The 113,369-nt window shown below is 63.7% G+C and carries 104 protein-coding genes and 1 pseudogene (2 of these 105 cut by a window edge); 61 read left to right on the forward strand and 44 right to left on the reverse strand.

Annotation, left to right across the window (positions count from 1 at the left end; translation table 11 throughout):
- Positions 1-1,155 carry the 5' portion of an urea ABC transporter substrate-binding protein gene (gene urtA / locus ABIB06_RS05815; RefSeq protein ID WP_354044672.1) on the reverse strand. It extends 168 nt beyond the left edge of the window, so the window shows 1,155 of its 1,323 coding nt (coding positions 1-1,155); it begins with the start codon at positions 1,153-1,155; the stop codon falls past the left edge of the window.
- Between the two features lie 505 nt (positions 1,156-1,660).
- Here urtA and ABIB06_RS05820 point away from each other — a divergent pair.
- The 3 genes from ABIB06_RS05820 to ABIB06_RS05830 all read left to right on the forward strand — a co-directional run bounded on the left by ABIB06_RS05820 (position 1,661) and on the right by ABIB06_RS05830 (position 3,962).
- On the forward strand, positions 1,661-3,172 hold the full coding sequence (locus ABIB06_RS05820; RefSeq protein ID WP_354044668.1) for a DEAD/DEAH box helicase: 1,512 nt from the start codon (positions 1,661-1,663) through the stop codon (positions 3,170-3,172).
- A 23-nt stretch (positions 3,173-3,195) separates the two neighbouring features.
- Positions 3,196-3,483: a translation initiation factor IF-1 gene (gene infA, locus ABIB06_RS05825; protein ID WP_007599789.1), complete on the forward strand. Its 288-nt coding sequence runs from the start codon at positions 3,196-3,198 to the stop codon at positions 3,481-3,483.
- 266 nt (positions 3,484-3,749) lie between these two features.
- Positions 3,750-3,962 carry a cold-shock protein gene (locus ABIB06_RS05830; RefSeq protein WP_247320093.1) on the forward strand — a complete coding sequence of 71 codons (213 nt, stop codon included), beginning with the start codon at positions 3,750-3,752 and terminating at the stop codon, positions 3,960-3,962.
- Between the two features lie 76 nt (positions 3,963-4,038).
- Here ABIB06_RS05830 and ABIB06_RS05835 read toward each other — a convergent pair whose 3' ends face one another.
- From ABIB06_RS05835 to ABIB06_RS05850, 4 genes are all read right to left on the reverse strand, one after another.
- Positions 4,039-4,656 (reverse strand): TadE/TadG family type IV pilus assembly protein, encoded by a 618-nt coding sequence (locus ABIB06_RS05835; protein ID WP_354044662.1) that lies wholly within the window; start codon positions 4,654-4,656, stop codon positions 4,039-4,041.
- Between the two features lie 23 nt (positions 4,657-4,679).
- Positions 4,680-5,252, reverse strand: a complete 573-nt coding sequence (locus ABIB06_RS05840) for a TadE/TadG family type IV pilus assembly protein (protein WP_247343827.1) — start codon at positions 5,250-5,252, stop codon at positions 4,680-4,682.
- A gap of 218 nt (positions 5,253-5,470) precedes the next feature.
- On the reverse strand, positions 5,471-5,968 hold the full coding sequence (locus ABIB06_RS05845) for a pilus assembly protein N-terminal domain-containing protein (protein ID WP_247343830.1): 498 nt from the start codon (positions 5,966-5,968) through the stop codon (positions 5,471-5,473).
- A gap of 154 nt (positions 5,969-6,122) precedes the next feature.
- Positions 6,123-6,950: a sterol desaturase family protein gene (locus tag ABIB06_RS05850; protein ID WP_354044656.1), complete on the reverse strand. Its 828-nt coding sequence runs from the start codon at positions 6,948-6,950 to the stop codon at positions 6,123-6,125.
- Positions 6,951-7,210: 260 nt separating this feature from the next.
- On the opposite strand from ABIB06_RS05850, the gene ABIB06_RS05855 reads away from it, so the two are divergent.
- From ABIB06_RS05855 to ABIB06_RS05900, 10 genes are all read left to right on the forward strand, one after another.
- Positions 7,211-7,375, forward strand: a complete 165-nt coding sequence (locus ABIB06_RS05855; RefSeq protein ID WP_011084259.1) for a Flp family type IVb pilin — start codon at positions 7,211-7,213, stop codon at positions 7,373-7,375.
- A gap of 68 nt (positions 7,376-7,443) precedes the next feature.
- Positions 7,444-7,590 (forward strand): hypothetical protein, encoded by a 147-nt coding sequence (locus tag ABIB06_RS05860; RefSeq protein WP_354044651.1) that lies wholly within the window; start codon positions 7,444-7,446, stop codon positions 7,588-7,590.
- 123 nt (positions 7,591-7,713) lie between these two features.
- On the forward strand, positions 7,714-8,238 hold the full coding sequence (locus ABIB06_RS05865; RefSeq protein ID WP_354044648.1) for an A24 family peptidase: 525 nt from the start codon (positions 7,714-7,716) through the stop codon (positions 8,236-8,238).
- A gap of 127 nt (positions 8,239-8,365) precedes the next feature.
- The gene (gene cpaB, locus ABIB06_RS05870) at positions 8,366-9,163 is read left to right on the forward strand and encodes a Flp pilus assembly protein CpaB (protein ID WP_247446287.1); all 798 of its coding nucleotides are present in this window, start codon (positions 8,366-8,368) and stop codon (positions 9,161-9,163) included.
- 11 nt (positions 9,164-9,174) lie between these two features.
- On the forward strand, positions 9,175-10,650 hold the full coding sequence (locus ABIB06_RS05875) for a type II and III secretion system protein family protein (protein ID WP_247344340.1): 1,476 nt from the start codon (positions 9,175-9,177) through the stop codon (positions 10,648-10,650).
- Between the two features lie 17 nt (positions 10,651-10,667).
- Complete coding sequence (locus ABIB06_RS05880; RefSeq protein WP_247343843.1) at positions 10,668-11,405, forward strand: CpaD family pilus assembly protein; 738 nt, start codon at positions 10,668-10,670, stop codon at positions 11,403-11,405.
- Positions 11,402-12,670 carry a CpaE/TadZ family protein gene (locus tag ABIB06_RS05885; RefSeq protein ID WP_247446286.1) on the forward strand — a complete coding sequence of 423 codons (1,269 nt, stop codon included), beginning with the start codon at positions 11,402-11,404 and terminating at the stop codon, positions 12,668-12,670. Before ABIB06_RS05880 ends, ABIB06_RS05885 begins: the two co-directional genes overlap by 4 nt.
- 19 nt (positions 12,671-12,689) lie before the next feature.
- Positions 12,690-14,150, forward strand: coding sequence for a TadA family conjugal transfer-associated ATPase (locus tag ABIB06_RS05890; RefSeq protein WP_247446285.1), 1,461 nt, complete (start codon positions 12,690-12,692; stop codon positions 14,148-14,150).
- 16 nt (positions 14,151-14,166) lie between these two features.
- Positions 14,167-15,144 (forward strand): type II secretion system F family protein, encoded by a 978-nt coding sequence (locus ABIB06_RS05895; protein ID WP_247446284.1) that lies wholly within the window; start codon positions 14,167-14,169, stop codon positions 15,142-15,144.
- A gap of 9 nt (positions 15,145-15,153) precedes the next feature.
- Positions 15,154-16,128 carry a type II secretion system F family protein gene (locus tag ABIB06_RS05900; RefSeq protein WP_247446283.1) on the forward strand — a complete coding sequence of 325 codons (975 nt, stop codon included), beginning with the start codon at positions 15,154-15,156 and terminating at the stop codon, positions 16,126-16,128.
- A 58-nt stretch (positions 16,129-16,186) separates the two neighbouring features.
- Here ABIB06_RS05900 and ABIB06_RS05905 read toward each other — a convergent pair whose 3' ends face one another.
- The 3 genes from ABIB06_RS05905 to ABIB06_RS05915 all read right to left on the reverse strand — a co-directional run bounded on the left by ABIB06_RS05905 (position 16,187) and on the right by ABIB06_RS05915 (position 19,083).
- Positions 16,187-17,014, reverse strand: coding sequence for a tetratricopeptide repeat protein (locus tag ABIB06_RS05905; RefSeq protein WP_247446282.1), 828 nt, complete (start codon positions 17,012-17,014; stop codon positions 16,187-16,189).
- Between the two features lie 93 nt (positions 17,015-17,107).
- A complete protein-coding gene (locus tag ABIB06_RS05910) occupies positions 17,108-18,610 on the reverse strand; it encodes a metallophosphoesterase family protein (protein ID WP_354044639.1) in 1,503 nt (500 codons plus the stop codon).
- Positions 18,611-18,879: 269 nt separating this feature from the next.
- The gene (locus tag ABIB06_RS05915) at positions 18,880-19,083 is read right to left on the reverse strand and encodes a hypothetical protein (protein ID WP_354044638.1); all 204 of its coding nucleotides are present in this window, start codon (positions 19,081-19,083) and stop codon (positions 18,880-18,882) included.
- Between the two features lie 202 nt (positions 19,084-19,285).
- Between ABIB06_RS05915 and ABIB06_RS05920 the strand changes: the two genes are divergently transcribed.
- Both ABIB06_RS05920 and ABIB06_RS05925 read left to right on the forward strand, forming a co-directional pair.
- The gene (locus ABIB06_RS05920) at positions 19,286-20,656 is read left to right on the forward strand and encodes a leucyl aminopeptidase family protein (protein ID WP_354044637.1); all 1,371 of its coding nucleotides are present in this window, start codon (positions 19,286-19,288) and stop codon (positions 20,654-20,656) included.
- Positions 20,649-21,491: a C40 family peptidase gene (locus ABIB06_RS05925; RefSeq protein ID WP_354044636.1), complete on the forward strand. Its 843-nt coding sequence runs from the start codon at positions 20,649-20,651 to the stop codon at positions 21,489-21,491. Before ABIB06_RS05920 ends, ABIB06_RS05925 begins: the two co-directional genes overlap by 8 nt.
- Positions 21,492-21,497: 6 nt before the next feature.
- On the opposite strand, the gene ABIB06_RS05930 is transcribed toward ABIB06_RS05925, so the two are convergent.
- The 6 genes from ABIB06_RS05930 to ABIB06_RS05955 form a co-directional block, all read right to left on the reverse strand.
- Entirely contained in the window at positions 21,498-23,135 is a 1,638-nt protein-coding gene (locus ABIB06_RS05930) for an ABC transporter ATP-binding protein (protein WP_354044635.1), read from the reverse strand.
- 4 nt (positions 23,136-23,139) lie between these two features.
- Positions 23,140-24,321, reverse strand: coding sequence for an ABC transporter permease (locus ABIB06_RS05935; RefSeq protein ID WP_247343872.1), 1,182 nt, complete (start codon positions 24,319-24,321; stop codon positions 23,140-23,142).
- A complete protein-coding gene (locus ABIB06_RS05940; protein WP_354044634.1) occupies positions 24,321-25,430 on the reverse strand; it encodes a microcin C ABC transporter permease YejB in 1,110 nt (369 codons plus the stop codon). Before ABIB06_RS05940 ends, ABIB06_RS05935 begins: the two co-directional genes overlap by 1 nt.
- Positions 25,431-25,432: 2 nt before the next feature.
- On the reverse strand, positions 25,433-27,307 hold the full coding sequence (locus ABIB06_RS05945) for an extracellular solute-binding protein (RefSeq protein WP_354044633.1): 1,875 nt from the start codon (positions 27,305-27,307) through the stop codon (positions 25,433-25,435).
- Positions 27,308-27,321: 14 nt separating this feature from the next.
- Positions 27,322-29,223: an extracellular solute-binding protein gene (locus tag ABIB06_RS05950; protein WP_354044632.1), complete on the reverse strand. Its 1,902-nt coding sequence runs from the start codon at positions 29,221-29,223 to the stop codon at positions 27,322-27,324.
- Between the two features lie 211 nt (positions 29,224-29,434).
- On the reverse strand, positions 29,435-29,986 hold the full coding sequence (locus ABIB06_RS05955) for a c-type cytochrome (protein ID WP_247343882.1): 552 nt from the start codon (positions 29,984-29,986) through the stop codon (positions 29,435-29,437).
- Positions 29,987-30,204: 218 nt separating this feature from the next.
- Here ABIB06_RS05955 and ABIB06_RS05960 point away from each other — a divergent pair, with 218 nt between their 5' ends.
- Positions 30,205-30,945 (forward strand): 3-deoxy-manno-octulosonate cytidylyltransferase, encoded by a 741-nt coding sequence (locus tag ABIB06_RS05960; protein WP_247446273.1) that lies wholly within the window; start codon positions 30,205-30,207, stop codon positions 30,943-30,945.
- Positions 30,946-30,966: 21 nt separating this feature from the next.
- A complete protein-coding gene (locus ABIB06_RS05965) occupies positions 30,967-31,812 on the forward strand; it encodes a prephenate dehydratase (RefSeq protein WP_247343888.1) in 846 nt (281 codons plus the stop codon).
- A gap of 129 nt (positions 31,813-31,941) precedes the next feature.
- On the opposite strand, the gene ABIB06_RS05970 is transcribed toward ABIB06_RS05965, so the two are convergent.
- A complete protein-coding gene (locus tag ABIB06_RS05970; protein ID WP_354044631.1) occupies positions 31,942-32,955 on the reverse strand; it encodes an LLM class flavin-dependent oxidoreductase in 1,014 nt (337 codons plus the stop codon).
- Positions 32,956-33,342: 387 nt separating this feature from the next.
- Between ABIB06_RS05970 and metF the strand changes: the two genes are divergently transcribed.
- The 4 genes from metF (at position 33,343) to ABIB06_RS05990 (ending at position 40,477) form a co-directional block, all read left to right on the forward strand.
- Positions 33,343-34,263: a methylenetetrahydrofolate reductase [NAD(P)H] gene (gene metF / locus ABIB06_RS05975; RefSeq protein WP_354044630.1), complete on the forward strand. Its 921-nt coding sequence runs from the start codon at positions 33,343-33,345 to the stop codon at positions 34,261-34,263.
- A gap of 6 nt (positions 34,264-34,269) precedes the next feature.
- Positions 34,270-38,127, forward strand: coding sequence for a methionine synthase (gene metH, locus ABIB06_RS05980; RefSeq protein ID WP_354044629.1), 3,858 nt, complete (start codon positions 34,270-34,272; stop codon positions 38,125-38,127).
- Between the two features lie 567 nt (positions 38,128-38,694).
- Positions 38,695-39,387: a hypothetical protein gene (locus tag ABIB06_RS05985; protein ID WP_354045069.1), complete on the forward strand. Its 693-nt coding sequence runs from the start codon at positions 38,695-38,697 to the stop codon at positions 39,385-39,387.
- Positions 39,388-39,469: 82 nt separating this feature from the next.
- Positions 39,470-40,477, forward strand: a complete 1,008-nt coding sequence (locus ABIB06_RS05990; RefSeq protein WP_354068625.1) for a DUF3592 domain-containing protein — start codon at positions 39,470-39,472, stop codon at positions 40,475-40,477.
- A 352-nt stretch (positions 40,478-40,829) separates the two neighbouring features.
- Here the strand turns inward: ABIB06_RS05990 and ABIB06_RS05995 are convergent, their stop codons facing one another.
- The 9 genes and pseudogenes from ABIB06_RS05995 to ABIB06_RS06035 all read right to left on the reverse strand — a co-directional run bounded on the left by ABIB06_RS05995 (position 40,830) and on the right by ABIB06_RS06035 (position 52,245).
- Positions 40,830-41,459, reverse strand: a complete 630-nt coding sequence (locus tag ABIB06_RS05995) for a glutathione S-transferase family protein (RefSeq protein ID WP_354045067.1) — start codon at positions 41,457-41,459, stop codon at positions 40,830-40,832.
- Between the two features lie 341 nt (positions 41,460-41,800).
- Positions 41,801-41,878 (reverse strand): annotated as a pseudogene (locus tag ABIB06_RS06000) (GNAT family N-acetyltransferase); the annotation flags it as partial.
- Positions 41,879-43,381 carry a glycerol kinase GlpK gene (glpK, locus tag ABIB06_RS06005; protein WP_354044626.1) on the reverse strand — a complete coding sequence of 501 codons (1,503 nt, stop codon included), beginning with the start codon at positions 43,379-43,381 and terminating at the stop codon, positions 41,879-41,881.
- Positions 43,382-43,643: 262 nt separating this feature from the next.
- The gene (locus ABIB06_RS06010; RefSeq protein WP_354044625.1) at positions 43,644-44,417 is read right to left on the reverse strand and encodes an SDR family NAD(P)-dependent oxidoreductase; all 774 of its coding nucleotides are present in this window, start codon (positions 44,415-44,417) and stop codon (positions 43,644-43,646) included.
- Positions 44,418-44,571: 154 nt separating this feature from the next.
- Complete coding sequence (pimD, locus tag ABIB06_RS06015) at positions 44,572-45,714, reverse strand: pimeloyl-CoA dehydrogenase small subunit (protein WP_354044624.1); 1,143 nt, start codon at positions 45,712-45,714, stop codon at positions 44,572-44,574.
- A gap of 132 nt (positions 45,715-45,846) precedes the next feature.
- Positions 45,847-47,037 (reverse strand): pimeloyl-CoA dehydrogenase large subunit, encoded by a 1,191-nt coding sequence (pimC, locus tag ABIB06_RS06020; protein WP_354044623.1) that lies wholly within the window; start codon positions 47,035-47,037, stop codon positions 45,847-45,849.
- 16 nt (positions 47,038-47,053) lie between these two features.
- Positions 47,054-48,241 carry an acetyl-CoA C-acyltransferase gene (locus tag ABIB06_RS06025; RefSeq protein ID WP_354044622.1) on the reverse strand — a complete coding sequence of 396 codons (1,188 nt, stop codon included), beginning with the start codon at positions 48,239-48,241 and terminating at the stop codon, positions 47,054-47,056.
- Positions 48,238-49,932 (reverse strand): dicarboxylate--CoA ligase PimA, encoded by a 1,695-nt coding sequence (gene pimA / locus ABIB06_RS06030; RefSeq protein ID WP_354044621.1) that lies wholly within the window; start codon positions 49,930-49,932, stop codon positions 48,238-48,240. The genes ABIB06_RS06025 and pimA overlap by 4 nt, the downstream gene beginning before the upstream one ends.
- Positions 49,933-50,148: 216 nt before the next feature.
- The gene (locus ABIB06_RS06035) at positions 50,149-52,245 is read right to left on the reverse strand and encodes a 3-hydroxyacyl-CoA dehydrogenase NAD-binding domain-containing protein (RefSeq protein ID WP_354044620.1); all 2,097 of its coding nucleotides are present in this window, start codon (positions 52,243-52,245) and stop codon (positions 50,149-50,151) included.
- A 127-nt stretch (positions 52,246-52,372) separates the two neighbouring features.
- Here ABIB06_RS06035 and ABIB06_RS06040 point away from each other — a divergent pair, with 127 nt between their 5' ends.
- From ABIB06_RS06040 to ABIB06_RS06080, 9 genes are all read left to right on the forward strand, one after another.
- Complete coding sequence (locus ABIB06_RS06040; RefSeq protein WP_247343920.1) at positions 52,373-53,239, forward strand: IclR family transcriptional regulator; 867 nt, start codon at positions 52,373-52,375, stop codon at positions 53,237-53,239.
- A gap of 66 nt (positions 53,240-53,305) precedes the next feature.
- Positions 53,306-54,103 (forward strand): ABC transporter ATP-binding protein, encoded by a 798-nt coding sequence (locus ABIB06_RS06045; protein ID WP_354044619.1) that lies wholly within the window; start codon positions 53,306-53,308, stop codon positions 54,101-54,103.
- The gene (locus ABIB06_RS06050) at positions 54,100-54,813 is read left to right on the forward strand and encodes an ABC transporter ATP-binding protein (RefSeq protein WP_007599709.1); all 714 of its coding nucleotides are present in this window, start codon (positions 54,100-54,102) and stop codon (positions 54,811-54,813) included. The genes ABIB06_RS06045 and ABIB06_RS06050 overlap by 4 nt, the downstream gene beginning before the upstream one ends.
- Before the next feature lie 12 nt (positions 54,814-54,825).
- Positions 54,826-55,704 carry a branched-chain amino acid ABC transporter permease gene (locus ABIB06_RS06055; protein WP_354044618.1) on the forward strand — a complete coding sequence of 293 codons (879 nt, stop codon included), beginning with the start codon at positions 54,826-54,828 and terminating at the stop codon, positions 55,702-55,704.
- Between the two features lies 1 nt (position 55,705).
- Positions 55,706-56,722, forward strand: a complete 1,017-nt coding sequence (locus ABIB06_RS06060; RefSeq protein WP_247343930.1) for a branched-chain amino acid ABC transporter permease — start codon at positions 55,706-55,708, stop codon at positions 56,720-56,722.
- Positions 56,723-56,753: 31 nt separating this feature from the next.
- Entirely contained in the window at positions 56,754-57,989 is a 1,236-nt protein-coding gene (locus ABIB06_RS06065) for an ABC transporter substrate-binding protein (protein WP_247343932.1), read from the forward strand.
- A gap of 121 nt (positions 57,990-58,110) precedes the next feature.
- Positions 58,111-59,337 (forward strand): ABC transporter substrate-binding protein, encoded by a 1,227-nt coding sequence (locus ABIB06_RS06070; protein ID WP_354044617.1) that lies wholly within the window; start codon positions 58,111-58,113, stop codon positions 59,335-59,337.
- Between the two features lie 240 nt (positions 59,338-59,577).
- Complete coding sequence (locus ABIB06_RS06075; protein ID WP_247343937.1) at positions 59,578-60,807, forward strand: ABC transporter substrate-binding protein; 1,230 nt, start codon at positions 59,578-59,580, stop codon at positions 60,805-60,807.
- Between the two features lie 185 nt (positions 60,808-60,992).
- Positions 60,993-62,276 (forward strand): glycerate kinase type-2 family protein, encoded by a 1,284-nt coding sequence (locus ABIB06_RS06080; RefSeq protein WP_354044616.1) that lies wholly within the window; start codon positions 60,993-60,995, stop codon positions 62,274-62,276.
- 140 nt (positions 62,277-62,416) lie between these two features.
- On the opposite strand, the gene ABIB06_RS06085 is transcribed toward ABIB06_RS06080, so the two are convergent.
- Positions 62,417-62,950, reverse strand: a complete 534-nt coding sequence (locus ABIB06_RS06085) for a MarR family winged helix-turn-helix transcriptional regulator (protein ID WP_247343942.1) — start codon at positions 62,948-62,950, stop codon at positions 62,417-62,419.
- A 177-nt stretch (positions 62,951-63,127) separates the two neighbouring features.
- On the opposite strand from ABIB06_RS06085, the gene ABIB06_RS06090 reads away from it, so the two are divergent.
- From ABIB06_RS06090 to ABIB06_RS06100, 3 genes are read left to right on the forward strand one after another with little or no spacing between them, the layout of a single operon-like run.
- Entirely contained in the window at positions 63,128-64,168 is a 1,041-nt protein-coding gene (locus ABIB06_RS06090; protein ID WP_354044615.1) for a branched-chain amino acid ABC transporter permease, read from the forward strand.
- Between the two features lie 7 nt (positions 64,169-64,175).
- Positions 64,176-65,945, forward strand: coding sequence for a branched-chain amino acid ABC transporter ATP-binding protein/permease (locus ABIB06_RS06095; RefSeq protein WP_247441740.1), 1,770 nt, complete (start codon positions 64,176-64,178; stop codon positions 65,943-65,945).
- The gene (locus ABIB06_RS06100; RefSeq protein ID WP_354044614.1) at positions 65,942-66,673 is read left to right on the forward strand and encodes an ABC transporter ATP-binding protein; all 732 of its coding nucleotides are present in this window, start codon (positions 65,942-65,944) and stop codon (positions 66,671-66,673) included. The genes ABIB06_RS06095 and ABIB06_RS06100 overlap by 4 nt, the downstream gene beginning before the upstream one ends.
- 252 nt (positions 66,674-66,925) lie before the next feature.
- Here the strand turns inward: ABIB06_RS06100 and ABIB06_RS06105 are convergent, their stop codons facing one another.
- Positions 66,926-67,549, reverse strand: coding sequence for a pyridoxamine 5'-phosphate oxidase family protein (locus ABIB06_RS06105; RefSeq protein ID WP_354044613.1), 624 nt, complete (start codon positions 67,547-67,549; stop codon positions 66,926-66,928).
- 120 nt (positions 67,550-67,669) lie between these two features.
- Between ABIB06_RS06105 and ABIB06_RS06110 the strand changes: the two genes are divergently transcribed.
- On the forward strand, positions 67,670-68,554 hold the full coding sequence (locus ABIB06_RS06110; RefSeq protein WP_354044612.1) for a LysR family transcriptional regulator: 885 nt from the start codon (positions 67,670-67,672) through the stop codon (positions 68,552-68,554).
- 123 nt (positions 68,555-68,677) lie between these two features.
- Here the strand turns inward: ABIB06_RS06110 and ABIB06_RS06115 are convergent, their stop codons facing one another.
- Complete coding sequence (locus tag ABIB06_RS06115; RefSeq protein ID WP_354044611.1) at positions 68,678-69,097, reverse strand: PaaI family thioesterase; 420 nt, start codon at positions 69,095-69,097, stop codon at positions 68,678-68,680.
- 234 nt (positions 69,098-69,331) lie between these two features.
- Positions 69,332-70,501 carry a 4-hydroxybenzoate 3-monooxygenase gene (gene pobA / locus ABIB06_RS06120; protein WP_354044610.1) on the reverse strand — a complete coding sequence of 390 codons (1,170 nt, stop codon included), beginning with the start codon at positions 70,499-70,501 and terminating at the stop codon, positions 69,332-69,334.
- Between the two features lie 215 nt (positions 70,502-70,716).
- Between pobA and ABIB06_RS06125 the strand changes: the two genes are divergently transcribed.
- The 11 genes from ABIB06_RS06125 to ABIB06_RS06175 all read left to right on the forward strand — a co-directional run bounded on the left by ABIB06_RS06125 (position 70,717) and on the right by ABIB06_RS06175 (position 80,181).
- Positions 70,717-71,733, forward strand: a complete 1,017-nt coding sequence (locus tag ABIB06_RS06125) for a TRAP transporter substrate-binding protein (RefSeq protein ID WP_247343965.1) — start codon at positions 70,717-70,719, stop codon at positions 71,731-71,733.
- 205 nt (positions 71,734-71,938) lie between these two features.
- On the forward strand, positions 71,939-72,448 hold the full coding sequence (locus tag ABIB06_RS06130) for a TRAP transporter small permease (protein ID WP_007599673.1): 510 nt from the start codon (positions 71,939-71,941) through the stop codon (positions 72,446-72,448).
- Between the two features lie 2 nt (positions 72,449-72,450).
- A complete protein-coding gene (locus tag ABIB06_RS06135) occupies positions 72,451-73,770 on the forward strand; it encodes a TRAP transporter large permease (protein ID WP_247343970.1) in 1,320 nt (439 codons plus the stop codon).
- Positions 73,771-73,781: 11 nt separating this feature from the next.
- Complete coding sequence (locus ABIB06_RS06140) at positions 73,782-74,243, forward strand: DUF3237 domain-containing protein (RefSeq protein ID WP_354044609.1); 462 nt, start codon at positions 73,782-73,784, stop codon at positions 74,241-74,243.
- Positions 74,244-74,287: 44 nt separating this feature from the next.
- Positions 74,288-74,476 (forward strand): type II toxin-antitoxin system HicA family toxin, encoded by a 189-nt coding sequence (locus ABIB06_RS06145; protein WP_354044608.1) that lies wholly within the window; start codon positions 74,288-74,290, stop codon positions 74,474-74,476.
- A 5-nt stretch (positions 74,477-74,481) separates the two neighbouring features.
- A complete protein-coding gene (locus ABIB06_RS06150) occupies positions 74,482-74,880 on the forward strand; it encodes a type II toxin-antitoxin system HicB family antitoxin (protein WP_354044607.1) in 399 nt (132 codons plus the stop codon).
- A 151-nt stretch (positions 74,881-75,031) separates the two neighbouring features.
- Complete coding sequence (locus ABIB06_RS06155; protein ID WP_354044606.1) at positions 75,032-75,841, forward strand: crotonase/enoyl-CoA hydratase family protein; 810 nt, start codon at positions 75,032-75,034, stop codon at positions 75,839-75,841.
- Positions 75,838-77,721, forward strand: a complete 1,884-nt coding sequence (locus ABIB06_RS06160) for a feruloyl-CoA synthase (RefSeq protein WP_354044605.1) — start codon at positions 75,838-75,840, stop codon at positions 77,719-77,721. Before ABIB06_RS06155 ends, ABIB06_RS06160 begins: the two co-directional genes overlap by 4 nt.
- Before the next feature lie 26 nt (positions 77,722-77,747).
- Entirely contained in the window at positions 77,748-78,509 is a 762-nt protein-coding gene (locus ABIB06_RS06165; protein ID WP_247343988.1) for an SDR family NAD(P)-dependent oxidoreductase, read from the forward strand.
- A gap of 10 nt (positions 78,510-78,519) precedes the next feature.
- Positions 78,520-78,939, forward strand: a complete 420-nt coding sequence (locus tag ABIB06_RS06170; protein WP_354044604.1) for an acyl-CoA thioesterase — start codon at positions 78,520-78,522, stop codon at positions 78,937-78,939.
- Between the two features lie 90 nt (positions 78,940-79,029).
- Complete coding sequence (locus tag ABIB06_RS06175; RefSeq protein WP_247343993.1) at positions 79,030-80,181, forward strand: ABC transporter substrate-binding protein; 1,152 nt, start codon at positions 79,030-79,032, stop codon at positions 80,179-80,181.
- Between the two features lie 74 nt (positions 80,182-80,255).
- Here the strand turns inward: ABIB06_RS06175 and ABIB06_RS06180 are convergent, their stop codons facing one another.
- Together ABIB06_RS06180 and ABIB06_RS06185 are read right to left on the reverse strand one after the other, a co-directional pair.
- Positions 80,256-80,984, reverse strand: a complete 729-nt coding sequence (locus ABIB06_RS06180) for a glutathione S-transferase family protein (RefSeq protein WP_247343996.1) — start codon at positions 80,982-80,984, stop codon at positions 80,256-80,258.
- A gap of 38 nt (positions 80,985-81,022) precedes the next feature.
- Entirely contained in the window at positions 81,023-81,328 is a 306-nt protein-coding gene (locus tag ABIB06_RS06185; protein WP_354044603.1) for a hypothetical protein, read from the reverse strand.
- Between the two features lie 114 nt (positions 81,329-81,442).
- On the opposite strand from ABIB06_RS06185, the gene ABIB06_RS06190 reads away from it, so the two are divergent.
- Together ABIB06_RS06190 and ABIB06_RS06195 are read left to right on the forward strand one after the other, a co-directional pair.
- Entirely contained in the window at positions 81,443-82,141 is a 699-nt protein-coding gene (locus ABIB06_RS06190) for a helix-turn-helix transcriptional regulator (protein WP_354044602.1), read from the forward strand.
- A 2-nt stretch (positions 82,142-82,143) separates the two neighbouring features.
- Complete coding sequence (locus ABIB06_RS06195) at positions 82,144-82,467, forward strand: YkgJ family cysteine cluster protein (RefSeq protein WP_247344004.1); 324 nt, start codon at positions 82,144-82,146, stop codon at positions 82,465-82,467.
- A gap of 54 nt (positions 82,468-82,521) precedes the next feature.
- Here the strand turns inward: ABIB06_RS06195 and ABIB06_RS06200 are convergent, their stop codons facing one another.
- The gene (locus tag ABIB06_RS06200; protein WP_247344007.1) at positions 82,522-82,917 is read right to left on the reverse strand and encodes a hypothetical protein; all 396 of its coding nucleotides are present in this window, start codon (positions 82,915-82,917) and stop codon (positions 82,522-82,524) included.
- 118 nt (positions 82,918-83,035) lie between these two features.
- Positions 83,036-83,383 carry a DUF3307 domain-containing protein gene (locus tag ABIB06_RS06205; protein ID WP_247344354.1) on the reverse strand — a complete coding sequence of 116 codons (348 nt, stop codon included), beginning with the start codon at positions 83,381-83,383 and terminating at the stop codon, positions 83,036-83,038.
- A gap of 404 nt (positions 83,384-83,787) precedes the next feature.
- Here ABIB06_RS06205 and ABIB06_RS06210 point away from each other — a divergent pair, with 404 nt between their 5' ends.
- The 4 genes from ABIB06_RS06210 (at position 83,788) to ABIB06_RS06225 (ending at position 87,590) form a co-directional block, all read left to right on the forward strand.
- Positions 83,788-85,233, forward strand: a complete 1,446-nt coding sequence (locus tag ABIB06_RS06210) for a TAXI family TRAP transporter solute-binding subunit (protein ID WP_354044601.1) — start codon at positions 83,788-83,790, stop codon at positions 85,231-85,233.
- Positions 85,234-85,353: 120 nt separating this feature from the next.
- On the forward strand, positions 85,354-85,572 hold the full coding sequence (locus ABIB06_RS06215; RefSeq protein ID WP_354044600.1) for a hypothetical protein: 219 nt from the start codon (positions 85,354-85,356) through the stop codon (positions 85,570-85,572).
- 110 nt (positions 85,573-85,682) lie between these two features.
- Complete coding sequence (locus tag ABIB06_RS06220) at positions 85,683-86,792, forward strand: cyclic nucleotide-gated ion channel (RefSeq protein ID WP_354044599.1); 1,110 nt, start codon at positions 85,683-85,685, stop codon at positions 86,790-86,792.
- A gap of 12 nt (positions 86,793-86,804) precedes the next feature.
- Complete coding sequence (locus ABIB06_RS06225) at positions 86,805-87,590, forward strand: enoyl-CoA hydratase/isomerase family protein (protein ID WP_354044598.1); 786 nt, start codon at positions 86,805-86,807, stop codon at positions 87,588-87,590.
- Here the strand turns inward: ABIB06_RS06225 and ABIB06_RS06230 are convergent, their stop codons facing one another.
- Positions 87,591-88,025 carry a DUF6157 family protein gene (locus ABIB06_RS06230; RefSeq protein WP_354044597.1) on the reverse strand — a complete coding sequence of 145 codons (435 nt, stop codon included), beginning with the start codon at positions 88,023-88,025 and terminating at the stop codon, positions 87,591-87,593.
- A 17-nt stretch (positions 88,026-88,042) separates the two neighbouring features.
- Complete coding sequence (locus ABIB06_RS06235; protein ID WP_354044596.1) at positions 88,043-88,690, reverse strand: glutathione S-transferase family protein; 648 nt, start codon at positions 88,688-88,690, stop codon at positions 88,043-88,045.
- Between the two features lie 83 nt (positions 88,691-88,773).
- On the opposite strand from ABIB06_RS06235, the gene ABIB06_RS06240 reads away from it, so the two are divergent.
- On the forward strand, positions 88,774-89,754 hold the full coding sequence (locus ABIB06_RS06240) for a helix-turn-helix transcriptional regulator (protein ID WP_354044595.1): 981 nt from the start codon (positions 88,774-88,776) through the stop codon (positions 89,752-89,754).
- Between the two features lie 138 nt (positions 89,755-89,892).
- Positions 89,893-90,126 (forward strand): hypothetical protein, encoded by a 234-nt coding sequence (locus ABIB06_RS06245; RefSeq protein WP_354044594.1) that lies wholly within the window; start codon positions 89,893-89,895, stop codon positions 90,124-90,126.
- Positions 90,127-90,183: 57 nt separating this feature from the next.
- Here ABIB06_RS06245 and ABIB06_RS06250 read toward each other — a convergent pair whose 3' ends face one another.
- The 3 genes from ABIB06_RS06250 to ABIB06_RS06260 form a co-directional block, all read right to left on the reverse strand.
- Positions 90,184-91,131, reverse strand: a complete 948-nt coding sequence (locus ABIB06_RS06250; protein ID WP_354044593.1) for a fatty acid desaturase — start codon at positions 91,129-91,131, stop codon at positions 90,184-90,186.
- 15 nt (positions 91,132-91,146) lie between these two features.
- Positions 91,147-92,163 (reverse strand): alpha/beta fold hydrolase, encoded by a 1,017-nt coding sequence (locus ABIB06_RS06255; RefSeq protein WP_354044592.1) that lies wholly within the window; start codon positions 92,161-92,163, stop codon positions 91,147-91,149.
- 154 nt (positions 92,164-92,317) lie between these two features.
- Positions 92,318-93,121, reverse strand: a complete 804-nt coding sequence (locus tag ABIB06_RS06260) for an MBL fold metallo-hydrolase (RefSeq protein WP_354045064.1) — start codon at positions 93,119-93,121, stop codon at positions 92,318-92,320.
- 180 nt (positions 93,122-93,301) lie between these two features.
- Here ABIB06_RS06260 and ABIB06_RS06265 point away from each other — a divergent pair, with 180 nt between their 5' ends.
- The gene (locus ABIB06_RS06265; protein WP_247441699.1) at positions 93,302-94,501 is read left to right on the forward strand and encodes an MFS transporter; all 1,200 of its coding nucleotides are present in this window, start codon (positions 93,302-93,304) and stop codon (positions 94,499-94,501) included.
- Between the two features lie 12 nt (positions 94,502-94,513).
- Here ABIB06_RS06265 and ABIB06_RS06270 read toward each other — a convergent pair whose 3' ends face one another.
- The 3 genes from ABIB06_RS06270 to ABIB06_RS06280 all read right to left on the reverse strand — a co-directional run bounded on the left by ABIB06_RS06270 (position 94,514) and on the right by ABIB06_RS06280 (position 98,032).
- Positions 94,514-95,521, reverse strand: a complete 1,008-nt coding sequence (locus tag ABIB06_RS06270) for a zinc-dependent alcohol dehydrogenase family protein (RefSeq protein ID WP_354044591.1) — start codon at positions 95,519-95,521, stop codon at positions 94,514-94,516.
- Between the two features lie 15 nt (positions 95,522-95,536).
- Positions 95,537-97,150 carry an acyl-CoA synthetase gene (locus ABIB06_RS06275; protein ID WP_354044590.1) on the reverse strand — a complete coding sequence of 538 codons (1,614 nt, stop codon included), beginning with the start codon at positions 97,148-97,150 and terminating at the stop codon, positions 95,537-95,539.
- Positions 97,151-97,264: 114 nt separating this feature from the next.
- Positions 97,265-98,032, reverse strand: a complete 768-nt coding sequence (locus ABIB06_RS06280; protein WP_247344048.1) for a FadR/GntR family transcriptional regulator — start codon at positions 98,030-98,032, stop codon at positions 97,265-97,267.
- Between the two features lie 164 nt (positions 98,033-98,196).
- Here ABIB06_RS06280 and ABIB06_RS06285 point away from each other — a divergent pair, with 164 nt between their 5' ends.
- Positions 98,197-99,402: an ABC transporter substrate-binding protein gene (locus ABIB06_RS06285; protein WP_354044589.1), complete on the forward strand. Its 1,206-nt coding sequence runs from the start codon at positions 98,197-98,199 to the stop codon at positions 99,400-99,402.
- A gap of 47 nt (positions 99,403-99,449) precedes the next feature.
- Here ABIB06_RS06285 and ABIB06_RS06290 read toward each other — a convergent pair whose 3' ends face one another.
- Entirely contained in the window at positions 99,450-100,394 is a 945-nt protein-coding gene (locus ABIB06_RS06290; protein ID WP_247344054.1) for a helix-turn-helix domain-containing protein, read from the reverse strand.
- A gap of 268 nt (positions 100,395-100,662) precedes the next feature.
- On the opposite strand from ABIB06_RS06290, the gene ABIB06_RS06295 reads away from it, so the two are divergent.
- The 6 genes from ABIB06_RS06295 to ABIB06_RS06320 all read left to right on the forward strand — a co-directional run bounded on the left by ABIB06_RS06295 (position 100,663) and on the right by ABIB06_RS06320 (position 109,409).
- Positions 100,663-102,552, forward strand: coding sequence for an AMP-binding protein (locus ABIB06_RS06295; RefSeq protein WP_354044588.1), 1,890 nt, complete (start codon positions 100,663-100,665; stop codon positions 102,550-102,552).
- 41 nt (positions 102,553-102,593) lie between these two features.
- Positions 102,594-103,565: an ABC transporter permease gene (locus ABIB06_RS06300; protein ID WP_247344060.1), complete on the forward strand. Its 972-nt coding sequence runs from the start codon at positions 102,594-102,596 to the stop codon at positions 103,563-103,565.
- A 41-nt stretch (positions 103,566-103,606) separates the two neighbouring features.
- Entirely contained in the window at positions 103,607-104,623 is a 1,017-nt protein-coding gene (locus ABIB06_RS06305; RefSeq protein ID WP_354044587.1) for a sugar ABC transporter substrate-binding protein, read from the forward strand.
- Positions 104,624-104,698: 75 nt separating this feature from the next.
- Positions 104,699-106,822: an ABC transporter permease gene (locus tag ABIB06_RS06310; protein ID WP_354044586.1), complete on the forward strand. Its 2,124-nt coding sequence runs from the start codon at positions 104,699-104,701 to the stop codon at positions 106,820-106,822.
- A complete protein-coding gene (locus tag ABIB06_RS06315; protein ID WP_354044585.1) occupies positions 106,819-107,916 on the forward strand; it encodes an NHL repeat-containing protein in 1,098 nt (365 codons plus the stop codon). Before ABIB06_RS06310 ends, ABIB06_RS06315 begins: the two co-directional genes overlap by 4 nt.
- Positions 107,913-109,409, forward strand: a complete 1,497-nt coding sequence (locus ABIB06_RS06320) for a sugar ABC transporter ATP-binding protein (RefSeq protein WP_354044584.1) — start codon at positions 107,913-107,915, stop codon at positions 109,407-109,409. Before ABIB06_RS06315 ends, ABIB06_RS06320 begins: the two co-directional genes overlap by 4 nt.
- A 9-nt stretch (positions 109,410-109,418) precedes the next feature.
- Here ABIB06_RS06320 and ABIB06_RS06325 read toward each other — a convergent pair whose 3' ends face one another.
- From ABIB06_RS06325 to ABIB06_RS06335, 3 genes are all read right to left on the reverse strand, one after another.
- Entirely contained in the window at positions 109,419-109,907 is a 489-nt protein-coding gene (locus ABIB06_RS06325) for a DUF2059 domain-containing protein (protein ID WP_354044583.1), read from the reverse strand.
- 32 nt (positions 109,908-109,939) lie between these two features.
- Entirely contained in the window at positions 109,940-111,142 is a 1,203-nt protein-coding gene (locus ABIB06_RS06330) for an OpgC domain-containing protein (RefSeq protein ID WP_354044582.1), read from the reverse strand.
- Positions 111,143-111,453: 311 nt separating this feature from the next.
- Positions 111,454-113,369: the 3' portion of an ATP-binding protein gene (locus tag ABIB06_RS06335; RefSeq protein WP_247344081.1), read on the reverse strand. It continues 1,141 nt past the right edge of the window; only the last 1,916 of its 3,057 coding nucleotides appear in the window; the start codon falls outside the window, past its right edge — the gene reads right to left on this strand; the stop codon is at positions 111,454-111,456.

Here is a 113,369-nt window from a genome sequence, read left to right on the forward strand (position 1 = left end):
GATTTCGCCAATGAACACCGGCTTGGTGATGTGATGGTTCGGAAGCATCTTGGAGGTGCCGCCGGTCAGGTTCTTAGCTTCGATGCCCGGGAGCGCATCGATCACCTTGTCCGGATCGGTTGACTTCACTTTCTCGACCGCCTTGACCCACATGTCGAAACCAATGACGTGAGCCTCCATCGGATCGTTGGTCACGCGCTTCGGATTCTTGGTGTAGGTCTGCCACGCCTTGATGAACTTCTCGTTCTCCGGCGACTTGATGGACTGGAAGTAGTTCCAGGCGGCGAGATGGCCGAGCAGCGGCTTGGTGTCGATGCCGGCGAGTTCTTCCTCACCCACCGAGAACGCGACGACCGGGATGTCCTTTGCCTTGATGCCCTGGTTGCCGAGCTCCTTGTAGAACGGAACGTTGGCGTCGCCGTTGATGGTCGACACCACCGCGGTCTTCTTGCCGGCCGAGCCGAACTTCTTGATGTCAGCCACGATCGTCTGCCAGTCGGAATGACCGAACGGCGTGTAGTTGATCATGATGTCTTCCTGGGCGACACCCTTGGACTTCAGATAGGCTTCCAGGATCTTGTTGGTGGTGCGCGGATAGACATAGTCGGTGCCCGCGAGCACCCAGCGCTTCACCTTCTCGTCCTTCATCAGATAGTCGACGGCGGGGATCGCCTGCTGGTTCGGCGCAGCACCGGTGTAGAACACGTTGCGCTCGCTCTCCTCGCCCTCGTACTGGACGGGGTAGAGCAGGATGCTGTTCAGCTCCTTGAACACCGGGAGCACCGACTTGCGTGACACCGAGGTCCAGCAGCCGAACACGACCGCAACCTTGTCCTTGGTGATCAGCTCGCGCGCCTTCTCGGCGAACAGCGGCCAGTTCGAAGCGGGATCGACGACGACGGCTTCGAGCTTCTTGCCGTTCACGCCGCCCTTCTTGTTCTGCTCGTCGATCAGGAAGAGGATGGTATCCTTCAGCGTGGTTTCGCTGATGGCCATGGTGCCGGAGAGGGAGTGAAGCACGCCGACCTTGATGGTGTCGTCAGCGGCCTTCGCACTGGAAATGGAAGCCAGACCGAGCATCAGTCCGGCGGTCGCGGCGAGAACGCCACGGCGGCTAAATGACGCCGCTATATCGTGAGTGGATTTGCTATGCATGAGTGTCTCATCTCCCTGACGCAGACGTGAAAAACGCTGCGAAACGGCCCCACGGCCGCCTGCGATTAACGGATTCGCAAGAACCGTGCCATGGATTGGACACCGATCAAGTCGTTGTTTTTGTTTGTAAACTTGCCTGAAAACGAAGTATCGCCACTATCCGCCAGCCCAAATTTTAGGCAATTCAAATGTATGCGAAAGCGGCAGGCAGGTTACTTTCTGAGCAGGCTGCGCACTCTGGCTAAATTTCCGGCATAACTATTTCTGCACCGCAATCGGCCATTTGTGGCCCACGTGCCTTGAAAGCGCCCCCTCAATGTTCCATATGGTGGCCGAGGCGTCTTGCGAATCAAGAGGCCGTTGCGAGCCGCGTGTTCTTAAGCCCTTTCGGGCGTCTGGCTTGCCCCATCTCACCAAGCCATCCGACACCCCAAACACGCAGGTGTCCCATTTGACACCCCTATTGCGCGTGCCCCGCTAACTGCGCCGGGCGCCTGCTTTCGACATGGAAAGAACCCCTCTTTTGACTTCCTTTCAGGATTTCGGCCTCGCCGAACCCATCGCACGTGCCCTCACCGAAGAGAACTACGTCACCCCCACCCCCATCCAGGCCCAGACGATCCCGACCGCGCTGACTGGCCGCGACGTGGTCGGCATCGCCCAGACGGGAACCGGCAAGACCGCGGCCTTCGCGCTGCCGATCCTGCACCGCCTGCTCGAGAACCGCATCAAGCCGCAGCCGAAGACGACCCGCGTCCTGGTGCTCTCGCCCACCCGCGAGCTGTCCGGCCAGATCCTCGACAGCTTCAACGCCTATGGCCGCCACATCCGCCTGTCTTCGACGCTTGCCATCGGCGGCGTGCCGATGGGCCGTCAGGTCCGCTCGCTGATGCAGGGCGTCGAGGTGCTGGTCGCCACTCCCGGCCGCTTGCTCGACCTCGTGCAGAGCAACGGACTGAAGCTCGGCAGCGTCGAATTCCTCGTGCTCGACGAGGCCGACCGCATGCTCGACATGGGCTTCATCAACGACATCCGCAAAATCGTCGCCAAGCTGCCGATCAAGCGGCAGACGCTGTTCTTCTCGGCCACCATGCCGAAGGACATCGCCGAGCTGGCGGACGCCATGCTGCGGGACCCGGCCCGCGTTGCGGTCACCCCGGTCTCCTCGACGGTGGAACGCATCCAGCAGCGCATCATCCAGGTCGACTTCTCTTCCAAGCCCGCCTTACTGGCCAAGCTGCTGAAGGACGAGCCGGTCAACCGGGCCCTGGTCTTCACACGCACCAAGCACGGCGCCGACAAGGTCGTAAAGACACTCGAGAAGGCGGGCATCGCCGCGAGCGCCATCCATGGTAACAAGTCGCAGAACCATCGCGAACGGACGCTCGCCCAGTTTCGCACCGGTGAAATCCGCACGCTGGTCGCCACCGATATCGCCGCTCGCGGCATCGACGTCGACGGCATCACCCACGTCATCAATTTCGACCTCCCCAACGTGCCCGAGACCTACGTGCATCGCATCGGCCGCACCGCGCGCGCCGGCGCGGAGGGCACCGCGATCTCGCTGGTCGCAGGCGGCGAGGAACTCGCCTATCTCCGCGACATCGAGCGGTTGATCAAAGTGACGCTGCCGCGCGAAGACCACCGCACCGACGCGGGCCGCCGCGATGCGGGTCCTCCCCCGTCCCAGCAGCGTCAGGGCCGGCCCAGCCGCCCAGGCCAGCGTCCGCAAAGCGCACGGCATGGCGAGGGGCGGCGTGCCGACGAAAGGCATGCTGACGGTCGCCACCACAGTGCCGGCAAGCAGGGCGACGGACGGCCCGGCAGCGGCCCGAAGGCTTCGAAGCCATCTCGTCACGGCCGCTCCGGCGGCAAGGCGCATTCTTCGCCAAACGGCCGTCCTGAACAGCGTTCCGCGCATAGCGCCGGGGCGTCTGATGGGATACAAGGCGTTGCCTTTTTGCGGCGCGAGAGTCGGCCGAACGGCCAACCGAGCCGCAAACCCCATTCGCACTAGCCGTCCACGACCTGGAGAAATTCATGGCTAAGGAAGAGCTGATCCAGTTCGAAGGACTGGTCACCGAAATCCTCCCCGACGCACGCTACCGCGTGCAACTCGACGCCGGACACGAGATCGTCGCCTACACCGCCGGCAAGATGAAGAAAAACCGCATCAAGACGCTGGCGGGCGACCGCGTGACGGTGGAGATGTCGCCCTATGACCTCGAAAAGGGCCGGCTGATTTTCCGCCACAAGGACGAACGCCCGAGCGGCATGGGCGGACCTCCGCGTCCCGGGCAGCGCGGTGGCCAGTTCCGCCGCCGCTAACAGGGGTCAGCGCGCGAGCGCGGACCCAAAATCTCGACCTGTATGCTGATCCGCCGTGACCGTCACGGCGGATCAAAAAAACGTGCATGCAGGATTGTTATGCGGCCTTGTTTCCAGTAAAAACAGCTCATCGATTTTCGGCCGGACGACATTGGCATCCACCGGTACAGCCGGTTCAGACACGCTGACGACCCTTCCAAAATTCGATCTAACCTGTCCGCGCAAGCGGGCTCTTACATTGTGTTATCTGAGAAGGGACTACCCCCATGAGCATGGGAACCGTGAAGTGGTTTAACGCGACCAAGGGCTTCGGCTTCATCCAGCCCGACGACGGCGGCCAGGACGTGTTCGTCCACATCAGCGCCGTCGAGCGCGCTGGCCTCGGCACGCTGAACGAAGGCCAGAAGATCTCCTACGAGATCGTGGCCGACCGCCGTTCCGGCAAGTCGGCAGCGGACAACCTCCGCTCCGCCGGCTGAGCTAGCGCTTAGGGCCCGATCGGCTCAAGCGAACAAGTAAAGGAAAGGCCGGGCGCAACGCCCGGCCTTTTTTTCATTACAGGCAGGACGACGGTACACCGTTGTAAGGAACGCAGGTGACCTGGCGCGGCCGCGTGTAGGAGACATCGGCCAGCGTTACGCCCGACTTCAACACGTAGCCCACCGAAGGTGTGTAAAGGTAGCTCACCTCGCTGAGAATGAGGTAGGTCGACGGGACCAAGAGCGTCGGGGGGATCATCGACGTGACAATGTCGCCTTTCTTGTGGGCCGAGACCGTCAGCGTCGCCTGGGTTGCACCGCTCGCAATGGTGCCGCCCGTGCTCCAGTCAACCGTGGCAATGCTGTTCTTATCGATATGGATCTGCGAGATCGCGCCCTTCACGAGCGTAGCGTCGTAAGGCATGATCACCGATATGCTTGCCGTGAACGTGTCCTGCATGTTGCTATCGGCGAGCGTCGTTGACTGCGACGTCAAATCGGACAGAGTCCGTGCAATCATCGTGACTTTGCTTTTGATGGCCACGGCCGATGAAAATTCGACGGTGCCGAAGAACATCGCCAGCATCAGCGGCACGATGACCGCGAATTCAGTCGCCGCAACCGCGCGCCCGTCGGCGACGAAGTCCCCCACGCAGCTACGGGCTTTTCTCCAGATATTCGCAATCATCTGCATCGGTCCGCTCGGATCCATCTGTCTCAGAAGGGTTCATTCTTGAAGGCCGCTGTCGCCACCAGCAGCCGCTTGTTGCTGCAGCCCATGTTGAAGCCGAGCCCGGTGACGAAGAGCGGCCACTGATAGAACAGCCGCACCACGACGACCTGGCCGGCGGTCCCGGCACCGTACTGCACACCGGTTGGGTTGAAGCTGCAGGAATCGCCATAGCTGGTGAGGCTCAGCGATCCGAAGCTGTTCGTGCTCACGACGTCGACGTAGAGCTTGGCGCAATCGAACAGCGCCGGGATCTGGTTACAAACGTAAGTCTTGAACGTCGTTTGCGAGCAGGGTGTGCTCACGCCGGATACCGCGCAGGCCGTCACTGAACCGGATTGCGCCTGACCGGTCAGCAACACGCGCGCGGAATTCTGCGCGACGGTCTCGAGCACCTGGCTCGCGAAGAACATCAGCGCCGACTCGATGATGGCGAACAGCAGCGCGAAGAAAACCGGCGCGACGAGCGCGAACTCGACGGCTGCCGAGCCACGGCGGCTGCCGCGAAACCGGCGTAATGCGGCGAGGAGCGTGAACCTCTTAGGCGCGGGCGATGGCATCAAATTCCCCAGCAGCGGCGATCATCTGCCCCATTCAGTAGCGGAAACTGATTGTTTAAGTGTTCAGGCGATCCGCACTCGGCGGCCCGGGCCGTTAAAGGTGCGTTAACCGCGAACGACCCGAGGCTCGGAGAGAGGAACACCCGCACGCGCGTGCGTCCCGGGCACGACGATCCTGCCCGGGCACACCCGCCAATCGGTCTTGCTAGTTCGTCTTGCTAGTTTGTCTTGGCGCCCGCACCGGCACTGCCGCTGGCCGTGCTGCTCAACGAACCGGCCTGGCTCATCGTGTTGTTGAAGTAGACGTCGCTGTCGCCGAGCGTCACGCGACGCTGGCAAAGCGGCGCGCAGCTGTAGGACTCGCGCTCGATCCCGCGATAGACGGTGACGAGCCGGTCGCTCGGACCTTCGACCTGGATCTGGCGGTCGACCAGGATCTCGCCGCCCCGGTCGAGCGCGATGAAATTGGTGGCGCCATAGCCCTTTCCGGTCACGACGATCATGCCGCCGGGCTGGAGCGTGACGTCGGCGATCATGGGATTGCCGACCACGATGGTCGCCACCTTGCCGGGCAGCCGCACCAGCTTGGCCTGGTCGACATTGACGGCGATCGTATCGGCGGTCGGCTCGGCAAGTCCAGCAGCCGGCGATGCCAGCACCGCGGCCGCAACCAGAAGACAGACGCGCGCATGACGGCGCAGCAGTTGTTTACGCATACTCTTACCCCCGGGACGTCACAAACCGGCAGAAGCGATCAGATAGCAGCGGAGCCGGTGCCCGACGCGGCTAACCTGCCCTCAATTCGTGAACGTTCCGCAAATTCGCCGACTATTGTTTGAACGGACTGGCGTTTTGCGGCCCTCGAGGACCCTAGTGGCGGAACGGATAGGCAAGCTGCCCTCCGATCTCCTTCGGCATGGTGGCTTCGTCCTTGCCGTAATCCTGCGGCAGTTCCCCCGCGGGCATGCGGAAGGTGCCGAACAGCACGTCCCAGATCGGGAACGTGCCGGCAAAATTGGTGTCGCCGCCCTCTTCGAGCGAGGTGTGATGCCAGCGGTGGAACACCGGCGTCGCCAGCAGATATTTGAACGGCCCGAAGGTCCAGTTCAGGTTGGCGTGCACGAAGGCCGAATGGAAGGTCGTGAACGGGGCGACCCAGATCATGACGTTCGGGGAAATGCCGGCCATCAGCAGCACGACGTCGACCCCGATCGTGCCGAGCATGAGATTGACGGGATGGAAGCGGGCCGCCGAAATCCAGCTTATCTCCTCCGAGGAGTGATGGATCGCGTGGTACTTCCAGAACCCGCCGCCGTGGAACAACCGGTGCAGCCAGTACAGCATGAAATCGGACAGGACCAGGAACAGCACGGCCTGGACCCAGAGCGGCAATAGCGACAGCGGGCCGTGGCCATTGTCGTAAAAGGCGATGAGCTCGTCGGCATCGTGGATGTTGAAGACGAAGCTGGCGCCGACGATCAGAAGTCCGATCCGCATGACGCGTGCGAACACCGGAACGAAGAACCAGTAGCAGATATCCGTAACGATCTCCCGCTTGCGCCACCACGGCACGCCGGGATTGCAGGCCCAGAAATACTCGAGCACGGTGAAGACCACCGCCAGCGCGAAGGTCGTGGGGACCACTTTCGCGATGGTCTCGCCGAGCATCAGGGCGACTTGCATGGGCAGGCTCGACATCGTCGTCTCTCTTGCGAATTGCTGGTCCCGCCTACGCGTACTCTCCTAAATTTAAGGGACGGTGAAGCCGGCACTGCGCTTGCTGCACATCCGCTTCCGGGACGAATTGCAGCTGCCGCCTTAAGGTGAAATTCACTCTGGCCAGCGGGAAGCGGGTTTGCCCGATCGAATTAACTCTACCGAAAGAGCTCGGATCTCATGGTCAACGAGTCAAGCACAACGCCGAACGAGGCGATCCCACCCCAGATGGAGTTATGTTCATGAAGAACCTGATTGCGCGTTTCGCGAAGGATGAATCCGGCGCCACCGCCATCGAATACGGCCTGATCGCCGCCGGCATCGCGCTGGCCATCATCACCGTCGTCAACAATCTCGGCAGCACGCTGAACACCAAGTTCACCTCGATCAGCACCTCGCTGAAGTAAGCGACCGACGAACGACGGCAAATGCCCCGGACCTCCGGGGCCTTTGTTTTCTAAGACGGTGAGTTCCAGTGGCGTTGCGCAAGTACAGAACCGATGCCGCGGTCGCGGCGAACGAGGCGGAGACGCCGCAGACCGGCTCGCCGGCCTATTGGATCTGCCTTGCGCTGCTGCTTGCGACGACCGCGCTCGCCGCGCGCATCGCCAGTCTCTGGTGAGCACGCGTTCGGCGGGTTGCACCCTTCGGGAGCGCGGCCGTCGTTGTCGGTTTGTTTAGCACTGCCGGCTAGCCTCCGGCGACGCCAGCTCCGCGCCAAAACCCCAGGCCTCAAGACGCAGCCATGATCCTCGACCTTGCGCGCCTTCTGCTCTTCCCTGCCCTGATGGCGTTTGCCGCCGCGAGCGATCTCTTCACGATGACGATCTCGAACCGCGTGTCGCTGGCGCTGGTCGCCGGCTTTTTCGCGCTCGCTCTCGCCGGCGGCATGGCACCTTACGAGATAATGAACCATGTCGGCGCCGGCGCGCTTCTCCTGGTCGTGGCCTTCACCTGTTTTGCAATGGGCTGGATGGGCGGCGGCGACGCCAAGCTCGCCGCGTCGGTCGCGCTCTGGTTCGGCTTCGCGCAATTGATGGATTTTCTGCTCTACGCTTCGCTGTTCGGCGGAGCGCTGACGTTGCTCCTGCTCCAGTTCCGCCAATGGCCATTGCCCTACGGGCTGGCGGGCCAGGCCTGGCTGGCACGGCTGCACGACAAGGAAAGCGGCATCCCTTACGGCATCGCGCTCACGCTCGGCGCGCTGGTGATCTACCCGGAGACCGAATGGGTGAAGGCAATCGACCTCGCTCACCTCGCATTGCGCTGAACGCATCGGGTAAACCCGGCGTCAAGGCGATTTAGATACGCCTCATTAACCATGCTTTGACGAATAGCTGGTCAACTGCCGATTACAGCGACGGCAGCGTCGCGGCGTTTGGTGGAAAGTGAAGCGTATGAATAGGGCACGCATTGTCGTCCTGACGGTTGCCATTTGCGCCGGCGGTGTCGCCGCGTACTTGGCGAGCGGCACGGACAATTCTGCGCCGCCTCCGGCTCCGGTCGCGCAGCTTCCGACGGTCGACGTCCTGGTGGCCAAGAACGACATCGGCCTCGGCCAGACCGTCAAACCGGAAGATGTGCAGTGGCAGACCTGGCCGACCGCGACCGCCAGCGCCACTTTTATCCGCCGCAATGAGCGCCCTGAGGCGGTAACCCAGGTCACCGGCTCGATCGCACGCGCTCCCTTCATCCAGGGTGAGCCGATGCGCGACCAGAAGCTGGTCAAGGCCGAAGGCTCCGGCTTCATGGCGGCAATCCTGCCCACCGGCATGCGCGCAATCTCGACCGAGATCTCGCCGGAGACCGGCGCAGGCGGCTTCATCCTGCCCAACGATCGTGTCGACGTGCTTCTGACTCGCCGTCTCAAGAACCCGGACCAGAACAACGGCGCGCCCGATGTCGTCACGTCCGAGATCATCCTGGCCAATGTCCGCGTCCTGGCCATCGACCAGGCACCCAAGGAGAAGGACGGTCAGAACGCGGTGGTCGGCAAGACCGTCACCCTCGAGCTCAACCCCGCGCAGACTGCGACACTCTCCGCCGCGCGCCAGAGCGGCACGCTGTCGCTGGCGCTGCGCAGCATCGTCGACGTCAAGATGAGTGAGATCACGCTCGATGAATCCGCGCAGAAGCGCGACGGCGTTTCCATCATTCGCTATGGCATCCCAAGCTCGACGGCGAAGGCACGATGAGGACTGTCGATATGGAATGCAGGGCAGATTTGACGACGATGCGAACCTCAATGGTCCGCGCCCTGTCGTTTTCGGCTGCCGTTGCGCTCGCGCTCAACCCGGTGCTGACCCCCGCGGTCGCTGCCGACTATCGCCCTGCGGCGCAGGCCGCGGCCGACGGTCAGATGAACGCGCGCTTCCTCTCGCTGGGCATCGGCAAGTCGATCGTGATCGACCTGCCGCGCGACATCAAGGACGTGCTGGTCGCTGATCCCAAGATCGCCAATGCGGTCGTTCGCTCGGCGCAACGCGCCTACATCATCGGCGCCGCGATCGGCCAGACCAACATCGTGTTCTTCGATTCCGCCGGCCAGCAGATCGCGGCCTATGACATCGCGGTCAAGCGCGACCTCAACGGCGTGCGCGCCGCGCTGAAGCAGGTCCTGCCCAATTCAGACATCCAGATCGACGGGCTAGGTGACGGCATCATCCTGACCGGCTCGGCGGCGAACCCGGCCGAAGCCCAGCAGGCCAACGATCTCGCCTCGCGCCTCGCGGGCGGCCCTGAGAAGGTCGTGAACTCGATCGTGGTCCGCGGCCGCGACCAGGTCATGTTGAAGGTGACGGTCGCGGAAGTCGCGCGCAGCATTGTCAAGCAGCTCGGCATCGACCTCACGGCCAACCTCAACTACGGCACCTCGGTCGTCAGCTTCACCAACGCCAATCCGTTCACGGCGCTCGGCCACAACCTCGTCGACGGCAACAACCTGACCACCAAGTTCGGCGCGACCCCGTCGGTGCAGGCCACCCTGCGTGCGATGGAAACCGCGGGCGTGATCCGGACGCTGGCCGAACCGAACCTGACCGCGATCTCCGGTGAATCGGCAACTTTCATCGCCGGCGGTGAATTCCCGGTGCCTGCGGGCTATGCGTGCGACCCAACCACGCATGTCTGTACCACCCAGATCAGCTTCAAGAAGTTCGGCATCTCGCTCAACTTCACCCCGGTCGTTCTCAGCGAGGGCAAGATCAGCCTGCGGGTGATGACCGAGGTCTCTGAGCTCTCAAACGAAAATGCGATCACGCTGTCCCAGGCCGTGACCTCGACGTCGGTCAACTCGCTGACGGTGCCCTCGATCAAGACCCGCCGCGCCGAGACCTCGCTGGAAATTCCCTCCGGCGGCGCGATGGCGATGGCCGGCCTGATCCAGCAGCAGACCAAGCAGGCGGTCAGCGGACTGCCGGGCCTGATGCAGCTTCCGATCCTCGGCACGCTGTTCCGCAGCCGCGACTTCGTCAACAACGCGACCGAGCTGGTCGTGATCGTGACGCCCTATATCGTTCGCGCCGTTGCGCAAAAGGACCTGTCGCGGCCGGATGATGGCTTCTCCGCGCCTGCGGATCCGCAGGCCGAGCTGCTCGGCAACATCAACCGCATCTACGGTGTGCCCGGCCGGACCGAACCGGCCAAAAGCTACCGCGGCACCTACGGCTTCATCACCGACTGAGGCGGAACGGGGACTTCATGAAGATCACAAGACCACCCCAGCTTCGCAGTCGCGCCATCCGCCTCGGTGGCGCGCTCGTCGGCATGGCGCTCGCCCTTGGCGGCTGCCAGCACGACGAAGCGGTCACGGGCTCGATTCCCGACGACTACAAGCAGCGCCATCCGATCGCGATCGAGGAGCAGAACCGCTCCATCGTCGTTTTCGTCGGCCATGCCCGCGGCGGATTGACCGCCGCCCAGCGCGCCGACGTGATGGGCGTCGCGTCGGCCTGGCTGCACGAAGGCACCGGCGCCATCCGGATCGACGTGCCGTCCGGCACGCCCAACGCGCGTCCAGTCGCGGAGACAATGCGTGAAATCCAGGCGATGCTGTCGGCAGCGGGCGTTCCGCCGCGCGGCGTCAACGCGCGTCCTTACCAGCCGGAAGACAAGCGTTTCCTGCCGCCGATCCGGCTCACCTATTCCAAGATCGCCGCGGTCGCAGGTCCCTGCGGCCTGTGGCCGGAGGACATCGGCCCCTCAATGAAGAACAAGAGCTGGTTCGAGAACAAGGACTATTACAATTATGGCTGCGCCTATCAGCGCAACCTCGCGGCGATGGTCGACAATCCATCGGATCTCGAGCAGCCGCGGCCGGAAACGCCGTCTTACACGGCGCGGCGCACTGCCGCGTTCGAGAAGTATCGCAAGGGATTGGCGACGGGCGTCGCCTATCCTGACGCCGACAAAGCCAAACTCAGCGACACCGGCAGATGATCAACTACGCTCGCCAGCCTCAAGAAGAGCAGTCTGAGGCATCTCTCCCCCCGATCGAGGAGCATATTGCGCCTGCGCCGCGCGTTTCCGTGCAGGCCTTCTGCGAGACCGTGGAAACGGCGGCCGCCGTGCAGTCGGCCGGCGAGGATCGCCGTCTCGGCAAGGCCCATCTTAAGATCCAGATGGGCGGTATGGCGGCTGCGGTCGAAGCCTACCGCTCAGCGCCCACGCCGAACGTGATCGTGCTCGAAAGCGATGGCCGCAGCGACATCCTGGGCGGGCTCGACCATCTCGCGACCGTCTGCGACGCCGGCACCCGCGTGGTCGTGATCGGCCGCATCAACGACGTCACGCTCTACCGCGAGCTGGTGCGCCGCGGCGTCAGCGACTACGTGCTTGCGCCAGTCGGCCCGATCGACGTCGTGCGCTCGATCTGCAACCTGTTCTCGGCGCCGGAAGCCAAGGCGGTCGGCCGTATCATCGCTGTGGTCGGTGCCAAGGGCGGCGTCGGCGCTTCGACCATCTCTCACAACGTCGCCTGGGCGATCGCACGCGATCTCGCGATGGACGCGGTCGTCGCCGACCTCGACCTCGCCTTCGGCACCGCCGGGCTCGACTACAACCAGGACCCGCCGCAGGGCATTGCCGACGCCGTGTTCTCGCCCGATCGCGTCGATACCGCCTTCATTGACCGCCTGCTGTCGAAATGCACCGACCACCTCAGTCTGCTGGCGGCGCCGGCGACGCTCGACCGGGTCTATGATTTCGGCACCGACGCCTTCGATGCCGTGTTCGACACGCTGCGCTCCACCATGCCCTGCATCGTGCTCGACGTTCCGCACCAATGGTCGGGCTGGACCAAGCGCGCCTTGATCGGAGCGGACGACATCCTGATCGTAGCAGCGCCCGACCTCGCCAATTTACGCAACACCAAGAACCTATTCGATCTCCTGAAGGCCGCGCGGCCCAACGACAGACCGCCGCTCTACTGCCTGAACCAGGTCGGCGTCCCGAAACGGCCCGAAATCGCCGCGGCGGAGTTCGCCAAGGCGATCGAGAGCCAGCCGGTCGTCTCGATCGCGTTCGAGCCGCAGATCTTCGGCTCGGCGGCCAATAACGGCCAGATGATCGCGGAGATCTCGGCCAACCACAAGTCAATCGAGATGTTCCTTCAGATCGCCCAGCGCCTGACCGGCCGCAGCGAGACGAAGAAGCAAAAATCGTCGTTGCTTTCACCCCTGATTGAGAAGTTGCGGGGAAAATAGCCCCGCATGGAGTTGTTAAGTGTTCGGTAAGCGTAGCGGAACAGACACCGATACTCGGGCCCCGAAGCCCGGCGCCGTGGCGTCAGAGCCTGCCCAGGCTTCGGCGCCCGCCGTGTCGCGCGCGCCGCCGCCGGCGGTCGCCTCGCCGCCGCTTGCCCCGGCGAAGCCTGCGCCGACCATGGAAGCCCGCCGCTCCGACAATTACTACGAGGTCAAGGCGACCATCTTCGGCGCGCTGATCGAAGCCATTGACCTCGCCCAGCTCGCCAAGCTCGATTCGGAGTCCGCGCGCGAGGAAATCCGCGACATCGTCAACGAGATCATCGCGATCAAGAACATCGTGATGTCGATCGCCGAGCAGGAAGAGCTGCTCGACGACATCTGCAATGACGTCCTCGGCTACGGTCCGCTGGAGCCGCTGTTGTCGCGCGACGACATCGCCGATATCATGGTCAACGGTGCCAATACCGTCTACATCGAGGTCAACGGCAAGATCCAGCGCACCGGCATCCGCTTCCGCGACAACCAGCAGCTGCTCAACATCTGCCAGCGCATCGTCAGCCAGGTCGGCCGGCGCGTCGACGAATCCTCGCCGATCTGCGACGCGCGCCTGGCCGACGGCTCCCGCGTCAACGCCATCGTACCGCCGCTGTCGATCGACGGCCCCACGCTCACCATCCGCAAATTCAAGAAGGACAAGCTGACGCTCGATCAGCTCGTCAAGTTCGGCGCGATCTCGCCGGAAGGCGCTGAAATCCTCCAGATCATCGGCCGCGTCCGCTGTAACGTGCTGATCTCCGGCGGTACCGGCTCGGGCAAGACCACGCTGCTCAACTGCCTTACCAACTACATCGAGCACGACGAGCGCGTCATTACTTGCGAAGACGCCGCCGAACTCCAGCTCCAGCAGCCACACGTGGTGCGGCTGGAAACCCGGCCACCCAACATCGAGGGCGAAGGCCAGGTCACCATGCGCGAACTCGTGCGCAACTGCCTGCGTATGCGCCCCGAGCGCATCATCGTCGGCGAGGTCCGTGGACCCGAAGCTTTCGACCTGCTTCAGGCCATGAACACCGGCCATGACGGCTCGATGGGCACGCTGCACGCCAACAATCCGCGCGAAGCGCTGTCACGCTGCGAATCCATGATCACGATGGGCGGCTTTTCGCTTCCTTCGCGAACAATCCGCGAGATGATTTGCGCCTCGATCGACGTCATCGTCCAGGCCGCGCGTCTGCGCGACGGCTCGCGCCGCATCACCCACATCACCGAGGTGATGGGCATGGAAGGCGACACCATCATCACCCAGGACGTCTTCCTCTACGACATGGTCGGCGAGGATGCCAACGGCAAGATCATCGGCCGGCATCGCTCGACCGGAATCGGCCGCCCGAAGTTCTGGGAACGCGCCCGCTATTACGGCGAAGAGAAGCGCCTTGCCGCGGCACTCGACGCCGCAGAAGTGGCACCCCCGACGTGAGGAAGTCAGCACGGCCATGAACATGCAGGTCCTCGCCCTCGCCTTCCTCGCTACCGCCGCCGTCGGCGGCCTCGCCTGGGTCTTCCTCTATCCAATGCTGTCCGGGGAACGGAAGGCGGAGAGCCGCCGCGCCTCGATCGCGCGCGCCGAGGCGCCCACGGCCCGCGCGGCCGAGAAGACGCAACGCTCGCGTCGCGAGCAGGTCGAGACCTCGCTCAAGGATCTCGAGGCGCGGCGCCAGCAGGAGAAGAGCGTACCGCTCAGTGTTCGCCTGTCGCAGGCCGGCCTCGACTGGGCGCCGCAGAAATTCTGGATCGTGTCCGCCGTCGTGGCGGGCGTGCTGTTCGCAGCCGCCCTGTTCATCGGCGGCGGCCTGCTCGGCGCCGCCGGCCTCGCCTTTGCCGGCGGCCTCGGTCTGCCGCGCTGGGCGCTGGGCTTCCTAAAGAATCGCCGCGAAGCCAAGTTCCTGAAGGCGCTGCCCGACGCCGTCGACGTCATCGTCCGCGGCATCAAGGCCGGCCTGCCGCTGTTCGAATCGATCAAGGTCGTCGCCGCCGACGCGCCCGAGCCGCTGCGCAGCGAGTTTCTATCCATCATCGAGACCCAGGCGGTCGGCATGCCGCTCGGCGAGGCCTGCACGCGGCTCTACGATCGCATGCCGCTGCCCGAGGCCAACTTCTTCGGCATCGTCATCTCGATCCAGCAAAAGTCGGGCGGAAACCTCTCCGAAGCGCTCGGCAACCTCTCCAAGGTGCTGCGCGACCGCAAGAAGATGAAAGAGAAGATCCAGGCGATGTCGATGGAAGCCAAGGCCTCGGCCGGCATCATCGGCTCGCTGCCGCCGATCGTGATGTTCCTCGTCTATCTCACGACGCCGCAATACATCTCGACGCTTTGGACCCATCCCACAGGCCAGCTCATGCTGGTCGGCTGCGTCGTCTGGATGTCGGTTGGCATCATGGTGATGAAGAAGATGATCAACTTCGACTTCTGATGGTGCCTTATGGTAGAGTTCCTCGTTTCGAAACTTCACGACGTCCACTTCATGACGATGATGCTGGCGGCCATCGCCGCCAGCGCCACCGTCTATTCGCTGGTGATGCCGCTGTTCGCCGGCGAAGGCCTTGCCAAGCGCATGAAGGCGGTGGCGAACGAACGTGAGCGCATCCGGCAGCGCGAGCGCGAGCGCCTTCACAAGAGCGAAAAGGTCTCGCTGCGCCAGACGCCGAAGCAACTCGTCTCGAAAGTCGTCGATGACTTCAACCTGACCAAATGGCTCGCGCAGGAAGCTGCGCGGGACAAACTCATCATGGCGGGCTATCGCGGCCAGGCGCCCTACATCACTTTCCTGTTCGCCCGCCTGGTGGCCCCGATCGTGTTGTTCGTCGGCTCGGTCGTCTACGTGTTCCTGATCGCGCATATGGAGCAGTCGATGCCGATCAAAATCGGCATCTGCGTCGGTGCGGCCTATCTCGGCCTTCAGGCGCCGATGCTCTTCCTGAGGAACGCGATCTCCAAGCGACAACTCTCGATCAAGCGCGCCTTCCCCGATGCGCTCGACCTGCTCCTGATCTGCATCGAATCCGGCATGTCGGTCGAGATGGCGTTCCGGAAGGTCGCGGTCGAAATCGTGGGCCAGTCGATCGCGCTGTCGGAGGAGTTCACCCTGACCACGGCCGAGCTGTCCTATTTGCAGGACCGCAAGGTCGCCTATGAGAACCTCGCGCGCCGCACCGGGCTCGAGGGCGTCAAGTCGGTATGCCTCGCGCTCCAGCAGGCGGAGCGTTACGGCACCCCGCTCGGCCACTCCTTGCGGGTGATGGCGCAGGAAAACCGCGACATGCGCATGAACGAAGCCGAGAAGAAGGCCGCCGCCCTGCCGCCGAAGCTGACGGTGCCGATGATCCTGTTCTTCCTGCCTGTGCTGTTCGTCGTCATTCTCGGACCGACCGGCATCAAGATCTCCGCGATGCAATGACGCAAGACGCGGACCGCGCGGTCCACGGTTGTCTTCAGCATTGGAAAATCACGTCTGATCAGTCGGGCTGCCCGAGCGAGGCGACCGGAGTCCGCTTCGGGGCCCCGCGCGGGGCGGCGCTGCGGGTCAGCATTTCCTTGAGATAGGCGACATTGGCCGCGGCCTGGTCCGGCGGCAGGTCCGCCTTCACGATGGTCTCGGCTTCGGCGAAGCGGCCCTGGAGACCGACGACCAGACCGAGATTCTGCCGCACCCGCGTGCTTGCGCGCGGCGAGGCGTAGGCCTGTCGCAGCGCGTCTTCGGCCTTCGGCAAATCTCTCGACAACATGTAGGACAGGCCGAGATTGGAGAGCACGCCGGCATCGCCCGGCGCGATCTTCAGCGCGCTCGCATAATAGGAGCGCGCTTCCTCGTGACGACCCATCTGATCGAGCGCGGTACCCTGCACCGAGAGCAGGCGCCAATCCGGATTGTCGGGCGAATGCGCCTTCGACAGCACATCGAAGGCCTGCTGGAAATTTCCGTTGTCGGAGAGCGCGCGACCGTATTGGGCCATCAGCGCCTTGTTGCCGGGATTGGCGATGGTCGCCTGCTCGAGCACGGCGGCGGCCTGGGCGCGCTGGCCGTTGGCGCGCAAGGCCTGGCCGTAGGCGAGCGCCGCCTCGGCGTCCTTGGGATTGGCACGGTAGCGCTCGCCATAGACTTCAGCGGCGCGCGCGGGATCGGTGGGAGCGGCTTCCGCCCGCGGCCCGATCGAGCCCGTGACGTCGGAGAGTTTCGACATGGCCGTGCAGCCGCCGAGGCCCATGGCCACCGCCGCGACCAGCGAGGTAGACGCAAGAAGCCGGGCAAGACTGAACCGTTCGAGACTGAACCGTTGACGCATGACGCTTTGACTCTCGAGCCGATTGATCGAGCCGAACGCGCCAGCAATAGACTGTTAACCCTAACGGCCGGTTAACGCTCCCCGACCCGCCTGTCACTGCGGCGTCTGCGGCGGCACCTTGCCGCCGAGACCCGGATCGAGGCCGAGCGCCTTCGCCTGCTCGTTCAGGTCCCGCAGCAATTGCAGTCGTTGCTGCGCCTCGACCTCGACATCGATGCCCGGGCGCGCCACCCTCGGCAATTCGCGGCGAAGATCGTCGCGATTGACCAGACGCCTCGCGCGGAGCTCGTCGAGCTGAAAATCGTCGATGCCGAGCACATTGGCCGATTGCTCGACCAATCGGCGCAGCACCGATGTCACCACGGACGCCGCCTCGACGTCATGCTTGCACGCAGACCTCGGGAACTTGCTTTCGAGATCGGCCCAGGCGTGAGAGGTGACGAGATAGACGTGGAGCAAATTGGCCCAATCCACCTCCCCGTCGGCATAGAAGGCGCGGCGCAGCAGGAGCCGGCGGGCAAATGCTGTAACCTCATCCAGTTTCAGCGCCGTGCATGCGTCGATCTCGATGGCCGACTGGACGGCCGGGTCACGGAAAAAATCCCGCCCTGCCGGCAGCCTGACGACGCCGTGCGGCAGGTTCGAATCGAGCGGCCTGAAGACTCCGTCGTTGCGTGAGCGTGAGTAGCGGGCGATCGCGAAGCGATATTCCATACGGCCGGCATGGGACATCGGGCCGAAATGGATGACGTTGAAGCCGGCATCGTCACCGGCCCGTCCGGTCGATGACGGACAGGACAAGACGTAGATCGTGCGCCACAATGCTTCACCGCTCTCGCTCGACGTGGCACGCGGATCGGGGATCGAATAACGTGTCAGCCCCTCGACATGCCGGTGCCCGTGCAGAACCAGATCGACGTTGAGCGACGTCGCCGCTTCGAGGAAGGTCGCGGGCGCGGCGAGATACATCAGCGGCTCGTCGGGCACGCCGAGAAATCGCTTCCCCTCTCCGGTTGCCTGCGGTAGCGGATGATGGTGCAGCGCCAGCACACGCACGAGGTTTTCCGCCGGCTCGGCATAATCGGCGCGGCCGGCCGACCCAAGGCTGCCCGCAAGCTCGACGCTCAGCCGCGCGGAATCCGCAACCATGGCGTTATAGGCGCCCTCGTCCAATTTGCCGCTCGCGAGTGTCGTAATGCTGGCGCGGTTGGAATCGAGCAGCACCAGATCGAGGCCGGCCTGGCGGTAGTAGACGCTCTTCGAGGTGCGTGGCAGATGCAGGTAATCATAGACGTCGTGGCGGCCTGCGCGCTGGCTCTGGCGCTTGACATCGTGATTACCCGCAATCGCCTGGATGTCGGTGAACAGCCCGTTCTGCCGGAAGAACGCAATGACGGCGAGCGCCTCGTCAAGCGCACGCGGCGTCGGGTCGTCTACCAGATCGCCCGTGATCATCAGGATGCGATCGGGAACGTCCGCGAAGTCCGCCATCCTCTCGCGAATTGCGGCATTGAGAGTCTCGATCGTCGCAAGCAGCCGACCCGTCCCGTCCAGATGCAGGTCGGAGATGTGTACAATAACAAACAATCTATCCATCTTGCGCCGCTTGTTTACAAATGCTGCGCCGCCCAAAAGATAAGAGAAATGCCTTCGCCGATCAGGTTCAGTCCGGTTTCAACCCGGGCCGTGATGAGCCAGGTGAGAATAAACTCTCGCCAGGTGCAGAACCGCACAACACAATCTAAAATATTTATCGATAATGCCACAACCGCAGCGCTAGTAAAGCCCTTGCGGCCACACTCGCGTGAACGGCAGTTCTCAGCATGAGATACGAGCCTTATCCGACGATGGTTTCGCTCGCCCGATCAATATTCGATGGCCATCCGCTTGCGGATTTCGTCGATGCGCTTGTCGAGCGCATCGAACCGCGCGTGAACGGAGCGGTCGTGGAGATAGAAGACGTAACCGCCGGCAAGGAATGCGAAGATCCAATGATGATGCTCGACATAGCCGAAAATCGCCTCGACGGCCTGGCCCATGAATGTGACCACGCTCCACACAAATTCCATTGCATCTCCTCCCGGCCGGCTTGGTCGTCGGCCGCCGGAGATCTCCGCACCTGACGGCCGTGGCCGGAACGTAGCATGGCCCCCTTGCTGCGAGTAGCGGATCGCCGAATGGTGAGCGCAAAGCTGATTGCAGCGGCGGCGAAACTCTGCGAAATCACGTCCGTTCGTATGACCCGCTCGATCTGACGATCCGGACCCGCCAATGCCTTTCTTCGAGACGTCGCCCTCCGCCATCCCGATCACCTTCGTCACCAAGTCGAGCTGGGATCAGGTCGCCGAGACGCTGCCGCCGCCGCAACGCCGGTTCGCCACCGCGAGCGCTTTTACCGCAAAGCCGGGCGGCTACCTCGCGCTGCCAGCGCCCGACGGCACGATCGCGCAAGTGCTGTTCGGCCTCGAGGACGAAGGTGCAAGAGCGCCCGACCTGTTCCGACCGGGCGCCCTGCCCGGCCTGTTGCCCCCGGGCATCTATCGCTTCGCCAATGCACCGCACGACGCACGGCTCGCCGCACTCGCCTTCGCGCTCGGCAGCTATCGCTTCGCCCGGTACCGCAAGGCGGACCGCCCCGAGGTCCGCCTCGTGCCGCCCGACGGCGTCGACGCGGCCGAGATCAACCGCATGGCGGACGCTGCGACGCTGGCGCGCGACCTCATCAACACGCCGGCCAATGACATGGGGCCGGAGGAGCTGGCCACAGCCGCGCAAGATCTCGCCGCCGAATTCGGTGCAGGCTTTTCCTGCACCATCGGCGAGGACTTGAAGACGAATTTTCCGCTCATCCACGCCGTCGGCATGGCCTCGGACCGCGCGCCGCGGCTGATCGACATCGGCTGGGGCGACCCGGCTCATCCCAAGGTGACGCTGGTCGGCAAGGGCGTCTGCTTCGACACCGGCGGGCTCGATTTGAAGCCATCGAGCGGCATGCTGATCATGAAGAAGGACATGGGCGGCGCCGCCAACGTGCTGGCGCTGGCGCGCATGGTGATGGATGCGAAGCTCAAGGTCCGCCTGCGCGTGCTGATTCCGGCCGTGGAGAACGCGGTCTCGAGCAACGCTTTCCGCCCGCTCGACATCTTCACCTCGCGCAAGGGCATCACGGTCGAGATCGGCAATACCGACGCGGAGGGCCGCCTCGTGCTCGCCGACGCGCTGGCGCTGGCCGACCAAGAAAAGCCGGACCTGCTGATCGATCTCGGCACGTTGACGGGAGCGGCACGCGTCGCGCTGGGGCCTGATTTACCGCCCTTTTACACCAATGATGAGACGCTTGCCGCCGACGTCGCGCGATGTGCGGTGAGGGAGAACGATCCGTTGTGGCGCATGCCGCTGTGGGCGCCTTACGATGCGTGGCTGGACTCCAAGACGGCCACCATCACCAACGCACCGTCCGGCGGCTTTGCCGGCTCGATCATTTGCGCGCTGTTCCTGCAACGGTTCGTCGAGCAGGCCAGGAGCTGGCTGCATGTGGACATCTACGGTTGGACGCCATCGGCGAAGCCCGCGCGCCCCGAGGGCGGCGAATGCCAAGCCGCGCGCGCGATCTACACATTGCTGAGCGAGCGCTATGCATGATCCGCGGCTGACACCAATGCGGGGCGACCTCGCCGCGAAATATCTCGAAGGCAAGGTGCAGGCCGATCGCTTCGTCACGGGCGAGGAATACGAGATAGTCGAGGCGATCGCCCCCGTGCGCCAGCAGCCGTCGTCGAACGCGATGCTGTTGACACAAGCGCTACGCGGCGAACGCGTTACGGTCTACGATCGCGACGGCGAAGGCTGGGCCTGGGGTCAGCTTTCCGGTGACGGCTATGTCGGCTGGCTGCCGGATGCAGCGCTCATGAAGCCCTCGTCCGCCCCGACCCACATGGTCGGCGCGCTACGAACCTTTGCCTTCCCCGGTCCCTCGATCAAGCTGCCCCCGGCAGACACGCTGGTGATGGGATCGAAGATCGCGGTCGCGCGCGAGGACGGCAGCTTCGCTGTGACGCGCGACGGACAATATCTGCCCAAGGCTCATCTCGTCCCGCTGGAACATCGCGAGTCGGATTTCGTCACAGTCGCCGAGCGTTTCGTCGGCACGCCCTATCTCTGGGGCGGCAAGAGCAGTTTTGGCATCGATTGCTCCGGTCTCGTCCAGGTCTCGCTGACATCAGCGGGCATCGGCTGCCCGCGCGACAGCGACATGCAGCAGGCCGGCCTCGGCCGCGCGCTGGAGCCGCATGAGCTGAGCAAGCTGCAACGCGGCGATCTCATTTTTTGGAAGGGCCATGTCGCCATCGTTCGCGACGGCGCCACCATGGTCCACGCCAACGCGCATCACATGGCAACCGTGATCGAGCCGATCGAGCCGGCAATCGCAAGGATCAAGCAAGCCGGCAGCGAGATCACCGCGATCAAGCGGCTCTAACGGACGCTACGTCGCCGCCGACCCGTTCCCCGCCGTCTCCAGCCGAAACGCCGCCGCAAACAGCGCGCGGGTGTAATCCGTTTTCGGGCTCTTGAAGAGTTCAGAAGCCTGGCCTTCCTCGACCACCTTGCCGCCACGCATCACGATCAGATGGCTGGCGAGCGAGGCAACGACGCGTAAGTCGTGCGAGATGAACATGTAGGTGAGATCGCGCCTGCGCTGCAACTCACGCAGCAGATCGACCATCTGCGCCTGAATCAGCATGTCGAGCGCGCTGGTCGGCTCGTCCAGCACGACGAAATCCGGCTCCAGCACCACGGCGCGCGCGATCGAGATGCGCTGGCGCTGGCCGCCGGAGAATTCATGGGGATAGCGGTGGCGAGTGTCTGCCTCCAGCCCGACGTCCTCGAGCGCCTTGACGACGCGCACCTCACGCTCCTCGTGCGAGAGCTTCGGCTGATGCACGGAGAGACCTTCGGCGACGATGTCGGCAACCGACATACGCGGGCTGAGCGAGCCGAACGGATCCTGAAACACGATCTGCATGTCGCGCCGGATGGGCCGCATCTCCTTGAAGCGCAGACCCTGGATATCTTTTCCCAGGAACACGATGCGTCCGTTCGAGGAGATCAGCCGCATCAATGCCAGTCCCAGCGTGGTCTTGCCCGAGCCGGACTCGCCGACAACGCCGAGCGTCTCGCCCTTGCGCACGGCGATGCTGACGCCGTCGACCGCCTTGATGTGACCGACCGTCTTGCGCATCAACCCGCGCTTGATCGGAAACCAGACTTTCAGGTCGTCGGCCGACATCACCACCGGCGCATCTGGCTGCGGCGGCGCTGGATCCGGCTTCGGTTCGGCGGCAAGCAGGTCGCGCGTATAGGGATGCTTCGGGCTTTTGAAGACCTGCTCGACCGGCCCCTGCTCGACAATCTCGCCGCCCTTCATGACGCAGACCTGGTCGGCGATGCGGCGCACGATGCCGAGATCGTGGGTGATGAAGAGCAGGCTCATGCCGAGCCGACCGCGGATCTCTGCGAGCAGCGTCAGGATCTGCGCCTGCACGGTGACGTCGAGCGCCGTGGTCGGCTCGTCCGCTATCAGGAGGTCCGGCTCGTTGGCGAGCGCCATTGCGATCATCACGCGCTGGCGCTGGCCGCCGGAGAGCTGGTGCGGATAGCTCTTCAGCCGCGTTTCAGGCTCGGGAATGCCGACCTGCGTCAGCAGCTCCAGCGTCCGCCTGCGCACCTCGGCATTGCCGGTCGGGTTATGGAGCTGGATGATCTCGCCAATCTGCGACTCGATCGTGTGCAGGGGATTGAGCGAGGTCATCGGCTCCTGGAAGATGATGGAGATGTCGCTGCCGCGAATCTCGCGCATCTCCCGCTCCGACTGGTCGATCAGCTCGCGCCCCTTGAAGCGGATGCTGCCCGAGGGATGCGAGGCGTTCGGATAGGGCAACAGCTTAAGGATCGAGAGCGCGCTGACCGACTTGCCGGAGCCGGACTCGCCGACCAGTGCGACGCACTCGCCGCGCTTGATCTGGAACGAGACCTTGTCGACCGCGAGCGTGGTGGCGCCGCCCTGGTGGAAGGCCACCGAGAGGTCGCGCACGGCAAGCAGGGGCTGGTTGATCGCGTCCATTGGTTTACCTGAACGTCTTGCGCGGATCGAACGCGTCGCGCACGGCCTCGCCAATGAAGATCAAGAGCGACAGCATGATCGCGACCGAGAAGAAGCCGGAGAAACCGAGCCAGGGCGCCTGCACGTTGGACTTGCCCTGCGACAGCAGCTCGCCGAGCGACGGCGAGCCGGGCGGCAACCCGAAGCCGAGGAAGTCGAGGGCCGTGAGTGTCATCACCGAACTCGACACGATGAATGGCAGGAACGTCATCGTCGCGACCATCGCGTTCGGCAATAGATGCCTGAACATGATTACGGCGTTCGACACGCCGAGCGCCCGCGCCGCCTGGATGTACTCGAAATTGCGCCCGCGCAGAAATTCCGCGCGCACGAGTCCCACCAGCGACACCCAGGAAAACAACAGCAGGATGCCGAGCAGCACGAAGAAACCGGGCACGAGCACCGACGACAGGATCAGCAGCAGATAGAGCGAAGGGATCGCAGTCCATATCTCGATGAAACGCTGGAACAGCAGGTCGATCCAGCCGCCGAAATAGCCCTGCACCGCGCCGGCCGCGATGCCGACGACGGAGGAGACGATGGTCAGGCAGAGGCCGAACAGCACCGAGATGCGGAAGCCGTAGATCAGCCGCGCCACCACGTCGCGGCCCTGATCGTCGGTGCCGAGCCAGTTGTATTCCAGGTCGCGGCAGCTCTTGAGGCCCTTCTTCTCGACCACCGGCTTGCACTGCGCTTCCGTCAGCATCCAGGTCGGCGGCGACGGTGCCGGCGTCGGCAGATCGAGATTGTGGGTGTCGTAGGAGTAGCGGATCAGCGGCCAGACGATGCTGCCGCCCTTGTCCCTGATCAGCTTCTGCAAATAGGGATCGCGATAATCGGCCGCCGTTTCGAAGTCGCCGCCGAAAGTGGTTTCCGAATAGGTGATAACGGACGGCCAGTAGAGGCGGCCATCATATTTGATCATGAACGGCCGGTCATTGGCGATCAGCTCGGCGAACAGCGACACCACAAACAGGATCATGAAGAGCCAGAACGACCAGTAGCCGCGCCGGTTCGCCTTGAAATTCTGCCAGCGGCGCCTGTTGAGCGGCGACGGCACGAACGGTTTGCGCGTGATCGGCACCGCATTGCCGAGCGGCGACTTCGCAGTGGTTTCGATCGGCGTGGTGGGGGCGGCCAGCGTCATCAGACCTCCCGCGCGTCGAAATCGATCCGCGGATCGATCCACATATAGGTCAGGTCGGAGATGAGGTTGATGACGAGGCCGACGAGTGAAAAGATGAAGAGCGTGCCGAACACCACCGGGTAATCGCGGTTGAGAACGCTCTCGAAACTGAGCAGTCCCAGTCCGTCCAGCGAGAAGATGGTCTCGATCAAAAGCGAGCCCGAGAAGAAGGCGTGAATGAAGGTGCTGGGAAAGCCCGCGATGACGATCAGCATCGCGTTGCGGAAGACGTGGCCATAGAGCACTCGATTCTCGCTGCAGCCTTTCGCGCGCGCGGTCATCACGTATTGCTTGCGTATCTCGTCCAGAAACGAGTTCTTGGTCAGGAACGTCATGGTGGTGAATGCACCGAGCCCCATGGCGATGAGCGGCAGCGTCAAATGCCAGAAGTAATCGATGATCTTCCAGTACCAGGGAAATTGTGACCAGCCGTCCGAGGTCAGTCCGCGCAGCGGGAACCAGTTGAAGAACGAGCCCCCGGCAAACAGGATGATCAGGAGGATCGCGAACAGGAAGCCGGGAATCGCATAGCCGAGCACGAGCACGCTCGACGTCCAGGTGTCGAAGCGCGTTCCGTCCCTGACCGCCTTGCGGATGCCGAGCGGAATCGAGATCAGGTAGGTCAGCAGTGTCAGCCAGATGCCGAGCGAGATCGAGACCGGCAGCTTCTCCTTGATCAACTGGATCACGCTGACATCGCGGAAGTAGCTCTTGCCGAAATCGAAGCGGGCGAAATTCCACACCATCAGCGCGAACCGCTCGGGCGCCGGCTTGTCGAAGCCGAACTGCACCTCCAGCTTCTTGATGAAATCGGGATCGAGGCCTTGCGCGCCGCGATATTTCGAGTTGATGGCATCGCCGCCGGCCCCTAACTGCCCCGGGGCGCGCTGTGCAAAGTCGCTGCCGCCCGAAATGCGCGAGCTGCCGCCGGTGTCGGCGCCCGAGAGCTGCGCAATCACGCGCTCGACCGGGCCGCCCGGCGCGAACTGCACGACGATGAAGGAGACGAAGAGGATCCCGAGCAAGGTCGGGATCATCAGCAGGATGCGGCGGGCGATATAGGCGCTCATGGCTATTTTGCCTGTTCGAGCTTGGCGGCCTTGCCGCCATCGTGCCACCAGATATCGGGGGCACCGACGCCGTTGGCATAACGCGGCAGCTTCTGCGGATGGCCGAATTGGTCCCAATAAGCAAGCCGGTGCGTCTTGTTATACCATTGCGGCACCCAATAGCGGCCGGCTCGGAACAGGCGATCGAAGGCACGGCAGGCCACGGTCAATTCTGCGCGGCTGTCAGCCGCCATGATTTTCTCGACCATCGCGTCGATGGCCGGGTTGGCGATCCCCGCCAGATTGTACGATCCCTTGGTTGCCGCGACCTGCGAGGAAAAGAAAGCGCGCATGGCATCACCCGGTGTCGCCGACATGCTGAAGCGCTGGATCGTGATGTCGAAGTCGAAATCTTCCTGGCGCGCCTTGTGTTGCACGGCATCGACGAGGCGCACGCTCGCTTCAATGCCGAGCGTCGCGAGATTCTTGATGTAGGGCGCATGGTGCGGCTGGAAGGAAGGCTCATCCAACAGAAACTCGATCCTGAACACCTCTCCGTTCGGCAGCGTTCGCTTGCCGTCCTTGATCGGCAGGCCGGCGTCGCTGAGCAGTTGCTGCGCCTTGCGCAACAGGCTGCGATCTTGCCCGGAGCCGTCGGAGACCGGCGGCGTAAAGGGCGCGGCGAACACTTCGTCGGGAATCTGGCCGCGAAACGGCTCCAGCAGCTTCAGCTCGTCCGGCGGAGGAGGTCCGTCGCTTGCCATGAGGTCCGAATTCTGGAACGGCGACACCGTACGGGCATAAGCGCCGTACATGATGGTCTTGTTGGTCCATTCGAAGTCGAAAGCATCGATCAGGGCCTCGCGCACGCGAGGGTCTTTGAATTTGTCGCGCCGCGTGTTGATGAACCAGCCTTGCGCACCGGACGGCGTGTCATCGGGCACGATCTCGAGCTTGACGCGGCCATCCTTCACGGCAGCGAAGTCATAGCGCGTGGCCCAGATGCGGGACGTGAACTCCTCGCGGTAGAGATAGTTCTTGCCGGTAAATCCCTCGAAGGCGACGTCGCGGTCGCGATAAAACTCATAGCGCACCACGTCGAAATTGTAGCTGCCGCGACAAGGTGGCAGATCGACGGCCCACCAGTCCTTTACCCGCTCGAACTCGATGTAGCGATTGACCTCGAACTTCCCGACCTTGTACGGACCCGAGCCCAATGGCGTCTCAAGCGACGTTTCGTCGAAGGCGCGAGAGGCATAATACGCTTTCGAGAAGATCGGCAGGCTCGCCAAATAGAGCGGGACGTCACGCGCGCGTCCCTTGGCGAAGGTCACGACAAGCGTCGTGGCGTCGATCGCTTCCGCGCTGACCATGTCGCGCATCTGCACAATGATCAGCGGATGCCCCTTGGTCTTCAGCGCCGTCACGGAAAACGCCGCGTCGTGCGCGGTAAGCTTGGTGCCGTCGTGGAATTTCGCCTCAGGCCGCATCGTGAAGCGATAGACCAGTTTGTCTGCCGATATATTTACAGACTTGGCGGCAAGCCCGTACATCGCGTCCGGCTCGTCGTTTGCGCGCACCATCAGCGGCGCAAACGTCATGTCCATGCCTTGCGCGCCGTCACCCTTCAGAATGAAGGCGTTGAGCGAGTTGAAGGTCTGGTAGGACTGGTTATACGCGCGCACCGACGGAATGAGGGAGAACGCGCCGCCTTTCGGCGCATCGAGATTGGCATAGTCGAAATGGTGGAAGTCGGCGGGGTATTTGAGGTCGCCGAAGGCCGAGATGCCATGGGCCTCGGCGGGCATCTCGGACGCTGTCGCGCCCCGGAGCCAGGAGGCGCTGAACGCGCCGCCTGCACCCAAGGCCAGCAGATGCCGGCGTGAAAGCTGCGCCATGCGAGAAATGCCCCTCACGACTTCTTTGCGATCCGCGCCGCCTTGTCCGCGTCGTACCACCAGATGAACGGGAAGCCAGACTGACCGTATCTGGGCAGCTCCGCCGGCCGGCTGAAGCGGTCCCAGCGCGCGGTGCGGACTTTCGAATAGGTCCATTGCGGCACGACGTAGTGATTCCACAGCAGCACGCGATCGAGCGCCTTGGTGGCCGCGACGAGATCGTCGCGACCCGTGGCGTAGATCACCCGCTCGATCAGCTTGTCGACTGCCGGATTCTTGATGCCGGTAATGTTGCGCGACCCGGCGATATCAGCCGACTTGGATGACCAGAATTCGCGCTGCTCGTTACCCGGCGACTGCGACTCGCCCCAGGAGTTGGTGACGACGTCGAAATCCCACTCTCTGGTCCTGTTCTCGTATTGGGTCGGATCGACCGTGCGCACGCTGACCGCGATGCCGAGCCGTTCCAGCGACGGCTTGTAGAACAGCGTGATCCGCTCGAAGCTCGGATCCGAGTTCAGCAGCTCAAGCGAGAACTGAGCGCCGGTCTTGACGTCGATCAGCTTGCGGTCGCGCACCTCGTAGCCGGCTTCCTTGAACAGGCGAAGCGCCTCGCGCAGATTCTCGCGCACGGCTTCCGGACTGCCGCCGACCGGGTTGGTGTAGGCCGTGGTGAAGACTTCGGGCGGGACCTCGGCGCGGACGGTCTCGAGGATTTCGAGCTCCTTGCCCTGCGGCAAGCCGGTCGCCATGAGGTCGTCGATGCCGTCGAAATAACTACTGATGCGCTTGTACTGACCATAGAAGATCTGCTTGTTCATCTCCTCGAAGTCGAACGCATAGTTGAGAGCGCGTCGCACGCGGGGGTCGCTAAACTTGGCACGGCGCAGGTTCGGCACGAAGGCCTGCATGACGCCCGAGCTGCGATTGGCGAACTCCTCGAGAATCACCCGCTTTTCAGTGACGGCCGGGAAGTCGTAGGCCGTCGCCCAGTTCTTCGCGCTGTTCTCGGTACGCCAATCGACCTGATCGGCCTTGAAAGCCTCGATCGCCACGGTGGCGTCCCGGAAATACTCGTAGCGCATCTCGTCGAAATTATTGCGGCCTACATTGGCGGCGAGATCGCGCCCCCAATAATCCTTGACGCGCTCCAGCGCGATCGACCGTCCGGCAACGAATTCCTTGATCCTGTAGGGGCCCGAACCGAGCGGCACTTCGAGCGTAGTGGCGGAAACGTCGCGCTTGCGACCCTGCGCGTCGGTCCCCTCCCACCAGTGCTTCGGCAAGACCGTGAGCTGCCCGACGATCTGCGGGAGTTCGCGGTTGCCCGGCGCGTCGAACACGAACTTCACCTCGCGCTCGCCGACCTTCTCGGCCTTCGTCACATGGCTGTAATAAGCCGAGTATTGCGGGTGATGCTTCTTGAAGGAATCGAGCGAGAAGATCACGTCGTCCGCGGTCACAGGCTTGCCGTCATGCCATTTGGCGTCGGACCGCAAACGATAGGTGACGAAGGAAAAATCGTCCGGGTGGCTGACGGCCTCGGCCAGCGCGCCGTATTCGGTCGAAACTTCGTCGAGCGAGGGCGTCGTGAGGGATTCGTAAATGAACGCAACTGCGCCGGCGACCTGCCCCTTCACACCGGAGACGACGATGTTGAAATTGTCGAATGTGCCGACGGCGATCTGGCGCGCGACGCCGCCTTTGGGCGCTTCCGGATTGACGTAGTCGAAGCGCTTGAATTCCGCGGGGTACTTGACCTGTCCGAACAGCGACAGCGCGTGACGCCAAGGAAGCTCACTGGCAGATTGCGCGTGCGCCACGCCAATGACGGGAATGCCCGCTACGGAACCGAGGGCGGGGAGGGCGGCGGCAGCAGTGCCGGTTAGCAGGAGATCGCGTCGGGTAATGGCCAAATCAACATTCCTGTCTTGAAGGAGGCTACTCCTTTAAGGTCCCAATATAGGCAAGGTTTCGACGGAATATGTTGCTTTTTCCTCATCTTGGAAGGCCGGACGGCCATCCGATGCGGCCAAACGCCCCGATAACGTTGCCGCGAGGCCCGGACACGGAAACGGCCAGGCTTTCCAGCCTGGCCGCATGGTTTAAGAAGGATTTTTTGACGCCTTACTTCGAGGCGGTCGGCAACGGTTGCGGATGGTCCGACAGCGAATTCAGATAGGCAATGACGTCGGCGCGCTCGGAATCCTTCGGAATGCCGGCGAAGCCCATCGCGGTGCCCGGGATGAAGCCCTTCGGGTTGGCGATGAACTTGTTGAGGTCGTCGAACGTCCAGGTGCCGCCCTTGGCCTTCATGGCGGCCGAGAAATTGAACCCGCGTCCTTCACCCCTGGGCTCGCCGACGATGCCAAAGAGATTCGGACCGACGCGGTTCGGGCCGCCCTTCTCGAAGGTATGGCAGGCGCCGCACTTCTTGGCGGCGGAGGCGCCCTTCTCGACCGAGGCGGTCTGGAGCAGCTTTTCGATCGGCTCGGAGGGGGCAGCGGCGGCGGCGCCTTCCTTGCCGTGGCCGGCGTCTTCCTTCACGGCGATCTCAAAGCCCGGCTTTTCCGGCATCTTGGGCGAGAACAGCGCACTCGCGGTGAAGCTCGTCACCAGCAGGATGAGACAGGTGCCGAGCACGGCACCGAGAATTTTGTTGAGTTCGAAAGAGTCCATTTCCGGCCAGGCCCCACACCGCAAGAAGAATTGGCGGCCAGGCGGCCGCCAGGACGAGCCTCGGGAGAATCAAACGTTCCCAATTGTTTCCCCGAGTTTTGCCATTGAGATATCGGTTTGCCCGGGGTCTGGCAACCCGTATAAGCGAGCGGGCTTCAGGCCCGTCCCCACCCCATTTCTCGGCGCGGAAAACGCCCCGTTTCCAGGCCCTTGAACCGATGATCAATCCCCGCATCCTGGTGCTGATTCCAGCCCGCATGGCCGCCACCCGCCTGCCCGGCAAGCCGCTCGCCGATATCGCGGGGCAGCCGATGATCGTGCATGTGATGCGCCGTGCCGAGGCCGCCGGGATAGGCCGGGTCGCAGTCGCAACGGACACGGCGGAGATCGCTTCCGTGGTGACCGCCCATGGCGGCGAGGCCGTGATGACCCGCCCGGAGCACCCCTCCGGCTCCGACCGCATCCACGAGGCCATGCAGAAGCTCGATCCGGACGGCAAGGCCGAGATCGTGGTCAATCTCCAGGGCGATTTTCCGACCATCACGATCGACAACATCCGCGAGGTGCTGCCGCCGCTGCAAGACCCCGTCGTGGACATCGCCACGCTGGCCTCGCAGATCCACACCGAGGAGGAGGACCTCGCGCCGAGCGTCGTGAAGGCGATCGGAACCTCGCTCGGCGGCAGACGGATGCGCGCACTTTATTTCACCCGCGCCACCGCTCCGACCGGCGACGGACCGCGTTACCACCATATCGGCCTGTACGCCTATCGCCGCGCCGCGCTGGAGCGCTACGTCCGGCTTCCGCCTTCGCCGCTGGAATTGCAGGAGAAGCTCGAGCAGCTTCGGGCGCTTGAGGCCGGAATGCGCATCGACTTCACCATTGTCGATACCGTGCCCCGCGGGGTGGACACGCCGGCGGACCTCGAAACCGCGCGCAGCATCCTTTCCAAATCCTGAGCCGCTGTTACAAGGCCGAGCATGAGCAAGCTGAAAATCGCATTCCAGGGCGAGCCTGGGGCCAATTCCCACATCGCCATCGTCGAGGCCTATCCGGACGCAGAGCCGATGCCTTGTGCCACCTTCGAGGACGCGCTGTCGGCGATCTCGTCGGGCGAGGCCGATCTCGGCATGATCCCGATCGAGAATTCGGTCGCGGGCCGTGTCGCCGACATCCATCATTTGCTGCCGGCCTCGGGCCTCTTCATCATCGGCGAATGGTTTCTGCCCGTCCGTCATCAGCTGATGGCGGTGAAGGGAACCAAGCTTGCCGACATCAAGAGCGTCGAGAGCCATGTGCACGCGCTCGGCCAATGCCGGCGCATCATCCGCAAGCTTGGCATCAAGGGGATCGTGCACGCCGATACCGCCGGCAGCGCCCGCGACATCTCCGAGCGCAACGACAAGACCGTCGCCGCAATCGCCTCGCGCCTCGCCGCAAAGATCTACGGCCTCGACATTCTGGCTGAGGACATCGAGGACGAGGCCCACAACACCACGCGCTTCGTGGTGCTCGCGCGCGAGCCGAAATGGGCCGCCCAAAACTCCGGCCCGCTGGTTACCACTTTTGTTTTCCGGGTGCGCAATTTGCCGGCCGCCCTTTACAAGGCGCTCGGCGGTTTTGCCACCAACGGCGTCAACATGACCAAGCTCGAGAGCTACATGGTCGACGGCAATTTCTTCGCCACCCAGTTTTACGCCGACGTCGACGGCCACCCTGACGACAAGGGCCTTGCGTTTGCGATCGAGGAGCTGAAATTCTTCTCGCGCGAATTCCGCATCGTCGGCGTGTATCCGGGGCATCCTTTCCGGGCGACGATGGAATAGTTTCGTGTCCCGGACGCGCGAAGCGCGAGCCGGGATCCAGAGGCTGCGAAGCGCAGGGGCGCGATGGGCCCCCCGGCTCTGCAGCGCACCGCCGAAGGGGCGCTGCGCTGCGTCCGGGGCACGAGAGCTTTATCCGGCCGCCTTAAGTCCAAACGCCTCCGCCAGCAGCGAATACGACTTCTTGCGCGCGTCGTGGTCGTACACGGCGGTGATCACCATCAACTCATCCGGCTTGCTCGAATCGATCAGCGGCTGCAGCGTCTTTTGCACGGTAGCAGGGCTGCCGACGAACAGACGGGAGCGGTTGCGCCGCATCGAGGTGCGCTCGGAGTCGGTATAGGGATAGGCCAGCGCTTCCTCGACGCTTGGTAGCGGAAGATATTGACCGCGGTCGCGGCGCAGGCGGTTGAGATCGAAAGACGTGGCGAGCTTTTCGGCCTCCTCATCCGTGTCGGCCGCGATGACGGCGACTGCGAGGATCGCGCGCGGGCTCGCGCTCCAGGCCGAGGGCTGAAAACGATTGCGGTAATGCACCATGGCATCGATCGCATCGTGGGACGCAAAATGATGGGCGAAGGCGAAGCCCATGCCGACCTGCGCGGCGAGCTCCGAGGAATAATCGCTGGAGCCGAGCAGCCAGATCGGCGGCAACGGCGTATCGTCGGGCATCGCGACGACGTTGTGGTAGGGATGGCCCGAGGGGAATTCCCGGGTCTGCCACAGGATCAATTCGTGCAGCCGCTCGAGGAAATCGTCGCCTTCGCGGCGATCGAGCCGGCTACGCAGCGCATAGGCCGTGGCGCCGTCGGTGCCGGGGGCGCGGCCGAGGCCGAGATCGATGCGGCCGGGAAACAGCGCCTCCAGCATCTTGAAGCGCTCGGCCACGACCAGCGGCGCGTGGTTGGGCAGCATCACGCCGCCGGAGCCGACGCGGATGTGCTTCGTCACCGCCGCGATCTGCCCGATCATCACGTCGGGCGCCGGGCTCGCGACGGAGGCGAGGTTGTGATGCTCGGCGAGCCAATAGCGGACATAGCCGAGCCCATCGACATGGCGCGCCAGATCGATGCTGTTGCGCAACGCCGCGGCGGGCTTTGTGCCTGTTGTGACGACGGAGAGGTCGAGGACTGAGAGCGGGATCATGGCGCGCTAACGTAGTGGAGAGCGGCGCGGCGGCAATGGGCAGGCCGCGCAGGTCTGACGTGCAGGCCGCGGGCCGGGACGCGGAAGCGGGTAGTTGGGACGAACGGCCTGCATATCATTTCGAATTCAGGCTGCCCACAGATCAAGCCAACCACCGAACTGCCCTTAACTTGCATCAAAATATTGATATATCGATGTATTTTACCATGAGCATAATTCCCACTACTCGACCATAAGGTAGAAAAACTCAGCCTAATACACATGAAGTGGGCCATTTCCCATCCACGATGGGCTGTCGATCAGACTGCCTTTGTCCTATCTTGGACATCCCAGGCTAGCGCTGACCGGCGCCAAAACCTGGTGAATAATCTGGAGTGAGTGGTGCCCATGACTGACGTGACGACGGCCGCCCACACCGACGGGCACGACGGGCACCTGAAGCGGCCTGCGATCTCCTTCGAGTTCTTTCCGCCCAAGACCGAAGATATGGAGCGCAATCTCTGGGACACCATCAACCGGCTGGCCCCGCTCGACCCGAAATTCGTCTCGGTGACCTATGGCGCCGGTGGCTCGACCCGTGAGCGCACCCACTCGACCATCTCGCGTATCCTGAAGGAGACCGCGCTGCTGCCGGCCGCGCATCTGACCTGCGTCGGCGCCTCGCGCGGCGAGATCGACGAGATCGTCGACCGCTATCACGAGGTCGGCGTGCGCCACATCGTCGGCCTGCGCGGCGATCCCGCAGGCGGCATCGGCACGCCCTATTCCAGCCATCCCGACGGCTACCAGACGTCCGATGCGCTCGTCGCCGGCATCAAGAAGCGTCACGCCGACATCGAAGTGTCGGTCTCGGCGTACCCCGAGAAGCACCCCGAGGCGCGCGACTTCGACGATGATATCGACACGCTGAAGGCCAAGGTTGATGCGGGTGCGACCCGCGCGATCACGCAGGTGTTCTTCGATAACGATCTCTACTTCCGCTATCTCGACCGCGTCCGCGCCCGCGGCATCAACATCCCGATTGTGCCGGGCATCATGCCCATGCACAATTTCAAGCAAGCCCGCAATTTCGTCACCCGCGCCGGCACCTCCGTGCCGGATTGGTTCGCCGCGAAGTTCGAGGGCCTCGACGACGACGCCGAGACCCGCAAGCTGGTGGCAGCCACCGTCGCGGCCGGCCAGGTGCAGAAGCTCGCCAAGCACGGCGTCGACACCTTCCATTTCTACACCATGAACCGCGCCGATCTCGTGTTCGCGATCAGCCATTTGCTCGGCATCCGCGCCAAGAGCGCGCAGAAGGCGGCTTAAGACAACATGACCGTATCCACCTCTTCCAAGCGAACTGCCCTTTTGAACGCCGCGCGCGAGCGTATTCTCGTGCTCGACGGCGCCATGGGCACGATGATCCAGAACCTCCAGTTCGACGAGGCCGCCTTCCGCGGCGAGCGCTTCAAGAATTTTCATCGCGATTTGCGCGGCAACAACGATCTCTTGATCCTGACCCAGCCGCAGGCGATCGAGGACATCCACGCGGCGTATTTGCGTGCCGGTGCCGACATCGTCGCCACCAACACCTTCTCCACGACCTCGATCGCGCAGTCCGATTACGACCTCACCGACATCGTCTACGAGATGGCGCGCGAAGGCGCCCGCCTCGCCGGCAACGCCGCACGCCGCGTCGAAGCCGAGGACGGCAAGCCGCGCTTTGTCGCCGGCGCCATCGGCCCGACCAACCGCACCGCCTCGATTTCGCCCGACGTTTCCAATCCCGGTTACCGCGCCGTCAGGTTCGACGATCTGCGAAAATCCTATGGCGAACAGATCAACGGCATGCTCGACGGCGGCGTCGATCTGCTGCTGGTCGAGACCATCTTCGACACGCTGAACGCCAAGGCGGCGCTCTACGCGATCGCCGAGATCACCGAGGAGCGCGGCATCGACATGCCCGTGATGGTGTCGGGCACCATCACCGACAAGTCCGGCCGCCTGCTGTCGGGCCAGCTGCCGGAGGCATTCTGGCATTCGGTGCAGCACGCAAAGCCCGTCACCATCGGCTTCAACTGCGCGCTCGGCGCGGAAGATCTGCGCGCGCACATCGCCGATATCGGCCGCGTCGCCGACACGCTTGTTTGTGCTTATCCCAACGCCGGCCTGCCCAACGAGTTCGGCCAGTATGACGAGACGCCGGAGTACATGGCGCGCCTGATCGGCGAGTTCGCGCGTGATGGTCTGGTCAACATCGTCGGCGGCTGCTGCGGCACCACGCCGGATCATATCGCGGCGATCGCCGCTGCGGTCGCGCCGCACAAGCCGCGCATCGTGCCGGAGATCGAGCCTCGCTTGCGGCTGTCCGGCCTCGAGCCGTTCATCCTGACCGACGCGATTCCCTTCGTGAATGTCGGCGAGCGCACCAACGTCACCGGCTCCGCCCGCTTCCGCAAGCTGGTCACCGCCGGCGACTACACCGCCGCGCTGCAGGTCGCACGCGACCAGGTCGAGAACGGCGCGCAGATCATCGACGTCAACATGGACGAGGGCCTGCTCGACTCCGAAGCGGCCATGGTGACCTTCCTCAACCTCGTCGCCGCCGAACCCGACATCGCCCGCGTCCCCGTGATGGTCGATTCCTCGAAATTCTCGGTGATCGAGGCCGGTCTGAAATGCGTGCAGGGCAAGCCGATCGTCAATTCGATCTCGATGAAGGAAGGCGAGGAGAAATTCATTCACGAGGCCAAGATCGCCCGCCGCCACGGCGCGGCCGTCGTGGTGATGGCGTTCGACGAGGTCGGCCAGGCCGACACGTTCGCGCGCAAGACCGAGATCTGCAAGCGCGCCTACGACATCCTGGTCAACCGCGTCGGCCTGCCGCCGGAAGACATCATCTTCGATCCCAATATTTTCGCGATCGCGACCGGCATCGAGGAGCACAACAATTACGGCGTCGACTTCATCGAGGCGACGCGCTGGATCCGCAAGAACCTGCCGGGCGCGCACATCTCGGGCGGCGTCTCCAATTTGTCGTTCTCGTTCCGCGGCAACGAGCCGGTGCGCGAGGCCATGCACTCGGTGTTCCTGTATCACGCCATCAAGGCCGGCATGGACATGGGCATCGTCAATGCCGGGCAGATGATCGTCTATGACGACATCGATGCCGAATTGCGCCAGGTCTGCGAGGACGTCATCCTCAATCGCGATCCGGGCGCGTCCGAGCGTCTGCTGGCGCTCGCGGAAAAATTCCGCGGCAACAAGACCCAGACCAAGGAAGCCGATCTCGCCTGGCGCGAATGGCCGGTGGCGAAGCGGCTGTCGCATTCGCTGGTGCACGGCATCACCGAATTCATCGAGCAGGATACCGAAGAGGCCCGCAAGACCTCGACGCGTCCGCTCGACGTGATCGAAGGACCGCTGATGGCCGGCATGAACGTGGTCGGCGACCTCTTCGGCGACGGCAAGATGTTTTTGCCGCAGGTGGTGAAGTCCGCACGCGTCATGAAGCAGGCGGTGGCCTGGCTGATGCCGTTCATGGAAGAGGAGAAGGCGCGCAATCGCGCCAACGGCATCGACAGCGATGCAAAATCCTCCGCCGGCAAGATCGTGCTCGCGACCGTCAAGGGCGACGTCCACGACATCGGCAAGAACATCGTCGGCATCGTGCTCCAGTGCAACAATTACGAGGTCATCGACCTCGGCGTGATGGTGCCTGCCGCCAAGATCGTCGAGATCGTGAAGGCGGAGAAGGCCGACATCGTCGGCCTGTCCGGCCTGATCACGCCCTCGCTCGACGAGATGGCGTTCTTCGCCGGCGAATTGCAGCGCGAAGGCCTCAAGCTGCCGCTGCTGATCGGGGGCGCGACGACAAGCCGTGTGCATACGGCCGTGAAGATCGACCCGAGCTATCGCGCCGGCCCCGTGGTGCATGTCAACGACGCCAGCCGCGCCGTCGGCGTCGCCTCCGCGCTGCTCTCGCCCGAGAAGCGCGAGGCCTATGCCGCCGAGGTGCGTGCCGAGTACGCAAAAATCTCGGACGCGCATATGCGCGCGCAGGCCGACAAGAAGCGGCTGAAGCTGGAGGTGGCACGCAAGAACCGCGTGCCGGTCGATTTCGCAGCGAACAAGCCCGTGAAGCCGACCTTCCTCGGCACCAGAAGCTTCGACGACTACGATCTCGCCGAGCTCGTGCCCTATATCGACTGGACGCCGTTCTTCCAGACCTGGGAGCTCGCGGGCCGCTTCCCGGCGATTCTCGATGATGCCAAGGTCGGCGAAGTCGCGCGTTCGCTTTACGATGACGCGCGAAAAATGCTCGACACCATCGTCAAGGAGAAATGGTTCCGGGCGCGCGCGACCGTCGGCTTCTGGCCGGCGAATGCGCAGGGCGACGACATCGTGCTCTACGCCGACGAAAGCCGCACCAAGTCGATCGCGACGCTGCACACGCTGCGTCAGCAGCTCGAGAAGCGCGAGGGCCGTTTCAACGCGGCGCTGTCCGACTTCATCGCACCGGTCGGCACCGGTGTGCCCGATTATGTCGGCAGCTTCGTCGTCACTGCGGGGATCGGGGAGGATGTGATTGCCGACCGCTTCAAGATGGCGAACGACGACTACTCATCGATCCTGTGCAAGGCGCTGGCCGATCGCCTTGCGGAGGCCTTCGCCGAGCGCATGCATGCCCGCGTGCGCCGCGAGTTCTGGGCCTATGCGCCGGACGAGGCGCTCTCGACCGACGAGTTGATCCTCGAAAAGTACCAGGGCATCCGCCCCGCGCCCGGCTATCCCGCGCAGCCTGATCACACCGAGAAGGCGACGCTGTTCGAGCTGCTCGACGCAGAAAACACCGCCGGCGTGACGCTGACCGAGAGCTTTGCGATGTGGCCGGGCTCTTCCGTGTCCGGGCTCTATTTCGCGAACCCCGAGAGCTATTATTTCGGCGTCGGCAAGATCGAGCGGGACCAGGTCGAGGACTATGCCGTACGCAAGGGCATGAGCGTCGCCGAGACCGAGCGCTGGCTCGCGCCGGTGCTGAACTACATCCCGTCGCGGGAGGGCACCGACAAGACGTTTGCGGCGACACCCGCAAACGACGAGACGTCAAAAGACCTCGCCTCGCACCCGCCCGGCTGCACCTGCGCGGTGCATCTCGTCTGGCAGAAGAAACGCGCGGGCGCGGGGTAGGCGCGCCCCTCAACTCAAAAACTAAAAAACAACCCCATGCACAGTAGCGATGGGATTGAAAAGCCTGAACATTTTTTCCCTCCAGAGCGGCGGGCGGGCACGAGATCGTCGGCCGCGGCCAAGATCGCGACCGCAAGCACTGTTGCTCCGTCGGGCAAAACACCTGTAGCATTCCATCATCGCCAACCGCGCCAGTTTCGCACTCCGCGTTGCGAGCCTTCACGCCTCTGTGGCGTTGGCGGCTGCACGATCTCGCCTCTCCGGCTTTTTTCGCGCGGGAACCAGACAGTGTGAAGTCGTTCACTTGTCCACTCAACCTGGATTCGATAGCCTACCGGTCTGCTACCTTCAAACCGATGGTTTGCTCGGGATCGAACACATGAAGCAGTTCATTGCACTGTTCGTCGCCGCGATCGTTCTTGTCGTGCTGCCCACGATTGCCTCTGCGGACTGTCCGAAAGGCTACGTGCCATGCGGAGAGCGAAGTCAGTTGTGCTGCCCAGGCAAGTAGCAAGCCGCAAATGGCTTTGGCTTGGTAGCGGAGTTTTTGTCGCGATTGCCCTCGTGATGGTCTCGGTCTACGCCGGCTTCCCGCGAAAGAAGCACACGATCACGGCCATCCTCTCCGAGACCGGATATTTCGAAGTGGTACCGCCAAGCACTTTTGGCGGCCCCGGCACGATCAACACGATCGAGTATCTGAGCAACGGCCGGCTGGAGCTGCATCCGACCTGCGACATCGACCCTACACTCCTGACCGGCAAGATCCAGAGATCGCGGACCGTTGACCGGGACCTGAAGCAGTCGCTCGAGAAGAAGCTCGACGTGTCGGCCCAGGTCAGGGACAAGCTGTCGGCTGTCGCCGGGATGCAGCAGGTCGAGGCGGTCAACCTCAAGCTCGAGAATGCCAACATTCTGCTGATTTCCGACGAGTCGCTGATATCGACCCGGAACGCATTGCTGAAGGCCGAATGCGAGGACGCGATCACCCAGAACGTTTCGAGCGGCGCCGTCGTGTGCCAGACGCGGTCCGTGCTGGAGGCCGATGTCGTCTACGAGATCAAATATCGCAACGCGATTTCGATGGAGGAGAAGGCCAAGCTGACATCCGAGATCGCCGCGAAGCTCGATCTGGACGTACACGAGGGGGCGGACGACAAGGTGTCCGGCTCTCAACTGTTCTTCGGCATAAGATTGTCGCCAAATCCGATCGTCCTGAAGTCCGCGACGGGCGAGATCAAGCCCTGTACGCGGAAGTAGGATCGGCGCCGCACCCTGCCGTGAACGCAACGCGCGCTCGCTGCGACCAATGGCGGTCGCCGCCGAAGAGCAGGGGAATCGGATGCTGAACGCCCAACAATTGATGTGGACACAGATTGCCGCCGGCATCGCAGTGCTGCTGTTTGGATTGACGCTGTTCAATCTGGTCCGCATGCGGGGCCGGATGCAGGCCGCGCGGAGCTGGGACAGGGTTGAGGGTATCATCACGGTCTCCCGGGTCGACCAGCCGGCGGCGCACGCCTCGGACGATGGGAACGATGCCAAGCCCATCATCCGCTATCGCTATCAGGCCGGCGGCCAGGAGCTGGAAAGCGACAAGATCTTTGTGGGCGGCCCCGCCATCACGACGAGGGTCCTGGCCGCAAAACTGACCGGACGATATCCGGTCGGCGCCCATGTCGACGTCCATGTCGATCCGAAGCAACCGACCGAGGCGCTGCTGGAGCCTGCTGCCGCGCAGAACGTCGCGGCGCTGGTGGCGTTCACCATGGTGTTCGGCGTCATCGCCGCCACCCTGACCGCGCATTCGTTCGCAGGCCACGTGCTCTACGCCGACAATGGCGTTCCGCTGTTCGCGTTCGCGCTGCCGACCATCGTGCTCGTGGGCGGCGTGTTCTGCGTCGCCGAGTATGTCAGGACGCGCCGGCTGGCGAGTGCCAGCCTGCGCTGGCCGACCGCGTCGGGCAGGGTCACGCGCTGCGACGTGATCGAGGAAATCATCGAGGAGAAGACCGACCACGACAACAGACCGACGACTTCAAAGCTTGTCCACCGCTATCAGGTCGACCTGCGCTACGCCTACAGGGTCGGCAAGCGCGACTTCATCGGCACCGAAGTCGATTGGAACGGCACCATGATCTCCGGGCTGCGCGAGGTCGCCGCCGAGGCCGCGGCGAAATATCGTCCCGGGCAGAGTGTGAAGGTCTATTACGATCCGGACCAGCCGGGACAAGCCGTGCTGGAGCCCGCAAGCCGGGAAGGCGCGCTGGGGCCGCTGATCGGTGCCGCGGTCTGCGCGGTCGTCGGAGGCCTTTTCCTGACAATCCTGATCAAAATTGGATTTGCGTAGCGGCGCCTCTCCCTTCGCCTCGTCCCGCTAGCGGCGGGGCAATCGCACATGACGTCTCAGCGGCGCCTGAGTGAGCGCCTCGTCCTTCGAGACGACCGCTTCGCGGCCTCCTCAGGATGAGGCTCAGCTGCATCCCTCTGCGTTGAAATGCTGCCGCATACTCATCCCTCATCCTGAGGGCCCGCCGCAGGCGGGCGTCTCGAAGGATTGCCGCAGTCGAGCTTCCAGGCATATGCTTCTTCATATGCACTTGCCCTGCCCGCAAGCGGAGGGGGAGCCAACTGCTGATGCTGCCGCATCGTGCACGCCAAATGCAATTGCCCTGCCGCCCGCGGAGAGAGATTGAAAAAGGTCACCCCTTCGGCGGCGCCAGCGGCTGCACGATCTCCTGAAACGGCGCCAGCGCCTCGCAAGCGTCGGCGTGAGCCGACAACGCCGGATAGCGCGCGACGTCGAACAACTGCGGATGCGCCTCTCGGGTGAAGCGGACGACGCAGGCCACCGCGACGTCGGCGTGGCCGATGCGGTCGCCCAGCCAGTTCGGCGTGGTCACCTTGGCGCGCTCGGCCTCCAGCACGCCGAGCACGTCCGCGATCTGCGCCTGGCAGCGCTCGACCCACAGCGCAAGCTGCTCCTTCCGCAGCACCCGCTCATAGAGCAGGCTCACCGCCTTGTCGCCGAGGCCGGAGGCGAGCGCGCAGATGCGCAGGTGACGCCGCCGCTCGGCGCCGCCGCGCGGCAGCATCGCCTTCTCGAGTCCCACGAGCTCGTCGAGATAATCCAGGATGATCGTGCTCTCGATCAGCGCCTCGCCATCGTCGAGCACCAGCGTCGGCACGCGGCGCAGCGGATTATAGGGCGCGATCTTGTCGGCATCGCCGAAGGTCGACCACGGCCGGTGCTCGAAGGCGAGCCCGTAAAGCCGGAGCGCAATCGCGACGCGGCGGACGAAGGGGGAGTCGTATTGGCCGATCAGGAACATGGCGGGACCTTTCGTCATTGCCGGGCTTGACCCGCCTGCGAGGCCGAAGCCCCTTCGGCGCGGCGAAGGCCCGGCAATCCATCTTTCCCCAGATTAGGAAGCGATGGATGCCGGGATCAAGTCCGGGCATGACAGAGCTGAGCGCAGGTGCATGCATGATGACGCGATTTGCGATGTTAGTCCTTGGAGTCTCCGTGCTCGCCACCATCACTGCCCACGCGCAGGACCGCCCGATCGGGTTCTCGACCCCGTCGAAAAACATCGCCTGCCAATTCTTCACCGATAACGGTCAGGGCGTACTCCGCTGCGACATCAAGAACCTCGAGACTCGCCCGCGCCGGCGCGGTCATCTCCAGATGGGTGACGACGGCAGCGATCTTCCCCTTGGGCACATCGGAATAGCCATCGGGGAGGATCACTCAGTCCCCCTCGTCACTCGCCAGCACCCCCTTCACCGCCCTCGCCCAGCCCGCGAGCTTCCGCTCGCGCGTCGCCTGGCTCATGTTCGGCTTGAAGCGGTGTTCGAGGCGCCAGTTGTCGGCGAATTTGGTCGGCTCGGGATAGACGCCGGCCTGGAGGCCGGCGAGATAGGCGGCGCCGAGCGCAGTCGTCTCCTGGATCACCGGGCGGTCGACCGGTGCGTCCAACAGATCGGCGAGGCGCTGCATGGTCCAGTCGGATGCGGTCATGCCGCCGTCGACGCGGAGCACGACGCTTGCCGTTTCCGAGCTCGGCCAGTCGGCGCGCATCGCGGCCCAAAGGTCAAAAGTCTGGTAGCAGACGCTTTCGAGCGCGGCGTGGGCGAGCTCGGCCGGGCCGGTGTTGCGGGTGAGGCCGAACAGCGCGCCGCGCACGCGCGGATTCCAGTAGGGCGCGCCCATGCCGACGAAGGCCGGCACGAGATAGACGCTCTGCATTGAGTCCGACTGATCGGCAAGAGGTCCGGTTTCGGCGGCGTGCTTGATGATGCCGAGGCCATCACGCAGCCACTGCACCGCGCTGCCCGCGACGAAGATCGAGCCTTCGAGCGCGTAGGTGCGTTTTCCGCCGAGCTGATAGGCGATGGTGGTGAGCAGCTTGTTCTTCGAGGCCACCGGCGTGGTGCCGGTGTTGAGCAGCGCAAAACAGCCGGTGCCGTAGGTCGACTTCATCATTCCCGGGCGGAAGCAGGCCTGGCCGATGGTCGCGGCCTGCTGGTCGCCGGCGATGCCTGAGATCGCGATAGCGCCGCCGAACAGATCGGGCACGGTCTCGCCGAAGCGGGCGGAGGAATCCTTCACCTCGGGCAGCATCGAGCGCGGCACGCCGATGATCTCCAGCAGCTCGTCGTCCCACGCGCCAGTGTGGATGTTGAACAGCAGCGTGCGCGAGGCGTTGGTGGCGTCGGTGGCGTGCACCTTGCCGCCGGTGAGGCGCCACAGCAGGTAGCAATCGACGGTGCCGAACATCAATTCGCCGCGCGCGGCACGCGCCCGGGCGCCGGGGACGTGGTCGAGAATCCAGGCGACCTTGGTGCCGGAGAAATAGGGGTCGATGATGAGGCCGGTCTTTTGCGAGATCACCGGCTCGCGGCCGTCGGCTTTCAGCCTGGCGCAGATGTCGGCGGTGCGGCGGTCCTGCCAGACGATGGCGCGATGAACGGCCTGTCCCGTGGCGCGATCCCACACCACGGTGGTCTCGCGCTGATTGGTGATGCCGATCGCGGCGATGTCCTTGGCGGTGATGCCGGCCTGCGCGATTGCATCGCGGCAGACCATTACGGTCGAGGTCCAGATGTCCTCCGGCTCGTGCTCGACCCAGCCCGACGCCGGAAAATGCTGCGGAAACTCCTGCTGTGCACGGGCGGCGATCGAGATGTCGCTGCGAAACACGATCGCGCGCGAGGAGGTGGTGCCCTGGTCGATGGCGAGGACGAAAGACATGGGAGCTACCTTGGTGTTTCCCGGTGACGGGTCATATGTCGCGCCAAAGGGAGCGGATTAGGACGGGAAGGTCAAGGCTGCCGGAGTCGTCTTCACCTCGCCCCGCTTGCGGCTATCCGATTCACACGAGGTCGGAATTCAAGCGCAGCTTGAATTCCGGGTGAGGAGGACTCTCCGCGAACTCATCGCCAGCCGTATTCCTGGAGACAGCCCCTCACCCCAACGCTCTCCCCGCAAGAGCGGGGCGAGGGAGTAGACCGCTTTACACCGCCGCCGTCGTCACGCCGCCGTCGATGACGATGGTCTGGCCCGTCATGAAGCTCGACGCATCCGAGGCGAGGTAGGCGACTGCGCCCGCGATTTCATCGGGTTCGCCGATGCGGCGAAGCGGGGTGGTGGCGGTGCGGCGTTTTAGATTCGCTTCGTCTTCCCACAGCGCGCGGGCGAAGTCGGTCTTGACGAGGCCGGGCGCGATGCAGTTGACGCGGACGCCTTTCGGACCCCATTCGCCGGCGAGCGAACGACACAGCGCGAAGTCGGCGGCCTTGGAGATGCCGTAGGCACCGATCACGGTCGAGCCGCGCAAGCCGCCGATCGAGGAGACGATGACGACGGAGCCGCCTCCACGCTCGGCCATTTGCGGGATCGCCAGCGCGGAGAGCCAGATGTTGCTCTTGACGTTCGAGCCCATGATCTTGTCGAAGGCCTCGTCGGTGATGTCGAGCAGCGGGCCGTAATATGGATTCACCGCGGCGTTGCAGACGAGGATGTCGATCTTGCCGTAATGCTTCGTGGCGCCCGTGATCAGCGCCTCGACCTCTTGCTTGCGCGCGATGTTGCAGGGGATGACGGTTGCATCGCCGCCGGCCGGATTGATGCCGTCGGCGACCTCCTTGCAGGCGTCGGCCTTGCGCGAGGAGTCGACGACTTTTGCGCCGAGCTTTGCGAGCAGTTCGGCGGAGGAGCGACCGATGCCGCGGCTGGAGCCAGTGACCACGGCGACCTTGCCGGTGAGATCGAACGGGGTGTTTTTCATGATGCTCCCTCTTTCTATCGTGCTCGCTTAGTCCGCCGTCATGGCCGGGCTTGTTCCGGCCATCCACGCCTTTGTCTCGCCGCCAAGACGTGGATGCCCGGGACAAGCCCGGGCATGACGATCTTTATGCGGCTGCCGCCTCGCGATCCGGCGCTTAGATCAACCCGCCACCATCCGCGACGCGGCGCTGGTGGTAGTCGGTGTCGCCCAACGAGTTCTCGATCATGGTCAGGCGCTTGAAGTAGTGACCGATCTTCGCCTCCATGGTCATGCCGATGCCGCCGTGGAGCTGGATCGCCTGCTGCCCGACGTACTTCAGCGACTTGCCGATCTGCACCTTGGCGGCAGCGATGGCGTTGGAGCGTTCCTTGGCGTCCTCGAAATCGGCCGCCATGGTCGCGAACATCGACATCGATCTTGCCTGCTCGGCGGCGACGAACATGTCGGAGGCGCGGTGCTGGAGCGACTGGAACGAGCCGATCGCGACGCCGAATTGCTTGCGCGTCTTGATGTACTCGACCGTGGTCTTCAGCGACTCGTCCATCAGGCCGACCGCCTCGGCGCAGAGCGCGACGCGGGCTTCGTCCACGACACGCTCGATCAGCGCGAGCGAATCATCGGGATTGCCGAGCGCCGCATCAGCCCCGACCTCGACACCGGTGAAGGTGATGTCGGCGGCGTGCAGGCCGTCCTGGGTCGGGTACGACTTCTTGGTCACGCCCTTGGCGCTCGCCGGGACCATGAACACGCCGATGCCGCTCTTGTCGCGGCGCTCGCCCTTGGTGCGCGCGGTCACGATGAGGGTATCTGCGTTCTCGCCGTTGAGCACGACGAATTTTTCGCCGTCGATGACCCAACCGTCGCCCTTCTTCTTCGCCGTCGTGGAGACGTCGAAGAGATCGTAGCGCGAATTCTTCTCGAGCTGGGCAAACGCCAGCGTCTTGCTGCCGTCGACGATGCCGGGCACATGCGCAGCCTTCTGCGCATCGGAGCCGGCATGGCGCAGGAAGCCGCCGCCGATCACGACGGTTGCGAGATAAGGCTCGAGCACCAATGCCTTGCCGAGCGCTTCCATCACGATCATGGTCTCGACGCCGCCGCCGCCGAAGCCGCCATCGGCCTCCGCGAAAGGCAGACCGAGCAGGCCCTGCTCCGCGAGCTTGCCCCAGACGGCTTTGCTCCAGCCGCCCTTCTCCTTCATGTATTTCTTGCGGCTCTCGAAATCGTAGGAATCGGTCAAGAGGCCGTCGATGCTTTCCTTGAGAAGCCGTTGCTCCTCGTTCAGATCAAAATCCATGTTATTTGCTCTCCCGGTATCGATTTCGTCATGCCCGGCCTTGTGCCGGGCATCCAGGTTCTTTCGGCCGCTAGGCGTGGATGGCCAGGTCAAGCCCGGCCATGACGGTGAGTGCGTGTTAATAGTGTACGATCAAAGTCCCAGCACCGCCTTGGCGATGATGTTGCGCTGGATCTCGTTGGAGCCGCCGTAGATCGAGACCTTGCGGTTGTTGAAATAACTCGGCGCGATCTGCGCGGTCCAGTCCATGGCTTCGTTCGAGCCGTCGTCGCCGTGCACGTCGTAGGGCGCGGCGAACGGGCCGATCACTTCCATCAGCAGCTCGGTGGTGGTCTGCTGGATCTCGGAGCCCTTGATCTTCAGGACCGAGGACGCCGGATTGGGCTTGCCCTTGCCGTGCTTGCCTTCGTCGGCGACGACGCGCAACTGCGTGAGCTCGAGCGCCTTGAGCTCGATCTCGCAGGCCGCGAGCTTCTCACGGAAGGCCGCGTCCTGGATGATCGGCTTGCCGCCGGATTCGACTTTGGAGGCCAAGTCGCGGATGCGGCGCAGCCGCTCCTTGGAGACGCCGACCCGCGCGATGCCGGTGCGCTCATTGCCGAGCAGGAATTTTGCGTAATCCCACCCCTTGTTCTCCTCGCCGATCAGGTTCTCGTAGGGAACCTCGACGTCGTCGAAGAACACTTCGTTGACCTCGACGCCGCCGTCGATGGTCTGGATCGGGCGCACGGTGACGCCCTTCGACTTCATCGAGAACACGATGAAGGAGATGCCCATCTGCTTCTTCGCGGTCGCGTCGGTGCGGCAGAGGCAGAAGATCATATCGGCGTGCTGGGCGAGCGTGGTCCAGGTTTTCTGGCCGTTGATGATCCACTTGTCGCCTTTGCGCTCGGCTTTTGTCTTCAGCGAAGCGAGATCAGATCCGGAGCCGGGCTCGGAGAAACCCTGGCACCACCAATCCTCGACATTGGCAATGCGCGGCAAATACTGCTTCTTCTGCTCTTCGTTGCCGAAGGTGTAGATCACAGGGCCGACCATGCTGACGCCGAAGGCGAGCGGCTGCGGCGCCGGATAGGACTGCAGCTCCTCGTTGAAGATGTAGTGCTGCACGGAGGTCCAGCCGGTACCACCATATTGCTTGGGCCAGTGGCTGGTGCCCCAGCCCTTCTTGTTGAGGATGCGCCACCACGTCACCATCTCGTCCTTCGAGAGGTGGCGGCCCTCGACCAGCTTGCGCCGCGTATCCGGCGGCACGTTACCGCGGAAGAACTCCCGCACTTCCTCGCGAAACGCCTGCTCTTCTTTCGTGAATGCGAGATCCATCGGATCCTCCTGTGAATTACTGCAAAATCTCAAACAAGCCCGCTGCGCCCATGCCGCCGCCGACGCACATGGTGACGACCGCGTACTTCGCCTTGCGGCGGCGGCCTTCGATCAGGGCGTGGCCGGTGAGGCGCGCGCCCGACATGCCGTAGGGGTGGCCGACCGCGATCGCGCCGCCGTCGACGTTGATCTTGTCAGGGTCGATGCCGAGCTTGTCGCGGCAATACAGCACCTGCACCGCGAACGCTTCGTTGAGCTCCCACAGGCCGATGTCGTCGACCGTGAGGCCGTGACGCTTGAGCAGCCGCGGCACCGCGAACACCGGGCCGATGCCCATTTCGTCCGGCTCGCAGCCGGCGGAGACGAAGCCGCGGAAGATGCCGAGCGGCTTGAGGCCGCGCTTCGACGCTTCCTTGTCGCTCATGATGACGGAGGCGCTGGCGCCGTCCGAGAGCTGGCTGGCATTGCCGGCAGTGACCGAAAAACCTTCACCGCGCACGGTCTTGAGGCCGGCGAGGCCTTCGGCGGTGGTCTCGGGCCGCGGACCCTCGTCTTGCGACAGCGTCACGTCCTTGAACGAGACTGCGCCGGTCGCCTTGTCGGTCACGGCCATTTTGGTGGTGATCGGCGCGAGTTCGTCCTTGAACTTACCGCCCTGTTGCGCGGCCGCAGTGCGGCGCTGGCTTTCCAGCGAATATTCGTCCTGCTTCTCGCGCGAGATGCCGTAGCGCTTGGCGACGATTTCGGCCGTGTCGATCATCGGCATGTAGACCTCGCCCTTGATCTCGAGCAGCGCCGGGTCCTGGGCGTGGAAGCTGTTCATCTTGTCGTTCTGCACCAGCGAGATGGACTCGCCGCCGCCACCGACCGCGATCTCGACGCCGTCAAAAATCACCGAGCGCGCGGCGAGCGCGATCGCCTGGAGGCCCGAGGCGCATTGCCGGTCGATGGTGGTGCCGCCAACGGTGACGGGCAAACCGGCGCGGAGCAGCGCCTTGCGCGCGATATTGCCTCCGGTCGTTCCCTGCTGCAGCGCCGCTCCCATGACGACGTCCTCGACCTCCTTCGGGTCGATCTTGGCGCGCGCGACGGCTTCGCCAATGGCATGGCCGAGCAGGGTCGCACCCTCGGTGGCGTTGAGCGCGCCGCGATAGGCCTTGCCGATCGGGGTGCGGGCGGTGGAAACGATGACGGCGTTGGTCAAGAGCGACCTCCTGATACAGGTTGGGTGGCAAGTGGGGCGGATTGTGATGGTTTCTGCTGCTGACGCAACTCGTGGCGCGACAGCTTTCCGACCGGCGTGCGCGGCAGATCGTCGACGAATTCGACCTCGGCCGGCAATTCGTGCTTGCCGAGCTTGCCGGTGAGCTGCGCGCGCAAATCGTCGAGCGAGAACGGCTTTGCGTCCGGCTTCAGCTTGATGAAGGCCTTCGCGGCCTCGCCGCGGTACTGGTCGGGAATGCCGAGCACGATCACCTCGTGCACGCCGGGAATGGTGTAGATCGCCTGCTCGATCATCTGCGGATAAACGTTGAAGCCGCCGGAGATGATCATGTCCTTCTTGCGGTCGACCAGGAAGAAATAGCCGTCCGTGTCGACGTAGCCAATGTCGCCGGTGAGGAAGCGGCCGTCGGCAAAGGACTCCGCGGATTCCTTCGGCTTGTTCCAGTAGCCCTGGGTGACGTTCGGGCCCCTGATGCGGATCTCGCCGACTTCACCCGGCGGCAGCACGTTCGTGGAATTGTCCAGCGAGACGACGTCGAGTTCGATGCCGGGCAGCATCAGGCCGATCGAGCCGGGCTTGTCGGGACCTGTGGGCGGATGACCGGTGCCGGGCGAGCAGGTCTCGGTCATGCCCCAGCCGCTGCGAAGCTTCTTGCCGACCTTGCGCTCGAAGAAATTTGCGATCTCCACCGGAAGCGGCGCGCCCCCGGAGCCGATCGTCACCAGCGAAGAGAAGTCACGCTTGTCGAGATCGGGAAGGGCTGCGATCGCGATCCACATCGTCGGCACGCCCGGGAAATAGGTCGCGCGCTTGATTTCGATATCGCGCATCACCGCTTCGACGTCAAAACGCTGATGCAGCGAGATCAGATTGCCGCGGCTGAGCGAGGACAGCAGCACGACGGTGAGCGCGTAGATGTGGAACAGCGGCAGCACGCAGATCACGCGCTCGATGGCATCGCCGCGCGTCGCGCGCGACGGCTTGCCCCAGACGTCGTAGATCGACACCGCGGAAGTCAGATTGCCATGGGTGAGCATCGCGCCCTTGGGCAGGCCGGTGGTGCCACCGGTATATTGCAGCAGCGCGACGTCGTCGGCCGTCACGGACGGCCACTGTGCCGGCGCGGTCGCGCCCTCGACGAAGGTCTTGAAGGTGACGATGCGCGGATCAACGGGGATAGCGGCCTGCGGCGTGCCGACCTTGCCCCAATTGTCGTCCTCGCAGACGACCAGGCGATCGATCAACCCCTTCTCCAGGAACTTCAGCGCGGTGGGCAGCAGCGCCGCGAGGTTGGACGTGACGAGCAGGCGCGAGCCGGAATCGGAAACCTTGTGAGTCAGCGCAATCTCGCCGTCGAGCGGGGAGAGATGCGCAACGCGCGCGCCGGCCTTCAGCGCGCCGAAGAAATTGACGGGATGGTCCGGCGTATTGCCGAGGAACAGCGCGATGGAAGTATTCTTCCCGCATCCGGCGCGCAGGAACGCGGCAGCCGCACGCTCCGCCATCGCGGCGAGTTCGGTGCAACTGATCGGACGCTCCCGGAATTCCAGCGCGGTGCGCGGGCCGTACTCGGCGGCGGCTTTGGCCAGCAGGTCAGGCAGCGAGCCCTGGACGACGGTGTCGTCCCAACGCACGCCTTCGGGATAAAACTGTTCGCCGGGATGGGTCATTTCACTTCGTTACTTTGCACTGCCTGAGCAGCGGTTCCACGTAAGGCCGGCACGGACGGAACGGGCTCCCTTCCCCGTTGCGGGGAAGGGTTGGGGAGCGGGGTAGCCACGCACATTGACCTCGCCCGGGGCCCCTCCCTGACCGTCCCCCGCAAGGGGCGAGGGAACGGAGAGGGCGTCGCCCGGAGCAAATCATCGCGGCCACGGCCAATCCTATCAAGCCGCTTTCGACGCCGCCGCCAGCGAGGCGAAGGTCTTGCCTTCGGCCGCGAGCTTCTTCAGCAGCGGCGCGGGCTCGAGGCTGGGGTCGTTGGTCTCCTTGGCATAGAAGGAGAGACGATCGGCGATGTGCTTGAGGCCGACGCTGTCGGCCCAGAACATCGGGCCGCCGCGATAGATCGGCCAGCCATAGCCGTAGAGCCAGACCACATCGATATCGGAGGGACGCGCCGCGATGCCTTCTTCCAGGATCTTCGCGCCCTCGTTGATCATCGGGTACATCATGCGCTCGAGGATCTCGTCGTCGCTGACAACGCGCTTCTTGCGGCCCAAACGGAGCAGCGTCTCGTCGATCATCTTTTCGACCTCGGGATCGGGCAGCGCCGAGCGGGAGCCGGCTTCGTACCTGTAATAGCCCTTGCCGGTCTTCTGGCCGAAGCGACCGGCTTCGCAGAGCGCGTCCGCGATCTCGGACTTGATGCCGCGGTCCTTGCGCGAGCGCCAGCCGATGTCGAGGCCGGCGAGGTCGCCCATCGCGAACGGGCCCATCGGCATGCCGAACTTCGTCACCACGGCGTCGACCTGCTGCGGCAAGGCACCTTCGAACAACAGCTTCTCGGACTGCTTGCCGCGCTGGGCGAGCATGCGGTTGCCGACAAAGCCGTCGCAGACGCCGACCACGGCCGGCACTTTCGCAATCTTGCGCGCGATCGAGACAGCCGTCACAAGGGCGTCCGGCGCGGTCTTGTCGGCGCGCACGATCTCGCACAGTTTCATGACGTTGGCGGGCGAGAAGAAGTGCATGCCGAGCACGTCCTGCGGACGCTTGGTCGACTGCGCGATCTCGTCGATGTTCAGGTAGGAGGTATTGGAGGCGAGCACGGCACCCGGCTTGACGTATTGGTCGAGCTTGCCGAACACTTCCTTCTTCACCGCCATGGTCTCGAACACGGCTTCGATGACCAGGTCGGCATCGCCGACGTTCTCGATGCCGACGACGCCGTTGATCAGCGCCATGCGCTTGGCGGGCGCATCCGCCGGGATGCCGCCGCGCGCCGCGGTCGCTTCCCAGTTCTTCTGCATGATGCCGAGGCCGCGTTTGAGCTGCTCTTCGCCGGTCTCGATCAGGGTGACGGGCACGCCGGCATTGGCAAACGACATCGCGATGCCACCGCCCATGGTGCCGGCGCCGAGGATGGCGACGCGGTTCACGGGCCGCGACTTGGTGCCTTCAGGCACGCCCGCGATCTTGCTGGCCTCGCGCTCGGCGAAGAAGGCATAGCGCTGCGCTTTGGACTGATCGCTGGCGACGAGCTTCAGGAAGCCCTCGCGCTCCTTCTTCAGACCTTCGTCGAACGGTAGGTCGATGGCGTAGCCGACGGCGTCGGCCGCCGCGAACGGCGCTTCCAGGCCGCGCGACTTCTTGGTCATGGCGGCGACCGCATTGGTGAAGATCGAGCGATCGGCCTTGGCCGTAGCAATCTTGGAATCGTCGTCACGCAGGCGGCGCAGCGGGCGCTTTTCGGCCAGCAGCTTTCGCACGAAGGCTTCGCCTCCGGCAGCCGGGCCCTCGACGATCTCTTCGATCAGGCCGTTTTTCAGCGCTTCCGCCGCACCGATCGGATCACCGCCGACGATCATCTTGACCGCAAGCTCCGGTCCGACCGCGCGCGGCAGGCGCTGGGTGCCGCCTGCGCCCGGCAGCAGGCCGAGCTTCACCTCGGGCAGGCCGAGCTTGGCTTCTTTCACCGCGACGCGAAAATGACAGGCGAGCGCGACCTCGAGGCCGCCGCCGAGTGCGGTGCCGTGGATCGCGGCAACGACCGGCTTCGGCGAGTTCTCGATCTCGGAAAGCACGTCGTTGAGGGCGGGCGGCTTCGGCGGCTTGCCGAATTCGGTGATGTCGGCGCCGGCAATGAAGGTGCGGCCGGCGCAGGTCAGCACGATGCCCTTGATCGCGGGATCGGCGATCGCGGCCTTGATGCACTCCAAAATACCGCCGCGAACCGCGGCACTCAGCGCATTGACCGGAGGGCTGTCGACCGTGACGATCCCGACTTCGTCATGACGCTCAAGCTTGACCACTTCGCTCACGGTGTCCCTCCTTGCTGGGGTAACTTTGTTTGATTTCGCATTGCGGAATTTAATTCCGCATCTTGACGGCAGGGTTATTTTGAAGCACGTGGCTTGTCAACGACTCCGCGCAAGAAGCAGATCAGGGATGAAGCGTACAGGAAAGAAGACCGCGACCGATCGGAATTTCGTCGTCGCGCTTTCCCGCGGACTAGACGTATTGCGCGCATTCCAGCCCAGCGACGGACTTCTTGGCAATCAGGAAATCGCGGCCCGCACCAACCTGCCCAAACCGACTGTTTCGCGGCTGACCTATACGTTGACGAAGCTCGGTTATCTGACGCCGGTTCCCCGCTTCGAGAAGTATCAGCTTGCGCCGGCTGCGATGGCGCTCGGCTACGCGGCGCTATCCAATCTCGGCGTTCGGCATTTGTCCGAACCGTTCCGCGAGGAAATGATGCGCGCGACCGGGGGAGCCGTCGCGATCGGTGGCCGCGACCGCCAAAGCATGATCTATTTCGGGCAAAGCCGCGGCAGCGAGACGGTCGGCGTTCAACTTGACGTCGGCTCCCGCGTGCCGATTGCAACCACCGCGATGGGCCGCGCCTATTTCTGGGCGCTGAACGACGACGAGCGTGCCGAATTGTTGCGCGATCTGCGCGAGCATTACGGCAGCCGCTGGCCCAAGATGCGCGACGGACTGGAACGTTCCGGCGAAACAATCGCGAAACATGGTTTTGCGACCTCGGTCGGCGACTGGCACGACGACATCGGCGCCGCCGGCGTCGCGCTCAAGCTCAATGACGGAACCGGTCCCTACGCATTTAATTGCGGCGCGCCCGCATTCCGCTTCACGGAAGAGCGTTTGATCAACGACATTGGACCGCGTCTGCTTGCGATGGTAAGGAACATCGAAGCGGCGCTCGGGGGTCTGATGCCGCATTCCAAAAAAGACGTCAGCAAAAAGCTGAAATCAGGAGGAAAAGTTGCGCGTGTGGTCGAGGGGATCAGATAGCCTTTGTGATCATCAGGAGCGGTTCGTATCGCCCCTTCGTCCACTCAACAGCGTGGGCGAGACGAGATGACGCAGGCACAGCTCGCGCAGGGGACATCGCCCCTGCTCGCGGTTCGCGACGTCAGCGTCGTGTTCGGCGGCATTGTCGCGCTCAACGGCGTGTCCTTCGACATGCACAAGGGCCAGATCCTCGGCTTGATCGGCCCCAACGGCGCCGGCAAGACCACGCTCTTCAACTGCCTCTCCCGGCTCTATCAGCCGTCGTCCGGCGACATCCTGATGGAGGGCGCGACCATCCTGAAGCGGCCGCCGCACCGGATCGCGGAGATCGGCATCGGCCGCACCTTCCAGAACGTGGCGCTGTTTCCGAACCTCTCGGTGATGGACAATGTCCGCGTCGGCACCCATGCCCGCACCTCCAGCGACATCATCAGTGACTCGCTGCGTCTCGCCTGGATTCGCCGCAGCGAAGCCGACGTCAACAAGAAGGTGCACGAGATCCTCGCCTATCTGAACCTCGAGGATGTCGCCCACACCGTCGTGTCCGGCCTGCCTTTCGGCACGCAAAAACGCGTCGAGCTGGCGCGCGCGCTTGCTGCCGATCCGAAGATCCTGCTGCTCGACGAGCCCGCCGGCGGCCTCAACCACGAGGAAGTCCACGTTCTCGGCGACCTCATTCGCCGCATCCGCGACGAGCGCCACATGACCGTGCTGCTGGTGGAGCACCACATGGGCCTCGTGATGTCGATCGCCGACCACGTCGTCGCGCTGAATTTCGGCAAGAAGCTCGCGGAAGGCACGCCGGCCCAGGTGCAGGCGGATCCCGACGTCATCAAGGCCTATCTCGGGAGCAAGGACCAATGACGACGCTGCTCAACGTCAAGGACCTGCGCGCCTATTACGGCCAGGTCCAGGCGCTTCACGGCCTGTCCTTCTCGCTCAGCGAGGGATCGCTGACGACGCTGTTAGGGGCGAACGGCGCCGGCAAGACCACTACGCTGCGCGCGATCTGCAACATGGTGCGCTCCACCGGCGGCATCGAGTTCGACGGCAAGCCGCTGAACAACCGCTCCACCGAGAGCATCGTGCGGTTCGGTATCGCGCATGTGCCGCAGGGCCGCGGAACCTTCACCACCATGACGGTGGAGGAGAACCTCCAGCTCGGCGCCATCACCCGCAAGGACAGCGCCGGCATCGTCTCCGACATCGAGCGGATGTATGCGCATTTCCCGGTGCTGAAGCAGCGACACACCCAGCAGGCCGGCACGCTGTCGGGCGGCGAGCAGCAGATGCTCGCGGTCGCCCGCGCCCTGATGCTGCGGCCGCGGCTGATGCTGCTGGACGAGCCTTCGTTCGGCCTGGCGCCGCTCGTCGTGCGCGACCTATTCGGCATCCTCGGCAAGATCAACCGCGAGGACAAGGTGTCGATCCTGGTGGTGGAGCAGAACGCCCAGCTCGCGCTCGAGCTCGCCGACCAGGCCTATGTGATCGAGACCGGACGCATCGTGATGTCGGGCAATGCCAAGGACATCGCGAACAACGAAGAAATCCGCAAATCCTATCTGGGCTACTGAGGAACCGGCACGATGGAGCTTTTCACCAACCAGGTGCTAGCCGGGATCGCCACGGGCGCGATTTACGCCTGCATGGCGCTCGCCGTGGTCATGATCTACCAGGCGATCGACCATCTCAACTTCGCGCAGGGCGAGATGGCGATGTTCTCGACCTTCATCTCCTGGCAGCTGATGCAATGGGGCGTGCCTTATTGGGTCGCTTTCGTGCTCACGCTCGTCTTCGCCTTCATCGGCGGCATCGCAATCGAGCGCATCCTGTTCAAGCCGCTTACCAAGGCCCCGATCCTCACCAATGTCGCCGGCTTCATCGCGCTGTTTTCAATCATCAACTCCTCGGCCGGCCTGATTTGGGACTTTACCATCAAGCAATATCCCACCCCGTTCGGATCCTCGCCGTTCCTTGGCAGCCAGCTGATCTCGACGCACCAAGCTGGCATGATCGGCGTCACGTTGCTGCTCCTGGTCGGCCTGTTCTTCTTCTTCCAATATACGCGGATAGGTCTTTCCATGCGGGCGGCCGCCTCGCTCCCTGAATCGGCGCGCCTCGTCGGCATCAACACGAGCTGGATGATCGCGCTGGGCTGGGGCATGGCGTCCGCGATCGGTGCAATCGCGGGCATGCTGATCGCTCCCGTCGTGTTTCTGGAGCCCAACATGATGGTCGGCGTGCTTCTCTATGGCTTTGCGGCGGCCGTGCTCGGCGGCCTGACCAGCCCGCTCGGCGCCGTGGTCGGTGGCTTCTTGATGGGCATCTTCGAAAACCTTGTCGGCACCTACATTCCCGGAGTCGGCAACGAGCTGAAGCTCCCGATCGCGCTCGCGCTGATCATCTCCGTCCTGGTCGTCAAACCCGCTGGCCTGTTCGGCCGGCACATCGTCAAGCGAGTTTGATATGAGCGCTGCAGAAGATGTCGTAACGGAAGCCCCGGCGATCGATGCGGTTCCGAAGCGGGCGATGACGCTGGGCACGGGCACCTCCCTGTTGGTGCTGGCGGTGCTGTTGATCGTGCCGGTGTTCGTCAAGAACTTCATCATCTTCCAGATGACGATGCTCCTGATCTACGGGCTGGCCGTGCTGGCCTTGAACATCCTGACGGGCGGCTCCGGCCAGTTCTCGCTCGGCCAGAGCGCCTTCTACGCCGTGGGCGCTTATACGTCGGCGGTGCTGATGGAGTACTTCAACGTCAACTATGCGCTGACAATTCCGATTTCCGCCGCGGTCTGCTTCGGATTCGGCTACCTGTTCGGCAAGCCGGCGCTGCGGCTGTCGGGCGTCTATCTCGCGCTCGCGACGTTTGCGCTCGCCACCGCCATGCCGCAGCTGCTGAAGCTGAACTTCCTCGAGCACTGGACCGGCGGCGTGCAGGGCCTCGTCGTCACCAAGCCCGATGCGCCATTCGGCCTGCCGATGTCGCAGGACATGTGGCTCTACTACTTCTCGCTCGCCGTCGTGCTCGCGATCTACATCTTCTCGGTGAACCTGCTGCGTTCCCGTTCGGGCCGCGCCTTCATGGCGATCCGCGACAACGAGATCGCGGCCTCCTCGATGGGCGTCAACGTCGCGCTCTACAAGACGCTGGCCTTCGGCGTGTCCGCCGGCATCACCGGCGTTGCCGGCTCGCTCGGCGCCATCGCCGTGCAGTTCGTCGCGCCCGACAGCTACACCATCACGCTGGCGATCTCGCTGTTCCTCGGCATGGTCGTCGGCGGCGTCGGCTGGCTGCCCGGCTCGTTCGTCGGCGCAGCCTTCATCATCTTCGTGCCGAACATGGCGGAGGGCATCTCCAAAGGCCTGTCCGGCGCGGTATTCGGCGTACTGTTGTTCCTCGTCATCTACCTGGTGCCGCACGGCGCAAGGCAGATCGCGATCCTGGGCCAGCAACTCGTCGGCCGGCTCAGAAAGAACTAAAAACCCGTTAATTTAACCAAGGAGACCCGAATTGCTTTTTGAAAGAACACTGCGAACCGCTGCGCTGGTCACGGCAACGGCGGTCATCACTCTCACCTCCGGCGCAGCACTCGCGCAGAAGAAATACGACACCGGCGCGTCCGATACCGAGATCAAGATCGGCAACATCATGCCGTACAGCGGCCCGGCGTCGGCCTATGGCATCATCGGCAAGACCGAAGAAGCCTATTTCAAGATGATCAACGACAAGGGCGGCATCAACGGCCGCAAGATCACCTTCGTCACCTATGACGACGGCTATTCGCCGCCCAAGGCCGTCGAGCAGGTCCGCAAGCTGGTCGAGAGCGACGAAGTGCTGGCCGTGTTCAACCCGCTCGGCACGCCCTCGAACAGCGCGATCCAGAAGTACCTCAACGCCAAGAAGATCCCGCAGCTGTTCGTCGCCACCGGCGCCACCAAGTGGAACGACGCGAAAAACTTCCCCTGGACCATGGGCTGGCAACCCTCCTACCAGAGCGAAGCGCAGATCTACGCGAAATGGCTGTTGAAGGAAAAGCCGGACGCCAAGATCGCGATCCTCTACCAGAATGACGATTTCGGCAAAGACTACCTCAAGGGCACCAAGGACGGCTTGGGCGCCAAGGGCGCGTCCATGATCATCATGGAAGAGAGCTACGAGGTGTCCGAGCCCTCGATCGACGGTCACATCGTCAAGATCAAGGCTGCCAATCCCGACGTGCTGTTGATCTACACGACGCCGAAATTCGCTGCCCAAACCATCAAGAAGACAGCCGAGCTGAGCTGGAAGCCGCTCCAGATCCTCACCAACGTGTCGATCTCGGTCGGCAGCGTGATGAAGCCGGCCGGCTTCGAGGCTGCGCAGAACGTGCTCTCGGCCGCCTACGCCAAGGACTCGACGGACCCGCAGTGGGCGAACGACCCCGGCATGAAGAAGTGGAACGAGTTCGTCGACAAGTACATGCCGGGTGCCGACAAATCCGACACCAGCATGGTCTATGGCTACGGCGCGGCGTCGACGCTGGCCAAGGTCCTGGAAATGTGCGGCGACGATTTGACCCGGGCCAACATCATGAAGCAGGCGGCCTCATTGAAGGATTTTGCTCCGGACACGCTGCTGCCTGGCGTCAAGATCAACACCAGCGCCACCGACTTCGCCCCGATCGCGCAGCTCCAGATGCAGCGCTTCAAAGGCGAGAAGTGGGAACTCTTCGGCGAGATCATCAGCGGCGACGTCGCCACGGAGTGATACTCTGACGCAATAGTCCAACGCCTCGAGAAGCCCCCGCGAGCAATCGCGGGGGCTTTTTGTTGACGTCGGGCGTCAATCTTGTTCAATGCGGCGCCGATCCAGCCGGGGTGGGAGAGAAATGACTGCTGTTCGATTTCAGGTTGCGGCCCTGTTGGCCGCATTCGTATTGTGCACTGCGATGAGCGGCCCTGCACTGGCGCAGAAAAAATACGACAGCGGCGCTTCCGATACCGAGATCAAGATCGGCAACATCATGCCCTATAGCGGCCCGGCCTCCGCCTACGCGGCGATCGGCAAGGCCGAGGAAGCCTATTTCAACAAGATCAATGCCGAGGGCGGCATCCACGGCCGCAAGATCAAGTTCATCTCCTATGACGACGGTTATTCGCCGCCGAAGACGGTGGAGCAAGCGCGCAAGCTGGTCGAGAGCGACGGGGTGCTGCTGATCTTCGGCTCGCTCGGCACCTCCACCAACGGCGCCATCCGCAAATACATGAACGAGAAGAAGGTGCCGCAATTGTTCGTGGCGAGCGGCGCTTCGAAGTGGAACGATCCCAGGCAGTATCCCTGGACCATGGGTTGGCAGCCGAGCTATGCGAGCGAGGCGCACATCTACGCCAAGTACATCATGAAGGAGAAGCCGGACGGCAAGATCGGCGTGCTCTACCAGAACGACGATTTCGGCAAGGACTATCTGAAGGGGCTGAAGGACGGCCTTGGGCCCAAGGCCTCGATGATCGTGCTGGAGGAAGGCTACGACACGTCCGAACCGGCGATCGACGAGCACGTCGTGAAATTGAAGGCCGCCGGCGCCGACATCCTCATCAGCATCACCACGCCGAAATTTGCCGCCCAGGCGATCAAGAAGGCGGCCGAGATCAACTGGCACCCGGTCCACATCATCTCCAACGTCTCGGCCTCGGTCGGCGGCGTGCTCGAGCCGGCGGGGCTCGAGATCTCGCAAGGCATCCTGTCGGCGAGCTACACCAAGGACGGCTCCGACCCGCAATGGAACGCCGATGATGGCATGAAGAAGTTCTATAACTTCCTCGCGCAATACGCTCCCACGGCCAACAAGCTCGATGCCGGCGTGGTGTTCGGCTATGCCGCCGCGCAGACCATGGTGAAGGTGCTGCAGATGTGCGGCGATGACCTTACCCGCGAAAACATCATGAAGCAGGCCGCCAACCTGAAGGATTTCGAGCCCGATACGCTCTTGCCCGGCATCAAGATCAACACCGCGCCGGACAATTTCGCCCCGATCGAGCAGCTCCAGATGATGCGATTCAAAGGCAAGAAATGGGAGCTGTTCGGCGACATCATCTCAAGCGATCCTGGCCATTGAGGCCGATCAACTCAAAATCGCGCTATTCAAATTAAACAATCAGCGGCGGTCGCGATTTTTTCGCAGCGCACGCGCTCCCGCGGCCGCCTTTGACTACTAAAGAAGCAGCCCCTGCGACGCCGTCGCAGGGGCTTTCTGTTGAAGGCATCAGGTAAATCGTATTGAATTGCGGCCGCGTCACCAAAAACAAGCAACGCAAGAAAAGGAACGCACACACACCAAGAAAATAGGGAGATAGGAATGCCCGCTGTCACCGGAAAACTTGCGGCCGCGTCACTGGCGCTTGCGCTCATTGCGGCCTCGGCCTCCACTGCATCGGCCCAGAAGAAATACGATACCGGCGCGACCGATACCGAGATCAAGGTCGGCAACATCATGCCCTACAGCGGACCGGCCTCCGCCTACGGCATCATCGGGCGGACCGAAGCCGCCTATTTCAAGAAGATCAACGACGAAGGCGGCATCAACGGCCGCAAGATCAACTTCATCTCTTACGACGACGCCTATTCGCCGCCGAAGACGGTGGAGCAGGCGCGCAAGCTGGTCGAGAGCGACGAGGTGCTGCTCATCTTCAACTCGCTTGGCACACCGCCGAACTCGGCGATCCACAAATACATGAACTCGAAGAAGGTGCCGCAGCTCTTCGTCGCGACCGGCGCCACCAAGTGGAACGATCCGCAGAACTTCCCGTGGACGATGGGCTGGCAGCCCAACTACCAGAGCGAGACGCAGATCTACGCGAAGTGGCTGCTCAAGAACAAGCCCGACGCCAAGATCGCCGTGCTGTTCCAGAACGACGATTACGGCAAGGACTATCTCAAGGGCCTGAAGGACGGCCTCGGCGCCAAGGCCGCCTCGATGATCGTCATCGAAGAGAGCTATGAGACTTCGGAGCCGAGCATCGACAACCACATCGTCAAGCTGAAATCGACCGGCGCCGACGTCTTCATGAACATCACGACGCCGAAATTCGCAGCCCAGGCGATCAAGAAGAACGCCGAGATCGGCTGGAAGCCGCTGCACTTCCTCAACAACGTCTCTGCCTCCGTCGGCAGCGTGATGAAGCCTGCCGGCTTCGAGAACGGCCAGGATATTATCTCGGCCGATTATCTGAAGGACGTGTCGGATCCCGAATGGGCCAACGATCCCGGCATGAAGGACTTTCTTGCGTTCATGACCAAATACTTCCCCGACGGCGACAAGCTCGATAAGGGCACCATCGTCGGCTATGCCGTGGCACAGACGCTGGTCCACGTCTTGAAGCAGTGCGGTGATAATCTCACGCGCGAGAACATCATGAAGCAGGCCGCTGGCATGAAGAACTTCCGCACGGAGGCGCTGCTGCCGGGAATCCAGATCAACACGTCCCCGACCGACTTTGCGCCGATCAGCCAGCTCCGGCTCGAGAAGTTCAAGGGCGACAAGTGGGAGCTGTTCGGCGACGTGATCAGCGCCGACGTCGGCGGCTAGCCCCGACACGACAACATGCCCCCTGCGAACTCTCGCAGGGGGTTTTTGCTTGCACGCCGATTATGATCACGCGATTGCACAATCGAATGACGACAAAGCCCGCTTACGCTTTCGCGCCTGATGCGGTAGGCAGGTGAACGGCGCGTTTGCCGCCAGTCTTTCCTGTCCGCTCAAGGCCTTTCGTCATGACCGACCGACGCCCCCTGCTCCGCGCGCTCTACGACGCCGCCGTTGCCGCCGCCCATCCCAACACGGTGCTGGCGCCTCACTTGCGGCCCGCACCGAGGGGACGCGTGATCTGCCTCGCCGCCGGCAAGGGCGCGGCCGCGATGGCCGCGGCGGCAGAGCGGCATTATCTCGACACGCTCGGGCTCGCACCGGAGCGCCTCGTCGGCATCGCCACCACGCGCCACGGCTACGGCGTGCCGACCCGCCGCATCCGCGTGGTCGAGGCCGGCCATCCCGTGCCTGACGAGGCCGGCCTGAAGGGCGCGGCCGATACCCTCGCGCTCGCAGGCGAGGCCGGACCCGATGACTTTCTCCTGGTGCTGCTCACCGGCGGCGGCTCGGCGAACTGGATCGCGCCTGTCGACGGCATCAGCTTCGCGCAGAAGCAGGCCGTCAACAAGGCGCTGCTCCGCTCGGGCGCGCCGATCGGCGAGATGAATATCGTGCGCAAGCACCTGTCGCGGATCAAGGGCGGGCGGCTGGCGCGCGCCGGCAAAGATGCCGCCGAGATCGTCACGCTCGCGATCTCCGACGTGCCGCATGACGAGCCCTCCGCGATCGCCTCCGGCCCCACCGTGCCCGATCCGACCACGCTCGCCGATGCGCGCGCGATCGTGACCAAGTACAAGCTCGACATCGACGATGCCGTCCGCCGCGCGCTGGACGCCCCCGCCAACGAGAGCTGCAAACCGGGTGACGCCGCCTTCGCACGCGCGCATTTCGAATTGATCGCACGTCCGAAGCAATCGCTCGATGCCGCGGTGAAACTCGCGCACGAGGCAGATTACGAGACCATCGATCTCGGCGCCGATCTGGAAGGTGAGGCCCGCGAGGTTGCCGCCGATCACGCCAGGCTGGCGCTTCAGGCCCGCGCGCAAGGCAAGCGCGTCGCGATCCTCTCCGGCGGCGAGCTCACGGTCACCGTGCGCGGCCAGGGGCGCGGCGGCCCGAACCAGGAATACGCGCTGGCGCTCGCCGACCTGTTGAAGGACACGCCAAACATCTCCGCGCTCGCCGGCGACACCGACGGCGCCGATGGCGGTGCCGGCAATTCCACCGATCCCGCCGGCGCGCTGATCGACGCGGCGACGTTCGCGAAGATGAAGGCGCAGGGGCTGCAGCCGCAGGCGTATCTCGCCAGCAACGACGCGACGACGTTCTTCGAGGCGACGGGTGACCTGTTGCTGCCGGGGCCCACGCTGACCAACGTGAACGATATAAGGGTGATCCTGGTCGACTGAGGCGCCTGCCCCAATCACGGTGTCATTCCCCGCGAAGGCAGGGAATCCAGTACGCCGCGGCTTCTCCATCACCCACTACTGCCTCTGGAATACTGGAGCGCCCGCCTTCGCGGGCGATGACAGCTGAGCCGACCGCCCCGTTAAAACTCGTTGGCGATCTTCGAGAGCATCCCGAGCAGCGCTTCGCGGTTGGAGGGGCCGAGCAGCTCGTTCAGCCGGGCCTCGTGCTTGGTGGCGACGAGCTTCTTGGCGCGGGCCAGCACCGCCTTGCCCTTGTCGGTCAGCACCAGGATGTGCGAGCGGCGGTCGTTGGTGGAGCGGATCCGCGCGCAAAGATCGCGGCTCTCGAGATTGTCGAGCATGGCGACGAAATTCGGGCGCAGGATGCCGAGGGTGGAGGCGATCTCGGTCTGGTTACGGCCCGGATTTTTCTCGACCAGCAGCAGAACGGAGAACTGCGCGGGCGTGAGCTGAAGCGAGGCCATGCAGCGCAGGAAGTTCTCGAACACCTTGAGCTGCGCCCGCTTCAGCACATAGCCGAGCTGCTCCGAGAGCTCGCCGAGCTGGAGGGCTTCGCCGGGCCCCTGACCTTGCACCTCGGCCGCGTCTTTGCGGACCTTGGCCGGATCGGCGGGCTTTTCAGAAGACTTTTCGGAGGTTTTCGAAACGGTCATCGCCTCATGCTCGTAATCCCGCTAAGTTCGGGAGGGTCGTCCCGCCACCCTTGAAGTTATATTTGATAATTGTTATGGACCATATCAAATATCGTCAGCGTTTTTCAATGGCTGTGAGCGGACCGTCCACGACTATCAGGGGACCGGTCCTTAATCTTTGAGGGGGAGCGTCCGGTCTTGAATACCACCATCATGCTGTTCCTGCTGCAGGACGGCATCACCAACGGCGCAATCTACGCGTTGCTCGGCCTCGCGCTGGTGCTGGTGTTCGCCGTCACCCGCGTGATCCTCATCCCACAAGGCGAATTCGTCACCTATGGTGCGCTGACCTATGCCTCGCTGGCTGCGGGCCAGATGCCGGGTACGGCGAAACTCGCGCTCGCCCTGGGCATCGGCGCCTTCGCGTTCGACCTGTTCGCCGCGCGCAAGGCGCTGCACGGACGCATGGTCCTGCGCAGCGCCCTCACCAACATCGTGCTGCCGGCCATCGTGCTGGCGCTGACTGTCTACTACGCCGCTCAGAAGCCTCCGGTTGCGGTCTGCATCGCGCTGTCGCTGGTGATCGTGGCGATGATCGGCCTGTTTCTCTACCGCATCGCATTCCAACCGCTGGCGCACACCTCCGTGCTGGTGCTGCTGATCGCCTCGGTGGGCGTCCACCTCGCGCTTCAGGGATTGGGCCTTTTGTTCTTCGGCGCCGAGGGCCAGCGCGGACCTGCCGTACTGTCCGGCTCTTTCACCGCCGGCGCGCTGCGCTTCACCGGCCAGAGCATCACGGTCTACGGCATCACCATCGCCTTCATCGTCGGGCTGTGGCTGTTCTTCGGGCTGACACTTTACGGCAAAGCGCTGCGCGCGACCGCCGTGAACCGGCTGGGTGCCCGGCTCGTCGGCATCCGCACGACGCTGTCCGGGCAGATCGCCTTCCTGCTGGCGTCCGTCATCGGCGCATTGTCGGGCATCATGATCGTGCCGATCACGACGCTCTATTACGACTCGGGCTTCCTGATCGGCCTGAAGGGCTTTGTCGCCGCGATCATCGGCGGTCTCGTCAGCTATCCCCTCACCGCCGTCGCAGCGCTGTTCGTCGGCATCGTCGAGGCGTTCTCGTCCTTCTATGCCTCCAACTACAAGGAGGTGATTGTTTTCATGCTCTTGATCCCCGTGCTGCTGCTGCGCTCGCTCGCTGCCCCCGCGGTCGAGGAAGAGAAGGACTGACGCCAAGATGCAGAGCCGGCTCCCCATCCTCATCTTCGCGCTTCTCATGGCGGCGATCCCGTTCGTTCCGGGCATGCCCCCGTTCTGGATCGTGCTGCTCGACAATATCGGCCTCACCGCCCTCGTCGCGATGGGCCTCGTGCTGCTGACCGGCGTCGGCGGCCTGACCTCGTTTGGACAAGCGGCCTTCGTCGGCTTCGGCGCCTACACCACCGCGGTGCTGTCGACGGCCTACGGGATGTCGCCCTGGCTGACGCTGCCGCTGTCGCTGCTGGTCAGCGGCTTACTGGCGGTGCTGCTCGGCCTCGTCACAGTCCGTCTCTCCGGCCACTATCTGCCGCTCGGCACGCTCGCCTGGGGACTCGGCTTGTTCTATCTCTTCAGCAAGCTGGAATTTTTAGGAAGGAACGACGGCATCTCGGCGATCCCGCCGCTGTCGATCGGCTCGTTCAAGATGCTCTCGCCCGGCTCGATCTATTACGCGATCTGGGTGGCCGTGATCGTCTCGGCGCTGCTCACGATGAACCTGCTGGACTCCCGCACCGGCCGCGCCATCCGCGCGCTCCGGCGCGGCCATGTCGCGGCCGAAGCATTCGGCGTGCACACGCCGCGGGCCAAGATGCTGGTGTTCATCCATGCCGCCGTGCTCGCCGGCCTCTCCGGCTGGCTCTACGCTCATCTTCAGCGCGCGGTGAACCCCACGCCGTTCGGCGCGCAGGCCGGCATCGAATATCTCTTCATCGCCGTGGTCGGCGGCGCCGGTTATGTCTGGGGCGGCGTCCTCGGCGCGGCGCTCGTCGTGGTCCTGAAAGAAGTGCTCCAGAGCTACCTGCCGCTGATCCTGCCGGGCTCCGGCCAGGTCGAAACCATCGTGTTCGGCATTATGCTGGTGGCGCTGCTCCAGCTCGCACCCGGCGGCGTCTGGCCCTGGCTGATGTCGTTCCTGCCCGAGCGCACCCGTGGCAAAAAGCCGGACACCTCCCTGAAACTGGCGCAGCGCGCCCGTTCGCCCGGCCAATCCGGCGTCCTGCTCCAGGTCGAGAAGGCGCGAAAGCAATTCGGCGGCGTGGTCGCGGTAAATAGCGTCTCCTTCGACGTCCAGGCCCGCGAGATCGTTGCGCTGATCGGCCCGAACGGCGCCGGCAAGAGCACGACGTTCAACCTGATCACCGGCGTGCTGTCGGCCACCTCGGGCTCGATCTCCGTGCTCGGCAACAAGGTCGACAAGGCGCCGCCGCAGGAGATCGTCAAGCTCGGCATCTCCCGCACCTTCCAGCACGTCAAGCTGGTGCCTGACATGACCGTGCTGGAGAACGTCGCGATCGGCGCGCATCTGCGCGGCCATTCCGGGCCGATCTCCTCGATGCTGCGGCTGGACCGTGCCGACGAGGCCAAGCTGCTCGCGGAAGCCGCCCGCCAGATCGAGCGCGTCGGACTTGGCGAGCAGATGCATCAGCTCGCAGGCGCGCTTTCGCTGGGACAGCAACGGATCGTCGAGATCGCCCGTGCGCTGTGCGTCGATCCGATGCTGCTGCTGCTCGACGAGCCGGCCGCCGGCCTGCGCCACATGGAGAAGCAGCGGCTCGCGACGCTGCTGCGGGAGCTGCGCGACGGCGGCATGAGCGTGCTGCTTGTCGAGCACGACATGGGCTTCGTCATGAACCTCGCCGACCGCATCGTGGTGCTCGATTTCGGCACCAAGATCGCGGAAGGAACGCCGGCCACGATCAAGACCAATCCCGAAGTGATCAAGGCCTATCTCGGAGTGGCGGCATGAGTGCGCTGTTGTCCGTCACCGACGCCCATGTGTCCTATGGCAAGGTCGAGGCGGTGCGTTCGGTCTCGCTCGAGGTCGGCCAAAACCAGATCGTCACCATCGTCGGCGCCAACGGCGCTGGCAAGACCACGCTGCTCTCGGCCATCATGGGCGTTTTTCCGCTGAAGGGCCGCGTCGCCTTTGCCGGCCAGGACCTCTCCCGGCTCGACATCGAGGACCGCGTCGCGATGGGGCTCGGTCTCGTTCCCGAGCACCGCGAACTGTTCGTGACCATGAATGTCGAGGACAATCTCGAACTCGGCGCCTTCAGGATCGAGAGAAGCAAGGCGAAAGCCTCGATGGAGCGGGTCTACACGCTGTTTCCGCGGCTGAAAGAGCGACGCAAGCAGTTCGCCGGCACGCTCTCCGGCGGCGAGCAGCAGATGCTCGCGATGGGCCGCGCGCTGATGGGCGAGCCCAAGCTCTTGATGCTGGACGAGCCGAGCCTCGGCCTCGCTCCGATCATCGTCGCCGACATTTTCCGCATCGTCACCGAATTGCGAGCCGCCGGCGTTTCCGTGCTGCTGGTCGAGCAGAACGCGCAGGCCGCATTGAAGATCGCGGATCAGGCCTACGTGATGGAGCTCGGCGAATTCGTGCTCAGCGGCAAGGCCGGCGACATCGCGGCGAACGAGCGGGTCGCGGCGAGCTATCTCGGCTTCCAGCACGAAGGCGCGAATGGGTTGTAGGTTCTCTTCCTTCTCCCCGATCTTACGTTGGGAGTGAGGGGCTGCTTCCACGCAGTTGGTGGTGGAGCGACCTACACCGCCTCCTCCTTTCCGTCATTGCGAGCGCAGCGAAGCAATCCAGAATCCCTCCGCAGCGGCAGTCTGGATTGCTTCGCTACGCTCGCAATGACGATGTGGATGGAGCGAATGCGACGCCAAGTGCGTCGGTTGAAGGCCCCTTATCTGCGCGCGGAGAGAGGCGAAGACTCTCGCTCAACTTGCCGCCGTTCCCCCCTTCAACGCCGCCACCTCCGCCTCCAACTCCGCGATCCTTGCATCCCTTGCCGCCAGCGCAGCCGCAACATCGCCGGCGTCGAACTTCTGCGGGATGTGCTGCGGGCAGTTCGTGTCCCACGCTTCGATCTTGAACAGGATCACCTGCTCCGGCCGCGCGCGATAGCCTTTCGGCATCAGGGACTGCGTCAGCGCGGCGTCGTCCTCGACCACGCGCGCCTCACCCCAGATCTTCACCCGGCGGCGATGGGCGTAGTCCATCACAAAGATGTAGGCCCTGGGATTTTCGGACAGGTTTCCCTGCGTGATGTACTGCCGATTGCCGGCGTAGTCGGCGAACGCGAGCGTCTGCTTGTCCAGCACCTTCAAAAAGCCCTTCGGGCCGCCGCGGTGCTGAATGTAGGGCTGGCCATCGGCCGAGGCAGTGGCGAAATAAAAGCTGTTGGCGTCAGCGATGAACGCCGCGAGGTTCTCGTCGACCTCGGTGCGCCAGCCGCGCTGCTCGGCATGAGCATAGCCTTCGCGTGATCCTTTTCGGGTCTGGATCGATTTCACCGCCGGCGTGAATGCCACGTCGCTGGCGTAGGTGTGAGTTGCCGTCATCGGAACATCTCCTGAAATCCCGGCGCATCTCTGCGTCTTCGGGACCTAAAATGGACCTTCCGGCTGCCAAAACAATCTATCCGCTTGACACTTAATCGTTGCAATATATGCAATAATGAGATGGACCGCCTTGAAGCCATGCATGTCTTTGTCACCGTCGCCGATTTGCGCGGCTTTGCGCCGGCGGCACGAAAACTGCGGCTGTCGCCCTCGGCGGTGACGCGGCTGATCGCGGCGCTGGAGGAACATCTCGGCGCGCGGCTGCTGCAGCGGACCACCCGGCAGGTGGGGCTGACCGACGTCGGCACGCGCTATCTGGAGCGCGCGCGTCGCATCCTCGCCGACGTCGAGGAGGCCGACGGCTCGGCGCGGGAGGAGCGCAACCGGCCGAGTGGACGTCTGGTGGTGTCGGCTCCGGTCGGCTTCGGCCGTCTCCATGTCGGGTCTGTCATGACCGCCTACCTCAAGCGTTATCCCGAGGTCACCTGCGAATTGCGGCTGTCGGACAACCTCGTCAATCTCGTGGAAGATGCCGTCGACGTCGCGGTGCGGATCGGCCATCTCGCCGACTCCTCACTGGTCGCGCGCCAGGTCGGCGAGATGCGGCGGATCGTGGTGGCGACTCCGGGCTACCTGAAGCGCCATGGCGAGCCGAAGACGCCGGAGGCACTGCTCACGCACCAGACCATCGCGTTCGGTCCATCCGCCAGCTGGCGCTTCGTACTGGACGGCCGCGACATCGAGGTGACGCCGGAGCCGTGCTTCGCCAGCAACAGCGCCGACGCCGCCCTGCAATATGCGGAGGCCGGCGGTGGCGTGACGCGGGTGCTGGCTTATCAGGCCGCAGAGGGGCTGAAGCGCGGGCGGCTAAAGATCGTGCTGGCGAAATACGAGCAGCCGGCGCTACCGATCCACATCGTCTATCCGACCTCGCGCCTGCTCTCGGCCAAGGTGCGCGCATTCGTCGATCTCGTGGTGGAGACCACGGAGTGGAGATTTGGGTGATTTTCGTGCCCCGGACGCGCTGCAACGCATAGCGTTGCTGCGCAGAGCCGGGGCCCAGAAGGCTATGGGTCCCGGCTCTGCGCAGCGGCACTTCGCGCCGCACCGCGTCCGGGACAAGGGAATTCACCCCTTCTTCGGCACCACGCGAAAGGTGCCGCTGGCACGCGCGATCACGGCGTCGTCGGCCTTCGCGAGGCACTGCGCGAAACAGATCGTGCTGCCGGTCTTGATCGCCTCACCCTCGACCGCGAGCCATTGACCGATTTCGCCGGCACCGACGTAGTCGACCGACAGCGAGATGGTGACGAGCGACGTTGTCCAGCCCGTCGCCTGCGCGCAGCTGTAACCCATGGCGGCATCGGCCAGCGCCGCAATCAATCCGCCATGGATCAACCCGCGCGCGTTGGTGTGCGGTGTCGCCAGCCGCAATCCCACGGTGACGCCCTTATCGGTCTTTCTGGAATAAAGCGGCTCCCACGGGTCGGTGAGGGGCGCTTTTCGGAAATGCGGCTCGAAGCCGGCGGGAATGTCGGTGCTGGTCATGTCTGGCTCGCGTCGTTGGCTGCCGCCATTGAACGCGATGTGGATGCCAGTTTCACCGCCTACAAAGTTTTAAACGGAATTTGCGCGAGTGTTTGAAACGAGCGGCACTGTCGCCCCACAACCACTGTCATCACCCGCGAAAGCGGGTGACCCAGTATTCCAGAGGCGGTGACGTGATACGGACGGGCCGCGGCGTACTGGATGCCCCGCCTTCGCGGGGCATGACAGCTATTTTCAAAACGGCAGCCCCACGTAATTCTCCGACAGCGAGGTCATCGCGGCCTGCGACTGCGTGACGTAGTCGAGCTCGGCGAGCTGGATGCGGGCGCCGATGGTGCCGGTGTCGGGGAATTTGTGCAGCATCGAGGTCATCCACCAGGAGAACCGCACGGCCTTCCAGACCCGCGCCAGCGCCTTGGCGGAATAGGCGTCGATCCCGGCGCTGGATTTCTCGTCGTAGAATTCGCGAAGCGCGCTTGACAGATAATGGGCGTCGCTGGCCGCGAGGTTCAGTCCCTTGGCCCCGGTCGGCGGCACGATATGGGCGGCGTCACCGCACAGGAACATCCTGCCGAAGCGCATCGGCTCGGCCACGAAGCTGCGCAAGGGCGCAATGCTCTTCTCGATCGAGGGTCCTGTGACAAGGCTGTCCGCGGCCTCCTGGTCGAGCCGGCTCTTGAGCTCGTCCCAGAAGCGGTGGTCGGGCCATTGGTCGACATGGTCGTCGAGCGCGCATTGCACATAGTAACGGCTGCGTTTGGCCGAACGCATGGTGCACAGCGCAAAGCCGCGGGCGTGGTTCGAATAGATCAGCTCGTGGCTGACCGGCGGGGTATCGGAGAGGATGCCGAGCCAGCCGAATGGATAGATCCGTTCGAACTCCTCGATCGCCGAGGCCGGAACGCTGGCGCGGCTGACGCCGTGAAAGCCGTCGCAGCCGGCGATGAAGTCGCAATCGATGGTGTGGGTGACGCCATCCTTGACGTAGGTCACGCGCGGGCGACCGCCGTCGAAATCATGCGGCTGCACGTCCTTGACCTCGTAGACCGAGGTGAGACCGGCGGCCTTGCGCGCATTCATCAGGTCGAGCGTGACCTCGGTCTGGCCGTAGATCATGACCGTCTTGCCGGTCGCGGCCTTCATGTCGATACGGTGTCGGCGGCCGGAAAAGGCCAGCTCGATCCCTTCATGCAGCAGACCTTCGGCATGCGCCCGCGCGCCGGCGCCGATCTGGTCGAGCAGCGCGACGGTTCCCTCCTCCAGGAGGCCGGCGCGGATGCGGCCGAGCACATAGTCCGGGCTCTGGCGCTCCAGGATGACGTTGTCGATGCCGTAACCGTGCAGAAGTTGCCCAAGCAACAATCCAGCCGGCCCTGCCCCGATGATTGCGACTTTTGTCCGCAATACTTGCTCCTCCCGATCCTGTAGGTTTTCGTCGCGGCTCGCTTGTCGCAGCCGTCCGCGCACGATAATTATATCATATAACGGTTGGGCAAAAGGGGAGTGCGCGGCGGCACGCCGCGCCAGTTCCGGCTTGAATGCGCCGGCTAATTAGATAACATGTTAATTAACGAGACCGGGCCATCGAAGCCCGCCGTCACAAGAGGGAGAGACACGTGATGAGGAAAGCCTGTCTGGCGTTGCTGCTGGCAGCAAGCGTGAGCCCTGCGCTCGCGCAGGACAAGACCTTCGACCTGAAGATCTCGCACTGGGTGCCGGCCTCGCACCCGCTGCAGAAATCGCTGGAGGATTGGGCCGCTGCGGTCGAGAAGGATTCCGGCGGCACCATCAAGGGCAAGGTGTTTCCGGCCCAGCAGATGGGCAAGGCGTTCGACCATTACGATATGGCCCGCGACGGCATCGCCGACGTCACCTACGTCAATCCCGGCTACCAGCCCGGCCGCTTCCCGATCATCGGGGCCGGCGAACTGCCGTTCCTGATCTCGGATGCCAAAGGCGGCTCGATGGGGCTCGACGCCTGGTATCGCAAATACGCCGAGAAGGAGATGAAGGACGTCAAGTACTGTCTCGCTTTCGTCCACTCGCCCTCCTCCTTCCACTCCCGCACCAAGAAGATCGTGATGCCGGAGGACGTGAAGGGCCTGAAGATCCGCCCGGCCCACGCCACCATGGCGAACTTCGTCACCTCGCTCGGCGGCACCAACGTGCAGTCCTCCGCGCCCGAAGTGCGCGACATCATCGAGCGCGGCGTCGCCGACGGCGTCACCTTCCCCTGGGGCTCGCTGGTGCTGTTCGGCATCGACAAGGTGACCAAGTACGACATGGAGGCGCCGCTCTACACCACGACCTTCGTGTTCGTGATGAACAAGGACAAGTACAATGCGATGTCCGACAAGCAGAAGGCCGCGATCGACAAGAATTGCACGATCGAGATGGCAGGCGTGGTCGGCGAGCACTGGGGCAAGTTCGAGGATGCCGGCATCGACAAGGTCAAGGCGGAATCCGGTCACGAGGTCTACAAGCTGACACCCGAGCAGACCGCCGCTTGGAAGAAGGCCGCCGAGCCGCTGGTCAAGACCTGGTCCGACGGCGCGAAGAAAGCCGGCGCCGATCCGGATGCTGCGCTCGCGGATCTGAAGGCATCGCTGAAGAAGTACAACGCGCTGGCGGAGTGAAGCTGGGCTGCGGCTGCGCACTCCCTGTACCTCTCCCGCTTGCGGGGGAGGTCGGCGCGAAGCGCCGGGTGGGGGCTCTCTCCACATCGGGATTATCGCCTGCGGAGAGACCCCCACCCCGACCCTCCCCCGCAAGCGGGAGAGGGAGCGCAGCTTGATCGCGGGCGCACCTCGAACTCGTCAAGCTTTTGAACAGGACCACCCCATGAAGCGCAGCTGGATGGATCGCGTTATCGATTCGATCGAATGGATCGCAGCGGCCTTCGTCGGCATCGTCGCGCTCGACATCTTCCTGTCGGTGCTGCTGCGCAACACGCTCAACTATGCGATTCCCGACAGTTTCGACATCGGCCGCATGCTGCTCGGCATCCTCATCTTCTGGGGCATCGCGGCGACATCCTATCGCGGCACCCACATCACGGTCGATTTGGTCTGGGGCAATGTCGGACCGCGCTACCAGCGCTGGATCGACGTGTTCGCAACCCTGGTGCTGCTGTTCGTCGTCACGGTGCAGACCTGGACGCTGTTCGACAAGGTCCGCGGCACCTACAACGACAACGTCCAGACCTTCGACATGCACATGCCGACCTGGCCGTTCTTCGCGATCGCCTGGATCGGCGACGTCTCGGCCGTGCTGCTGATCGCGATCCGCACTTACCGGCTGATCTTCCATCCCGAAGAGATGCACGACCCCAAGCTGAAGGCGACGGAATAATCATGAGCACCGATGCCGTCGCCGTTATCGGCTTTGTTTCCCTTTTCGCACTGATGCTGCTGCGCGTGCCCGTCGGCATGGCCATGGGCCTCGTCGGCGTCTCCGGCTTCACCTATCTCGTCGGCGCCACGCCGGCGCTGAAACTGGTCGGCCAGACCTCGATGCGCACGGTCACCGACTACACCTTCGGCGTCATCCCGATGTTTTTGCTGATGGGTTCCTTCGTCAGCAATTCCGGCATGAGCCGCGAGCTGTTCCGCGCCGCCAACGGTTTTGTCGGGCATCTGCGCGGCGGGCTCGGCATCGCCACCGTCGGCGCCTGCGGCGGTTTTGCCGCGATCTGCGGCTCGTCGGTCGCGACCGCCGCGACCTTCTCCGCCGTCGCCTACCCGGAGATGCGCCGCTTCGGCTATCCGCAGTCCTTTGCTACCGGCGTGATCGCGGCCGGCGGCACGCTGGGCGCGATGCTGCCGCCCTCCACTGTGCTCGCGGTCTACGGCATCATCACCGAGCAGGACATCGGGAAACTCTTCATCGCCGGCATCATCCCGGGCATCCTGGCGATGACCATGTACATGATCACGATCTTTCTGATCGGGTATTTCCGGCCCGACTTCCTGCCCAAGGGCAAGGTGCTGCCGTGGCGCGAGCGCTTTGCCGGCCTGAAGGACATCTGGGCGCCGGTGCTGCTGTTCGTGTTCGTGATCGGCGGCCTCTACGGCCTGCCCTATTTGCCGCGCTTCACCCCGACCGAAGCCGGCGGCGTCGGCGCTGCCGGCGCCTTCATCATCGGCGTGGCGACCGGCCGCCTCGACCGCGAGAAGATTTTGGCGTCGCTGCTCCAGGCCACCCGCACGGCGGCCGCGGTGTTCACCGTGCTGATCGGCGCCTTGATCTTCGGTTATTTCCTCACGGTAACGCAGACCCCGCAGAAGGTGACGGAATTCCTCACCGGCCTCGGCCTCGGCCCCTACGGCGTGCTGGCGCTGATCATGGTGATGTATCTCGTGCTCGGCTGCCTGATGGACGCCATGGCGATGATCATCCTCACCGTGCCGATCATCTTCCCCGTGATCATGCATCTCGGTTTCGACCCGATCTGGTTCGGCGTCATCATCGTGATGACCGTCGAGCTCGGCCTGATCCATCCCCCGGTGGGCATGAACGTCTTTGTCATCAAAAGCGTGGTGAAGGACGTCTCCTTCTCCACCATCTTCAAAGGCGTGATCCCGTTCGTGGCGACAGACCTCGTGCGCCTGGTGATCCTGATCGCGTTCCCGCTGCTGGCGACATGGCTGCCGACGCGGATGATGGCGCATTGAAAGGCAAAGCGATGACCACACCGGCGCTGGAAACCAAATACGTTTTCACCATCACCGCAAAAATCGGCGACGTCGTCACCGCCGGCGAGACCGGCATCGGCGTTCGCCGCATCATCCCGATCCTCGGCGGCGAGGTGACGGGCGCGGTCACCGGTCGCGTGTTGCCGTTCGGTGCGGACTTCCAGACCATCCGCCCGAATGAGCTGATTGATCTCGAAGCGAAGTACGCCTTCGAAACCGACGACGGCGCCATCGTCTATGTCGAGAACAAGGGCATGCGCTTCGGCCCGGTCGAGCTGTTGCAAAAGCTCAAGCGCGGCGAACCGGTCGATCCAAAACTGATCTATTTCCGCACCGTGCCGAAATTCGAGACGGGGCATGAGAGCTACCGCTGGCTGATGGAGCACATTTTTGTGGGTTCAGCGGCACGGCATGCGGATCGCGTCGTGATCGACGTGCATCAGGTGATGTAAGCCAACGTTGACCGCCGCCTGTTTAGTGTGTATAAATACACACCATGAATAGTCGAGACATTATCTCGGCCCTTCACAAGAATGGGTGGGTGCAGGCGGCTCAAAAGGGCAGCCACGTCCAGTTCAGACATCCGTCGAAAAAGGGCCGCGTCACGGCCCCTCATCCGAAGCGAGACATCGCGCTCGGAACGTTGAAGAGTATTGAACAGCAATCAGGACTGAAGCTGAGGTAAGCGCCATGCGTCACTACATTGGTCTTATCCATAAGGATGCCGACAGCGATTTCGGCGTGTCGTTTCCGGACCTGCCCGGCGTCGTGACTGCGGGGACCACGCTCGACGAGGCGCGCGACATGGCCGAGGAAGCGCTGGCGTTTCACCTCGAGGGCATGGTGGAGGACGGAGTGGCTATTCCCGAGCCTTCGTTGCTCGAAGACATCATGTCGGATCCCGAGAACCGCTCCGGTGTCGCCATTCTGGTGTCGGTGAAGGATGACCAGCCAAAGGTCGTGCGCGTCAATGTCACTCTGCCCGGAGATGTCCTGGAGCAGATCGACAAGTATGCCGAGGCCCACGGCTATACGCGATCGGGCCTGCTTGCTCAGGCCGCGAAGAAGCTGATGACTGAAGCGGCCTGAGACGCTTCTGAACCTCGCCCCCTATAAGGCGCCCGATTGCCTGGCATTCGTCCGAGCCCGAAGGAGCTTTCACACAGCCCTTGGGGAGAGCTTCCCGTATTGACTCCTCCCGAATTCGTTATAGAACATAACTATTCTGACAAGGACGCAAATGACACAGGGAAACGCCGAGACCGCTGACGCGGGCGCCCCCGGACTATTGAGGATCGAGCGGGCGGACCGGGTTTTGACCGTCGGCCTGAACCGGCCGGCCAAGCGCAATGCGCTCAACGACGGCATCATCCTGGAAATCGGCGAGTGTTTTGCGTCCCTGCCCGAGGATATCGGCGCGGTCGTCATCCACGGCATCGGCGACCATTTCTCCTCCGGGCTCGATCTCTCCGAGCTGACCGACCATGACGCGACCGGCGGCCTGCTGCATTCGCAGATGTGGCACCGGGTGTTCGACCGCATTCAGTACAGCCGCGTGCCCGTGATCGCGGCGCTCAGGGGCGCGGTGATCGGCGGCGGGCTGGAGCTCGCCTGTGCGGCGCATATTCGCGTCGCCGAGCCCTCGACCTATTTCGCCCTGCCGGAGGGGCAGCGCGGCATCTTCGTCGGCGGCGGCGGCTCCGTGCGGCTGCCGCGGCTGATCGGCGTCGCCAGGATGATGGACATGATGCTGACGGGGCGCGTCTATACCGCGACCGAAGGCGCCTCCTACGGCTTTGCGCAATATGTCACGGAAGCCGGCAACGGCCTCGGCAAGGCGCTGGAGCTTGCGACCAAGGTCGCCTCCAACGCGCCGCTGACGAATTTCGCCGTACTGCAGGCACTGCCGATGATCGCGGAAGCCAATCCGCAGGCCGGTCTCCTGATGGAGTCGCTGATGGCAACGGTGGCGCAGAGCGACAAAGAGGCAAAACGCAGGATCCGCGAATTCCTCGAACACAAGACCGCAAAGGTGAAGCCGAAATCATGAGTGCGCAGCCGTCCTCTTCCAGCATGGAGCGCGGCGCGAGCACTTCCCCGCTGCGGCCCATTTCGTTCGGCGATCCCGTCGTCAACATCGAGCGGCGCGACGACGGCACGATTTATCTGCGGCCAACACAGCCGCTCGGCGACTATCCGGTTCGTATCACCGACCGCCTGCATCATTGGGCGACGACCACACCCGACCGCGTCTTCATGGCCGAGCGCGAAGGCGGCCGCGGCTGGCGCAAGATCAGCTACGCCGAGTTACTCGCCGCGAGCCGGCACATCGCCTCAGGCCTGATTGCGCGCGGCCTGTCGGCGGAGCGGCCGGTCGTCATCCTCTCCGGCAATTCGATCGACCACGCATTGCTCGCGTTCGGCGCGTTCTATGCCGGCATTCCGTTCTGCCCGGTGTCGCCAGCCTATTCGCTGGTGTCGAAGGATTACGGCAAGCTGTCCTATTTGATGAAGCTGCTGACGCCCGGCCTCGTCTTCGCCGAAGACGCCGACAAATTCGCCGACGCGCTCGCCGCCAATGTCTCGCTCGGCACCGAAATCGCCGCGTCTTACGGTCACGTCCCGGGCCGCGACGTCACCTTGCTCGCCGATCTCATGGCAACGCCGATCCGCGCCGATCTGGACAAGGTCCACGGCAAGATCGGCCCCGACACCATCGCGAAATTCCTGCTGACCTCGGGCTCGACCGGCAACCCCAAGGCGGTCATCAACACCCAGCGCATGATCTGCGCCAACCAGGTGATGCTGCGCGAGACGCTCGCCTTCCTCAAGGACGAGCCGCCCGTCATCATCGACTGGCTGCCCTGGAATCACACTTTTGGCGGCAACCACAATATCGGACTGACGCTCTACAATGGCGGCTCGATGTATCTCGACGCCGGCAAGCCGGTGCCCGGAGGCATTGAGGAAACCGTGCGCAATCTCCAGGAGATATCGCCAACGGTCTATTTCAACGTCCCCAAGGGCTATGAGTCGCTGCTGCCTTATCTGCGCGACGACCAGGGCCTGCGCGCAAAATTCTTCGACCGTCTGCATGCGATGTTCTTCTCGGGCGCGGCGCTGTCGCCGTTCGTCTGGAACAGCCTGGACGAGCTCGCCGTGAAGGAAAAAGGCTACCGCGTGCCGATGCTGACCGGCTTGGGTGCCACCGAGACCGCGCCGTTCTTCATGTCGGTCAACCCGCGCACCAGCCGCTCCGGCCATGTCGGGCTTCCCGTATCTGGCAACGACGCCAAGCTGGTGCCGAACAACGGCAAGATGGAAGTTCGTTGTAGGGGGCCGAATGTGATGCCCGGCTACTGGCGCCAGCCCGACATCACCGCAAAATCGTTCGATGAAGAGGGCTTCTACAAGCTCGGCGATGCGCTCAAGCCTGTCGATCCCGATGATTTCAATGCCGGCTTCGATTTCGACGGCCGCATCGGAGAGGATTTCAAGCTTGGCAGCGGCACCTGGGTCAGCGTCGGCCCCTTGCGCGCGCGCTTCGTTGCGGCCTGTGCGCCGCTGGTGCGCGACGTCATCATCGCCGGCATCAACCGCGACGAGGTCTCCGCACTGGTCGTGCTCGATCTCGACGGCTGCCGGCTGATCAACCCGACGCTGCCGGTCGACGATCTCGTCGTCGCGACCCGCGACCGGCTGGTGCGCGAGGCTCTCCGCGAACGGCTGACCCGTTTTCTCGGCGAAGCCACCGGCTCCTCGACGCGGATCACGCGCGCGATCCTCATGGACACGCCACTCTCGATCGACAAGGGCGAAGTCACCGACAAGGGCTCGATCAACCAGCGCGCGGTGCTCGAGCATCGCAGCCTCCTGATCGAAGAGCTCTACGCTGCCAATCCATCGGACCGTGTGATATCGGTCGGCTAAGAAATCATCGCTACAGGGAGAACGCCATGTTGTTGAAGGATCAGGCTGTCATCGTCACCGGCGGCGCGTCGGGACTTGGCGCTGCGACCGCGCGAAAGCTGGCTGCGCAGGGCGCCAAGGTCGCGGTGTTCGATCTTAATGCCAAGCTCGCCGAGACTGTTGCCGCCGAGATCAAGGGCGTGGCCGTGGCTTGCGACGTCTCTGATGCCGCCTCCGCGGAAGCTGCGATCGCGCAGGCGACCAAGGCCCATGGACCCGCGCGCGTGCTGGTCAATTGCGCCGGCATCGGCGTTGCCAAGCGCGTCGTCGGCCGCGACGGCCCGATGGCGCTCGCCGATTTCGACAAGGTGATCAAGGTCAACCTGATCGGCACCTTCAACATGCTGCGTCTTGCCGCAACCGAAATGTCCAAGCTCGAGCCGCAGGCAACCGGCGAGCGCGGCGTCATCATCAACACGGCGTCCGTTGCGGCCTATGACGGCCAGATCGGGCAATCGGCCTATTCGGCCTCGAAGGGCGGCATCGTCGGTATGACGCTGCCGATCGCGCGCGAGATGGCGCAGTTCGGCGTCCGCGTGCTGACGATTGCGCCCGGCCTGTTCCTGACCCCGCTGCTCGCCAACCTGCCGCAGGAAGCCCAGGACTCACTCGCCGCCGCGATCCCCTTCCCGCGCCGGCTCGGCCACGCCGACGAGTTCGCGGCACTCGCCCTGCACATGGTCGAGAATTCCTACCTGAACGGCGAAGTGGTGCGCCTCGACGGCTCGCTGCGCATGGCGCCGAAATAGGGCACGACATATGTTCGTGAACCGGCGCGACGTACAGATCCAGTGGGGTGACTGCGACCCCGCCAACATCGTCTATTACCCGCGCTATTTCGCGATGTTCGACGATTCGACGTCGACCCTGTTCGAGGTCGCCGGCTTCTCCAAGCAGGATTTGGTCAAAAAATACGGCCTGGTGGGCATTCCCATGGTCGACACGCGCGCCAAGTTCTACATTCCATCCACTTATGGCGACTGGATCACCATCGAAACGAAGATCGAGAGCATCAAGCGCTCGAGCTTCGAGGTGAAGCACAGCGTCTACAAGGGCGAGGCGCTGGCGATCGAGGGCTTTGAGACCCGTGTCCTGGTCGGCCGCTACCCCGTTAACCCCGACAAACTGAAATCGGCACCGTTCCCTGCGGAAATGGTAGCCAAATTCACGGGGAGTTAGGTCGGGAGCTAAATCGCCACATCACCCAAAGAGGGGGCTGAATTACCCCCCGATTTCTGCTTTCAAAGAAACACATAAAGGGAGGAATAGATGAAACGCTTTTACCTGACCGCTGCCGTCACCGCGGCCGCGCTTGCGCTGCCGGCCCTGCCCGCACTGGCCCAGACCACCGAAATCACCATCGGCATCACCACGACCACCACCGGCCCGGGCGCGGCGCTGGGCATTCCCGAACGCAACGCGCTGGAGTTCGTGCCGAAGGAAATCGGCGGGGTGCCGCTGAAGGTGATCGTGCTCGACGACGGCGGCGATCCCACCACCGCGACCACCAACGCCCGCCGCTTCGTCACGGAATCCAAGGCCGACATCATCATGGGCTCGGCGCTGACGCCGCCGACCATCGCGGTCTCCAACGTCGCCAACGAAGCCGGCATCCCGCATTTCGGCCTCGCACCGTTCCCGATCACACCAGAGCGCATGAAGTGGTCGGTGGCGATGCCGCAGCCGATTCCGATCATGGGCAAGGTGCTCTACCAGCATATGAAGTCGAAGGGCGTGAAGACGGTCGGCTATATCGGCTATTCCGACTCCTACGGCGACCTCTGGTTCAACGACTTCAAGGCCCAGGGCGTGCCGATGGGCATGACCCTCGCGGACGAAGAGCGCTTTGCGCGGCCCGACACCTCGGTGACCGGACAGGTGCTGAAGCTCGTCGCCGCCAATCCCGACGCGATCCTGGTCGGCGCCTCCGGCACCGCGGCCGCACTGCCGCAGACCGAGCTGCGCGAGCGCGGCTATCAGGGCCTGATCTACCAGACCCACGGCGCGGCCAGCATGGATTTCATCCGCATCGCGGGCAAGGCCGCGGAAGGCGTGCTGATGGCTTCGGGCCCGGTGATGGACCCGGAAGATCAGCCGGATGAAGCCGCGACCAAGAAGCCGGGCCTGGCGCTCAACTCGGCCTACGAAGGCAAGTACGGCCCGAACAGCCGCAGCCAGTTCGCCGGCCACTCCTACGATGCCTTCGAGATCCTGAAGCGCGTGATTCCAACGGCGCTGAAGACGGCCAAGCCCGGCACGCCGGAATTCCGCGAAGCAATCCGCCAGGCACTGCTGTCGGAGAAGGAAATTGCTGCAAGCCAGGGCGTCTACAATTTCACCGAAAAGGACCGCTACGGCCTCGACGACCGCTCGCGCATCCTGCTGACGGTGAAGAACGGCAAGTACACGCTGGTGAAGTAGCGCGACGATAGTTTCGAGACAACGAGAACCGGCCCGATGGGCCGGCTCTTTTCATTTGCGATTCTTGAGCGGCCTCAGGCCGCCTGACGCAGCGGGGTCCAGGCGAATTCCGGATAGTAATTGTCCATCATCCGGTCAACATAGGCGGTGAGATTCGGAAATCCTTCGGCGCGACGGCGCAGTCCGGATTCGAAGAACGGCGTCAGGATGCCGGCCAGCGCGCCGAAGGCAGTGGCATCGACGCCGCTGGGCTTGTTGCCCATCAGATAGGACTTGTCGCCGAGCTGCACCGAGAGCGCAAACAGCGAGCGCACGGCGAGATCGACGTCCTCATCGGGCGCGTGGCGGCCGAGGCCGGAGAGCAGATAGTTCTCGGCGACACGGAATTGCGCGTCCTCGCGTAGCTTCTCGCGAGCGTGCTCCGGCGCGCCGTCGAAGAAATGCGCAGGCCCCTTGGCGAAGTTGACCGGATCGACCCAGCGCGCCCCGACCAGCGCAAAATAAACGTGATGCTCGATCATGCGCTCGAATGCCCAGGCCTGTGCGCGCTCGGCAAGCGACAGGCCGGCGTCGAAATCGAAGCCATAGCGGCGCTCGATATGGGCGCGGATGAAGGTGGAATCCGCCACCGCCTCGCCGCCATCGTCGATGAAAGGCAGCTGCCCCTTGGGAGAGGCGGGCGGCATCGCCCGCTCCTTCCGGTAGGGCAGTCCCGCCATCTTGAGCTGCACCTCCGTCTTGGTGACGAAGGGGCTGATTTCCGGCAGGCCGAAGCCGGTGCCAAAGCCGTAAAGCGTGATCATGAAGGCTCTCCTGAAGCGACCGAAAGAGTTGAGGGAACTTAACCGCCGGCTGCTGCCACCATGGTGGCAGCAGCCGTGATATCTTCTGCGAAACGGGCTCCTCGCCAGGCGCGGGCCATGACATGACGGACCAGCGCGTCCGCAGCCTGGACCAACGAGCGAGCCGCCACGGTCGCGAGCGCAAGGCGGAGATCGATGACCATGAGATCAAGCGATACAAGGCGGCTGGACGCCCATGCGTACCAGGCTCGGATTTGCCAAGGCTGGACGCTCCAGGGCCGGGCCTGCGAAGGCTGGGTCCGCCACAGCGCACCGGCTGGGCCGAAATGGGTTGGAATGATCATGGACAAATCCTCTTCAGTCGAAGTGTTGTCCCGGTATAGAACTCCCCTGCTGCCAACATCCTGTCAGCAGCCGCGCGCCGCCTTCTGAAAAAAACAAGCGACAAGAGACCCCTCATGAGACGCGCCGACCGGCTGTTTCAAATCATCCAGGTGCTGAGGCGCACGCGTAAGCCGCTGACTGCGGACGCCATCGCGTCCGAGCTCGAGACCTCGAAGCGCACGATCTATCGCGATATCGCGACGCTGATCGGCCAGCGCGTGCCGATCCGCGGAGAAGCCGGCATGGGCTACATCCTGGAAAAGGGTTTTGACCTCCCGCCTTTGATGCTGACACCCGAGGAGATCGAGGCGGCGGTACTGGGCGCGCAATGGGTCGCCGGCCATGCCGATCCCGCGCTGGCGCGCGCGGCTGAAGATTTGATGGCCAAGATCGCCGACACCGTCCCTGAGCGCCTGCGTCCCTTCGTGCTGGAGCCGGCAAGCCGCGCACGGCCGAGCTGGAACAGGGAGCCGGACCGCCTGGACATGGTGCGCACGCGCACCCAGATCCACGAAGGCAGGAAGATCATGCTGCGCTATCGTGACGAGCAGGGCCGCGCCAGCGAGCGCATGATCTGGCCAATTTCGGTCGGCTATCTCGAAGCCGTGCGCCTGCTCGCGGCTTGGTGCGAGCTACGCAGCGACTTCCGCAGCTTCCGCACCGACCGCGTGGTGGATGCGAGCTATCTCGACGAGAGATATCCGGAGCGGCGCGACGTGCTGCGCGCGAAATGGCGGCAGAGCCTGGTCTGGGGCCCGCCAAAGGACACGTGACGATGGACGAGAACTCCCCCATCGACCTGTCGAACTGCTGTCAGAGTTGCGGCGCCTGCTGCGGCTATTCGGCGAACTGGCCGCGCTTCTCGATCGAGAGCGACGAGGAGCTTGCCGCGATTCCCGAAACGCTGGTCAACGACCGCCAGTCCGGCATGCGCTGCGAGGGCGATCGCTGTTCGGCGTTGCAGGGAGAAATCGGAAAGCAGACCGCATGCGGCATCTACCAGGTACGGCCGGAGGTGTGCCGCACATGCATGCCGGGCGACGCCGAATGCGCGATGGCGCGGCGGAAATTCGGGCTGCCTATTATCGCGAACGCATGATCCGGAAAAGTGTGCAGCGGTTTTCCGTCAAGATCATGCGCTAGCAAATGAGGCTTAGGCTGGAACGGCTTCGCTGATCTCGTCGTCGATCTCGTCGTCCAGCGGTGCGAGCACCGAGAGCGGCTTGGTCGACAGCGTGATCGGCTTGCGGCCACCCGACGACGGCGAGGATTTCGCCGCGCCTTCGCGCGCCAGCGCGTAGAGCGTCGAGCCGACGCGGCCGCCGCTCTCGATCAGGTCGCGCTCATTGCAGCTGCCTGCGATCGCGACTGCCAGCGAATGCAGATGGCTGCGGCGATAGCAGAACAAGGCCAGCATGGCGCGGACCTCAGGGGTAACAGTCTCAACCAGCCTCGGCAGACCGCTCGCATTGGCGCGATACATCTCGCCAAGGAGTTCGTCGCGGACCGGGCAGAAATCGCTTTCAAAGGCGTCGCGGCTTGAAAACATTGCAGTTCTCCCTCGTGGGGGAAGATGCAGTGCAATTCTCTAATGAAAGGTTAACCACGCTGCCCGGTAGTCACCCGGGGTCCTTGCGCCCTGACCGCGTATCAGAGGGCCGCCGGCCTCAGTTCGCCGCCATGAAGATCGACAGGCCGAAGCCGGTCAAATGGTGCAGGGCCTGGTCGACACCGATCAGGGTCCAGAACCAGGGATGCGCAAGGTCGACACCGAAATTGGCCGAGACGAGGCCCTTGGCGCGGTCGATCGTGATGTGGATCACGAAGTCGATCAACGCCACAAACCAGAATTTCGGCGCCACGATCAGGATCAGCGGTAGCGCAACCGCAAGGTGAATCAGGCAATGCACCAGGAGCGGCAGGGCCCAGCCGTGCTTCTGGTCCTTGCCTTGCGCCATCCAGGCGGTCTGCAGAACGAAATCGGCGATGATGTGCTTGAAGGTGAGCAGCAACATCCAGCCAATGAGCGCTTCGACCGGAACCGCCGATGACAGGGGTGGAAACGACAAAGCTGACGCCCTCATTGACGTGAGAAGAAGAATTGGAGCGTTCAGCGCAACCTCTTCCTGGACCGGTCAAATCGCCGGGACTTGCGATTTATGACATCTCCCGCGGCGGAATGCAGCCGGGGGAACCGGAAAATCGCCAACTGTGGCAAACTGGTGATAGGATGACCAATGGCCGCGGCCGAGTTGAGTAAGGTTACCTTCGGCTCGAAATTTGCATTCCGTGACCTGCGCGCTATCATTGTCAGTAGAATATCGTTCCTTTTTTCAGACGTTTACGAATTACGGGGCGTCCGCAGCGATCCACTTCCGCGAGCCGGCCGCCGTTGGAAGAATAAGGCCAGAGTGCTGCCATGAGTACTGAGGGCCCTACCTCGTCGCCGATCGAGCCGCCGCCCCGGCGACCCAAGGTGATCAAGACCAATCAGCAGCAGGTCTTCCTCTACGTCGTGCTGACCCTGCTGTTGTCGCTTGCCACCGTCTGGGGCGGCCGCGCGCTGGTGCACAATTCGGAGACGCTGATCTTTGCCGTCGGCGCCCCCAACAGCAACGAGGCGCTGTTCGCGGCCAAGCTTGCCGCTGTCCTGAAGAACAACACCTCGCGCTTCCGGATCAAGATCGTCAACAACGCCGACAACGCCAAGGCGATCGCCCAGTTCGACCGCAAGCAGGCCGACCTTGTTGTGCTGCGGACCGACGCCAAGGTGCCGCTGCGGGCACGCACGCTCGCGATCCTCGAGCACGATCTCGTGCTGCTGCTCGGGCCCGGCAACAAGAAGATCAAGTCGCTCGCCGAGTTGAAGAAGAAGAAGGTCGCCGTCCTCGCCGACAACGAAGCCTCGCTCGCCTTCGTCCGCGGCATCCTCGACATTCCCGATGGTCCGGACGCGGCGAAGATCCAGATGGCGCCGCAGGGCGCAACGCTCGACAAGCTGTTCGCCCCCGCAAGCGGCTTTGGTGCGGTCGTCGCTATCGTCCACGCCTCGAAGGCGGTGCGGGACAAGGCCTATGAGCAGGTCGCCAAGCGCGGCGGCTTCACACTGAACGCGATTGACGAGGCGAAGGCGCTGGCGCGCAAGATTCCCGGCATTTCCAGCGAGACGCTGACGGCGGGCACGCTGTCTGCATCGCCGGAAATTCCCGACGACGATCTCGACACGATCGGGCTCGAATGGCTGCTGGTGACGCAATCAAAGATGTCGGCGGCCGCCGCGGGCGAGCTGGCGCGCACCGTCTACGAGAACAAGTCCGCGCTCGGGCTCGACAGCGGCTTTGCCAGCCGAATCGAGCCCGCCTCCGTCGAGAAGGACGCCTTCGTGATGGCGCATCAAGGCGCAGCCGACTACATCAACGACGACACCAAGTCGTTCATGGATAAGTACAGCGACCTGATGTATCTGGGCGCTGCCGCGCTCAGCGTCATCGGCTCGATCTTCGCCGCGATCTACGCCAAGATCACCCGGATCGCACCGGAGAAGGCCAGCGAACTCTCCACCGCCATCCTCGACATCGGCGAGCGGATCGAGCACGCCCATTCGCTGGACCAGCTCGAATGTCTCCAGGACGAGCTGGAAGGCATCTTGCGCGGCGCGGTGATCGGCTTGCGGGACGGTACGATCAGCACCGACGGGCTCGACACCTTCAAGCTCGGCTACGAATTCGTCCGCGACGAGATCGGCATGCGTCGCGACTACCTCAAGCGCCATGCCGGCGAGGGCGAGAAGGCCACTCAGGATGTGGCCCCTCCCCAGCACGACGAGAGCAATATCGTGGTGGTGAAGACTGCTCAGAGTGCCTGACCTATCGATTTGAGGTCTTGCGGTGGCGCCTTGCCGGCATTTCCGCAAGCGACCAGGCCGAGTTCGGGAACCGTCTTGCCTCCGCAACCGTTGCCTTCCGGATACAACCGGAGACCGCGCATGCGTGCACTCCTCATCATCTTCCTGCTGGGAATGCTGACGGCGGTTGGCTATTTCGCTTATTCCGCGATGGCGGTCGTGGGCGAGCCGATCCCGACGGAAGGCTACGTGGCGCTGGCGCTAGGGGCCGGGTTTTCCGTTGTTGTCGGCATAGGCTTGATGGTGCTGCTGTTCTTCAGCAGCCGTCGCGGCTACGACGAACCGCCGCATTTCAGGTAACGGCTCGCGGAGCGGCAGGCCGCTCTCGTTGACGGCCTCGGCCCGGGCAGGCACTTTGGGACCGAGGTTCCAGCCGGGACCGCAACGCACAAACCGAGCCGCCTTTCCGCATGTCCAAGCCGCTGATCTCCGCTCTGGCCCAGTTCGCGGCCGCCACGGCCGGCCGCAACATGACCAGGGCAGCCTATGTGGCGGTCGGTGTCGGCGTGCTCGGCATGGTGCTGCTGACGGTCAACCCGGCCTATGAGACCGCGCATCGCTGGGTCGACGCCCTGCTTTGGACCTGCCTCGTCTATTTCGTGTTCGAATGGGTGGTCCGGCTGCGCCATATGGCGCGGCAGGGGCGCCTCGCACTCTACATGTCCTCTTCCGCCGGGCTGGTCGACGCGCTCGGGGCTCTGGCCGTGCCGGCCGCGCTGATTGTCGGGCTCGAGCCGAAGACGGCGTGGCTACTCAGCGTGCTCTGGGTGTTGAAGGTGGTGCCGGGCATTCCCGGCCTGCGGCAGCTCCGCCGCGTGCTGGTGCTGGAATCGGGGCCGCTGGTCAGCGTGCTCGTGATTTTCCTGATGGTGGTCTTCCTGGCCTCGGTCGCCGAATATTTCCTGGAGCGGGACGTGCAGCCCCAGACTTTCGGCAGCGTGCCGGCCGCGTTGTGGTGGGCTGTCGCAACTCTGACGACGACCGGCTATGGTGACGTCGTGCCGGTGACGCCGCTTGGCCGCATGGTGGCCGCGCTGGTGATGATCTCCGGCCTCGGCGTGTTCGGTCTCTGGACCGGTATTTTGGCCACCGGCTTTGCCGCAGAGACCCGGCGCGACAATTTCCTCAAGACCTGGGAATCCGTCAGCAAGGTGCCGTTCTTCGCAGCGCTCGGACCGGCGGCCATCGCCGACGTCACCCACATGCTGCGGACCATGGAGCTGCCGGCGCGCACCATGATCATCCGCAAGGGTGCGCAGGGCGACTGCATGTATTTCATCGCCGCCGGCGAGGTCGAGGTCGACCTGCCCGGCAAGAAGGTGCAGCTCGGCGACGGCGCCTTCTTCGGCGAGATGGCGCTGCTCGGCAACAATTTGCGCGGCGCCAACGTCTCGACCACCAAGGTGTCGCGGCTCCTGGTGCTCGACCTCGTCGACTTTCGCGTGCTGATGGCCCGGCACCCCGATCTCGCCGAGACCATCGACACGGAAGCAAAGCGCCGCGCTCTCGAAAACAAATAACAGGAGACAAGAATGTCGGACATCACCGACGCGGCCTCTGGCCCCGTGCTCGAAATCATGGGCGCACGCGCCACCATCCGCCTCAACCGGCCCAAACATCTCAACCGGCTCCAGGCCGAGGATCTCGGCGTGCTGGTGAAATTGTTCGACCGGATCGAGGCCGATCCCGATATCCGCGTGCTGGTGCTGACCGGCACCGGGCGCGCCTTTTCCGCGGGCTATGATCTCAACTCGGTCGCCGAGCGCGCGGTCAGCGCGAACGAGCAGCAGAGCGCGGGCTCCGCCTTCGAGATGGTCGTCAACCGGCTGGAGGATCTCGGCGTGCCCTCGATCTGCCGGCTCAACGGGGGCGTCTATGGCGGCTCGACCGACCTCGCGCTTGCCTGCGATTTCCGCATCGGCATCGACACCGCCGAGATGTTCATGCCGGCGGCACGGCTCGGGCTGCATTATTACAGGAGCGGCATCAAACGCTACGTGACGCGGCTCGGCCTCGACAATGCGAAAAGACTGTTCCTGACCGCGCAGAAGATCAGCGCGCCGGAGATGCTGCGGATCGGCTATCTCACCGCGATGGTAGCGGTGGAATTTTTGGATGAAGAGGTCGACAAGCTCGCCGGCATCCTTGCCGGCAATGCGCCGCAGGCGATGCGCGGCATGAAGCGCGCGATCAACGAATTCGCCCGCGGCGAATTGGACGAGCAAGCCGCCGATCAGCGCCACCGCGACAGCATGCGCGGCGACGAGATCAAGGAAGGCATCAAGGCGTTCGCGGAGAAGCGACCGCCAGAATTCTGATTACGCCCGCTTCGACCGCATCGCGCGCACCTGCGTGAGCTTGGGATCGCGGACAAGCTCCTGGTAGCGTTTGCTGTCGATGCCGTAGATCGCGATCCGGCCCTCGCTATCGGCATGAACGCCCCAGCCGAAGCGCTTGCCCAGGCTCGACGCCCTCATGCACGCCTGCCCCCGGGAGAAGAACGCTTCACGGGCCGCATGCTTCTCCGTTTTCGTCGCCTTCACAGCGAGCTCGCGTCCCGGCGCAGACGTCGCGAAGATCACGTCGTCGGACGTGTATTTGTAGGGTGCCCTGGCGATCATCAGATATTGCAGGCACGCCACCGTCGGCTTTCCCGCGCGCAGCGGCGGCTCCTCGCCAGTACGCGCGAGACAGTCTTCGGCAACCCGGATGAAGGTGTTGAAGCAGTTGGTCGTGTGCATCTGCGTCGTCATCCGCAACCCTGGATCACTCATCCCCCAGCAGCCGCCGCGGCATGCTGCGCCGCCATCTCGGCATCGGCCGCAGTGATGCGCTGGAACGCAGGCCGCGAGGTCATGCGTTCGGCATAGCGGACGAAGACATCCTTCTTCGGCACGATGCCGAACATCATGGTCCAGCTGAACGCGACACCCCACAAGACATCTGCGGCCGTCATGCGTTCGCCGAGCAGATACGGCCCCTTCGACAGCTGCGCCTCGAGCGCACCCAGCATGGTGTCATAATCGGCATAGGGCGACTGCGTGATCGGCGCCGGCTCGCGCTGCATGAACTTGTCGATCAGGGCCGGCTCGAACGAAGCGCCGTAGTAGGCGATCCAGCGCAGATAAGGGCCGCGCAGCGGATCGTTCAGCGCGGGCGTGAGCCCTGCCTGCGGAAGCAGATCGGCGAGATAGATGGTGATCGCGACCTGCTCGGTCACGAGCTGCCCGCCGCGGCCGATCGCCGGCACCTTGCCGAGCGGATTGATGGCGAGATAGGCCGACTTGCGCTGCTCGCCGGCCTTCATGTTGAGGACATGGAGATCGTAGGGCGCCCCCAGCTCCTCCAGCAGCACGCGCGTGCCGGTGGCGCGGCTTTGCGGCGAATAATACAGCGTGATGCGGTTCGAATCGGTCATGGCAGGTCTCCATCTGGCCGGCTGGCGATGGTCTTGTAGCGGACCATACCTGACATCTTGTGTCAGGTATGTTTTAAGGCATCATGCGCGCGAGCCGGATGCTGTCAATCCTCACCACCCTCCAGGCCAAGGGGCAGGTCACTGCGCCCGAGCTTGCGGAGGCCTGCGAAGTCTCGGTGCGCACGATCTATCGCGACATCGACGCGCTCGCGGCCTCCGGCGTCCCCGTTTATGCCGACCGCGGCGCGGAGGGCGGCTATCGCCTCCTCGACGGCTATCGCGTGCGGCTGAACGGCTTGTCGCAGAGCGAGGCGGGAGCGCTGTTCCTGACCGGATTGCCGGGCCCGGCCGCGGCGCTCGGGCTGGATGCCGCGATGATCGCCGCGCACAACAAGCTGATGGCAGCGCTGCCCGCAAATTTGCGCGAGGATGCCAGCCGGATGCAGGAACGCTTTCATCTGGACGCGCCGGGCTGGTTCGGCGAGGCGGAAGAGCCAAAGCATCTGCGCACCATCGCCGGCGCGGCTCTGCGCGGGACGCTGATAAAAATCCGCTACCAGAGCTGGCGCGCCGAGAAGCAGCGCCGCGTCGCGCCGCTCGGCCTCGTGCTGAAGGGCGGCAGCTGGTATCTCGCAGGTTTGGTCGACGGCAGCGTGCGCACCTATCGCGTCGCGCGCGTGCTCGACTGCACGGCGCTCGACGATCACTGCGAGCGTCCCGCCGATTTCGATCTCGCGGCCTATTGGCGGGACGCAACGCTGCGCCTCGAGGCCGAGATGCATCCCAATGTCGCGGTCGTCCGGCTATCGCCCTTCGGCGTCAAGCTGCTCGACGCGCTGAGCCAGCCTTACGTCAGGGCGCGTACGCAGCTTGAAGACTCCGCCGATGCAGACGGCTGGCGCATTGCCAGAGTGCCGACCGGAAAGACGTCATGGCACGCTGCGGCCGAATTGTTGCGGCTCGGGCCCGAGGCCGAAGTGCTGGAGCCGGCCGATCTGCGCGAGAAGATGGCGGAGCTGACGCAGGCGATGGCTGCGCGGTATCGCGCGGCGCGGAAAACATGACAGCGGCGTAACCCGCCGCGACCGACGAAACACTCCTGAAACACGATTCTCCCCTCGCTGCATGAACGCATTCGCGTTTCGGCTCGACCGAGATGCAGGGACACAACAACGGCCCTTGCGCCACACTGGAGAATGAAAATGTTTCGTAAGCTTGCTCTTGGTCTGATCGCTGCCGGCTCGCTCGGCGTTGCCGCTCTCGCGCCGACCGCCGCGTCAGCCCACGGCTTCCATCATCACTGGGGTCCCGGCTGGGGCTTTGGCGGCATCTACGTCAACACCGGCGTCAACAATTGCTACCAGGAGCGCGTCGTCCAGACCGGCCACGGCCTGCGCGTCCGCATGGTGAATGTCTGCGCCTACGGCGCCTACTGATTGATCGCCTTCACGACAAAGCTCCGGTCGCGCCGCGACCGGAGCTTTGCGTTTGCGCTAGCCGGCCTGCCGCTGCCGGCGAAACCAGGCCCAGGTCTCGCGCGTCGTTCTGATGTAGCCGCGGCCACGATAGAGGATCTCGCCGTCGACGATCACGTTCAGCTTCGGCAGCGCGTGAAAGGGAATCGAGGGATAGGCGTGGTGCTCGACGTGATAGGGCATATTCCACGTGAACCATTTGACAATCGCGCCGGTATAGGTGGTGCGGGTATTCTGGAAAGCGCTGCGGGTGCGCTCGCAGCCGGTGTGCTCGGCATAGAGATACGGCCGCAGGAAAAATTGCCCGATCATCAGCGGAACGATCCAGACCCAGAGCAGCAGCGCCGACGAGAACCAGAGCGACAGCACGAGCAGCAGCGCATAGAGCGCGGCATAGGCACGCGCCTCGGTCACGATGATGGCGCGCCTGTTCTCGGGGATCCAGGGCACGACGACCTTGCCGGTGACGGCATGGCCAAGCATCAGCCAGACGCGGCCGGCGACCTGAAGCAGGCCGCTATAGGCGAGCGCGAGCTGCGTGTCGGACTTCGGCTTCACGCCGACGACCAGCTCGGGATCCTTGTCCGGATCCTGGGTGTAGCGGTGATGGTCCCAGTGGAACAGACAGTAATATTCGTAAGGCAATCCGATGATGAAGCCTGAGAGATAGCCGACCGCGAGGTTGAGGCCGCGGCTTCTGAACGCGGTCTTGTGCGCGGTCTCATGCACCGCCATGAACAGGAAGGCGACGAAATAGCCCTGCACGGCCACCAGTGGCAGCGCCCAGAGGACGCCGTATGTCGCGGTAACCTTCCATATCAGCGCGCCGACCAGCGTGATCGGGCCGTAATGGCCGAGGCTGCGCGCTGCGCCCTGGAAATTGGAGCGCGACGACAATTCGCGCAGCATCGCCGGTGACAGCGGCTTCAGGCGATGGCCGGACTCTGAAACGGTTGCGTCGCTCATGATCGGATGCCTGCCCTACTTGCCGAGGAGTGTTGCAATCTCGGCCTTGATGAAGGCCTGATCGCGCGGATTGCTGACGGGGTTGCCGGCGCGATGGCCGTGCAGCGACGGGATCGGATGCAGCGCCGCTGATTTCGCGTTGACCAGCCGGCCGAGTTCGTCCTCGTTGTCGCGGACGTCGAAATAGCGATCGGTCGCGCCCGGCATCAGCAGCATGTGCGCCTTGATCGCACCGAGCGCGCGATCGAAATCGCCGTCGAATGTGGCGCAGCGGCTGACATCGCCGTTCTCCCAGATGCCGATCTGGGCCAGGAGATCGTTGGCGTCGCGCCGGGCAAACGCCGGGTCCCATGCGCGGACGAGATAATCGTCCAGCGAGGCGAAGCCCGCTTCGCGCCAGATCTCGTCGCGATAGAAACCGTGCGACATCGCCCAACCCGCGTAGACGCGCCCCATGGCGCGATAGCCAGCGACAGGCTTCTCGACGAAGCGGCCGTCGCGGAAGGCCGAATCGGCGGTCAGCGCGGCCTTCACGCTTTCCAGGAAGACGTAATTATAGGGCGCGCAGCGGGCACTGCCGCAGACAACAGCCGCGCGCTCGACCATATCGGGATGCAGCGCCGCCCAGTGATAGGCCTGCATGCCGCCCATCGACCAGCCATAGACCAGGGCAAGCTTGGAGATGCCGAACCGCTCGGTGAGCAGCCTGTGCTGAATCGCGATGGCATCGTGATAGGTCATCATCGGGAACGACGCAGCCGTATTCGACGGCGAGGACGACAGGCCGTTACCGAACAGGTTCGGGATGACGATGAAATAACGCGTGGGGTCGAGCACGCCGTCAGGGCCGATCAGCCACTCGGTGTCGGTGTGCTGCGCGCTGAACGAAGTCGGATAGAGAATGACGTTGTCTTTGGCGGGGCGAAGCCGGCCGTAGGTCTTGTAGGCGAGCTGGAGCGAAGGGAAGACGGCGCCAGACTGGAGCGTGACGTCGCCTGCCGCGAAGATCTCGTAGTCGCGGTCCGCCGTCATGCGTCCAACTCCCGCTCGCGCGCCAAGCGCGCCGCCGAAACGGCGATGCATCGATCATGCCGTTCCCGCAGACGCATCGTTGCGCCACGCTCAATAACTGTACTTGTAGTCCATTTATTGTGAACCGGCAAGATGAATCCGATCGCGCGTCGGCTCAGGCGATGGCCGCCAGATAGCGCGCGACAGACGCCGCGAATGCGACCTTGGCGCCGGCGGCGATGTTGCGGCCCCACCACGCACCGTAGATGCGATCGAACGCCAGCGGCTCGACCGCAGCCGCAATCCGTCTTACCGCCGCGGCATTGAGTGGCATGTAGTTCGGATAGGAGTACATGAAGCTGACGAAGCGGCGATCCATCGTCACCTGCGCGATATCGCCGGTGAGCAGCGCACCCCTGCCGTCCGCACCGCGCGCATGGTGCAGCATGGTGGCACCGGCGAAATGACCGCCGGTGCGCAGGAGCAGCATATCGTCGGAGATGCGATGGCTTTCACCGGTCCAGTGCACGATCGATGAATGTGGACGCGTCACCCATTGGCGATCATCGGTGTGCAAATAGACCGGCACCCCGCCGAACGCCTCGCTCCAGTCGGCGAGCGCGCCATAGTAATGCGGATGCGAGATCGCAATCGCCTTCAGCCCGCCGAGTGACCGCACATGCGCGATCGCCTCCGGCGTCGCCAGCGGTACGCAGTCCCACATCAGGCAGCCGCCCGCGAGCGGCACCAGCAGCGCGCGCTGGCCGATGGCAAAGCTTGGCTCGAGCGCGATGCCGGTCAGGCCGAGATCCTCGCGCCAGACCAGGCGGTGACGTTCTCCGAGCGCCTCGCGCGTGAGGAAAGTTTGCCCCTTCCAGCCGACGAATTGCCGTTCGTCCTCGCAAATCGGACAGGACGGGGGCGGATTTTCGCCGTCCGGGAATTGCGCGCCGCAGGTTTCGCAGGTCCAGAGGGGCATGATCATGATCCAGAACGAGACCGGAACGGCGCGAAGCGACATTCCCGTCCTCAATCGCAGGCGCGGCCGGAACTAACGCGCTGAGCGCAGGTTACTTTCTGGTCCGCCCCGGCGCAATTGGCCGGCCGTCAGTCTTGCACGAGACCATAGTCGGTTGGCAGCAATACGTTCAGCGTCTCGATGACATCGCGCCCCGCCCCGTCCCGCCTCTGGCCGCTGTTCGCAGTCAACTTCTTCATGGCCGACATGCAGTCGGGCATCGGGCCGTTCGTCGGAGTGTTCCTTCAGGAGCGCGGCTGGGCGAGCGGGCTGATCGGCACCGCGATGACGATCGGCAATGTCGCGGGCATGCTGGTCACGACGCCGATCGGCGGGTTCATCGATTCCAGCCGCAACAAGCGCCTGTGGGTGGTCATCCCCGGCATCTGCGTGGTGCTTGCGTCCGCGATCATCCTGATCTCGCAGAATTTCTGGGCGGTGACGTTCTCGCAGGTCGCACAATCGCTGGCGAGCGCCGCGATCGTGCCGGCGGTCACAGGTATCACGCTCGGCATCGCGAAACAGAAGGGATTCAATGCACTGAACGGCCGCAACCAGGCGTTCAACCATGCCGGCAACATGGTCGGCGCGGCGCTGTCGGGCTATCTCGGCTATCAATTCGGCTACGTCTCGGTGTTCGTGCTGGCCGCCGCGTTCGGCGCCATCGCGATCGCCTGCGTGCTGATGATACCGGCCAAGACGATCGACGACCGCGCCGCGCGCGGCAGCAAGGAGGATGACCCCGACAGCCAACCGGATGCGCTCACGATCCTGCTCAAGCACAAGGCGCTGCTCGTCCTTGCGCTGGCTCTCGCCCTCTTCCATCTCGGCAACGCCGCGATCGTTCCGCTTTACAGTCTTGCGGCGGTGGCCGACGGACAGGCCAACGGCCCGAGCTTCGTCGCCACCACCGTGGTGATCGCACAGGGCGTGATGATCGTCACCTCGCTGATCGCCATGAAGGTCGCGAGCAAGCGCAATTACTGGCCCGTCATCCTCGTCTCCTTCATGTTCCTGCCGATTCGCGGCGTGCTCGCCTTCTTCGTTACGGGATGGTGGGGCGTCGTGCCGATGCAGGTGCTCGACGGTATCGGCACCGGGCTCCAGACGGTTGCCGTTCCCGGCATGGTCGCGCGCTCCCTCAACGGCACCGGCCGCATCAATCTCGGCCAAGGCGCCGTCATCACCGTGCAGGGCGTTGGCGCGAGCCTCAGTCCCGCCCTTGGCGGCTGGATCGCACAATGGATCGGCTATGGCCCGACCTTCCTGCTGCTCGGCGGCTTCGGGCTCGCGTCGATGGCGCTGTGGCTGGCGTTCGGCGCGGCCGTGAAGAAGTACTGAGGCGAAAAGGCCTCAGGGAAATTCCACCACGATCTTGCCGAAGTGGCCACCCTGCTGCATCAGCCGCAGCGCGTCGGGCACGGCGTCGAAGCCGAACACGCGGTCGATCACGGGCTTCATGCCATTGCGGTAGATCGCAGCACTCATACCTTCGAACATGCGGCGGCTGCCGACAGACAGACCAATGACGTGCAGGTTCTTGGAAAACAGGCTCGGAATCGCGATCTGCTGGGAGAAGCCTGTGAGCACGCCGATCACCAGGATGTTGCCCCCGACCCGCGCCGCCTCGAGCGATTGCGCAAAAGTATCCTTGCCACCGACCTCGACGACATGATCGACGCCGCCATCGGTCCACTCCGAAGCTGCCTTGCCCCATTCGGGCACCGAACGATAGTTCATGGTGTGATCCGCCCCGAGCGCCTTGGCACGTTCGAGCTTCTCGTCGCTCGACGAGGTCACGATCACGCTCGCACCGGCGAGCTTTGCGAATTGCAGCGCAAAGATCGACACACCGCCGGTACCCTGCACCAGCACCGTGTCACCGGGCTGCACCTTGGCCTCCTCGAACAGCGCGCGCCACGCCGTGAGCCCGGCACAGGGCAGCGTCGCCGCTTCCCGGAAAGACAGATGCAACGGGATGCGGGTGACGCCCTCGGCGTCGAGCACCATGACCTGCTGAAGCACGCCGGGCCGCGTGCCGCCGAGCGCATAGCGACGGCTGGTGGCCGACACCTTCCCGTCGATCCAGGATTGGAAGAACATCGGACAGACGCGATCACCCACCGCGACGCGGACAACGCCATCACCGACGGCGATCACCTCGCCGGCGCCATCCGAGAACGGGATCAGCGGCAATCTGGTGACGCCGCCCTTCCCCTGCACCGTGAGCAGGTCGCGATAATTCACAGATGCGGCCCGCATGCGCACCGCGACCTGCCCCGCGCCAGGTGTGGGCTCGGGCAGATCGGCCAGCTGCATGCCCTCGATCGACCAGTCACGCGCAACCTGCCAGGCTTTCATGGCGATCCCTCCGCCTCAGGTGCCCAAATTCTTCTGGATCGCCTTGTCGAGCGTCTCGCCCCCGATGAAGCGCTGGCGCAGCTCGCGCTTGAGCAGCTTGCCGCTCGGGTTCTTGGGCAAGGCATCGACGAAGATGACGCGCTTGGGCACCTTGAAATGCGCCATCTGGCCGGCGCAGTGCTTGATGACGGAATCCTCGTCGAGCTTCTCGCCGCTCTTGACCACGACGATGGCAGTCACCGCCTCGATCCAGCGCGGATCGGGCAAGCCGACGACGGCGACTTCGGACACTGCGGGGATGCGATAGACCATCTCCTCGACCTCGCGGCTGGCGACGTTCTCGCCGCCGGTCTTGATCATGTCCTTGACGCGATCGACCACGGTGATGTGGCCTTCTTCATCGACGATGGCGAGGTCGCCCGAGTGAAACCAGCCGCCGGAGAACGCCGCCGCCGTCTTGACGGGGTCGTTGTAATAGCCGGAGAGCAGATGCGGCGAGCGGTGCACGATCTCGCCGACCTCGCCGATCTTGACGTCCTCCATCGACGTGGTGACGACTCGCGTCTCGACATTGAGCACGGGCTTGCCGGCCGAGCCCGCCTTGCGCAGCTGGTCCGCAGGACCCAGCACGGTCGCGAGCGGCGCTATCTCGGTCTGGCCGTAGAAATTCCAGAACTTGACGTTGGGCAGGCGGCGCTGGAGCTCGAGCAACACCTCCACCGGCATGATCGAGGCGCCGTAATAGCCCTTCTGAAGCGTCGACAGGTTGGCCTTGTCGAAGTTAGGCGAGCGCAGCATCGCGATCCAGATCGTCGGCGGCGCGAAGAAGGACGTGATCTTGTGCGCCTGGATCAACGACAGAATGTTGTCGGCGGTCGGCTTGCCCGTGATCACGCCGGAGGCGCCGAGATAAATTTGCGGCCCCAGGAACACGTCAAGCTGCGCGCAGTGATAGAGCGGCAGCGCGTGCAGGAATTTGTCCTCCACGCTCATGCCGCCGTCGATGATGCAGCTGACATATTGCCACATCACCGCATCATGGGTCAGCATCGCGCCCTTGGGCAGGGACTCCGTGCCGCTGGTGTAGACGATCTGCGCGAGATCGCGGCTGTCGACGGACGCCTCCAGGAACGAAGCGTCGGGGCTGAGGAGATCGTCGAAGGTGGTGAGGCCCGCAGGCGCCGTGGCGGGATCCTCGCCCGGCAGCCAGATCGTCTTCTCGACCGCACAATCCCTGGCGCTTGCGGCGAGCGCGGGCTCGACGAAATCAGGACCGGCCGCGAGCAGCTTTGCGCCGGAGCTCTTCAGGATGAAGTTGATCTCGTCCGGATTGAGCATGAAGTTGATCGGCACCAGCACCGCGCCGATCCGGGCCACCGCGAACCGGAGCGCCGCAAAGGCGTGCGAATTGCGCGACAGCACGGCGAGGCGGTCGCCCTTCTTGACGCCGAGGCCGAGCAGACCGCGGCTGAGCCGGTTGCAGATCGCGTCCATCTCGGCAAACGTCCAGCTCACATTGCCACAGCTCACCGCAAGCCTGTCCGGCTCGCGACCCGCCGAACGGCGCAGAAGATCGCCGATGGAATGCTCGCGGGCCTTCGAGATGGTGGCTACGATGTCGCCGGTCATGTGTCCCTCCGTGTGATGTCTTTTTTTGCTGGATTTTGCTTGAAGTCTTGCGGCTTGTCTTTTCTTGCGCATGATCCTCCCGGAAAACCGCTCCACACTTTTCCGGATCATGCGCTATCTGCGTCGGACCGCTTGCGCGTGCTCCATGTACATATGCTCGACGGAACGGTCGAGCGAAGCGATCTTCTCGAAACCGCGCCGCCAATCCTGCAAGTGCCGGCGCGTCCAGAGCACGCCCGCCTCGCGGTCGCGGCGCTGGATCGCCTCGATGAGATGGCGATGCGCGGCGACGAGGCGCGGGCCGCCTTCGGCCACACCAGCGACGATCATCTCGGTGGTCGGATAGAACAATTGCGCGGCCGGCTCACGCGCGAGCTGGAGCACGCGGTTCTGCGAGGCCTTGGCAACCAGCACGTGGAATTCGGCATCGCATTCGGCAAGCATCGCGGGATCGCCGACCACGGCCTCGCTGCGCACGAGGTTATCGGCGAGCTCTGCGAGGTTCTCCTCCGTCGCCCGCTCCACCGCGCCTTCGATGCTCGCCACTTCGAGCGTCATCGAGGCCTCGTAGAGCTCGCGGAAAGTGACCTCGTGCAGCACAAGCGCGCGACTGAGACGGCTCGCGAGCTTGGTGTAGCGTGGCAGACAGGCATGCAGCCGTCGCGAGGAATCGCGGCTGATCAGCCCGCCCTCCTCCAGCACGCGAATGCCTTCGCGAATGGTCGAACGGTTGACGCCGAACTGGCGCACCAGATCGTGCTCGGTGCCGATGGGATCGCCCGGCTTGATGCGGCCATTGACGATCTCGCGCTCGATGGCGTCGGCGACCTTCTGATAGGCGGGCGCGACATCGATCGGACGGAAGAGCGGCGCGAGAGGCAAATCTGGCTCCAATGGCGTTTGTCGGACAAACTATAGGAACGGCGGTGGGCGCGTCAAACTGCGTCATTCGCGCCGACGATGCAACAAATTGACTCCTGAGGAACCCGCCTCTAACTTTGTCGGACAAAGGGACAGCATAGTCCCGCTCAAGAGGAAACGTATCCATGAGACCTATCGCAGCATTCGTGTCTGCGGCCGGCTTGCTGTCGGCTGCCCTGATCACCCCCACCTCCGCCCAGCAGGCGCCGCTCAAGATCGGCGTGCTCTCCGACTTCTCCTCGGTCTATTCCGACATCGGAGGCCAGGGGAATGTCGAGGCCACCAAAATGGCGATCGAGGATTTTGGCGGGCAGATGTTCGGCAAGCCGATCGACATGGTCTCTGCCGATGTGCTGAACAAGCCCGACGTCGCCTCGACCATCGCGCGAAAATGGTGGGAGACCGAAGGCGTCGACATGATCATCGACCTGCCGACATCGGCCACTGCGCTCGCGGTGATGGAGCTGTCGAAGCAATACGAGAAGATCATGATCGTGACGGATGCCGCGAGCTCCGACATTACCGGAAAGTCCTGCTCGCCCTACACTGCGCACTGGACCTACGACACTTATTCCAACGCGCACACGGTCGGCAGCGCCATCGTCAAGAACGGCGGCGACAGCTGGTTCTTCCTCACCGCCGACTATGTATTCGGCCATTCGATCGAACGCGACACCGGCGACGTCGTGAGGGCCGCCGGCGGCAAGGTGCTCGGCAGCGTCAAGCATCCGCTCAACACCGCGGACTTCTCATCCTTCCTGCTCCAAGCCCAGGCCTCCAAGGCCAAGATCATCGGGCTGGCGAACGGCGGCGGCGACACCATCAACGCAATCAAGCAGGCCGGTGAATTCGGCATCGTCGCCGGCGGCCAGAACCTGGCTGCGATCGTGATGTTCATCTCCGACGTGCACAGCTTGGGGCTGAAGCTCGCGCAGGGACTGATCATCACCGAGGCCTATTACTGGGACCTCAACGACAAGACCCGCGCCTTCGGCAAGCGTTTCATGGAACGCATGAAGCGCATGCCGACGATGAACCAGGCAGCGACCTACAGCGCGACGCTGCATTACCTGAAGGCGGTGCAGGCCGCCGGCACAAAGGACACCAAGACGGTGATGGCCAAGATGCGCGAGCTGCCGGTGAAGGATGCCTTCACCGACAACGGCGTCTTACGCGAGGACGGCCGCATGGTGCACAGCATGTACCTGTTCCAGGTGAAGAAGCCCGAGGAATCGAAAGGGCCTTGGGACTATTACAAGCTGCTCGCCGAGGTGCCTGCCGACCAGGCCTTCCGTCCGCTCAAGGACGGCGGTTGCCCGCTGGTGAAGTAATGCTTTCGCAACGACCGACCTGCATCGCCTCGCGCGGTGCAGGTCCTTTAGCGCCGTCGCAAGTCGGATGGGCTGTGCCCGAATTTCCTACGAAAGACCGTGCTGAAGTACGACGAGCTGCTGAATCCCAACTGATAGGCAACTTCGGTGATCGACAGGGAGCGCAACTCGGGACGGGTCAGGACGTCGTAACAGCGCTGCAGCCGGCGATCCAAAATCCATTCGGACACCGAGACATCGGTGAGCCGGAAGAGATAATGCAGATGCCTGAGCGAGACGCCGTTGTTCTTTGCGACCTTCTCGAGCGACAGGTCCGCGTCGGTGAGGTGCGTCTCGATCCAGGCTTTGACCGAGCGCAGACGGGCCTGCTGCGCGCCGGCATCCTCCGAGAATTCGTCCCGGTCGCCCATGTCGAGCGCGAGCGCCAGCACGTCCATCAGCTCACCGCCGAGCCGGGTCCTTACGGTCTCATCCAGCGGACCTCCTTGCGCCGCGAGCGTGGCGCAGAACTCGGCGGCAATCCGTCCGAGGCCCCGGCTCGTCGCCATCGTCGTGACGACAGGCAGGCGTCCGTCGCTGAAGCGCGCCGAGAATTCCTGGCGCGGAATCTCGAGGTAGAGCGATCGCACCTTGCCGATGCACTCCAGATCATAGGCCTCCGAGGCCGAGAAGATCGCGCCCATACCGGGATTCGAGAGCAGGGTCTGGCCGGCCTGGAGGACGTTGACCCGGCCCTGCTGGACGAACTCGACGTAGTAGCAATCCTTGTCGAGCTTCGCGATATGCCGCTCGCGTCGGGATATGCGCTGTTCGGACAGCAGTACGTCTGTCATCGTAACTGCGCCGAACCGCGCCTCGCGAATGAAGCCGTGGTAGTCGGATCGCTCCTCGGCATTCACGTCGACATGGACGTAGACATCGCAAATAGCGCCTTGCCACGCGGCGTAGCGCTTGGACGGCTCCAGATCGTCTGTCGAAAATACCAGGTTCATCGTCGGCCCATCCATTGCGAGGCCAGGATGAACGTCGTTTGTGCATCGCACAAGTCGGCCAGGCAAAGAGATTCTAGATGGCCGCCGTCTGCACGCAAGACCGGTTTGCGCGGAGAAGCAAAAGCTTTGCGCTCCGGAGCAAGCCGCCTTCGGGCATGTGGCCTATGAAGAACAAAAAACGGACAACGAAATAGGCGGGAAACGTTCGCTTGCATCAGGTCAGATCAACCGCTGCACAATCTGCCGTGCCGCTTGAATGGCGGTGCCCGTGAGCAGCGCGTTGCCGATCACGACGCGGTTCACGCAACCGATCAAGGCCATCGCCGATATCGAAGCGCTGGAGCGGCGGTCTTACGATTCCCTCATTCCCGCTCGCAATCTCCACGACCTCTTCCAAGCCACCGCGCGACTGCATCCTGATCGGCCTGCGCTAACGGTTTTGACCAAAGGCTCGCGCGAACCGGGCGACGTCACGCTGACGCATCGGCAGTTGCTCGCGGAAATCGCCCGCGCGGCAAACCTGTTCCGGTCGCACGGGATCAACAGGAATGGCGGAACGATCGCGTTTCTCTGTCCGATCCTTCCGCAGCTATTCCCGGCGCTGCTTGGCGCCCAAATCGCGGGCGTCGCCAGCTCGATCAATTTTCTCCTGAACGAAGATGCGATTGCCGACCTGCTCGAGGCACAGAACGCAACCGTGCTGGTCGTTGCTTCCGAAGCGGCCGATCGCGCGATCTGGACCAAAGCAACTAAGGTCGCGAAGCGCGTCCCGTCACTCAGAACGATTTTCGTGCTTGGCAAGGATAGCCGCTCGATTGGCCACTTTCTGAGCTTCGATGAGGCGATTGCAGGTGCGCCGGACATTCTCGAATTCCAGCCGTCGACAGACCGCCAAGCCGTATGCGCACTCTTCCACACCGGCGGGACGACCGGAAGACCGAAGCTCGTGCGCCTGACGCATGGAAACCAGATCCATGCCGCCTGGAGCTTTGCGCAGGTTCACGGATTGGACGAGCTAGATGCCGCCGTGAATGGCTTCCCGCTGTTTCACGTCGGCGGCACGATGACACTCGGTCTGTCCATTATCGCAGCCGGCGGCCATGTCATCATTCCCTCGCCGTACGGTCTCAGAAGTCCGGATGCGATCCGCGATTATTGGCACACCGTGGAGCGCTTCCGCGCAACAATCGTCAGCGGCGTGCCGACGTCGATTGCCGCGCTTGCCGAGGTGCCGATCGGATCCTCCGATATCAGCTCGGTTCGAATGGCCCTCACCGGCGGGGCCGTGGCTCCGAAGGCCATCAGCGAGAGGTTTCAGGCGCGAACCGGGATTACCTTGTTCGAGACCTATGGCATGACGGAAACCGCAGCAGCGATCGCGTTCAATCCCGGCCGCGGGACACCCATACAGGGCAGCGTAGGATTCAGGGCGCCGTTTGCGAGGACCAGAATCGTTTCTCTGGCCGATGCCGACCTGAAGCAAGACTGCCCGCCGCTCACCAGCGGTCTCGTCCTCGTCAGCGGGCCGCAGGTGTTTCCCGGATACATCGACCCCCGGCACAACAAAGGCGTGCTGACCGACGACCAATGGATCGTCACCGGCGATGTCGGATATCTCACCCCGGATCAGCGCCTGGTGCTGACCGGCCGCGAGAAAGACCTGATCGTGCGCAGCGGTCACAACATCGACCCTGCCGCAATCGAGGATGTCGCGAACGCCTTCCCCGGCGTGCAGATGAGTTCGGCCGTCGGCATGCCGGATGCCTATGCCGGCGAGGTCCCGATTCTCTTCGTGGTGCCGTCTCCGGGGCAGACGATCGATCTGCCGCAGCTGCGCGAGCATCTCGAACGCAACGTCAATGAACCTCCTGCGCGGCCGAAGCGGGTCGTGCTGCTCGAAGCGCTGCCAGTCACCGCCGTCGGGAAGATCTTCAAGCCCACGCTTCGCGACCTCGCCGTTCGGGAGAAGGTCAGGACCGAGCTCGACCGCATCTTCAGCCCGGACACCGCGGCAAACATCCTCGTCGAGAGGGACGCCAGGCTGAACACACTCGTCCACATCTCGGTGGACTCCAATGATCAGGAACGGGCTAAGGTACTTGCCGAAAGCCTGGCGACGCTTCCACAAACCTATCGCATAGAGACCCGATCGTCCTGACGGACCCACAGAGGCCGAAGTCGAAGAAAGGCAAAACGGGGATGAAACGCTTTCGGTTCAATCAGCAAGAGATCGTCTTCGCCGTCTTCGCGCTGCTGTTCCTGGTTTTTTCGATCTTCCTGCGCGGCTTTCTGACCGCTGACAACATGCTGACGCTGCTCCAGAACGTGGCGGTGCTCGGCATACTCGGCCTTGCCATGGCGATCGTCGTGATCGGCCGCGGCATCGACATCTCGCTGATCGCAGCCCTCGCAGTGCCGCCGGGGCTGGTGCTGCAGATGGTGCAGAACGGTCATTCGCTGCCGGCCTCGCTGCTGGCCGCAGTGCTGCTCACGATTGCCTTCGGCCTCATCAACGGCTGGCTGATTGCCTATGCGGAAGTCCCCTCGCTATTTGCGACACTCGCAACCGGCCTGCTGCTTGCCGGGCTCGGGCAGACCGCATTGTTTCAGCTCGATGTCGTGCAGTGGAGCCCCGGCATGGACGGCTTCGAGCGGCTCGGACAAGGCACCATTCTCGGCATTCCGACATCAATCGTGATGTTCGCGCTCGCCTGCATCGCAGTCTCTTTCCTGCTGCGCCAGACGCGCTGGGGGGCCTATATCTATGCAATCGGCGATAACCCTTACGCCGCGCGTGTCACCGGGATTCCCTCCCGGCCGATCATCGTGCTGCAATATGTCGTCGCCGCCCTGATCGGCTGCTTTGCCGGTCTGGTAATGGCCGCATCCGTTAATTCAATGCCGACCCGCATCTTCAACTCGACGCTCATCTACGACGTCATCCTGGTCGTCGTGCTTGGCGGCATCGGGCTATCCGGCGGCCGCGGCGGCGTGCTGAACGTCGTGATCGGCACGCTCGTGATCGGCACGATGCTCAACGGCATGACCATCATGGACATTTCCTACGCCGGACAGAATCTCATCAAGGGCGTGGTCCTGCTGCTCGCCGTCATCACGGACTCTTTCTTGAATCCGCGCAACGAAGAAACGGCACAGCAAGGCGACATCTGAACGACCCAACGAGAACGACAACTATAACCAAGGAGGAAGCAATGAAACATTTCGGCAGCCCGACAAAGGCGACCGTGACCGCACTGGGTCTCGCGACAATGACCGTACCGGCCCTGGCCCAGCAGGGCCTGGACGAGCCGTTCCAGAAGCCGTTCAAGGAGGCGCTGGCCGGCAAGACCGTGGCCTATGTTCCGGTCGCCATGAACTTCGACCTCACCGAAGGCTGGTATGCCGGCCTGAAGAAGGAGCTCGAGCCGTTCGGCGTCAAGTTCGTGATCCGCGATGCCAACTGGAATACCAACGCCGGTGCGCAGGCCGTCACGTCGCTGATCTCGGAGAAGCCGGCCGTGATCGTGGTCCAAAATCCGGACGTGCAAACCTACGCCAAGCTGCTGCAGCGCGCCGAGAACGAAGGCATCTACGTCATCCAGATCAACATGGGCTCGGCCTACCGGAGCTCGGCCTTCGTCGGCGCCAACTGGGTCGAGATCGGCGAACGCCAGACCGAAGCCGTGGTCAAGGCCTGCGAGGGCAAGTCGAACAAGATTGCGATCATCCAGGGGGCGCTGTCGGCGGCAGCGAGCGCCTATACGCTGAAAGGCGTCGAGAACGTGCTCGCCAAGCATCCCGAGGTCAAGGTGGTGTCCAGCCAAGCCGCCGATTGGGACGCGGCCAAGGCCAAGGCGATCACGCAAACGGTGCTGAAGCAGAATCCCGATCTCTGCGGCATCGTCGGCTTCTGGGACGGCATGGATATCGGCACCGCGGCGGCCGTGAAGGAAGCAGGCCTCACCGGAAAGGTGTTCGTCGCCACCTCAGGCGGCGGCGAGCGCAAGGGCGCGTGCGAGCTGGTGAAATCGGGCGCGTTCGACCTCGACATGAGCTACGACGTACCGACCCAGGCCGCGCAGATGGCCGGCACGATCAAATGGCTGCTGTCATCAGGCGTCAAGCCGGGCTCGATCAAGGGCTCGGAATACACGACGCTGATTCCGATCACCAAGGAGAACGCCGATAGCCAGATGGCCTGCTGGAATCTCAGCGACCTCAAGAAATAATTCCACGACACCAGACTCAAGCGTCCCGGGCCGCTTCGCGTCCGGGACGTCGCTCGAAATTTGCAAGGTCCTGGAATGCCGATGCGCGATACCCTGACGAGCCTGCGTTACCGCTACTGGCCTGATCATCTGCTCGGTGAAATTCTGTCCAAGCGATGGACCGAGACAGCCATCCCGGTGATCCTTCTCCTGATCATTGGCCTCGCGCTCAGCCGATCCATCGACAATTTCCTGTCGCCGGCGAGCCTCGCCGACACCGCGCGCCAGGCCGGAGAGATCGGCTTCATCGCGCTCGGGCTGGCGCTGGTGGTCATCGTCGGCGGAATCGATCTTTCCGTCGGTTCAATCTTCGCGCTGACAGATTTCTGCGCCCTTTATCTGCTCGACGTATTGGGCTGGCCGGTGCCGGCGGTGGTCGCCGCGACGCTGCTCTGCGGCGCGCTGCTTGGTGCCGTCAATGGTGTGCTGATCGGATATCTGCGGCTACGGGCCTTCATCACCACGCTGATCACGCTGATCATCTACCGCTCGGCCTACGATCTCCTGATCCAGCGCTATTCCAACGCGATCGCGTCGTCCTTTCCCGACATTCCGTCCTGGGATTTCATCGGCGGCGGCAGTGTCTTCGGCTTTCCGACCGTGGCGCTCGTCTATATCGTGATCGCCATCTTCGGTCATATCTTCATGACGCGGTTGCGTCCGGGCTGGCACATCACCGCGATCGGCGGCTCGCGCCGTTCGGCTTACAATTCCGGCATTCCCGTCCGCCGCACCATTGCGCTCTGCTACGTCGCGAGCGGTGTGCTGACCAGCATCGGCGCGCTGTTCTTCGCGTCCCGGCTCGGCACCGTCGGCGGCGACATCGGCGTCGGACTTGAGGTGATCGTGGTGACCGCAACGGTGCTGGGCGGCATCACGCTCGGCGGCGGCAAGGGCTCGGTGGCTAAATCAGCCGTCGGGGTGCTGATCGTACTCCTGATCACCAACGGCCTGACGACCATGAACGCGCGCGGCGGCGTCAACCGGATGGCGCTCGCCGGTATCCTGCTTGTCGCTGCCATGGTCGATATCCGCTGGCAGAAGAACCGCACACGCATCATCAGCAAAGTCTATGTCGCGCCCACCTATCACGCGCTGCCACCGCCCCCACCGACCGAAATCGGGCAAGGCGGCCCGTTCGAGCAGAACGACAAGCTGCGTAACGTCGAGCTGATCGGCCTCGGACGGATCGAGGCACCCGAAGACGTCATCCTCGATCGCCACGACAATCTCTATGCGGGTTCGCGCCACGGTGACATCATCCGCTTTCTCGCACCGGACTATCAGAAGATGGAGGTGTTCGCCCATATCGGCGGCCAGCCGCTCGGCATGGCCTTCGACCGCGAGGACAACCTCTACATCTGCATCGGTGGCATGGGACTCTATCGCGTCAGGCCCGACGGAACGGTGGAAAAGGTGACCGACGAGACCAACCGCAGCATGCGCTCGGTCAACGACGACAGCCGCCTGCGGCTCGCCGACGATCTCGACATCACCGACGACGGCCTCATCTTCTTCTCGGAGGCGACTGTGCGCTACGAGATGGACGAATGGCCGATCGACGGGCTTGAGGCGCGCGGCAACGGACGCATCATTTCCTACGACACCAAGACCGGCACGACACGCACGGAGCTGCGCGGCCTCAAATTCCCGAACGGCATCTGCGTCGCCAGCGACGGCCAGTCGATCCTGTTTGCCGAAACGTTCGGCTGCTCGATCAAGCGCTATTGGTTCGCGGGACCGAAAAAGGATGCCATCGAGGTGGTGATGGACAATTTGCCGGGCTACCCTGACAACATCAACCTGGCCTCGGATGGCAATTACTGGCTGGCGCTGGTCGGCATGCGCAGCCCCTCGCTCGACCTCGCCTGGAAAATGCCTGGCTTCCGGCGACGCATGGCCAAACGCGTGCCCGTGGATGAGTGGCTGTTCCCCAACATCAACACAGGCTGCGTGGTCAAGTTCAACGAGCAGGGCAAGATCGTCGAATCGCTCTGGGATCTGCGCGGCGAAAACCATCCGATGATCACATCGATGCGCGAGCATCGCGGCTATCTCTATCTCGGCGGCATCCTCAACAACCGGATCGGCCGCTACAAGCTCGACAACGCCGATCCGAACTTCGTCCAATACGACAAGAGGTGGGGAAAGCAATCGTGATCGCGGCTGTAAGGGAGTTCGCCAACCGCTTTCTCGGGCGGGGCGACGCCACCATCACCGTGCCGTCCTTTGACGGCGCATTGAAGCCCAACCAGAAGCTGGAATCGGCGGAGATCTTGCTGACCTGCGAAGCGCCGGAGGACATCGCCACCGATGGAAGCAAGCTTTTCATTGCGGATGGTCCGCGCTTGATGCGCCTGGATGGCGTCTCGGCATCAGAGGTCCGCAGCTTCGATCGGCCTATCTCGGCCCTGTGTACCCTTCCCGGCGGCGGCCTCGCAGTCGCGCTCGGAGGGCGCGAGGTGCATCTCTACGCAAACGCTTCGGCCGAGCAGCCAGGCACGACGTTTGCCGATAGCGCGTTCAACGCCATCAACGCGCTCGCGCTCGCGGACGACAATACGCTCATTGCGACTGACGGCTCCACAACATGCGGCGTCAACGACTGGGCGCGCGACCTGATGGAGCTCAACCGGAGCGGCCGCGTGTTCAGGCTGGATCCCGGCAGCAAAACCGTGACGCCGCTGGCGCAAGGGCTCGGCCATGCCTTCGGTGCTTGCGCGCATGGCCATGGCGTGCTGGTCAGCGAGAGCTGGCGTCACCGCCTCGTCCTGGTGGCGCCGGGCGCTGCACCGCAGACAATGCTTGCTCACCTTCCCGTCTATCCATCGCGGCTGGCGAAGGCCTCGGGCGGCGGCTACTGGCTGACGGCCTTCACCGCGCGCACCCAGCTCATCGAGTTCGTGCTGCGCGAGCCGGCCTACCGGCGGCGCATGATAGCCGAAATCGATCCAGAGTACTGGGTCGCGCCGCGCCTGCGCTCCGGCCTCTCGTTCAAGGAGCCGATGCAGGGCGCGCATATCAAGACCATGGGCGTGATCAAGCCGTGGGCGCCGCCGCGCTCCTATGGGCTAGTCATCCGGCTCGACGCCGACGGCCAGCCGCTTTACTCGCTGCACAGCCGGGTCGACGGCGTCAATCACGGCGTCGTTGCGGCCATCGAGATGGGCGACGATCTCGTCCTGATCGCCAAGGGGCCGGGCCGTGTCCTGAGATTGCCTCTCGCCGGCCTTGCCGAGGAGTTTGGTTCATGAGCGACATCATGCTCTCGCTGCGCAAGGCCACAAAACTCTACGCCGGCGTGCCCGCCATCGACGGGGTCGACTTCGACCTCCGCCGCGGCGAGATTCACGCACTGGTCGGCGAGAACGGCGCCGGCAAGTCGACCCTGACCAAGGTGATGGCGGGCGTGGTGACGCTGACCTCAGGTGCCATGACGGTTGACGGCGTCGACGTCGCACCGAGGACGCCGCTGGAGGCGCGCAATCTAGGCATCGCCATGGTGTTCCAGGAGAACAGCCTGGTGCCGACCATGACGGTCGCGCAGAACCTGTTTCTTGGGCAGGAGAAGTTTTACAACCGCCTGCGCGGCATCTACATCGCCGCGCAGCAGTTTTTGCAATCGCTCAATTTCGACGTCACGCCGACTGCGACCGTGGGCGGCCTTGGAGCTGCCAAGAAGCAAATGGTGGAGATCGCGCGCGCGGTTCTGCACCGCGCCAAGGTCATCATCTTCGACGAGCCGACCGCATCGCTGACGCCGGAAGAGAAGAAATACTTCTTCGACCTCGTCCGTGATCTCAAGAAGCGCGGCGTCTCGATCGTCTTCATCTCGCACGCCCTGGAAGAGGCCCTGCTGCTCGCCGACCGAATCACGGTCCTGCGCGACGGCAAGCATGTCGTGACCGACGACGCCGCAAAATTCGACCGTGCCGCAATCGTGCAGGCCATGGTCGGACGCGACCTTTCCAACACGCTCTACGGCGCAAGGAAAAGTAACGTGCGGCCGGCCGGTGCGCGCGTGCTCACGGTGCAGAATTTGAAGATGGCGCCGATGGTGAAGAACAATTCACTGTCGGTGTTCGCGGGACAGATCACCGGCGTGTTCGGCCTGGTCGGCGCGGGGCGCACCGAAACCTTCAAGATCGTCTCCGGCGTGCTCAAGCGCGACTTCTTCCACGGCGGAGAAATCCTGCTGCACGACAAGCCGGTGCGCTACCGGGTACCGGCGCCGGCGGTCAAGGCCGGCATCGCCTATGTCACCGAGGACCGCAAGGTCGAGGGCTTCTTCGAGACGTCCTCGATCGCGCGCAACATTTATCTCGGCCTGCTGTCGAAATTCCCCAAGGGCCGCATGATGCTGTCCCGGCGGGAAACCGAGACGGTCGGCAGGAGCTGGATCAAGAAACTCGGGGTGCGCGCCATCGGCGACCACGGCAAGGTGGTCGAGCTCTCCGGCGGCAATCAGCAGAAGGTCGTGATCGCAAAATCGCTGGTGCAGGAGCCGGACCTGATCATCTTCGACGAGCCGACGCGCGGCGTCGACGTCGGCGCCATCGTCGAGATCCACGAGCTGATCAACCGGCTTGCCGACGAGGGCAAGGCGGTCGTGGTCATCTCGTCCTATCTGCCCGAGATCATGGCCCTTTCCGACCGGATCCTGGTCTCACGCCAGGGCAAGGTTGTGGAGGAATTCTCCGCGCAGGACGCGACTGAGGAGAGGATCATGTACGCGGCTATCCACTGAGAGAGCTGTCTACAGCTTGTGCCCCTTCTGGCGCAGCGCCTCGATCAGGCGCTGCTTTAACTCGTCGGCAGCCTTCTGGCTGACGGCCTGGCCGATCTGCGCGCTTGCCTGCGCCAGCGCATCGGACTTCTCCAGAAACTTCTTCCCGGCCGGCTGGGCATAGAAGGCCTCGATCTGGCGCAGCTCGTCGATGCTGAAGCCTTGGGCATAGAGGGCAGCGACCTGGTCGATCATCGAGGTCAGCGCCGGGGTGTAGATCTCGGAGCCGGGTGCCGTCATCGCGTCATAGTCGCGCTCGATCTCCGGCCTGTCCTGCGCGACCACGGGCCGGAGCTTGAGCAGAAGCTGCGGCAACAGCGCGCGATATTGATCCGCGATCTTCAAGGTGACCACGAGCTTGCGCGCCGCGCTCATCGCCTCCGGCGAGGGTGCTTGGGCCGCTGCGTCACTGATCAGGAGCAGGAGGGCGCCGGCGATCGTCAACAAACGTCTGGACATGAACCCCTCCACGAGATGCAGGCTGGCGATGCTCAACGACCGGCAGCTGCCGCCGGCGCAGTCTGCAATGCGGCGTCGGCCTCCTCGACCTCCGTCACCTTCACGAACAGGTTCGGCACTCGTCTGGCCCGGTCGAGCAGCCAGGCGGCTGCGATCATGATGATGATGCCGACGGCGGAGACCGCGAGCTGCTCCCAGACGCCCTTGGTGTATTGCGTCAGGATCCAGTGCGCCGAGAACGACAGGAATACGCCCAGGCAGAAGATCGGCAGCGAATGCCGGCCACACAGGATGACGGGCCTCAGCCAGGGCCCGTGCAGCGCCCGCCATTTGCGCGAGACGAAATGCGTCACCCACATCGCCAGCGCCAGGAAATGCGTGAAGCGCAGCATGTCGAGATCGGTCTTGTCGATCGGGTAGATCGCCTTGATCATCCATTTCGGGACCAGGGCTTCGAGCGCAGGGACATGCCAGGTCATCACGATCAGCAGCGCGAAGGCGAGCCAGGCCACGGCCAGCCCCATCGCCGCTTTCGACCACACCCATGTCGCGACCTTGTCGATCTGGCCGATGCCGCACCAGGCCGCAAACACGAACATCAGCTGCCAGCAGAACGGGTTGAAGTACCAGGTCGTGCCGGGCGGATAGGAGGCGACGTTCCAGTCGAACCAGCGCGACAGCGCATAAAGCACCACCGACGTCGCGAGTGTCAGGTTCGGCCGGCGCACCAGGCACCAGACGATGAAGGGCGCGACGAACACCAGCGTGATGTAGAGCGGCAGCACGTCGAGATTGACCGGCTTGTATTTCAAGAGGATCGCCTGGCCGATCAGCTCGTCCGGATGCGACAGGAAATTGAACACGTTGAACTCGTGCTCGTACATCGGATTGTCGAAGCGGCGCGCGGTGCGGGCGATCTGCGCCGTGAACAGCAGGAACAGCATGATGTGAGCGACATACATCTCGGCCGCGCGCCGCCACAGCCGCTTCAGCGCCGCGAGAAACCAGCCGCCTGCGACGATCGGGCCGTAGATCCAGCCGACCAGATAGCCGGAGATGAAGACGAAAAACTCCGCGGCGTCGCTGAAGCCGTAATTGCGCAAGGTCAGCCAAGCCACGACGTCGTGCGGGATGTGGTCGAGGAAGATCATCCACAATCCGATGCCGCGGAAGAGATCGAGCCGCAAATCGCGTTCGACCGGCGCAAGCAGCGCTGACTGGTCCCGTGTGATCATGGCCCCGCCTCGTTCGGTGGGCGTCGCGCCGTCGCGGCGCCGGAAAATCGGATGCTAAAAAACTTGAATCGAAATGTCGCCTGCCCCTGCGGCTAGGACCGACGGTAGCCGACCTTGCTGTGCGCGCAAGAGGCTTTCATCAAAGCGAGCCGCACAAGCATGCCGTCTCTGCGTTGCACAATGGGAGACCCTTCAAAAAAAGGCGAAAACAACCCCATGCACAGTAGCTAAACCCTCGCGTCGCCTGCCGAATTTATTTGACGCGTCGGGCAGATTTCGGCTGCGGCGGCCGATCCAACCGGGAGCAGAGTTCAGGTCAGCTCGTCGTCCCGCGCCACCATCTCGTTCAGCATCGCCTCGGCCTTGTGCTGGAGCGGCAGCGCGCCGCTCTCAGTGACGATCGCGATCGTCGCGCGCAGGGCCGCAAGGATGGCCGCACGGGCCTCTGCAGTCGACGGCGGCGTCACCACGGCCTCGCCGAACAGGGCCTCGGCTTCCAAGCCGGAAAACCCCTGCTGCCGCGCCGTGTTGCGCGCCTCGCGCAGCATGTTCTGCGCGGCCTGGATGTCGCCGAGGCGGTGGGTGGCGAGCGCAAGGTAGATCGAGCTACGCAGCACCGCCGAGGTATAGCCGACCGCCTTCGCCTCCTCGCGCGCTTCGGTCAGCATGCCGCGTGCCCGGTCGAACAGCCCCTGCTCCAGATAGGCCATGCCGAGGTGACAGCCGAGCACCGGCACGAACAGCCGGATGCCGTGCTTTTGCGCAAGGACAAAACCGTCTTCGAGAATAGCCGCGGCCGCGGCCGGCTCGTTTTGGCCAAGCTTCAGCCACCCGCCGCTATAGGCGGCGGCGACCCGGTCGTAGGGCCGGGCCGTCTCCTCCGCGATCGCTGCGGCCTCGCGCTGGAGCTGCTCGGCGGCATCGAGCTCGCCCATGACGGTGTGGGTGAAGCTCTTCATCATGCAGCAGAGAAGGAGTGTGTATTTGGGGGGAGTTCCGAAGGGCGCACTCGCTTCCGGCCCCATGAGATGGGCACGGGCTCGCGCGATAGTCCGCTCCGCCTCGCGATAGCGCCCGGCAAGAAAATAGGCCTGCCCGAGATTGTATTGCGCAAGGTTGCGCCAACCCGGGTTGCCGGACTCTTCGGCAAGACCAACGACCTCCTCGCCAAGAGTAACGGCCTCCGTAGGCGTCCCATAGAAGTTCTGCCCACCCGCCATGACCGTCTTGGCGGCAACCCTTCTGCCGACATCATCGATCTCGCTGGCCCGTTGGTCAGCTTCCTTTCCCAGATCGACCCACTCGGCAACCCGACCGGACCAGATGAACGCCATGCGCGCCTCCATCCGGAGATCAATGGCATTCGTCTCCCTCGAACTCGTTATTGGCGTCTTATCGAGTGAACTCATCGCGGTCCGGAAGTAGTCGACCGCGTCTGCATATGCCGAGCGCAAAAGACACTTCTGTGCGGCGCTTCTTCCGTAGTCGAACGCCTTGGGCCAGTCCTTGGCACGCATCGCGTGGTAACAGAGAGCGTCAGGATCATCTCTCAATATTTCGTCGCTCTCGAATGCCGCAAGAACGCGCGCATGTACGCTCTCGCGGACCTTTTCGACCATCGACTCGTAGGTCACCTGGCGAACCATCTCGTGTCGAAACTCAAGCGAGTCCGCGATGTCGCTATCGATCTTGACCAGCAGCTCGGCCCGATCGAGCGCTGCAAGGCAGTCCCGCAGGGCGTCTTCGGGCAAGTCCGAGACTCTCCGCACGACGGCTTCGCTCGATCGCGGCCCCAATGCGGCAGCGACCTGCAAAACCAGGCGCTCCTGCCTCGACACCCGATCGAGTCGCGCCGCAATCACACCTTGGATACTTGTGGGGATACCCAGCTCTTCTATAGGACGCACCAGGGCCAGATCACCCCACTGGCCGCGAAGTGTGCCGTTATCCTTCAGACCACGGCAGACCTCCTCGATGAACAGCGGAACGTTGGCCGTGTGAGAGATGATCCGGTTCTTCAAGCCTGCATTCGTCACGGACGTGCCGAGCATGTCGGCCAACATGGCCATTCCGGATTCATCATCCAATGGCCGCATCGCGATCACTTCTGCATGACAACGCGCGATCCATTCCGGCATTCCGTTCGGCCTGCTCGTGAGGAAAACGAACAGATTCGGCACCTGCAGCGACGCTATGGCGGCAATAACCGTGTCGCTGGCTCGATCAA

Source organism: Bradyrhizobium sp. LB8.2, from assembly GCF_040548035.1.
Lineage (GTDB): Bacteria > Pseudomonadota > Alphaproteobacteria > Rhizobiales > Xanthobacteraceae > Bradyrhizobium.

What these genes read in the sequence shown, in the direction of transcription:
- ABIB06_RS05820 (WP_354044668.1), top strand. Translation starts at nt 1,661, where the DNA reads ATGGAAAGAACCCCTCTTTTGACTTCCTTTCAGGATTTCGGCCTCGCC.
- infA (WP_007599789.1), top strand. Translation starts at nt 3,196, where the DNA reads ATGGCTAAGGAAGAGCTGATCCAGTTCGAAGGACTGGTCACCGAAATC.
- ABIB06_RS05830 (WP_247320093.1), top strand. Translation starts at nt 3,750, where the DNA reads ATGAGCATGGGAACCGTGAAGTGGTTTAACGCGACCAAGGGCTTCGGC.
- ABIB06_RS05835 (WP_354044662.1), bottom strand. Translation starts at nt 4,656, where the DNA reads ATGCAGATGATTGCGAATATCTGGAGAAAAGCCCGTAGCTGCGTGGGG.
- ABIB06_RS05840 (WP_247343827.1), bottom strand. Translation starts at nt 5,252, where the DNA reads ATGCCATCGCCCGCGCCTAAGAGGTTCACGCTCCTCGCCGCATTACGC.
- ABIB06_RS05845 (WP_247343830.1), bottom strand. Translation starts at nt 5,968, where the DNA reads ATGCGTAAACAACTGCTGCGCCGTCATGCGCGCGTCTGTCTTCTGGTT.
- ABIB06_RS05850 (WP_354044656.1), bottom strand. Translation starts at nt 6,950, where the DNA reads ATGTCGAGCCTGCCCATGCAAGTCGCCCTGATGCTCGGCGAGACCATC.
- ABIB06_RS05855 (WP_011084259.1), top strand. Translation starts at nt 7,211, where the DNA reads ATGAAGAACCTGATTGCGCGTTTCGCGAAGGATGAATCCGGCGCCACC.
- ABIB06_RS05865 (WP_354044648.1), top strand. Translation starts at nt 7,714, where the DNA reads ATGATCCTCGACCTTGCGCGCCTTCTGCTCTTCCCTGCCCTGATGGCG.
- cpaB (WP_247446287.1), top strand. Translation starts at nt 8,366, where the DNA reads ATGAATAGGGCACGCATTGTCGTCCTGACGGTTGCCATTTGCGCCGGC.
- ABIB06_RS05875 (WP_247344340.1), top strand. Translation starts at nt 9,175, where the DNA reads ATGGAATGCAGGGCAGATTTGACGACGATGCGAACCTCAATGGTCCGC.
- ABIB06_RS05880 (WP_247343843.1), top strand. Translation starts at nt 10,668, where the DNA reads ATGAAGATCACAAGACCACCCCAGCTTCGCAGTCGCGCCATCCGCCTC.
- ABIB06_RS05885 (WP_247446286.1), top strand. Translation starts at nt 11,402, where the DNA reads ATGATCAACTACGCTCGCCAGCCTCAAGAAGAGCAGTCTGAGGCATCT.
- ABIB06_RS05895 (WP_247446284.1), top strand. Translation starts at nt 14,167, where the DNA reads ATGAACATGCAGGTCCTCGCCCTCGCCTTCCTCGCTACCGCCGCCGTC.
- ABIB06_RS05900 (WP_247446283.1), top strand. Translation starts at nt 15,154, where the DNA reads ATGGTAGAGTTCCTCGTTTCGAAACTTCACGACGTCCACTTCATGACG.
- ABIB06_RS05905 (WP_247446282.1), bottom strand. Translation starts at nt 17,014, where the DNA reads ATGCGTCAACGGTTCAGTCTCGAACGGTTCAGTCTTGCCCGGCTTCTT.
- ABIB06_RS05910 (WP_354044639.1), bottom strand. Translation starts at nt 18,610, where the DNA reads ATGGATAGATTGTTTGTTATTGTACACATCTCCGACCTGCATCTGGAC.
- ABIB06_RS05915 (WP_354044638.1), bottom strand. Translation starts at nt 19,083, where the DNA reads ATGGAATTTGTGTGGAGCGTGGTCACATTCATGGGCCAGGCCGTCGAG.
- ABIB06_RS05920 (WP_354044637.1), top strand. Translation starts at nt 19,286, where the DNA reads ATGCCTTTCTTCGAGACGTCGCCCTCCGCCATCCCGATCACCTTCGTC.
- ABIB06_RS05925 (WP_354044636.1), top strand. Translation starts at nt 20,649, where the DNA reads ATGCATGATCCGCGGCTGACACCAATGCGGGGCGACCTCGCCGCGAAA.
- ABIB06_RS05930 (WP_354044635.1), bottom strand. Translation starts at nt 23,135, where the DNA reads ATGGACGCGATCAACCAGCCCCTGCTTGCCGTGCGCGACCTCTCGGTG.
- ABIB06_RS05935 (WP_247343872.1), bottom strand. Translation starts at nt 24,321, where the DNA reads ATGACGCTGGCCGCCCCCACCACGCCGATCGAAACCACTGCGAAGTCG.
- ABIB06_RS05940 (WP_354044634.1), bottom strand. Translation starts at nt 25,430, where the DNA reads ATGAGCGCCTATATCGCCCGCCGCATCCTGCTGATGATCCCGACCTTG.
- ABIB06_RS05945 (WP_354044633.1), bottom strand. Translation starts at nt 27,307, where the DNA reads ATGGCGCAGCTTTCACGCCGGCATCTGCTGGCCTTGGGTGCAGGCGGC.
- ABIB06_RS05955 (WP_247343882.1), bottom strand. Translation starts at nt 29,986, where the DNA reads ATGGACTCTTTCGAACTCAACAAAATTCTCGGTGCCGTGCTCGGCACC.
- ABIB06_RS05960 (WP_247446273.1), top strand. Translation starts at nt 30,205, where the DNA reads ATGATCAATCCCCGCATCCTGGTGCTGATTCCAGCCCGCATGGCCGCC.
- ABIB06_RS05965 (WP_247343888.1), top strand. Translation starts at nt 30,967, where the DNA reads ATGAGCAAGCTGAAAATCGCATTCCAGGGCGAGCCTGGGGCCAATTCC.
- ABIB06_RS05970 (WP_354044631.1), bottom strand. Translation starts at nt 32,955, where the DNA reads ATGATCCCGCTCTCAGTCCTCGACCTCTCCGTCGTCACAACAGGCACA.
- metF (WP_354044630.1), top strand. Translation starts at nt 33,343, where the DNA reads ATGACTGACGTGACGACGGCCGCCCACACCGACGGGCACGACGGGCAC.
- metH (WP_354044629.1), top strand. Translation starts at nt 34,270, where the DNA reads ATGACCGTATCCACCTCTTCCAAGCGAACTGCCCTTTTGAACGCCGCG.
- ABIB06_RS05985 (WP_354045069.1), top strand. Translation starts at nt 38,695, where the DNA reads ATGGTCTCGGTCTACGCCGGCTTCCCGCGAAAGAAGCACACGATCACG.
- ABIB06_RS05990 (WP_354068625.1), top strand. Translation starts at nt 39,470, where the DNA reads ATGCTGAACGCCCAACAATTGATGTGGACACAGATTGCCGCCGGCATC.
- ABIB06_RS05995 (WP_354045067.1), bottom strand. Translation starts at nt 41,459, where the DNA reads ATGTTCCTGATCGGCCAATACGACTCCCCCTTCGTCCGCCGCGTCGCG.
- glpK (WP_354044626.1), bottom strand. Translation starts at nt 43,381, where the DNA reads ATGTCTTTCGTCCTCGCCATCGACCAGGGCACCACCTCCTCGCGCGCG.
- ABIB06_RS06010 (WP_354044625.1), bottom strand. Translation starts at nt 44,417, where the DNA reads ATGAAAAACACCCCGTTCGATCTCACCGGCAAGGTCGCCGTGGTCACT.
- pimD (WP_354044624.1), bottom strand. Translation starts at nt 45,714, where the DNA reads ATGGATTTTGATCTGAACGAGGAGCAACGGCTTCTCAAGGAAAGCATC.
- pimC (WP_354044623.1), bottom strand. Translation starts at nt 47,037, where the DNA reads ATGGATCTCGCATTCACGAAAGAAGAGCAGGCGTTTCGCGAGGAAGTG.
- pimA (WP_354044621.1), bottom strand. Translation starts at nt 49,932, where the DNA reads ATGACCCATCCCGGCGAACAGTTTTATCCCGAAGGCGTGCGTTGGGAC.
- ABIB06_RS06040 (WP_247343920.1), top strand. Translation starts at nt 52,373, where the DNA reads ATGAAGCGTACAGGAAAGAAGACCGCGACCGATCGGAATTTCGTCGTC.
- ABIB06_RS06045 (WP_354044619.1), top strand. Translation starts at nt 53,306, where the DNA reads ATGACGCAGGCACAGCTCGCGCAGGGGACATCGCCCCTGCTCGCGGTT.
- ABIB06_RS06050 (WP_007599709.1), top strand. Translation starts at nt 54,100, where the DNA reads ATGACGACGCTGCTCAACGTCAAGGACCTGCGCGCCTATTACGGCCAG.
- ABIB06_RS06055 (WP_354044618.1), top strand. Translation starts at nt 54,826, where the DNA reads ATGGAGCTTTTCACCAACCAGGTGCTAGCCGGGATCGCCACGGGCGCG.
- ABIB06_RS06060 (WP_247343930.1), top strand. Translation starts at nt 55,706, where the DNA reads ATGAGCGCTGCAGAAGATGTCGTAACGGAAGCCCCGGCGATCGATGCG.
- ABIB06_RS06070 (WP_354044617.1), top strand. Translation starts at nt 58,111, where the DNA reads ATGACTGCTGTTCGATTTCAGGTTGCGGCCCTGTTGGCCGCATTCGTA.
- ABIB06_RS06075 (WP_247343937.1), top strand. Translation starts at nt 59,578, where the DNA reads ATGCCCGCTGTCACCGGAAAACTTGCGGCCGCGTCACTGGCGCTTGCG.
- ABIB06_RS06080 (WP_354044616.1), top strand. Translation starts at nt 60,993, where the DNA reads ATGACCGACCGACGCCCCCTGCTCCGCGCGCTCTACGACGCCGCCGTT.
- ABIB06_RS06085 (WP_247343942.1), bottom strand. Translation starts at nt 62,950, where the DNA reads ATGACCGTTTCGAAAACCTCCGAAAAGTCTTCTGAAAAGCCCGCCGAT.
- ABIB06_RS06095 (WP_247441740.1), top strand. Translation starts at nt 64,176, where the DNA reads ATGCAGAGCCGGCTCCCCATCCTCATCTTCGCGCTTCTCATGGCGGCG.
- ABIB06_RS06100 (WP_354044614.1), top strand. Translation starts at nt 65,942, where the DNA reads ATGAGTGCGCTGTTGTCCGTCACCGACGCCCATGTGTCCTATGGCAAG.
- ABIB06_RS06105 (WP_354044613.1), bottom strand. Translation starts at nt 67,549, where the DNA reads ATGACGGCAACTCACACCTACGCCAGCGACGTGGCATTCACGCCGGCG.
- ABIB06_RS06110 (WP_354044612.1), top strand. Translation starts at nt 67,670, where the DNA reads ATGGACCGCCTTGAAGCCATGCATGTCTTTGTCACCGTCGCCGATTTG.
- ABIB06_RS06115 (WP_354044611.1), bottom strand. Translation starts at nt 69,097, where the DNA reads ATGACCAGCACCGACATTCCCGCCGGCTTCGAGCCGCATTTCCGAAAA.
- ABIB06_RS06125 (WP_247343965.1), top strand. Translation starts at nt 70,717, where the DNA reads ATGAGGAAAGCCTGTCTGGCGTTGCTGCTGGCAGCAAGCGTGAGCCCT.
- ABIB06_RS06130 (WP_007599673.1), top strand. Translation starts at nt 71,939, where the DNA reads ATGAAGCGCAGCTGGATGGATCGCGTTATCGATTCGATCGAATGGATC.
- ABIB06_RS06135 (WP_247343970.1), top strand. Translation starts at nt 72,451, where the DNA reads ATGAGCACCGATGCCGTCGCCGTTATCGGCTTTGTTTCCCTTTTCGCA.
- ABIB06_RS06140 (WP_354044609.1), top strand. Translation starts at nt 73,782, where the DNA reads ATGACCACACCGGCGCTGGAAACCAAATACGTTTTCACCATCACCGCA.
- ABIB06_RS06145 (WP_354044608.1), top strand. Translation starts at nt 74,288, where the DNA reads ATGAATAGTCGAGACATTATCTCGGCCCTTCACAAGAATGGGTGGGTG.
- ABIB06_RS06150 (WP_354044607.1), top strand. Translation starts at nt 74,482, where the DNA reads ATGCGTCACTACATTGGTCTTATCCATAAGGATGCCGACAGCGATTTC.
- ABIB06_RS06155 (WP_354044606.1), top strand. Translation starts at nt 75,032, where the DNA reads ATGACACAGGGAAACGCCGAGACCGCTGACGCGGGCGCCCCCGGACTA.
- ABIB06_RS06160 (WP_354044605.1), top strand. Translation starts at nt 75,838, where the DNA reads ATGAGTGCGCAGCCGTCCTCTTCCAGCATGGAGCGCGGCGCGAGCACT.
- ABIB06_RS06165 (WP_247343988.1), top strand. Translation starts at nt 77,748, where the DNA reads ATGTTGTTGAAGGATCAGGCTGTCATCGTCACCGGCGGCGCGTCGGGA.
- ABIB06_RS06170 (WP_354044604.1), top strand. Translation starts at nt 78,520, where the DNA reads ATGTTCGTGAACCGGCGCGACGTACAGATCCAGTGGGGTGACTGCGAC.
- ABIB06_RS06175 (WP_247343993.1), top strand. Translation starts at nt 79,030, where the DNA reads ATGAAACGCTTTTACCTGACCGCTGCCGTCACCGCGGCCGCGCTTGCG.
- ABIB06_RS06180 (WP_247343996.1), bottom strand. Translation starts at nt 80,984, where the DNA reads ATGATCACGCTTTACGGCTTTGGCACCGGCTTCGGCCTGCCGGAAATC.
- ABIB06_RS06185 (WP_354044603.1), bottom strand. Translation starts at nt 81,328, where the DNA reads ATGATCATTCCAACCCATTTCGGCCCAGCCGGTGCGCTGTGGCGGACC.
- ABIB06_RS06190 (WP_354044602.1), top strand. Translation starts at nt 81,443, where the DNA reads ATGAGACGCGCCGACCGGCTGTTTCAAATCATCCAGGTGCTGAGGCGC.
- ABIB06_RS06195 (WP_247344004.1), top strand. Translation starts at nt 82,144, where the DNA reads ATGGACGAGAACTCCCCCATCGACCTGTCGAACTGCTGTCAGAGTTGC.
- ABIB06_RS06200 (WP_247344007.1), bottom strand. Translation starts at nt 82,917, where the DNA reads ATGTTTTCAAGCCGCGACGCCTTTGAAAGCGATTTCTGCCCGGTCCGC.
- ABIB06_RS06205 (WP_247344354.1), bottom strand. Translation starts at nt 83,383, where the DNA reads ATGTTGCTGCTCACCTTCAAGCACATCATCGCCGATTTCGTTCTGCAG.
- ABIB06_RS06210 (WP_354044601.1), top strand. Translation starts at nt 83,788, where the DNA reads ATGAGTACTGAGGGCCCTACCTCGTCGCCGATCGAGCCGCCGCCCCGG.
- ABIB06_RS06215 (WP_354044600.1), top strand. Translation starts at nt 85,354, where the DNA reads ATGCGTGCACTCCTCATCATCTTCCTGCTGGGAATGCTGACGGCGGTT.
- ABIB06_RS06220 (WP_354044599.1), top strand. Translation starts at nt 85,683, where the DNA reads ATGTCCAAGCCGCTGATCTCCGCTCTGGCCCAGTTCGCGGCCGCCACG.
- ABIB06_RS06225 (WP_354044598.1), top strand. Translation starts at nt 86,805, where the DNA reads ATGTCGGACATCACCGACGCGGCCTCTGGCCCCGTGCTCGAAATCATG.
- ABIB06_RS06230 (WP_354044597.1), bottom strand. Translation starts at nt 88,025, where the DNA reads ATGACGACGCAGATGCACACGACCAACTGCTTCAACACCTTCATCCGG.
- ABIB06_RS06235 (WP_354044596.1), bottom strand. Translation starts at nt 88,690, where the DNA reads ATGACCGATTCGAACCGCATCACGCTGTATTATTCGCCGCAAAGCCGC.
- ABIB06_RS06240 (WP_354044595.1), top strand. Translation starts at nt 88,774, where the DNA reads ATGCGCGCGAGCCGGATGCTGTCAATCCTCACCACCCTCCAGGCCAAG.
- ABIB06_RS06245 (WP_354044594.1), top strand. Translation starts at nt 89,893, where the DNA reads ATGTTTCGTAAGCTTGCTCTTGGTCTGATCGCTGCCGGCTCGCTCGGC.
- ABIB06_RS06250 (WP_354044593.1), bottom strand. Translation starts at nt 91,131, where the DNA reads ATGAGCGACGCAACCGTTTCAGAGTCCGGCCATCGCCTGAAGCCGCTG.
- ABIB06_RS06255 (WP_354044592.1), bottom strand. Translation starts at nt 92,163, where the DNA reads ATGACGGCGGACCGCGACTACGAGATCTTCGCGGCAGGCGACGTCACG.
- ABIB06_RS06260 (WP_354045064.1), bottom strand. Translation starts at nt 93,121, where the DNA reads ATGCCCCTCTGGACCTGCGAAACCTGCGGCGCGCAATTCCCGGACGGC.
- ABIB06_RS06265 (WP_247441699.1), top strand. Translation starts at nt 93,302, where the DNA reads ATGACATCGCGCCCCGCCCCGTCCCGCCTCTGGCCGCTGTTCGCAGTC.
- ABIB06_RS06270 (WP_354044591.1), bottom strand. Translation starts at nt 95,521, where the DNA reads ATGAAAGCCTGGCAGGTTGCGCGTGACTGGTCGATCGAGGGCATGCAG.
- ABIB06_RS06275 (WP_354044590.1), bottom strand. Translation starts at nt 97,150, where the DNA reads ATGACCGGCGACATCGTAGCCACCATCTCGAAGGCCCGCGAGCATTCC.
- ABIB06_RS06285 (WP_354044589.1), top strand. Translation starts at nt 98,197, where the DNA reads ATGAGACCTATCGCAGCATTCGTGTCTGCGGCCGGCTTGCTGTCGGCT.
- ABIB06_RS06290 (WP_247344054.1), bottom strand. Translation starts at nt 100,394, where the DNA reads ATGAACCTGGTATTTTCGACAGACGATCTGGAGCCGTCCAAGCGCTAC.
- ABIB06_RS06300 (WP_247344060.1), top strand. Translation starts at nt 102,594, where the DNA reads ATGAAACGCTTTCGGTTCAATCAGCAAGAGATCGTCTTCGCCGTCTTC.
- ABIB06_RS06305 (WP_354044587.1), top strand. Translation starts at nt 103,607, where the DNA reads ATGAAACATTTCGGCAGCCCGACAAAGGCGACCGTGACCGCACTGGGT.
- ABIB06_RS06310 (WP_354044586.1), top strand. Translation starts at nt 104,699, where the DNA reads ATGCCGATGCGCGATACCCTGACGAGCCTGCGTTACCGCTACTGGCCT.
- ABIB06_RS06320 (WP_354044584.1), top strand. Translation starts at nt 107,913, where the DNA reads ATGAGCGACATCATGCTCTCGCTGCGCAAGGCCACAAAACTCTACGCC.
- ABIB06_RS06325 (WP_354044583.1), bottom strand. Translation starts at nt 109,907, where the DNA reads ATGTCCAGACGTTTGTTGACGATCGCCGGCGCCCTCCTGCTCCTGATC.
- ABIB06_RS06330 (WP_354044582.1), bottom strand. Translation starts at nt 111,142, where the DNA reads ATGATCACACGGGACCAGTCAGCGCTGCTTGCGCCGGTCGAACGCGAT.